The 115,343-nt window shown below is 33.2% G+C and carries 103 protein-coding genes and 2 riboswitches (2 of these 105 cut by a window edge); of the genes, 76 read left to right on the top strand and 27 right to left on the bottom strand.

Features of this window, described 5'->3' with window-relative positions:
* From DIS18_RS06960 to DIS18_RS06980, 5 genes are all read left to right on the top strand, one after another.
* On the top strand, positions 1-660 hold the end of the coding sequence (locus DIS18_RS06960) for a helix-turn-helix domain-containing protein (protein ID WP_109352271.1). It extends 852 nt beyond the left edge of the window; the window shows 660 of its 1,512 coding nt (coding positions 853-1,512); its start codon lies beyond the left edge, outside the window; its stop codon occupies positions 658-660.
* Positions 661-900: 240 nt separating this feature from the next.
* Positions 901-4,104: a SusC/RagA family TonB-linked outer membrane protein gene (locus DIS18_RS06965; protein WP_109352272.1), complete on the top strand. Its 3,204-nt coding sequence runs from the start codon at positions 901-903 to the stop codon at positions 4,102-4,104.
* A gap of 17 nt (positions 4,105-4,121) precedes the next feature.
* Positions 4,122-5,585, top strand: a complete 1,464-nt coding sequence (locus DIS18_RS06970; RefSeq protein WP_109352273.1) for a SusD/RagB family nutrient-binding outer membrane lipoprotein — start codon at positions 4,122-4,124, stop codon at positions 5,583-5,585.
* An 18-nt stretch (positions 5,586-5,603) separates the two neighbouring features.
* Complete coding sequence (locus tag DIS18_RS06975; RefSeq protein ID WP_181363995.1) at positions 5,604-6,248, top strand: immunoglobulin-like domain-containing protein; 645 nt, start codon at positions 5,604-5,606, stop codon at positions 6,246-6,248.
* Between the two features lie 20 nt (positions 6,249-6,268).
* A complete protein-coding gene (locus DIS18_RS06980) occupies positions 6,269-6,778 on the top strand; it encodes a lipid-binding protein (protein WP_109352275.1) in 510 nt (169 codons plus the stop codon).
* A 62-nt stretch (positions 6,779-6,840) separates the two neighbouring features.
* Here DIS18_RS06980 and lspA read toward each other — a convergent pair whose 3' ends face one another.
* The 5 genes from lspA to DIS18_RS07005 are packed head-to-tail and all read right to left on the bottom strand — an operon-like array spanning position 6,841 to position 11,410.
* On the bottom strand, positions 6,841-7,359 hold the full coding sequence (gene lspA / locus DIS18_RS06985; RefSeq protein ID WP_109352276.1) for a signal peptidase II: 519 nt from the start codon (positions 7,357-7,359) through the stop codon (positions 6,841-6,843).
* Complete coding sequence (fabD, locus tag DIS18_RS06990) at positions 7,360-8,253, bottom strand: ACP S-malonyltransferase (protein WP_109352277.1); 894 nt, start codon at positions 8,251-8,253, stop codon at positions 7,360-7,362.
* A gap of 44 nt (positions 8,254-8,297) precedes the next feature.
* A complete protein-coding gene (locus tag DIS18_RS06995) occupies positions 8,298-9,854 on the bottom strand; it encodes an NAD(P)/FAD-dependent oxidoreductase (RefSeq protein WP_109352278.1) in 1,557 nt (518 codons plus the stop codon).
* Between the two features lie 39 nt (positions 9,855-9,893).
* Entirely contained in the window at positions 9,894-10,490 is a 597-nt protein-coding gene (locus tag DIS18_RS07000; protein ID WP_109352279.1) for a hypothetical protein, read from the bottom strand.
* Between the two features lie 2 nt (positions 10,491-10,492).
* Positions 10,493-11,410, bottom strand: coding sequence for a dihydrofolate reductase (locus tag DIS18_RS07005; protein ID WP_109352280.1), 918 nt, complete (start codon positions 11,408-11,410; stop codon positions 10,493-10,495).
* 316 nt (positions 11,411-11,726) lie between these two features.
* Between DIS18_RS07005 and DIS18_RS07010 the strand changes: the two genes are divergently transcribed.
* Positions 11,727-12,023 (top strand): isoamylase early set domain-containing protein, encoded by a 297-nt coding sequence (locus tag DIS18_RS07010; protein WP_109352281.1) that lies wholly within the window; start codon positions 11,727-11,729, stop codon positions 12,021-12,023.
* A 61-nt stretch (positions 12,024-12,084) separates the two neighbouring features.
* Here the strand turns inward: DIS18_RS07010 and DIS18_RS07015 are convergent, their stop codons facing one another.
* The 6 genes from DIS18_RS07015 to DIS18_RS07040 all read right to left on the bottom strand — a co-directional run bounded on the left by DIS18_RS07015 (position 12,085) and on the right by DIS18_RS07040 (position 18,332).
* Entirely contained in the window at positions 12,085-12,909 is an 825-nt protein-coding gene (locus DIS18_RS07015) for a thymidylate synthase (RefSeq protein ID WP_109352282.1), read from the bottom strand.
* Positions 12,910-13,103: 194 nt separating this feature from the next.
* A complete protein-coding gene (locus DIS18_RS07020; RefSeq protein ID WP_425428174.1) occupies positions 13,104-14,450 on the bottom strand; it encodes a NupC/NupG family nucleoside CNT transporter in 1,347 nt (448 codons plus the stop codon).
* A 198-nt stretch (positions 14,451-14,648) separates the two neighbouring features.
* A complete protein-coding gene (locus DIS18_RS07025) occupies positions 14,649-15,272 on the bottom strand; it encodes a bifunctional nuclease family protein (protein WP_109352284.1) in 624 nt (207 codons plus the stop codon).
* Positions 15,273-15,378: 106 nt separating this feature from the next.
* Positions 15,379-16,338 carry an electron transfer flavoprotein subunit alpha/FixB family protein gene (locus tag DIS18_RS07030; RefSeq protein WP_109352285.1) on the bottom strand — a complete coding sequence of 320 codons (960 nt, stop codon included), beginning with the start codon at positions 16,336-16,338 and terminating at the stop codon, positions 15,379-15,381.
* A 12-nt stretch (positions 16,339-16,350) separates the two neighbouring features.
* Complete coding sequence (locus DIS18_RS07035; RefSeq protein WP_109352286.1) at positions 16,351-17,097, bottom strand: electron transfer flavoprotein subunit beta/FixA family protein; 747 nt, start codon at positions 17,095-17,097, stop codon at positions 16,351-16,353.
* Positions 17,098-17,222: 125 nt separating this feature from the next.
* Complete coding sequence (locus DIS18_RS07040; RefSeq protein WP_109352287.1) at positions 17,223-18,332, bottom strand: T9SS type A sorting domain-containing protein; 1,110 nt, start codon at positions 18,330-18,332, stop codon at positions 17,223-17,225.
* A gap of 125 nt (positions 18,333-18,457) precedes the next feature.
* Between DIS18_RS07040 and DIS18_RS07045 the strand changes: the two genes are divergently transcribed.
* Positions 18,458-19,435 (top strand): pyruvate dehydrogenase complex E1 component subunit beta, encoded by a 978-nt coding sequence (locus DIS18_RS07045; RefSeq protein ID WP_109352288.1) that lies wholly within the window; start codon positions 18,458-18,460, stop codon positions 19,433-19,435.
* A 64-nt stretch (positions 19,436-19,499) separates the two neighbouring features.
* The gene (locus DIS18_RS07050; protein ID WP_109352289.1) at positions 19,500-22,007 is read left to right on the top strand and encodes a DUF5686 and carboxypeptidase-like regulatory domain-containing protein; all 2,508 of its coding nucleotides are present in this window, start codon (positions 19,500-19,502) and stop codon (positions 22,005-22,007) included.
* 384 nt (positions 22,008-22,391) lie between these two features.
* Here the strand turns inward: DIS18_RS07050 and metK are convergent, their stop codons facing one another.
* On the bottom strand, positions 22,392-23,645 hold the full coding sequence (gene metK / locus DIS18_RS07055; RefSeq protein WP_109352616.1) for a methionine adenosyltransferase: 1,254 nt from the start codon (positions 23,643-23,645) through the stop codon (positions 22,392-22,394).
* A gap of 607 nt (positions 23,646-24,252) precedes the next feature.
* Here metK and ilvD point away from each other — a divergent pair.
* The 6 genes from ilvD (at position 24,253) to azu (ending at position 31,704) form a co-directional block, all read left to right on the top strand.
* Positions 24,253-25,932 carry a dihydroxy-acid dehydratase gene (ilvD, locus tag DIS18_RS07060; RefSeq protein WP_109352290.1) on the top strand — a complete coding sequence of 560 codons (1,680 nt, stop codon included), beginning with the start codon at positions 24,253-24,255 and terminating at the stop codon, positions 25,930-25,932.
* A gap of 51 nt (positions 25,933-25,983) precedes the next feature.
* The gene (ilvB, locus tag DIS18_RS07065) at positions 25,984-27,714 is read left to right on the top strand and encodes a biosynthetic-type acetolactate synthase large subunit (RefSeq protein WP_109352291.1); all 1,731 of its coding nucleotides are present in this window, start codon (positions 25,984-25,986) and stop codon (positions 27,712-27,714) included.
* 10 nt (positions 27,715-27,724) lie between these two features.
* A complete protein-coding gene (gene ilvN, locus DIS18_RS07070) occupies positions 27,725-28,258 on the top strand; it encodes an acetolactate synthase small subunit (protein WP_109352292.1) in 534 nt (177 codons plus the stop codon).
* Positions 28,259-28,279: 21 nt separating this feature from the next.
* Positions 28,280-29,755 carry a ketol-acid reductoisomerase gene (ilvC, locus tag DIS18_RS07075; protein WP_109352293.1) on the top strand — a complete coding sequence of 492 codons (1,476 nt, stop codon included), beginning with the start codon at positions 28,280-28,282 and terminating at the stop codon, positions 29,753-29,755.
* Positions 29,756-29,875: 120 nt separating this feature from the next.
* Complete coding sequence (gene ilvA / locus DIS18_RS07080; protein WP_109352294.1) at positions 29,876-31,141, top strand: threonine ammonia-lyase IlvA; 1,266 nt, start codon at positions 29,876-29,878, stop codon at positions 31,139-31,141.
* 56 nt (positions 31,142-31,197) lie between these two features.
* A complete protein-coding gene (gene azu / locus DIS18_RS07085) occupies positions 31,198-31,704 on the top strand; it encodes an azurin (RefSeq protein WP_109352295.1) in 507 nt (168 codons plus the stop codon).
* Positions 31,705-31,707: 3 nt separating this feature from the next.
* On the opposite strand, the gene DIS18_RS07090 is transcribed toward azu, so the two are convergent.
* From DIS18_RS07090 to DIS18_RS07100, 3 genes are read right to left on the bottom strand one after another with little or no spacing between them, the layout of a single operon-like run.
* A complete protein-coding gene (locus tag DIS18_RS07090) occupies positions 31,708-32,511 on the bottom strand; it encodes a 3-keto-disaccharide hydrolase (protein ID WP_109352296.1) in 804 nt (267 codons plus the stop codon).
* A 13-nt stretch (positions 32,512-32,524) separates the two neighbouring features.
* Positions 32,525-33,154 carry a gluconate 2-dehydrogenase subunit 3 family protein gene (locus tag DIS18_RS07095; protein WP_181363996.1) on the bottom strand — a complete coding sequence of 210 codons (630 nt, stop codon included), beginning with the start codon at positions 33,152-33,154 and terminating at the stop codon, positions 32,525-32,527.
* Between the two features lie 4 nt (positions 33,155-33,158).
* Positions 33,159-34,871, bottom strand: coding sequence for a GMC oxidoreductase (locus DIS18_RS07100; RefSeq protein WP_109352298.1), 1,713 nt, complete (start codon positions 34,869-34,871; stop codon positions 33,159-33,161).
* Between the two features lie 193 nt (positions 34,872-35,064).
* Between DIS18_RS07100 and DIS18_RS07105 the strand changes: the two genes are divergently transcribed.
* From DIS18_RS07105 to DIS18_RS07195, 19 genes are all read left to right on the top strand, one after another.
* Entirely contained in the window at positions 35,065-36,027 is a 963-nt protein-coding gene (locus tag DIS18_RS07105) for a sugar phosphate isomerase/epimerase family protein (protein ID WP_109352299.1), read from the top strand.
* A 28-nt stretch (positions 36,028-36,055) separates the two neighbouring features.
* Positions 36,056-37,225, top strand: a complete 1,170-nt coding sequence (locus tag DIS18_RS07110) for an MFS transporter (RefSeq protein ID WP_109352300.1) — start codon at positions 36,056-36,058, stop codon at positions 37,223-37,225.
* Between the two features lie 7 nt (positions 37,226-37,232).
* Entirely contained in the window at positions 37,233-38,381 is a 1,149-nt protein-coding gene (locus DIS18_RS07115; protein WP_181363997.1) for a Gfo/Idh/MocA family protein, read from the top strand.
* 130 nt (positions 38,382-38,511) lie between these two features.
* The gene (locus tag DIS18_RS07120) at positions 38,512-39,564 is read left to right on the top strand and encodes a sugar phosphate isomerase/epimerase family protein (RefSeq protein WP_109352302.1); all 1,053 of its coding nucleotides are present in this window, start codon (positions 38,512-38,514) and stop codon (positions 39,562-39,564) included.
* Between the two features lie 10 nt (positions 39,565-39,574).
* Positions 39,575-40,576, top strand: a complete 1,002-nt coding sequence (locus DIS18_RS07125; protein WP_245925603.1) for a ThuA domain-containing protein — start codon at positions 39,575-39,577, stop codon at positions 40,574-40,576.
* 467 nt (positions 40,577-41,043) lie between these two features.
* Complete coding sequence (locus DIS18_RS07130) at positions 41,044-41,667, top strand: GNAT family N-acetyltransferase (protein ID WP_109352618.1); 624 nt, start codon at positions 41,044-41,046, stop codon at positions 41,665-41,667.
* The gene (locus tag DIS18_RS07135) at positions 41,667-42,842 is read left to right on the top strand and encodes an argininosuccinate synthase (protein WP_109352303.1); all 1,176 of its coding nucleotides are present in this window, start codon (positions 41,667-41,669) and stop codon (positions 42,840-42,842) included. Before DIS18_RS07130 ends, DIS18_RS07135 begins: the two co-directional genes overlap by 1 nt.
* Before the next feature lie 3 nt (positions 42,843-42,845).
* The gene (gene argC / locus DIS18_RS07140) at positions 42,846-43,823 is read left to right on the top strand and encodes an N-acetyl-gamma-glutamyl-phosphate reductase (protein ID WP_109352304.1); all 978 of its coding nucleotides are present in this window, start codon (positions 42,846-42,848) and stop codon (positions 43,821-43,823) included.
* A 135-nt stretch (positions 43,824-43,958) separates the two neighbouring features.
* Complete coding sequence (proC, locus tag DIS18_RS07145; RefSeq protein ID WP_109352305.1) at positions 43,959-44,753, top strand: pyrroline-5-carboxylate reductase; 795 nt, start codon at positions 43,959-43,961, stop codon at positions 44,751-44,753.
* Between the two features lies 1 nt (position 44,754).
* The gene (locus DIS18_RS07150; protein WP_109352306.1) at positions 44,755-45,903 is read left to right on the top strand and encodes an aspartate aminotransferase family protein; all 1,149 of its coding nucleotides are present in this window, start codon (positions 44,755-44,757) and stop codon (positions 45,901-45,903) included.
* Position 45,904: 1 nt separating this feature from the next.
* A complete protein-coding gene (locus DIS18_RS07155) occupies positions 45,905-47,098 on the top strand; it encodes a glutamate-5-semialdehyde dehydrogenase (RefSeq protein ID WP_109352619.1) in 1,194 nt (397 codons plus the stop codon).
* A gap of 1 nt (position 47,099) precedes the next feature.
* Positions 47,100-47,864 carry a glutamate 5-kinase gene (proB, locus tag DIS18_RS07160; RefSeq protein WP_109352307.1) on the top strand — a complete coding sequence of 255 codons (765 nt, stop codon included), beginning with the start codon at positions 47,100-47,102 and terminating at the stop codon, positions 47,862-47,864.
* Positions 47,865-47,867: 3 nt separating this feature from the next.
* Positions 47,868-48,803: an N-acetylornithine carbamoyltransferase gene (locus DIS18_RS07165; RefSeq protein WP_109352308.1), complete on the top strand. Its 936-nt coding sequence runs from the start codon at positions 47,868-47,870 to the stop codon at positions 48,801-48,803.
* Complete coding sequence (gene argB, locus DIS18_RS07170; RefSeq protein WP_109352309.1) at positions 48,796-49,578, top strand: acetylglutamate kinase; 783 nt, start codon at positions 48,796-48,798, stop codon at positions 49,576-49,578. Before DIS18_RS07165 ends, argB begins: the two co-directional genes overlap by 8 nt.
* A gap of 1 nt (position 49,579) precedes the next feature.
* Positions 49,580-50,647, top strand: a complete 1,068-nt coding sequence (locus tag DIS18_RS07175; RefSeq protein WP_109352310.1) for a M20 family metallo-hydrolase — start codon at positions 49,580-49,582, stop codon at positions 50,645-50,647.
* Between the two features lie 36 nt (positions 50,648-50,683).
* On the top strand, positions 50,684-51,958 hold the full coding sequence (argH, locus tag DIS18_RS07180; protein WP_109352311.1) for an argininosuccinate lyase: 1,275 nt from the start codon (positions 50,684-50,686) through the stop codon (positions 51,956-51,958).
* Between the two features lie 43 nt (positions 51,959-52,001).
* Positions 52,002-53,102 carry an NAD(P) transhydrogenase subunit alpha gene (locus DIS18_RS07185; protein WP_109352312.1) on the top strand — a complete coding sequence of 367 codons (1,101 nt, stop codon included), beginning with the start codon at positions 52,002-52,004 and terminating at the stop codon, positions 53,100-53,102.
* Positions 53,103-53,111: 9 nt separating this feature from the next.
* On the top strand, positions 53,112-53,420 hold the full coding sequence (locus tag DIS18_RS07190; protein WP_109352313.1) for an NAD(P) transhydrogenase subunit alpha part 2: 309 nt from the start codon (positions 53,112-53,114) through the stop codon (positions 53,418-53,420).
* Positions 53,420-54,808: an NAD(P)(+) transhydrogenase (Re/Si-specific) subunit beta gene (locus tag DIS18_RS07195; protein WP_109352314.1), complete on the top strand. Its 1,389-nt coding sequence runs from the start codon at positions 53,420-53,422 to the stop codon at positions 54,806-54,808. Before DIS18_RS07190 ends, DIS18_RS07195 begins: the two co-directional genes overlap by 1 nt.
* 285 nt (positions 54,809-55,093) lie before the next feature.
* Here DIS18_RS07195 and leuB read toward each other — a convergent pair whose 3' ends face one another.
* Both leuB and DIS18_RS07205 read right to left on the bottom strand, forming a co-directional pair.
* Positions 55,094-56,212: a 3-isopropylmalate dehydrogenase gene (gene leuB, locus DIS18_RS07200; RefSeq protein WP_109352315.1), complete on the bottom strand. Its 1,119-nt coding sequence runs from the start codon at positions 56,210-56,212 to the stop codon at positions 55,094-55,096.
* Positions 56,213-56,222: 10 nt separating this feature from the next.
* Complete coding sequence (locus DIS18_RS07205; protein ID WP_109352316.1) at positions 56,223-57,398, bottom strand: 2-isopropylmalate synthase; 1,176 nt, start codon at positions 57,396-57,398, stop codon at positions 56,223-56,225.
* 148 nt (positions 57,399-57,546) lie between these two features.
* Here DIS18_RS07205 and DIS18_RS07210 point away from each other — a divergent pair, with 148 nt between their 5' ends.
* The 24 genes from DIS18_RS07210 (at position 57,547) to DIS18_RS07325 (ending at position 85,119) form a co-directional block, all read left to right on the top strand.
* Complete coding sequence (locus DIS18_RS07210) at positions 57,547-59,091, top strand: hypothetical protein (RefSeq protein ID WP_109352317.1); 1,545 nt, start codon at positions 57,547-57,549, stop codon at positions 59,089-59,091.
* Positions 59,092-59,326: 235 nt separating this feature from the next.
* A riboswitch (SAM riboswitch) is annotated at positions 59,327-59,452 on the top strand.
* A gap of 132 nt (positions 59,453-59,584) precedes the next feature.
* The gene (locus DIS18_RS07215) at positions 59,585-60,859 is read left to right on the top strand and encodes an O-acetylhomoserine aminocarboxypropyltransferase/cysteine synthase family protein (protein WP_109352318.1); all 1,275 of its coding nucleotides are present in this window, start codon (positions 59,585-59,587) and stop codon (positions 60,857-60,859) included.
* 60 nt (positions 60,860-60,919) lie between these two features.
* Positions 60,920-64,318 carry a bifunctional aspartate kinase/homoserine dehydrogenase I gene (gene thrA, locus DIS18_RS07220; RefSeq protein WP_109352319.1) on the top strand — a complete coding sequence of 1,133 codons (3,399 nt, stop codon included), beginning with the start codon at positions 60,920-60,922 and terminating at the stop codon, positions 64,316-64,318.
* Positions 64,319-64,334: 16 nt separating this feature from the next.
* The gene (locus DIS18_RS07225) at positions 64,335-64,898 is read left to right on the top strand and encodes a DUF2262 domain-containing protein (RefSeq protein ID WP_109352320.1); all 564 of its coding nucleotides are present in this window, start codon (positions 64,335-64,337) and stop codon (positions 64,896-64,898) included.
* A 200-nt stretch (positions 64,899-65,098) separates the two neighbouring features.
* A complete protein-coding gene (locus DIS18_RS07230; protein WP_425428170.1) occupies positions 65,099-66,265 on the top strand; it encodes a trans-sulfuration enzyme family protein in 1,167 nt (388 codons plus the stop codon).
* A gap of 175 nt (positions 66,266-66,440) precedes the next feature.
* Positions 66,441-67,445 (top strand): polysaccharide lyase family 7 protein, encoded by a 1,005-nt coding sequence (locus tag DIS18_RS07235; RefSeq protein WP_109352322.1) that lies wholly within the window; start codon positions 66,441-66,443, stop codon positions 67,443-67,445.
* Positions 67,446-67,484: 39 nt separating this feature from the next.
* Positions 67,485-67,904 (top strand): RrF2 family transcriptional regulator, encoded by a 420-nt coding sequence (locus DIS18_RS07240; protein WP_109352323.1) that lies wholly within the window; start codon positions 67,485-67,487, stop codon positions 67,902-67,904.
* A gap of 161 nt (positions 67,905-68,065) precedes the next feature.
* On the top strand, positions 68,066-68,323 hold the full coding sequence (locus DIS18_RS07245; RefSeq protein WP_109352324.1) for a DUF2061 domain-containing protein: 258 nt from the start codon (positions 68,066-68,068) through the stop codon (positions 68,321-68,323).
* 12 nt (positions 68,324-68,335) lie between these two features.
* Entirely contained in the window at positions 68,336-68,956 is a 621-nt protein-coding gene (locus DIS18_RS07250; RefSeq protein ID WP_109352325.1) for a phosphoadenosine phosphosulfate reductase domain-containing protein, read from the top strand.
* A gap of 10 nt (positions 68,957-68,966) precedes the next feature.
* Positions 68,967-69,872 (top strand): sulfate adenylyltransferase subunit CysD, encoded by a 906-nt coding sequence (gene cysD, locus DIS18_RS07255; RefSeq protein WP_109352326.1) that lies wholly within the window; start codon positions 68,967-68,969, stop codon positions 69,870-69,872.
* Positions 69,873-69,925: 53 nt separating this feature from the next.
* On the top strand, positions 69,926-71,173 hold the full coding sequence (locus DIS18_RS07260) for a sulfate adenylyltransferase subunit 1 (protein WP_109352327.1): 1,248 nt from the start codon (positions 69,926-69,928) through the stop codon (positions 71,171-71,173).
* Positions 71,174-71,186: 13 nt separating this feature from the next.
* Positions 71,187-73,292, top strand: a complete 2,106-nt coding sequence (locus DIS18_RS07265) for a HEPN domain-containing protein (RefSeq protein ID WP_109352328.1) — start codon at positions 71,187-71,189, stop codon at positions 73,290-73,292.
* A 9-nt stretch (positions 73,293-73,301) separates the two neighbouring features.
* A complete protein-coding gene (gene cobA / locus DIS18_RS07270; protein WP_109352329.1) occupies positions 73,302-74,063 on the top strand; it encodes a uroporphyrinogen-III C-methyltransferase in 762 nt (253 codons plus the stop codon).
* A gap of 3 nt (positions 74,064-74,066) precedes the next feature.
* Positions 74,067-74,645, top strand: a complete 579-nt coding sequence (locus DIS18_RS07275) for a precorrin-2 dehydrogenase/sirohydrochlorin ferrochelatase family protein (protein ID WP_109352330.1) — start codon at positions 74,067-74,069, stop codon at positions 74,643-74,645.
* 52 nt (positions 74,646-74,697) lie between these two features.
* Positions 74,698-75,753: an NAD(P)/FAD-dependent oxidoreductase gene (locus DIS18_RS07280; protein WP_109352331.1), complete on the top strand. Its 1,056-nt coding sequence runs from the start codon at positions 74,698-74,700 to the stop codon at positions 75,751-75,753.
* Between the two features lie 90 nt (positions 75,754-75,843).
* The gene (epsC, locus tag DIS18_RS07285) at positions 75,844-76,587 is read left to right on the top strand and encodes a serine O-acetyltransferase EpsC (RefSeq protein WP_109352332.1); all 744 of its coding nucleotides are present in this window, start codon (positions 75,844-75,846) and stop codon (positions 76,585-76,587) included.
* Entirely contained in the window at positions 76,571-77,461 is an 891-nt protein-coding gene (gene cysM / locus DIS18_RS07290; protein ID WP_109352333.1) for a cysteine synthase CysM, read from the top strand. Before epsC ends, cysM begins: the two co-directional genes overlap by 17 nt.
* Before the next feature lie 79 nt (positions 77,462-77,540).
* A riboswitch (SAM riboswitch) is annotated at positions 77,541-77,651 on the top strand.
* 48 nt (positions 77,652-77,699) lie between these two features.
* Complete coding sequence (locus DIS18_RS07295) at positions 77,700-78,716, top strand: homocysteine S-methyltransferase family protein (protein ID WP_109352334.1); 1,017 nt, start codon at positions 77,700-77,702, stop codon at positions 78,714-78,716.
* Between the two features lie 12 nt (positions 78,717-78,728).
* Positions 78,729-79,010: an antibiotic biosynthesis monooxygenase family protein gene (locus tag DIS18_RS07300; protein WP_109352335.1), complete on the top strand. Its 282-nt coding sequence runs from the start codon at positions 78,729-78,731 to the stop codon at positions 79,008-79,010.
* Positions 79,010-81,682 carry a methionine synthase gene (gene metH, locus DIS18_RS07305; protein WP_109352336.1) on the top strand — a complete coding sequence of 891 codons (2,673 nt, stop codon included), beginning with the start codon at positions 79,010-79,012 and terminating at the stop codon, positions 81,680-81,682. The genes DIS18_RS07300 and metH overlap by 1 nt, the downstream gene beginning before the upstream one ends.
* 159 nt (positions 81,683-81,841) lie before the next feature.
* The gene (gene metF / locus DIS18_RS07310) at positions 81,842-82,795 is read left to right on the top strand and encodes a methylenetetrahydrofolate reductase [NAD(P)H] (RefSeq protein WP_109352337.1); all 954 of its coding nucleotides are present in this window, start codon (positions 81,842-81,844) and stop codon (positions 82,793-82,795) included.
* Positions 82,796-82,829: 34 nt separating this feature from the next.
* On the top strand, positions 82,830-83,930 hold the full coding sequence (locus tag DIS18_RS07315; protein WP_109352338.1) for an acyloxyacyl hydrolase: 1,101 nt from the start codon (positions 82,830-82,832) through the stop codon (positions 83,928-83,930).
* Positions 83,931-83,940: 10 nt separating this feature from the next.
* Positions 83,941-84,366, top strand: a complete 426-nt coding sequence (locus DIS18_RS07320) for a VOC family protein (protein ID WP_109352339.1) — start codon at positions 83,941-83,943, stop codon at positions 84,364-84,366.
* Between the two features lie 6 nt (positions 84,367-84,372).
* Positions 84,373-85,119: a head GIN domain-containing protein gene (locus tag DIS18_RS07325; protein WP_109352340.1), complete on the top strand. Its 747-nt coding sequence runs from the start codon at positions 84,373-84,375 to the stop codon at positions 85,117-85,119.
* On the opposite strand, the gene DIS18_RS07330 is transcribed toward DIS18_RS07325, so the two are convergent.
* The 3 genes from DIS18_RS07330 to gldA all read right to left on the bottom strand — a co-directional run bounded on the left by DIS18_RS07330 (position 85,105) and on the right by gldA (position 89,557).
* Positions 85,105-86,292 (bottom strand): acetate/propionate family kinase, encoded by a 1,188-nt coding sequence (locus DIS18_RS07330; RefSeq protein ID WP_109352341.1) that lies wholly within the window; start codon positions 86,290-86,292, stop codon positions 85,105-85,107. The genes DIS18_RS07325 and DIS18_RS07330 overlap by 15 nt on opposite strands.
* 1 nt (position 86,293) lies before the next feature.
* Positions 86,294-88,384: a phosphate acetyltransferase gene (gene pta / locus DIS18_RS07335; protein ID WP_109352342.1), complete on the bottom strand. Its 2,091-nt coding sequence runs from the start codon at positions 88,382-88,384 to the stop codon at positions 86,294-86,296.
* 273 nt (positions 88,385-88,657) lie between these two features.
* Positions 88,658-89,557 (bottom strand): gliding motility-associated ABC transporter ATP-binding subunit GldA, encoded by a 900-nt coding sequence (gene gldA / locus DIS18_RS07340; protein ID WP_109352343.1) that lies wholly within the window; start codon positions 89,555-89,557, stop codon positions 88,658-88,660.
* A gap of 283 nt (positions 89,558-89,840) precedes the next feature.
* Here gldA and DIS18_RS07345 point away from each other — a divergent pair, with 283 nt between their 5' ends.
* From DIS18_RS07345 to DIS18_RS07360, 4 genes are read left to right on the top strand one after another with little or no spacing between them, the layout of a single operon-like run.
* Positions 89,841-90,668 (top strand): prephenate dehydratase, encoded by an 828-nt coding sequence (locus DIS18_RS07345; protein WP_109352344.1) that lies wholly within the window; start codon positions 89,841-89,843, stop codon positions 90,666-90,668.
* Entirely contained in the window at positions 90,665-91,810 is a 1,146-nt protein-coding gene (locus tag DIS18_RS07350) for a pyridoxal phosphate-dependent aminotransferase (protein WP_109352345.1), read from the top strand. The genes DIS18_RS07345 and DIS18_RS07350 overlap by 4 nt, the downstream gene beginning before the upstream one ends.
* Position 91,811: 1 nt before the next feature.
* Positions 91,812-92,663, top strand: coding sequence for a prephenate dehydrogenase (locus tag DIS18_RS07355; RefSeq protein ID WP_109352346.1), 852 nt, complete (start codon positions 91,812-91,814; stop codon positions 92,661-92,663).
* Between the two features lie 10 nt (positions 92,664-92,673).
* A complete protein-coding gene (locus DIS18_RS07360; RefSeq protein WP_109352347.1) occupies positions 92,674-93,756 on the top strand; it encodes a bifunctional 3-deoxy-7-phosphoheptulonate synthase/chorismate mutase type II in 1,083 nt (360 codons plus the stop codon).
* A 63-nt stretch (positions 93,757-93,819) separates the two neighbouring features.
* On the opposite strand, the gene DIS18_RS07365 is transcribed toward DIS18_RS07360, so the two are convergent.
* Positions 93,820-94,269, bottom strand: a complete 450-nt coding sequence (locus DIS18_RS07365) for a hypothetical protein (protein WP_109352348.1) — start codon at positions 94,267-94,269, stop codon at positions 93,820-93,822.
* 90 nt (positions 94,270-94,359) lie between these two features.
* On the opposite strand from DIS18_RS07365, the gene rsgA reads away from it, so the two are divergent.
* The 14 genes from rsgA (at position 94,360) to DIS18_RS07435 (ending at position 110,083) form a co-directional block, all read left to right on the top strand.
* Positions 94,360-95,310, top strand: a complete 951-nt coding sequence (gene rsgA / locus DIS18_RS07370) for a ribosome small subunit-dependent GTPase A (protein ID WP_109352349.1) — start codon at positions 94,360-94,362, stop codon at positions 95,308-95,310.
* A gap of 25 nt (positions 95,311-95,335) precedes the next feature.
* Entirely contained in the window at positions 95,336-95,788 is a 453-nt protein-coding gene (dtd, locus tag DIS18_RS07375; protein WP_109352350.1) for a D-aminoacyl-tRNA deacylase, read from the top strand.
* Complete coding sequence (locus DIS18_RS07380) at positions 95,788-96,303, top strand: metal-dependent hydrolase (protein WP_109352351.1); 516 nt, start codon at positions 95,788-95,790, stop codon at positions 96,301-96,303. Before dtd ends, DIS18_RS07380 begins: the two co-directional genes overlap by 1 nt.
* A gap of 90 nt (positions 96,304-96,393) precedes the next feature.
* Positions 96,394-98,301 (top strand): DUF3857 domain-containing transglutaminase family protein, encoded by a 1,908-nt coding sequence (locus tag DIS18_RS07385; protein WP_181363998.1) that lies wholly within the window; start codon positions 96,394-96,396, stop codon positions 98,299-98,301.
* A 13-nt stretch (positions 98,302-98,314) separates the two neighbouring features.
* The gene (locus DIS18_RS07390) at positions 98,315-100,327 is read left to right on the top strand and encodes a DUF3857 domain-containing protein (protein ID WP_109352353.1); all 2,013 of its coding nucleotides are present in this window, start codon (positions 98,315-98,317) and stop codon (positions 100,325-100,327) included.
* A 58-nt stretch (positions 100,328-100,385) separates the two neighbouring features.
* Positions 100,386-102,404 carry a transglutaminase family protein gene (locus DIS18_RS07395; protein WP_109352354.1) on the top strand — a complete coding sequence of 673 codons (2,019 nt, stop codon included), beginning with the start codon at positions 100,386-100,388 and terminating at the stop codon, positions 102,402-102,404.
* The gene (locus tag DIS18_RS07400; RefSeq protein ID WP_109352355.1) at positions 102,405-102,731 is read left to right on the top strand and encodes a nucleotide pyrophosphohydrolase; all 327 of its coding nucleotides are present in this window, start codon (positions 102,405-102,407) and stop codon (positions 102,729-102,731) included.
* 123 nt (positions 102,732-102,854) lie between these two features.
* Positions 102,855-104,078: a 3-phosphoshikimate 1-carboxyvinyltransferase gene (locus DIS18_RS07405; protein ID WP_109352356.1), complete on the top strand. Its 1,224-nt coding sequence runs from the start codon at positions 102,855-102,857 to the stop codon at positions 104,076-104,078.
* 112 nt (positions 104,079-104,190) lie between these two features.
* Positions 104,191-105,240: a tRNA preQ1(34) S-adenosylmethionine ribosyltransferase-isomerase QueA gene (gene queA, locus DIS18_RS07410; protein ID WP_109352357.1), complete on the top strand. Its 1,050-nt coding sequence runs from the start codon at positions 104,191-104,193 to the stop codon at positions 105,238-105,240.
* Positions 105,241-105,463: 223 nt separating this feature from the next.
* Positions 105,464-106,504, top strand: a complete 1,041-nt coding sequence (gene rlmN / locus DIS18_RS07415) for a dual-specificity RNA methyltransferase RlmN (RefSeq protein WP_109352358.1) — start codon at positions 105,464-105,466, stop codon at positions 106,502-106,504.
* A 47-nt stretch (positions 106,505-106,551) separates the two neighbouring features.
* Complete coding sequence (locus DIS18_RS07420) at positions 106,552-107,529, top strand: polyprenyl synthetase family protein (protein ID WP_109352359.1); 978 nt, start codon at positions 106,552-106,554, stop codon at positions 107,527-107,529.
* Positions 107,530-107,616: 87 nt separating this feature from the next.
* Entirely contained in the window at positions 107,617-108,180 is a 564-nt protein-coding gene (locus tag DIS18_RS07425; RefSeq protein WP_109352620.1) for an RNA polymerase sigma factor, read from the top strand.
* A complete protein-coding gene (locus tag DIS18_RS07430) occupies positions 108,167-108,934 on the top strand; it encodes a hypothetical protein (protein WP_109352360.1) in 768 nt (255 codons plus the stop codon). Before DIS18_RS07425 ends, DIS18_RS07430 begins: the two co-directional genes overlap by 14 nt.
* A 72-nt stretch (positions 108,935-109,006) precedes the next feature.
* Positions 109,007-110,083, top strand: a complete 1,077-nt coding sequence (locus DIS18_RS07435) for a hypothetical protein (RefSeq protein WP_109352361.1) — start codon at positions 109,007-109,009, stop codon at positions 110,081-110,083.
* Positions 110,084-110,149: 66 nt separating this feature from the next.
* Here the strand turns inward: DIS18_RS07435 and DIS18_RS07440 are convergent, their stop codons facing one another.
* The 6 genes from DIS18_RS07440 to xrtF form a co-directional block, all read right to left on the bottom strand.
* Entirely contained in the window at positions 110,150-110,527 is a 378-nt protein-coding gene (locus tag DIS18_RS07440) for a heavy-metal-associated domain-containing protein (RefSeq protein WP_109352362.1), read from the bottom strand.
* A gap of 51 nt (positions 110,528-110,578) precedes the next feature.
* Positions 110,579-112,816: a TonB-dependent receptor gene (locus DIS18_RS07445; RefSeq protein WP_109352363.1), complete on the bottom strand. Its 2,238-nt coding sequence runs from the start codon at positions 112,814-112,816 to the stop codon at positions 110,579-110,581.
* Position 112,817: 1 nt separating this feature from the next.
* Positions 112,818-113,540: a heavy-metal-associated domain-containing protein gene (locus DIS18_RS07450; RefSeq protein ID WP_109352364.1), complete on the bottom strand. Its 723-nt coding sequence runs from the start codon at positions 113,538-113,540 to the stop codon at positions 112,818-112,820.
* An 88-nt stretch (positions 113,541-113,628) separates the two neighbouring features.
* The gene (locus DIS18_RS07455; protein ID WP_109352365.1) at positions 113,629-114,030 is read right to left on the bottom strand and encodes an HYC_CC_PP family protein; all 402 of its coding nucleotides are present in this window, start codon (positions 114,028-114,030) and stop codon (positions 113,629-113,631) included.
* A gap of 57 nt (positions 114,031-114,087) precedes the next feature.
* Positions 114,088-114,516: an exosortase F system-associated membrane protein gene (locus tag DIS18_RS07460; protein ID WP_109352366.1), complete on the bottom strand. Its 429-nt coding sequence runs from the start codon at positions 114,514-114,516 to the stop codon at positions 114,088-114,090.
* Positions 114,509-115,060 (bottom strand): exosortase family protein XrtF, encoded by a 552-nt coding sequence (gene xrtF, locus DIS18_RS07465; RefSeq protein ID WP_109352367.1) that lies wholly within the window; start codon positions 115,058-115,060, stop codon positions 114,509-114,511. The genes DIS18_RS07460 and xrtF overlap by 8 nt, the downstream gene beginning before the upstream one ends.
* A gap of 68 nt (positions 115,061-115,128) precedes the next feature.
* Here xrtF and DIS18_RS07470 point away from each other — a divergent pair, with 68 nt between their 5' ends.
* Positions 115,129-115,343 carry the 5' end (the start) of a GAF domain-containing protein gene (locus DIS18_RS07470; RefSeq protein WP_109352368.1) on the top strand. Its footprint extends 244 nt past the window's final position, so 215 of the gene's 459 nt are visible here — the first part of the coding sequence; the start codon lies at positions 115,129-115,131; its stop codon lies off the right edge, out of view.

A 115,343-nucleotide genomic window follows, 5' to 3' on the forward strand; every position in this document is an offset into this window, starting at 1 on the left:
TTTTCCGATAAAACTATTAAAAGCATTAATCACAATTCAATATTTTCTTGGTCTAAATCACTGTTTAGGATTCATATAGCTTATGTTATTTCTTATTTATTATATGGTATATCTGCATATGTAGTTTTTAGTAGTTTTTCTAGTTTTATCTATCATTTTCAAATAGGTGCTATGTCTATTATGGTCATTTATATTGCTTATATGGCATATGTTCAACCAAATATTTTTAATAACGAAAGTCTATCTTTAAAAGAACGTTTGTTTTCTGAAAAATATAAAAAATCTGGATTGACAGAAGCTCTGTCAAAAGAACTTAAAGGAAATTTAATAAAACTTTTAGTTGAAGATAAAGTATATAAACAAAGCGATATTAATCTTGAAACACTATCAGAAAAATTAAACACAACACGACATAATACTTCACAAATAATTAATGAGCATTTTAATATGAATTTTTTTGAACTAATTAATAAATTTAGAATTAAAGAAGCTAAAAGGTTACTCGAAGACGATGCTCATGGAAATCTTAATATTATTGATGTAGCATATGAGGTTGGTTACAACAATAAAGTAACATTTAATAAAGCTTTTAAAAAAGAAACATCACAAACACCTTCAAGTTTTATTCACGCTAAAATTAAAAGCAATTCCTTGAGGTAAATATCAAGGAAACTATTGTCGGAAAGGTAAAGTATTATAAGTTTTGCCTAGTATCACTCACATTATAACTTTTTTTACTCTGCAATTGTTAAAGGTAGGTAGTATAAGGACTTTACTTACTTTAGAATCCTCTAAACTTTTTTTCAAAGAGTAAAGTATAATTTTTTGAATTAGTCACTTAAAAAAATCTTTGCTGCCTCCTTTTTTCAATCTGCAAAGACTAACTCAAATATTTATAAAATGAAAAAAAAGTTTAGTAGATTGTTGACGCTAATATTGGCGTTAACTGTGCAACTAACATTTGCACAAGGAAAGACTATTTCTGGTACAGTTACTGATAATAGTGGTTTACCACTGCCAGGAGCAACAGTCTTAGTAAAAGGCACTTCTTCTGGTGCCTCTACAGATTTCGATGGTAAATTTTCAATTCAAGCTAATCAAGGGGATGCTCTTGTTTTTAGCTATGTTGGTTATTCTACCCAAGAAGTTGTTGTTGGCTCATCAGCCACAATTGATGTGAAACTACTTGAAGATGCACAAGCATTACAAGAAGTTGTAGTAACTGCTTTTGGAAAGAAAAAGCAAAAACGATCGCTTGGTTATGCTGCCACAGCAATTCAAGGTGATCAATTAACAGAAGTTGCCACACTTAACCCCTTTGAAAGTTTATCTGGTAAAGTTGCAGGTTTAGATATTACTGCACCTAATCAACCAGGAGCTTCAACAAAGGTTATTTTAAGAGGGTATAGCTCTTTAAGTGGTAATGGTCCGTTATATGTAATTGACGGAACACCTATTTCATCAGGGTCCAATTCTGGTAACACAGGAACTGGTTTGGCAACAGACGTTAATAGGTCTTTTGATGGAGGAACAAATATTAATGATTTAGATGCAAATGCCATTGCTAGTATCAATGTTCTTAAAGGTGGTGCTGCAACTGCACTTTATGGTTCAAGAGCTAATAATGGTGCAATCATTATAACTACTAAAAAAGGTAGAAGCGGTAAAGTTAAAGTGGAAATGAATAGTTCTATCGATTTTTTAGAGGTTGCTAGAATACCACATTTGCAACAACGTTGGGGACAAGGTTGGAATGGTGTAGATTTCTCAGGACTTCCAGCTGGAGGTACAGGAGCTACCAATGAGAATGGATCTTGGGGCCCACTTTTTAATGGTGAATTACGAGTTTGGGGACAAATTGTTGACAATGCGCAACAAATTAAACCTTATTCAAACTTAGAAGACAATATAAAGGATGTTTACGATATTGGAAATTCGTATACAAACTCATTTAGAATAAGTGGAGGAAATGATAAAAATGATTTCTCGCTATTGTTTACACGAGTTGATACTGATGGTATTATTCCAACTGATGCTGATGCTCTTAATAGAAATACATTAACATTAAACAGTGGTATATCTGGAGAAAGATTTAGATTGAGAGTCAATGCTAATTATGCTCAAACTAGACAGAATGCTGTAAATACAGGGCAAGGAGATAATGCTGGTGAGGGAGAGTCGTTTATGCAAGAGTTGATTCAGATACCAAGAGGTGTCAGTGCTATAGATCTTCAAGATTATACTAATAACCCTTATAATAATAATGATAATTTTTATACCCCATATTCAAGAAACCCATATTGGGTTCTTAATGAAAACGCAACTAATTTAACAAGAGAACGTTTTTACGGGAACATTAATTTTTCATATGATATTACTGACAACTTAGTCGGGACATTTCAAACAGGGGCTGATATTTTAAACAGAGGTCGTCATAGCCATGGAGCAGTAGTTAATTATACACCAGGATCTCCAAATGCTCTTTTAGGTGCTACGGCTAATGTTGGTGGAGTTACAGAAACGACAAATCAGTTAAAGCGTTATGAATCTTTTTTAACTTTTGATTATAATACTCAATTAGGAGAAGATTTTGGTTTGGAGGCTTCTTTAGGAGGTTCTCATGCTAACTCGACAGCTAGTAGTTTATTTGTTTCTATTACTAATTTAGATATTCCTAATTTTTATGAAATTTCTAACTCAGCGGTATTACCAACAACAGCTCAAAATGATTCAAAATCGTTACTATACTCAGTATTTAGTTCAGCCACATTATCATTTAAAGAAAGGTTTTATTTGAATTTAACTGCAAGAAACGAATGGACTTCTACACTTGCAATAGGTAATAATTCCTTTTTCTATCCATCGGCAAATATAAGTGCTATTGTAATGGATAATGGTAAGCATTTCTTAAAAGCACGTGGTGGTTTTGCATCAACAGCTAAAGGTGCTGGATTGTATCTAACAGAGAGTTCTGCAACACCTGCCGTTTCTGGAGCCTATTTCGGACAAATTTCATTTCCTTTTAATGGGCTGAATTCTTTTGAAATAGGAAGAATATTAGGAAACGCTGATATTGAACCAGAATTTACTGATGAGTTTGAAATAGGATTAGAAGGACGATTCTTTAATAATAGAATTACTGCAGATTTAGCAGTATATAGCAAAAAGACTGATGGGGCTATTATTGGTTTATTATTACCTAATTCAACAGGTTATGGTTCTATTACTGGTAACTTCATGGATATTGAGAATAAAGGTGTTGAAGTAGCACTTGGATTTGTGCCTATACGAACAGATGATTTTAGTTGGAATATTGACTATACTTTTACTAAAAATGAAAACGAAGTTACAGGATTGCCAACTGGACTAGATGAGATCTTAATCAATGGTTCTTTTGGAGTTAACTTTTATGCTGAAAAGGGTCAACCTTTAGGTGTATTTAAAGCAAGAACGCCACAAACGAATGCTGATGGACAAGTTGTTGTAGATCCTAATACGGGTATCCCACTCCAAACAACTGATGAACAAACTCTGGGAAATTCTCAGCGTGATTTTGTAATGGGGCTTCAGAATACAATTAAATATAAGAATTTCAGATTATCATTTGCTTTTGATTGGAAAGAGGGTGGCTTAATGTACTCTTATACTTCTAGACTTCTTGGATTTACTGGTAACTCTATTGCTACAACCTATAATGATAGAAATACATTTATTGTTCCTAATTCTGTAAATGATAACGGAGATGGTACATATTCAGAAAACACAACACCAATTACTTTTGGTAATGTTACTGGATTCTACAGTGCCAGTAACAATCCAAGTACAGAAGCAGAAAATCATGTTATCGATAAATCTTTTATTCGTTTAAGAGATATGTCTTTATCCTATAATTTCCCACAAAGTATAATAGGTAAAACTGGACTTAACAGTTTATCATTAAGCTTATATGGAAGAAATTTATTCTTATGGACACCTGATGATAATCCATACGTAGATCCAGAAGTTACCTCTTTTGGTGGGAACGATTTAGCTACCGAATTTGGAGAATTTGCAGCAAACCCAGCTCAAAGAACTTACGGGATGGCTCTTAAAATGTCATTTTAATACTAAAAAAATATACGATGAAAAAAATAATATTAATATTAATTGGATTTGGAATATTATTCTCTTGTGATTCACAATTGGATATAAATAGAGATCCAGATAATTTAACACCTGCACAGTTAGCTTTTGAGGTAGAATTACCTGGGAGTATTACTGCTGTTGCTGGTGTACAAGGAGCAAATTGGGCATTAATAGGAGGAATATGGGCGCAAATGTGGTCACAAAGCCCTGGTTCTAGTCAATACAGAGTTGTTGATAGTTATGCCTTAGGAACCACTGATGGAATTTCTACTGGTGGATGGAATGCAGCATATGATGGTTTATTAGATATAAGAAACATTAAAAAGAAAGCATTAGCTGCTGAAAATTGGAACTATTATTTAATAGCAACAACTTTAGAAGTATATGTGTCGCAAATGCTGACTGATTGGTATGGAGATATTCCTTATTCTGAAGCTAATGATCCAGCTATATTTCAGCCAAATTTTGATGATGCTCAAAGTGTATATGATTTAATGATAACTGATCTTGATGATGCATTAGGAAGAAATTTAGCTTCATCACAAGGAAGTACGCCTGGAATTGACGATTTAGTTTTTGGAGGTGATATGTCTGGATGGACAAAGTTTGCAAATACTTTAAAACTAAAACTGTTTTTACGTCAAACGGAAGCTAGACCTTCAGTTGCACAAGCTGGAATTACAGCTATGATAAACACAGGTGTTCAGTTTCTTGATCTTGATGCGTCAGTAACAGGATTTACAGATGCGCCTAACATTAGTAACCCTTTGTATGAGTCTGATAAAAGGCAATTAAATACATCTTTAAACTTAAGAGCAAGTACAACCATGCATTCTTATTTAACGGATAATTTAGACCCTAGAAGGGATTTATTTTACACATCAGGTAACCCAGTAGATCAGGGAGATTTTAATAACCCTGCAGGGCCAAATACTTTTGCTGTATCAATATTAAGCCCTACTACTCCTGTTTATTTTATAAGTCATGAAGAGAGTTTGTTAATGCAAGCAGAGGCCATGGAACGTTATAATAGTGGTACAGGAGCTAAGGCATTATATGATGCTGCAGTTTCAGAAAACTTTAATAAATGGGGGTTAGATGGTTCTACTTTTGTAGCTGCTTCTGGTGCTTATGAATATCCTTCTGGAACTTTTGATGAAAATTTAACATCAATAATCACCCAAAAATGGGTTGCAAGTTATCCTGGAAATGGAGCTGAGGCTTTCTTTGAATGGCAACGAACTGGAATTCCTGCAACTTCTGCAGTAACACAATCTGAACCAGCAGGTTCGGGATCTCGAAATCCTGCATATGTTTCAGGTGAGTTTGCAGTGTCTTTAAATGGTGTGTTAGGTGCTGGTTTTCCACAACGTTTATTATATCCTAATGGAGAAACAGCAAGGAACTTAAATGCGCCAGATGTAGTACCTATTACAACTGCAATATGGTGGAATCAATAATAAAAAATGATAAGAATTATGAAAAATATATTTAAAAGTATACTATGTCTATTTGTTGTATTCCTAAGCTCATGTGATACAGATTCTACAGGAGATATTAGTGATACTACTGATTATGCAGTAATAGAAATGAATGGTAGCGACGAAGTGATTATAAACCAAGGAGATGCTTGGACAGACCCTAGCGCAAATGTAACCTTGGCAGGAGCACCATATCCTTTTGAAACCAGTACAGTTGTAGATCCTAATGTCCCAGGAGTATATTATATTACTTACTCTGCTGTGAATGATTTAGGTTTTTCTGCATCAGCTACTAGAACTGTTGTTGTAGTTTCAACAGCTCCAAGTATTTATAATTTTGAAGGAAACTGGACTAGATTACCAACTAGTGGAACTAGAAAAGGGGTTTGTACTCAAATTTCTGACAGATATTATACTTATGATAACGCTGGAGGAGTTGCTGGAGTTAATCAACTTACAGTCACATTTATAAATGTTGATGACTCAGTAATTTATATTCCATTTGTAGAGAATGCTTCACCTAGTGGTTTATCAGTGAGAAGCTTTCAACCAGGAACTATAACTGATGGTGACAACTTTAGTTGGAGTTTATCAGCAAGTGGTTTTTATGGAACCTTTACTAGAAATTTTACAAGAGAATAAAAATTTTAATTTAGATAATTATGAAAAATATAAATATATATAGAACTGTTTTAGTTTTATTTACGATAAGTCTGTTTTTCTCATGTGATGAAGGAGGAGAACCAGATCCAGGAGGGACTAATGTTCAAGATATTGCTGGAGATTGGTGGGCTGTAGCATTAAATCCTGGTGGAGCTACAACCGCATTTGGTGGAGATTATGTACAGTTTAGTACATATAATACAGCAGCAAATGACAATACATTTTGGGTAGATGACCACAATAACTGGATGCAGTTAAAAGCCAGAGTTACTTTGAACGCTGATAGATTAACGTTTCAAAGTGAACCAAATACACCAGAATTATATACTGATGAAACGGTAACAATTACTAACGGATTAATTACTAGAGATGTTTTTACAACAGAAAGTAATACCCTTGTTGATCAAATCACTTTTAATGCAGAATTTAGTTGGGATCCAGGAACAGTTTATGAATATGTTGGACATTTCAGAACAGGTTTCTTAGAAGATGAAAACCCACACTTTTAAGTTTAAATTAACCAACTAATTTATATAAATAAAAAGGTCGCTAATTAATTAGCGACCTTTTTTTATGATTCTTTAGTTTTCTTTTTATTTTTAAAACTCATAAATATTAGTATAATCATTCCAGTAGTAACTGATAAATCTGCTAGATTAAAAATTCCAGTTCTAAAAACACCACCTAAATCTATAAATAAGAAATCGGTAACTTTTCCAAAGACTATTCTATCAAAAACATTGGCAATTCCACCACCAATAATACTAGCAAAGGCAAAAAGGGACCAATTGTCTAAAGATTTATCTTTAAAAATATGACGAAGTACAAAACCTAAAACAAGAATAGGTAAAGCGAGTAATAAAAGGATTCTAAGAGTAGGATTCAAATCACTTCCCATACCTAGAAAAGCACCAGTATTTTCAACATTCATCATTACAAAAGCATCACCTATTAATGGAATGCGTTCACCTGGGTTAATGTCTGTTCTAAGTGTAATATTTTCTCGAACAATAACTTTGGAAATTTGATCAACCGCTATAGTTAAAACAATAACTAGAATGATGAATAGGGAGCGTTTATTAAGTTTCATTTAGCTATTAGTTTCAAGAGTTGCAGAAGCAGTTTCAGATGCTCTGTTAATCTTTTTCACTAAACCTTGTAAAACTTTACCAGGACCCACTTCTGTAAATAATGTAGCGCCATCTGTAATCATTTGTTGTACAGATTGCGTCCAACGTACAGGAGCTGTTAATTGAGAAATAAGATTTGTTTTTATCTCAGCGTCATCAATTACAGCATTGGCAGTTACATTTTGATAAATTGGGCAGTTTGGTTTGTTAAATGTTGTGTTTTCAATAGCAGCAGCTAATTCTTCACGAGCTGGTTCCATTAAAGGTGAGTGAAATGCACCACCAACAGGTAAAACTAAAGCTCTACGAGCACCTTCTTCCTTTAAAGATTCACAGGCTGTATTTATAGCATCAATTTCACCAGAAATCACTAGCTGTCCAGGGCAATTGTAATTTGCAGCAACTACAATACCTTCAGTTGTTGCACATATTTTTTCAACAATATCATCTTCAAGTCCTAAAACTGCAGCCATAGTACTAGGTTGTATTTCGCAAGCTTTTTGCATTGCTGTAGCACGTTGAGATACTAATTTTAAACCATCTTCAAATGTTAAAGCACCATTTGCTACTAATGCAGATAATTCTCCAAGAGAATGTCCCGCAACCATATCTGGTTGAAAACTCTCACCTAAAGTTTTTGCTAAAATTACAGAGTGTAAAAATATAGCGGGTTGCGTTACTTTAGTTTGTTTTAGGTCTTCAGCAGAACCTTCAAACATGGTATCTGTAATGTTGAAACCTAAAATATCATTAGCTGACTCAAATAGTTCTTGTGCTAATGGTGAGTTTTCGTAAAGGTCTAAACCCATTCCTGAGAATTGAGCACCTTGACCTGGAAATATATATGCTTTCATACTAGTTTAATTTTTGTGCTGCAAAAATAGAAATAAAATTATAACTATACTGTTTTACTTGCCGCTTCTGCACAACGTTCTCCATCCATTGCTGCTGATATGATACCACCGGCATAACCTCCACCTTCACCACAAGGAAACAAATTAGATATTTGAGGATGTTGCAATTGTTCGTTTCTTGGAATAGAAACTGGGGATGAGGTTCTAGATTCCACACCAACTATATTAGCTTGTTCAGTATAATAACCTTTCATTTTTTTACCAAAAGCTTCAAAGCCTTTTCTAAGTCTACCACCAATAAATTTGGGTAATAAGGAATGCAATGGTGCAGATTTTAAACCTGGTTGATAGGAAGTGTCATTTAATTCTGGTGATAACCTACCCTCAACAAAATCGGTTAGTCGTTGTGCGGGAGCTACTTGACTTCTGCCTCCAGATGTGAATGCTAAACGTTCTAAATTCTTTTGATATTCGAGTCCTTTTAAGGGACCGAATTTTTCGTATTTGGGCAAGTCGGTATCGACATTAATTTCTACAACAATACCCGAATTGGCATACAAATTATTTCGTTTTGAAGGAGACATACCATTTACAACTACCTCTCCATTGGCTGTTGCTGCAGGCACAATAAACCCGCCGGGGCACATGCAAAAGGAGTAAACACCTCGGTCTTTTACCTGTTGTACTAAACCATAAGAAGCCGCAGGAAGTAATTCGTGTCGCTCGCCAGAACAATGATATTGAATAGAATCGATAATATGTTGCGGATGCTCAACACGAACGCCCATGGCAAAGGATTTTGCTTCAATAACAATGTCTTTTTTATTAAGTAAATGAAAAATGTCTCGAGCCGAATGTCCTGTTGCTAAAATGACGTTTTCAACAGGCATTTCTTCGCCATTTTTAAATTGGATTGCTGTTATTTTATTATGCTTTATAATGAAATCTGTAACACGAGTTTCAAAATGAATTTCACCACCAAATTTAAGAATGGTTTCACGGATATTCTGAACCACTTTTGGTAACTTATTTGTGCCAATATGGGGGTGCGCATCTACTAAAATCTGATCGGTTGCGCCATGATATACCAAATTTTCGAAAATACGACGCACATCGCCACGTTTTAAACTTCTTGTATATAGCTTGCCATCACTGTAAGTTCCTGCGCCACCTTCGCCAAAACAATAATTAGAATCTTCGTTTACAAAATGATCTTGATTGATGGCTTTTAAATCTCTACGACGGTCTTGAACATTTTTACCACGCTCTAAAACAATGGGTTTAAAACCAAGTTCTATACAGCGTAAGGCAGCATACATGCCTGCAGGACCAAAACCAATAATATGGATGGGTTTAGCTTTAGAAACGTCTTTATATTCAAAGGTGTATGCTGAGTTTTCTGGAACAGGTTCTTTAATATAAACCGCTACTTTGTAATTTAAAATAATTTTAGGTTTCCTTGCATCAATAGACTTTCTGAGTACTTTTATTCCAATAATATCTTTTCTATGAATATCTAGTTTTATGGCAGACTTTAAAACTAAAATATTAGGCTGTTCTTCCTCTTTAAGTGTAATACGAAGTTGTATTTCTTTTTGCATTTAATGAAATTAAGATTAAAAGTGAATAAATATTTTTATTTAATCTACAGATGAATCTAAAACACCTAAAATGTCTGTAAGTCCAAAATAAATATAAACTTCTCTATTCGGTTTTATAAGAAGATGATTGATTTCATAATCTGAATCTTTGAAAAATAAATTTTCTAGTAAGTTGTAATTATCCAAATAAATATGGTTTGCTTTGTCTTCTTCTATTCCAGAAGTTTTAGTACCTACAAGATATGCCTGATATTTGTGCGAATTACGTTTAATCCATTGCCAGTATTTTTTGTACTCAGAATCTTTATTAATTTTATTGTTGTTTTTTCTATAAAGATGAATCATTGTTTTATTTTCAATATTGAAATCTTTGCCAATAATTTTCTTTAAAAAGGTATTAATTTGAGTATGACTAACTGAATCTATTTTAGTAATTTTTTTACGTAAATAACTACTTTTAATTATTGCGGTATCGTTTTCTATTGTTTTAATTATAACTTTTTTCTTAGCTAGAGATTTAAACTGTTTTTTAGAGATTTTTTTGTTTTCAAAATAAAAATAAATTGGTTTTTTATTTTGTTGACTATAACTAACTAGGGTTATGAAAATTATTAAAATTCTTATGGCTTGTTTCATAATTATTTTCGCTCATAAGTCAAAAACGAAAACTCATAATCATGATTATCGTCTTTTTTATGGAACACATTTGCAGTTTCTTTCCAAACCGAAGCATCTATCTCAGGAAAAAAAGTGTCTGCATCAAAATCATGATGCACACGTGTTAATTCAATTTTATCTGCAATGGTCATAGCTTGTTTATAAATTTGACCACCACCAATAATAAACGGCTGCGAATCACTTTTTGAAGCATCAATAGCATCCTCTAAATTATGTACAATTATAACACCCTCAGGAGCTTCATAATCTTTCTGTCTTGTAATAACAACATGTGTTCTGTTGGGTAAAGGCTTCGGGAAACTTTCAAAAGTTTTACGTCCCATAATAATATGGTGCCCGTTGGTAAGCGATTTAAAACGCTTCAAATCATCACTTAAATGCCAAATGAGTTTATTTCCTAACCCAATGGCATTGTTTTCTGCTGCAGCAACAATAATAGTAAGCTCAGATTGTAGTTTTTTAGGTTCTGCATTCGATTCTGAATACACTTCGCTTTGCGCCATAAGTTTTTCTTCTTTTTCAAAACCCGCTTTAAGTTTATCAATACGCTGTTGTTGTTTGGAAACCAATTTATCAAGCTGTTCTTTTTCCCAAGCTTTACCCATAAATTTATGAGTAACAAATACATTAAAAAGATGGTATAGAAAAAAGAATAACCAAATAAGTATGGCAAAAACAAACCAATTTATCCCAAAAAGTGTAAAGTCTTTACCTATGCCTAAAACGGTATTAGCCACAATTAAAAAAACAGCACCAATTAAAAAGATAACAAAATGCACATACAGACGCTTCTTTTGTTTAATGCGTTTTTGAGCATTTTCAATGAGCTCTAATTGGTTTTTATCTATCTGTGGTATGGGTTTCTTTTTTCCAAACATATTAGTAATATAAGGTGTGTAAAGTTAATCCTTTTTAGTGATATTTTATACGATTTAGAAATACTTAACTATATAGCCTTTACGATAACGTTTTAGCTTTAAAAAGTACTGATAATCAGATTAAAAACGAAATTTTTAGATTGTTAATTATATAAAATTTTAGCTAAATTTTTGTCTACTTTATTTTTTTGTAGAACACATATTATCAAATTAATAATTTTTTGAAAGTAAAGAGTTTTAAGTAGTTAGGGTTTCAAATAGTTTATAAATTTGCAGTGTTATAAACGAAAAAAAAACATATTTAAATAATAATATTATGGCTATTAAAAAACAATTTTTAAAAAGTAAACCAGTTTGTAAAGTAACTTTTTCTTTACCTGCTGAAGACGCAAAGAAAGTATCAGTTGTTGGATCTTTCAACGAATGGAATGCTAAAAAAGCACCATTAAAGAAATTAAAAAACGGAACTTTTAAAGGTACTGTTGATTTAGATGCAGGTAGTTCTTACGAGTTTAAATACATTGTTGACGGTGTTTACGTAAACGATGAAGCTGCTGATGCTTATGCTTGGAATGACTATGCAGGAGCTGAAAATAGTGTTATAAATGCATAGACGTTATAGTTTAAAAAAATAAAAGCACCTCAATTGAGGTGCTTTTATTTTTATGCATTTTTTAAACAGCCACTATTCCTTTAATATGCGGATGTGGGTTATAATCAACCAAAGTGAAATCGTCAAAATCAAAATCAAAAATATCTTTAATTTCAGGATTAAGAATCATTTTTGGTAACGGACGAATATCTCTAGATAATTGTAATTCTAACTGTTCATAATGGTTACTATAAATATGGGCATCACCAAATGTGTGAATAAATTCTCCAGCTTCGTATCCACAAACTTGTGCCATCATCATGGTGAATAGAGCATATGATGCAATATTAAAAGGCACCCCTAAAAAGATATCTGCACTACGTTGGTAAAGCTGACAAGATAATTTTCCATTAGCTACATAAAACTGAAAAAATGCATGACAAGGTGGAAGCGCCGCTTTACCATTTGCAACATTCTCACTAAAACTTTTTGAAGTATCAGGTAACACTGAAGGATTCCAAGCAGAAACCAACATTCTACGACTATTTGGATTGTTTTTCAAGGAATGTATAACTTCTTTAATTTGGTCAATTTCATCATCGTTCCAGTTACGCCATTGGTGGCCGTAAACAGGTCCTAAATCCCCATTTTCATCAGCCCATTCATTCCAAATACGCACGCCGTTTTCAGTAAGATATTTTGTGTTTGTATCACCTTTTAAAAACCAAAGCAACTCATAAACAATAGATTTTAAATGCAGTTTTTTAGTTGTAACCATCGGGAAACCTTCACTCAAATCAAAACGCATTTGGTGTCCAAATACACTTTTTGTTCCTGTACCTGTTCTGTCTCCTTTTTCGTTTCCGTTTTCTAAAACGTGTTTTACTAAGTCGTGATATTGTTTCATAAGCAATATTCCTGCGAATGCAGAAATCTAATAATTAAAAGGTTATTGGGTAGCAATGAGGTTCATTTCATCGCGGTAACGAAATTAAAGAAAAAGAGAGATAATTTGTGTTTATTAACCTTTATAGATATCAAAAAGTTATTAACGAGATTTTCTGTTTTGAGAATAAATAATTTATCTGTAGCAAATTGACACTAGCCTATAATCATTCCAGCAATAGTAGCCGAAATTAAAGATGCAATTGTACCGCCAATAAGAGCTTTCATCCCAAATTTAGATAAAGTTTTACGTTGCCCAGGAGCCAACGAACCAATACCTCCAATTTGGATACCAATAGATGCGAAATTTGCAAAACCGCAAAGCATGTAAGTGGCCATGATTATAGATTTCTCATAATTAAGATGTACAGCATTTGATACCTCTTTTAAATCTCTTAACTGGATGTAGCCTATAAATTCACTAGCCGCTAATTTGATTCCTAATAGTTGTCCCATTAAAGCCATGTCTTCTTTGGCAACACCAATAAGCCACATAAGTGGAGCAAAAATATAACCTAGTAAGAGTTCCAGAGATAAACTTTCGTAAGTTGTATTGGAAGCTATCCATCCGTTTAATGAAGTTATATCGCCTACCCAACCTAAAATACCATTAAACATGGCAATAAATGCAACAAATACTAGAAGCATAGCACCAACATTTACAGCCAATTTTAATCCTTCGGTGGTTCCGTTAGCAATAGCATCTAAAAAGTTGGAACCTATTTTTTCTTGTGATACAGAAACATCTGTGTTGACGTCTTCGGTTTGAGGATATAATATTTTAGAAATAACTATAGCACCTGGTGCTGCCATTACTGATGCTGCTAATAAATGTTTTGCGTAAAATAATCTTAAAGCAGGATCATCACCTCCAAGAAAGCCAATGTAAGCAGCAAGAACAGCTCCTGCAACAGTTGCCATCCCTCCAATCATAACAAGTAGCATTTCGGACTTATTCATTTTCTCCAAATAAGCCTTAATTAAAAGTGGCGCTTCGGTTTGCCCTAAAAATATATTTCCTGCAACACTTAAACTTTCTGCTCCTGATATTTTTAAAGCTTTAGAAAGTAACCACGCCATGGCTTTTACTACTTTTTGAATGATTCCTAAATAGAAAAGTACAGATGTTAATGCAGAAAAGAATATAATAGTTGGTAATACTTGAAAGGCAAAAATGAATCCAAAGGTATCCATATCTACTACTAAACCTTCAAACAAAAATTTGCTTCCAGCTCTTGTAAAGTCTAATACACTTACAAATAAGCCACCTATAAATTCAAAAATGGTTTTAATAAATTCAACTTTTAAAACCCCAATAGCAATAAGGAGTTGAAAGGCTAAACCAATACCCACAATTTTCCAATTTATAGCTTTTCTATTACTACTAAAAAGAAAGGCTACAAATACTAAGGTTATCATTCCTAAAACACCACGCCACAAGCTATTTATAGAGAAACCTTGACTGGGTATAATGGCACTACTTGTTTGTTTTTTTGAATGCATTTCAGAAACAGTAACAATTTCTTTTTCTGAAAAATCTACGGTTGTTGAATCTATTAAAATAGTTTCAGAATTCGAAATAGTTTCAATAGCTTCTGAAGGTGCTGTTTTTTCTAAATTTTGAGCTAAGGTTGTAGATGTAAAGCAAAAAAATACAGCTACAATAATCAAAAACAGCTTTTTCATAATAAAAATTAAGAGTTATTCTCGTTTTGAGATTTCATCACGAATATGAGCTGCTTTTTCATAATCTTCATTAGCAACCGCTTCTTCAAGTAAAGTTTGAAGTTCTTCTAAAGTTTTTCCTTGGTAGTTTTCTCGAGGTTCGTTTGGCTCCAATTCATTAGCAACCAATTCATCCATTAAAATACTGTCTTGAGCATCATCTTCTTCATCTTCCTTTTTAGGATTTACTTTTAAGTAAATACCTGCTTTATCAAGAATGTTTTTATAAGTAAAAATGGGTGCTTGAAAACGAAGTGCTAAAGCTATAGCGTCACTTGTTCTGGCATCGATTATTTCTTCAATCTTATCTCGTTCGCAAATTAAACTGGAGTAAAAAACACCATCAACTAACTTATGTATAATAACTTGCTTTACAACAACGTCAAAACGATCTGCAAAATTTTTGAATAAATCGTGTGTTAAAGGTCTTGGTGGACTAATTTCTTTCTCTAAAGCAATAGCGATAGATTGTGCTTCAAAAGCACCAATAACTATAGGAAGTTTACGATCACCATCAACTTCATTTAGAATTAAGGCATAGGCGCCATTTTGGGTTTGGCTATAGGATATGCCTTTTATATTTAATTTTACTAAACTCATAATTTATAAAAACGCAAAGAACTACTTAAATTAGAACTTTACCAACTGCACAAGGCATATTAAGTCAAAATGCTAATTTAAGCAGTTCTATAGTACTACACAAAAATTATTGTTGTGCTTTAAATGCTTTTAATTTTTCAATAAGTTCTGGAACTACTTGAAAAGCGTCACCAACTACACCATAATCCGCAGCCTTAAAGAAAGGCGCTTCAGAATCAGTATTGATAACTACTTTTACTTTAGAAGCATTAATACCAGCTAAATGCTGAATAGCTCCCGAAATTCCAATAGCAATATATAAGTTTGATGCTACAGGCTTACCTGTTTGCCCTACGTGCTCACTATGAGGTCTCCAACCTAAATCAGAAACTGGTTTTGAGCATGCTGTTGCAGCTCCTAAAACATCTGCAAGCTCTTCAATCATGTCCCAGTTTTCAGGACCTTTTAAACCACGGCCACCAGAAACTACAATTTCTGCATCGGCAATAGTTACTTTATCTGTAGCTTTATCAACTGATTCAACGGTTACACCTAAATCTGGAATTGAAGGTGAGAAATCTTCCGCTGAAGCACTACCAGTATTTTCAACCAAACCAAATGCATTATTAGAAACACCTACAATCTTTATAGCTGTGTTAATTTGAGTCATTTCAAAAGCTTTATTAGTAAAAGCTGTTCTTTTAACAGTGAACGGACTTTTACTAGATGGTGCTTCAACAACATTTGATGTATAACCTGCATTTAAACTTACTGCTAATAATGGCGCTAAATATTTGCTATCTGCCGTAGAACTAACTACAACAACTTGTGCGCTTTCTTTCTCAGCAGCTTCTTTAATGGCAGAAGCATAGGCATTTGCATTAAAGTTATCAAGTTGCGTATTTGAGATATTTAAAACTTTATCTACACCATAATTACCTAAAGCAGAGACGTCATTTACATTTATAGCAACAGCTGTAACAGTTGTTCCTAATTGATTAGCAACCGCTTTTGCATAAGAAGCTACCTCAAAAGCTGCTTTTTTGAAAGCACCTTGTTCTGATTCTGTATATACTAAAACTGACATATTCTATATTTTTTAAATCACTTTAGCTTCGTTATGAAGCAAGTTTACTAATTCATCTATATTATCTGGAGAAACTAATGTAACCGCGCCTTTTGGAGTGGGTTTTTCAAATGAAACAGAAGCTGTTTCAGCACTAGTTCCAACAGGTTCAACAACATTTAAAGGCTTTTTACGAGCCATCATAATACCTCTCATGTTTGGAATTCGTAAATCACTTTCTTCAACCAAACCTTTTTGCCCTCCAATAACTAATGGTAGTGATGTTGAAACAGTCTCTTTACCACCATCAATTTCTCTTACTGCTTTCGCTGAAGTACCATCTACTTCTAACCCAATACAATTATTTACAAAATTTGCATTGGTTAATCCAGCAATCATTCCAGGAACCATACCGCCATTATAGTCAATAGATTCTCTTCCTGCAATTACTAAATCGTAACCACCACTATTAATAACACTAGTTAACTGTTTAGCTACAGAAAATCCATCTGTTGCAGGGGTATTTACTCTTATAGCATCATCGGCTCCAATAGCTAGGGCTTTACGAAGTGTAGGTTCTGTCTCAGCGCCACCAACATTTACAACAGTAACTTGAGCACCTTGTTTTTCTTTAAACCACATAGCACGTGTTAAACCAAATTCATCATTTGGGTTAATAACAAATTGCACGCCAGTAGTATCAAATTTAGTGTTGTCATCACTAAAATTAATCTTTGAAGTTGTATCTGGTACGTGACTTATACACACTAATATTTTCATAATTTTTATGTATTAAAATGTCTTATTTTTTTCAGTGTACGAAGTTAATTATTTTATTCTGAATATTTACTATGCATGCATAGTAAATATTCAGAATAATTCGAATTCATTGGATAAAAGAGATGTTAATTTTGGTATTTGAATGTTTTATAGTCATTATTAGAGTTATATAACTTAATAATGTATAAACCACTTTGGAAAGAATTTAAACTAATAGTGTTTTTTTGATATAATGTCTTTTTAATGATTTTTTCACCTAGAATAGAAAAGACTTCTATATAATATTTGGAATTTTTGAGGTTAGTAAATCTAGGGTATTGATTGTTTTTTGAAGTGATAAGTTTTATTTGTTCGAAGCTATTTTCCTTTATTGATAGAAGGGATTGCGATAATTCAATAACTTCTTGACCGAAAACCGCAGTATCTTTTCTTAAAGTAACACGACTTGCCTCCTCGCTCTTGTCAATTTCTACGTATGTAGGAAAAGAAAAATCGGGACTAGGACAGAGACCTAATGTATAGTATAAAATATATTCAATGTTATGACATGGTTGTGAATATTCAGAAGGACTTGTTGTTATTGACATAGTTTCCCAAAGGTTTAAACCCTCAAATTCATTAGATGCATCAGTATAATCTGTTACACCAAATAAGCCAATTGAAAATTCATTACCACAGGGAGAAACACCATCATTCTCGGCATAGAGAATACCTTTACTTATATCATAATTAAATGTAACCTTTAATTTAAAATCTTCTGGAACATTTTGCATTGGTTCACTATAACTACCCTCTCCAATAGAATTATATTTTGTAACATAAAAACTATTTCCATCAAGTGTAGAAATTATTTCTTCAGTAATGATTGCAGTATTCGAATTGTCTAATGGATAATGAGGAAAATAAAATATATCACTTGATACATTTTGTTGAGATTCAATAATTAGGTTTTGTGAATCAAAATTTAGAACATACATGTTTTGAAGACTTTCACTATTGCTTGAAGCGAATACATGTCTAATTTCGTAAATTTCATACTTAGCGAAAATGTTAGTTATGTAATCTTCAGAAAATAATAATGTAAATGTACCGTCGTCATTTTCTGTTACACTTGGCACATATTCTTCACTTTCAAACTTTAAATAAGTAGAAACTCCTTCACACAAAATAGTAGTTTGAGCAAATCCAAAAAAAGAAACGGTTAAAAATAGAAGAATAAAGTAGTTGTGTTTCATTTTTAATTTTTAAATCAAAATGAATGTACGAAAAAATAACAAAATTTATCTGTTCTGATATTAAATTTTATCAAATTTGTGGTGAATAATTACTATTTTTGCAATTCGAATTAAAATAAATTTTAATGAAGACAATTCAATTTAGAGAAGCTATTTGCGAAGCGATGAGCGAAGAAATGCGTAGAGACGAAAGCGTATATTTGATGGGTGAGGAAGTAGCAGAATACAATGGTGCTTATAAAGCATCAAAAGGGATGTTAGATGAGTTTGGTGCTAAACGTGTTATTGATACACCAATTGCTGAACTTGGTTTTGCAGGTATAGCTATTGGTTCTACAATGACTGGTAATAGGCCAATTGTAGAATACATGACCTTTAATTTCTCTCTTGTTGGGATTGATCAAATAATAAATAATGCTGCGAAAATCAGACAAATGTCAGGTGGGCAATTTAAATGTCCTATTGTTTTTCGTGGTCCTACAGCTTCTGCTGGTCAATTAGGTGCTACACACTCACAAGCTTTTGAGAATTGGTTTGCTAACACACCAGGTTTAAAAGTAGTTGTGCCATCAAATCCTTATGATGCAAAAGGTTTATTAAAAGCTGCTATTCGTGATGATGATCCAGTTATTTTTATGGAATCTGAGCAGATGTATGGTGATAAAGGTGAAGTACCAGAAGGGGAATATATTATTCCAATTGGTGTTGCTGAAACAAAACGTGAAGGAACAGATGTAACGATTGTGTCTTTTGGTAAAATTATCAAAGAAGCATACAAAGCTGCTGATGAATTAGAAAAAGAAGGTATTTCTTGTGAGATTATAGATTTACGTACGGTTCGCCCAATGGATAGAAAAGCCATTGTGGAATCTGTAAAGAAAACAAACAGACTGGTGGTTTTAGAAGAAGCATGGCCTTTTGGAAATGTAGCTACTGAAATTACTTATTTAGTGCAGTCTGAAGCTTTTGATTATTTAGATGCTCCAGTTGTAAAAATTAACACAGCTGATACACCAGCACCGTATTCTCCAGTTTTATTGAAAGAATGGTTACCTGATTATGAAGATGTAATTAAAGCTGTAAAGAAAGTACTTTACAAATAAAAGATAACTTTTTACGTTATAGAAACTTCATTAGCACGATTGTTGATGAAGTTTTTTTTGTATTATGAATATAAAATTAATTATTGCCCTTTTCTTCCTCGGAATATCTTCCGTTTTTGCGCAAACCAAAGTAAGTGGTTATGTGTTTGATGAGTTAAATGAACCTATTTCTTTCGCAAATGTAATTTTCAAAGGTTCTACACAAGGTACTATTACAAATGAAAATGGAAAATTCTATTTAGAATCAGATGAAACCTGGGAAGCTCTAACAGTTTCGTTTATAGGTTATGAAACTTTAATTATTTCTTTAGATAAAAAAGTTAATTACAATTTAAAATTCACACTTAAGGAGGAAACCGCACAATTGGATGCGGTGGTTATTGTATCTGGTAAACAATCTAAAAAGAATAATCCTGCAATTGATTTATTACGTAAAATTTGGGCAAATAAGCGTAGTAATGGTTTAAAGCAATTCAACCAATATCAATATGATAAATACGAAAAAGTAGAGTTCGATTTAAATACTATAGATAGTGCTCTAATTAAAAGTAAGTTATTTAGGGGGATGGAGTTTGTTTTTGAAGAAGTTGATACCTCAAAAGTAACAGGAAAAACATACTTGCCCATTTTTATAAACGAGGCGGTTTCTAAAGTTTATGGTGATAATATTATCAATAAAACCAAAGAAGATTTACAAGGAAATAAAAATTCTGGTTTCAGTGATAATCAAGTCATTATTGATTTTGTAGATGATTTATATTCAGATTTTAGTGTTTACGATAATTACCTTAAGTTTTTTGATAAGAGCTTTGTGAGTCCATTATCAAAAACTGGAATCAGTACCTATAATTATGTGCTGTCTGATAGTGCTTTTGTAGATAATAAGTGGTGTTATAATATTATTTATTACCCAAGACGAAAAAATGAATTGACATTTAAAGGTGATTTTTGGGTAGCAGATACTACCTATGCTATTAAAGAAATAAACCTTCAAGCCTCAAAAAGTGCCAATATAAACTGGGTAAAAGAGATTTATATTGAGCAAGAATTTGAAGTATTAAACGATTCTCTTTTCTTGGTAACAAGAGATTATATGTTATCAGATTTCGCATTTAATAAAAAAGAAAAATCTCGTGGTGTTTATGGTAAACGAACCACTTTATATAATAATTATAAGTTTGATATTCAGAAGGGTAAAAAATTCTACGAAACTGAAGTTTATAATTATGATAAAGATGTTTATAATCGAGATGAGACATTTTGGTCTGAAAACAGACTTGAAAAACTAAACAAAGACGAACAAGGTGTCTATAAAATGTTAGATACTTTAAAAACCGTTAAAAAGTTTAAGCGCCTTTATAATTTAGGAAGCATTTTGGCATCAGGTTATATTGAGTTTAATTCGTTGCCTTTAGATTATGGTCCTGTTTTTTCAACCTTCGGATTTAATGAAGTGGAAGGACTACGTTTAAGAACAGGTGGAAGAACCTATTTTGGACCAAATGATTTATGGCGTTTGGAAGGTTTTCTAGCATACGGATTTAAAGATGATAAGTTTAAATATGGTATCTCAGGAAAGTGGTTGCTCGATAAAAAGAGCCGACTTATTATTTCAGGAGGAAATAGGCGCGATGTAGAACAAATAGGTGCAAGTTTAACCACAAGTACAGATGTTTTAGGCCGTAGTTTAGCGTCGTCTTCAGTTGTGGGAACAGGTGCTAATGATAAATTAACCAGCATTAATTTAACCAGTTTAGCTGTTGAAGCAGAACCTTGGCGCAATGTTATTTTTAGATTAGGCGGAAACTACAGAACTTTAGAATCGGCTTCTCCAACATTTAGTTTAGATTATAATACACCAACAGGAATTGCCTCTGAGATTAAACAATACGAAACCAGTTTATCGTTATCTTATTTCCCAGGAAGAAAAATGACAGGTTTTGGAGTAGAGCGTAAAATTGCTAATGATTATTACTCACGCGTATTTGCTCAAATAACCAGAGGTGATAAAAGTATTTTTAATAGCGATTTTGATTATACTAAAGTGCAATTTTCATTCACGAAGCCATGGCAAATGGGTGGTTTTGGTAGGTTGAATACCACCATTGAAGCTGGTAAAACGTTTGGTGAAGTGCCTTTAGGGTTGTTAAGTGTTATTCCAGGGAATCAAACTTACTTTTCAATATATAATACCTTTTCTCAACTTGATTTTTATGAGTTTGTGTCTGATACGTATGCATCGTTTCATTTTGAACATAATTTTAACGGGCGCTTGTTCTCTAGAGTGCCTTTTTTAAGGAAATTAAATCTTCGTGAAATTGTAAGTGTAAGAGGTGTTATGGGGAATATTTCGGATGAAAACATAGCCTTAAATAATGTTCCTAGTAACCCAAACAATATTCAGTTGGTTGCACCATCAAATGAGCCTTATTACGAATACAGTTTAGGTATTGGTAATATTTTTAAAGTGTTCAGAATAGACTTTAATTTTAGAGGAAATTATAAAGATAAAGTAGTGTATCCTGATGCTAGAAAATTTGGTATTACGGGTAGTTTTGGGTTTTATTTTTAATGAGTTCGTTTAACGTCCACTGTGTATGGCGTAGTGAGGCGCGCCTCACGGGAAGCCATTGTTGCGCCTCATTCGCTATACACTATGTTGTGTGTAGTTTCGTGAGGAGTTCTCGTAGACTCGACTAAATATACACAAAATTGGCGAGGTGCGACAAACAGTGGACGTTGGTATGTAATTAGTAGAAAGGCAGCGTTTGCAAAACGCGATTCTACGTGCCGCAGGCAATTACATACCAATGTTTTTACGGATATGCGTCGTTTTAATGACTTATATCCGACGTTAAACGAAGGTAGCCGAAAATTTTTACAAAGTCAAACTATTAAAAATAAAAAAGACCACTCGTAAAAGCGGTCTTTTATTAATATGGTTAGGTTTTTAATTTTACAACCCAAAAGCTGTTTTTACTTTATCAACATAATCTAATTTCTCCCAAGTAAATAATTCTACATCAAGAGTTTTAGAGTTTCCATTTGGTTGAGAAAATGTTTTAGTAACGGTTCTATTAGTGCGTCCCATGTGTCCGTAAGCAGCTGTTTCACTATACATTGGCGAACGTAATTTTAATCGATCTTCAATAGCAAATGGTCGCATATCAAAAATTTCAGATACTTTTTCAGCAATTTCACCATCAGTTAAATTAAATGGGCAAGTACCATAAGTATCTACAAAAATCCCCATAGGTTCTACAACACCAATAGCATAACTTACTTGTACTAAAATTTCATCTGCAACACCTGCGGCAACTAAGTTTTTTGCAATATGACGCGTAGCATAAGCAGCACTTCTATCTACTTTACTTGGGTCTTTCCCAGAAAAAGCACCTCCACCATGCGCGCCTTTACCGCCATAAGTATCTACAATAATTTTTCGTCCTGTTAAACCTGTGTCTCCATGAGGGCCTCCAATTACAAATTTTCCTGTTGGGTTAATGTGGTATTTAATATCTGAATTAAATAGTTTTTGAATTGCCTCTGGGAGTTTAGCAACTACTCTAGGGATTAAAATATCAACAATGTCTTTTCTGATTTTTGCAAGCATCGCTTCATCTTCATCAAAATCGTCATGCTGTGTTGATACTACAATAGCATCAATACGTTGAGGTACATTATCATCGCTATATTCAATAGTTACTTGACTTTTAGAATCTGGCCTTAAATAGGTGATATCTTTATTTTCTCTTCTTAAAGCTGCCAATTCTATTAATATACGATGTGATAAATCTAAAGCCAAAGGCATAAAGTTTTCAGTTTCGTTTGTGGCATAACCAAACATCATACCTTGATCACCAGCTCCTTGCTCTTCTTTACTACCTCTATCTACACCTTGATTAATGTCTTCAGATTGCTCATGAATTGCTGATAAAACGCCACAAGAATTTCCATCAAACATATATTCACCTTTGGTATAACCAATTTTATTTATAGTATCTCTTGCTATTTTTTGAACGTCTAAATATGTAGTAGATTTCACTTCTCCAGCGAGTACAACTTGACCAGTTGTAACTAAAGTTTCGCAAGCTACTTTAGATTCAGTATCAAATGCTAAAAAATTATCAATTAACGCATCACTAATCTGATCAGCTACCTTGTCTGGATGTCCTTCAGAAACACTCTCTGAAGTGAATAAATAAGCCATTTTTTTTAATTTTATAAGCAAGATTTGACGATAACGTCGAAGGGAGTTTTCACTGCCTTTAGCATTTTTGTTTTATACTTTTTGTAAAAGTATAAAGAGGTTGCAATCAGTCAAATCTTTCCTCTATTATTTGTTTCGGCAAAAATAAAAAAATAAAAGAATATGTGAGTCGATTTTTCTTTTTTTCGATAATAAGTTGGTTATATAGTTTTAATTGTAAATATTTGTATGACTCGAGATGAAAAAACAAATTTTAAATACTATTTCTATTAATGTCATTGTGATTATTTCACATGAATAAGGAAGGGTATATTAAAAAGAAAATAGATTTTAAGAGCTTTCCTAGATTTGGAAGGCTTTTTTTATGGACTTTTTTTTCATTTTGGACATCATAAAAATAATGATTTAAAATACTGGTATTCAGTTTTTTAAATAAATTTTACTAACTCTGAATTTAACCTTAAAAAACGGTAAAAAGAATAATTAAAGAAGTAATAATATAATTTCGTAATCTTTTTAGAAGGTTTATCAATTTTCTAAAGAAAATATTAAAAAACTATAGAATAGTTATAAAAACCGGAGATAAGCGAAATATTTTGCAACAAATATGAAAGAACTTAATAAACATAGTAGAAGGTTAACACAAGATGAATCTCAGCCAGCATCTCAAGCCATGTTATATGCAGCAGGATTGACTGATGAAGATATGAGTAAAGCTCAAGTAGGTATTGCAAGTACAGGGTACGATGGAAATCCGTGTAATATGCATTTAAATAGTTTGAAAGATGAGGTTAAAATTGAATGTAATATTGCTGGACTAGTTGGTTTAGGTTTTAATACTATAGGTGTTAGTGATGGTATTTCAATGGGAACTTCGGGTATGAATTATTCTTTAGTATCTAGAGATATAATAGCTGATTCCATTGAAACGGTTATGAATGCACAAAGCTATGATGCATTAGTAGCTATTGTTGGTTGTGATAAGAATATGCCTGGAGCTATAATGTCTATGTTGCGTTTAAATAGACCCTCAATAATGATGTATGGTGGATCTACTGCTTCTGGATCTTACAAAGGGAAAAAATTAAATATTGTATCTGCTTTTGAAGCTTTGGGGCAGAAAGTTGCTGGTGAAATAGATGAAGCCGAATATAAAGAAATTATAAAAAGAGCAATTCCAGGAGCAGGAGCTTGTGGAGGTATGTATACAGCAAATACTATGGCTTCGGCAATAGAATGTATGGGTTTTGCATTGCCTTACAACTCATCAATCCCTGCTACAAATCCTAATAAATTATCTGAAAGTGAAAGAACAGCTAGAGCTATTAAAAATCTTTTAGAATTAGATTTAAAACCTCTAGACATTATTGAAAAAAAATCTATCGAAAATGCTATTACACTAGTAAATGCTTTAGGAGGTTCTACAAATGCAGTATTACACTTTTTAGCAATTGCGCATGCAGCTGATATAGAATTTACTTTAGAAGATTTTCAAAGAGTAAGTGATAGAACACCTTTAATAGGCGATTTAAAACCTAGTGGTAAATACCTAATGGAAGACGTTCATAGTATTGGAGGGATTCCTGCAATAATGAAATATCTTCTAGAAAACGGCTATTTACATGGCGATTGTATGACGGTTACTGGTAAAACATTAGCAGAAAATTTAGCTGAGGTTGAAGCTATTGAGTTTGAAGAACAAGATATTGTTTATCAAAAAGAAAACGCATTAAAGAAATCTGGAAACTTACAGATTCTATATGGAAATCTTGCTGAAGAAGGAGCTGTTGCTAAAATTTCTGGAAATGAAGGTTTGTTGTTTGAAGGTAAAGCAGTGGTTTATGATGGAGAGCAAGCAGCAAACACAGGGATTTCAAACGGAGAAGTTGAAAGAGGTGATGTAGTCGTCATTCGTTATGTAGGCCCTAAAGGGGGTCCAGGAATGCCAGAAATGTTAAAACCAACATCGCTAATTATGGGTGCCGGTTTGGGCAAATCTGTAGCGTTGATTACAGATGGAAGATTCTCTGGCGGGACTCATGGCTTTGTAGTAGGACACATTACTCCAGAAGCACAAAATGGAGGAGCTATTGGTTTGGTTAAAACAGGAGATAAAATTAGAATTAGCGCAGAAGATAACTCTATTAATTTGTTGATTTCTGATGAAGAATTGGCAGAAAGAAAAGCACAATGGTTACAACCAGCGTTAAAACATAAAAAAGGAATACTATATAAATATGCAAAAACAGTTGCTTCAGCTTCAAAAGGCTGTGTAACCGATGCATAATAAATTGTCATTCCTGCGAAGGCAGGAATCTCATCGTTAAATGTTGAGAATATGAAAACACAAACCGCAAATAAAACAGAAGTGGCAGAAAAAACACAACGGATATCAGGTAGCGAAGCTATAGTAAGAAGTTTGATGGCAGAAGGCGTTGATATTCTTTATGGATATCCGGGAGGAGCTATCATGCCTGTTTATGATGAATTATACAAGTTTCAAGATAAAATTCATCACGTTTTAACGCGTCATGAACAAGGTGCTGCACATGCAGCTCAAGGTTACGCACGCATATCTGGAAAAGTAGGTGTTGCTATGGCAACTTCAGGACCAGGAGCAACCAATTTAATTACTGGAATTGCTGATGCACAAATAGATTCAACACCACTTGTTTGTATTACAGGACAAGTGTTCTCACATTTATTAGGAAGTGATGCATTTCAAGAGACTGATATTGTTGGGATTTCTACACCGGTAACAAAATGGAATTGTCAAGTGACCAAAGCAGAAGATATTCCTGCGGCTCTTGCAAAGGCATTTTATATTGCAAAAAGCGGACGTCCAGGACCTGTATTGGTTGATATAACTAAAGATGCTCAGGTTTCAGAATTAGATTTTAAATACGAAAAATGTACAGGTGTTAGGAGTTATTATCCTATACCAAAAACGAGTCAGGAGTCTATTAGTGCTGCTGCGGAATTGATTAATAACGCTAAAAAACCAATGATTGTTTGGGGGCAAGGTGTTATTTTAGGTCAAGCCGAAGAAGAACTAAAAACAGTTATTGAAAAAGCCGGTATTCCATCTGCTTGGACTATTTTAGGTGCTTCTGCATTACCAACAACTCATCCATTAAATATAGGAATGGTTGGAATGCACGGTAATTATGCGCCTAACAAATTAACAAATGAATGTGATGTGTTAATTGCTATCGGAATGCGTTTTGACGATCGTGTAACTGGTAAATTAGATACCTATGCAAAACAAGCAAAAATCATTCATTTTGATATTGACCCTGCGGAAATTGATAAAAACGTAAAAACAGATGTGGCTGTTTTAGGAGATTCAAAAGAAAGTTTAACAATGCTTGCTGACGCTTTAAATGAGAACTCTCATGAGTCTTGGTTGCAAGAATTCAAAGATTTATATGCTATTGAATTTGAAAAAGTAATTAAAGGCGACCTTCACCCTACAAAAGAAGGATTAACCATGGGCGAAGTATTAAAGCAAATAAATATAGAAAGTAAAGGAAACGCAGCTATTGTTTCAGATGTAGGTCAACATCAAATGATTGCTTGTAGATATGCTGATTTTAATGTTTCAAAAAGTAATATTACTTCAGGAGGTTTAGGTACTATGGGATTTGCACTTCCAGCAGCTATAGGTGCAAAAATGGCAGCACCAGAACGAGAGGTTGTAGCTATCATCGGAGATGGTGGTTACCAAATGAATATTCAAGAGTTAGGAACTATTTTTCAGCAGAAAACAGCTGTGAAAATTGTGGTATTAAACAATGAGTTTTTAGGAATGGTACGCCAATGGCAACAATTGTTTTTCGATAAGCGTTACGCGTCTACAGAAATGACAAATCCAAATTTTGTAGCCATTGCTGAAGGGTATTATATTAAAGCTAGAAAAGTAACCAAACGTGATGAATTGGAAGAGGCTGTTAAGGAAATGATGGCTTCAAAAGAATCCTATTTCCTAGAGGTTTGTGTAGAGAAAGAAGATAATGTATTTCCAATGATTCCTGCAGGAGCATCGGTTTCAGATGTTAGATTAAGTTAAGAATAAAGAAATGAGCGAAGACATAAAAACATTCACAATATCTGTTTATACCGAAAATAATATCGGGTTATTGAATCGTATATCAGCCATTTTTCAGCGCAGACATATTAATATTGAAAGTTTAACAACATCTCAATCTGAAATTGATGGTGTAAATCGTTTTGTAATTGTAGTTAATATTACAGAGACAAATGCTATCAAGATTGTTAAGCAAATTGAAAAACAAGTAGAAACAATTAGAGCATATTATCATACTGATGAAGAAACCATTTTTATGGAGTCTGGCATGTTCAAAATAAAATCAGACTTGTTGTTTGATGAACCTCAAATTCAGAATATTATAAAGGAAAGTTACGCTAGAATAGTAACTGTAAACAAAGAGTTTTTTGTATTAGAGAAATCTGGTAGAAGAAATGAAATAGAATCTTTACGTAGAGATTTAAACGTATTCGGAATTATGCAATTTGTTCGTTCAGGTAGAATTGCAGTGACAAAAGATGAAATGAAAGTAACTGAAATGCTAACAGCATTTAATAACCAATAATAATTACAATTAAATATAACAATGGGAAATTATTTTAACACACTATCTTTAAGAGATAAATTAGATCAATTATCGAAGTGTAGATTTATGGACGCTTCAGAATTTGTAGATGGCGTAAATGCATTAAAAGGTAAAAAAATAGTTATCGTAGGATGCGGAGCTCAAGGGTTAAACCAAGGGTTAAACATGAGAGATTCTGGTTTAGATATTTCTTATGCATTACGTGATGCTGCTATTGCAGAAAAGCGTCAATCTTTCATTAATGCATCAGAAAATGGATTTACTGTTGGAAATTATCAAGAGTTAATTCCAACTGCAGATCTAGTGTTAAATTTAACACCAGATAAGCAACATACAAATGCTGTTAATACAGTAATGCCTTTAATGAAAAAAGGAGCAACATTATCATATTCTCATGGGTTTAATATTGTTGAAGAAGGTATGCAAATCCGTGAAGATCTTACAGTTATTATGGTAGCGCCTAAATGTCCAGGTACTGAAGTTCGCGAAGAATATAAACGTGGTTTTGGTGTGCCAACCCTTATTGCAGTGCACGAAGAAAATGATCCTGAAGGTAAAGGTTGGGCTCAAGCAAAAGCTTACGCTGTAGCAACAGGAGGTGATAGAGCTGGTGTTTTAGCATCATCTTTTATTGCTGAGGTAAAATCTGATTTAATGGGGGAGCAAACCATTCTTTGTGGCTTATTACAAACAGGATCTATCCTTTGTTTTGATAAAATGGTTGAAGAAGGGATTGATGCTGGGTACGCTTCAAAGTTAATTCAATACGGATGGGAAACGGTAACAGAAGGTCTTAAATATGGTGGTGTAACTAATATGATGGACCGTTTGTCTAACAAAGCAAAAATTAAAGCTTTTGAATTATCAGAAGAATTAAAAGATATCATGCGTCCTTTATTTCAAAAGCATATGGATGATATTATTGAAGGACGTTTCTCTTCAGGTATGATGGCAGATTGGGCTAATGATGATAAAGATTTATTAGGATGGAGAGCAGCAACAGCAGAAACTAATTTTGAAAAAACACCTGCTGGAGATGTTGAGATTTCTGAGCAAGAGTATTATGATAATGGTGTTTTAATGGTAGCTATGGTAAGAGCTGGTGTTGAATTAGCTTTTGAAGCTATGACAGATTCTGGAATTATCGATGCTTCGGCTTACTATGAATCTTTACACGAAACACCTCTTATTGCTAACACTATTGCAAGACGTAAATTATACGAAATGAATAGTGTGATTTCTGATACCGCTGAGTACGGATGTTATTTATTCGATCATGCTTGTAAGCCTTTATTAACAGACTTTATGAAAAACATCAAAACGGATGTTATTGGAAAGCCATATGCAAAAGATAATGGAGAAGGAGTTGATAATGCAAAACTTATTGAAGTAAATGCAGCTTTAAGAAATCATCCAGTTGAAAAAGTAGGTTCTTTTTTAAGAGCTTCTATGACGGCTATGAAGCCAATAGTATAGTATCGAACTCAACTAAACTATATATTGTTAAAACCTGTCGGATGTTTTTCATCTTGACAGGTTTTTTATTAGGGTAAATTGTAACTTGCATTATAGTTTTAGAACTATAAATTATGAAAGATGAATCAAGAAAAAGACACTTATTTTCCTACTATAGATAGTGTTAAAGCAGCAGTTAAAACTATACAAAAAGTTTCTGCAGTAACACCTTTAGGTCGAAGTTTGAGATATTCAAAACAATTTGACGCTAATATTTTTTTAAAGCGGGAAGATTTACAACAAGTACGTTCGTACAAAATTCGTGGAGCTTATAATAAAATTAGTTCGTTAACTTCTGCTGATTCTAGTAATGGTGTGGTTTGTGCCAGTGCAGGAAATCATGCACAAGGTGTGGCTTTGTCTTGTAAGTTGTTAAAAATAAAAGGTACTATTTATATGCCAGCTCCAACACCAAACCAAAAGGTAGAACAAGTTAAAATGTTTGGAGAAGATTTTATTGAAATTAAATTGGAAGGCGATACTTTTGATGATTCTTATCACGCAGCAATGGCAGAATGTAATGAGTTAGGTAAAACGTTTATTCACCCATTTAATGACGAAAAAGTTATTGAAGGACAAGCTACAATTGGTTTAGAAATTATAGATCAATCTAATGTGTATATTGATTATGTTTTTATTGCAGTTGGAGGTGGTGGTTTAGCAGCAGGTTTGTCAACGGTATTTAAGGAGTTATCTCCAAATACAAAAATCATTGGAGTTGAACCAGAAGGAGCACCTTCAATGAGTCAATCAATCAAAAAAAATAAGAATACAGAGTTAAAATTTATTGAGAAATTTATTGATGGTGCTGCGGTAAAACGTGTTGGCGATTTAAACTTTGCAATATGTAAAGAAAATTTAGATGATATGGTTACAGTGCCTGAAGGCAAAGTATGCGAAACTATTTTAGAGCTTTACAATAAAGATGCAATTGTAGTTGAACCTGCAGGAGCTTTGAGTATTTCAGCTTTAGATTTTTATACAGAAAAAATAAAAGGTAAAAACGTAGTTTGTGTGGTAAGTGGAAGCAATAATGATATTACCAGAACACCTGAAATTAAAGAGCGTGCTTTACTGTATGCAAACTTAAAGCATTATTTCATAATTAACTTTCCACAGCGTGCTGGAGCGTTAAAAGAGTTTGTAGTAGATATTTTAGGAGAAAATGATGATATTACATACTTTCAATATGCTAAAAAAACTAACCGTGAAAATGGTTCAGCAGTCGTTGGTGTACAATTAAAAGATGCTTTAGATTTAGAACCTTTAATTACAAAAATGAAACAAAATAACTTTTATGGTGATTATTTAAATGATAAGCCAGATTTGTTTCAGTTTTTGGTTTAATAGATTTTTATTTCTACACAAATCAATTAGTTTTGTAAATAAAGTTTAAAACAAATATGAAAATAATTAGAATAGTAGTTTTAGCCATTTTTTCAATAACTATATTCGCGTGTGGCGGAAAAGAGGAAAAGAAAAAAGAAGGATTCAGTTACGAGAAAAAATCTGAAGTTTCTCAAAGGGTAGAGAGTAGCCCTAATGATATTACAATTACTGGAAATGATGCTATGCAATTCAACAAAAAAGAAATTAAAGTTGAAGCTGGAAAGAAAGTAAAAGTAACATTACGTCATATAGGTAAGATGGATAAGAATGTAATGGGACATAATTTTGTGTTATTGAGGAAAGGCGTTAATGCTATGGCTTTTGGTAATATGGCTGCATCAGCTAGAGATAATGATTATATTCCTAACGGTACTAAAGACGTTATTGCTCACACGAAAATGCTTGGTGGAGGAGAAACTGATGTTATTGAATTTGACGCTCCTGAAGCTGGAACTTACGAGTTTTTATGTAGTTTTCCAGGACATTCAGCTATAATGAAAGGTAAGTTTATTGTAGAGTAGATTTTAATCTAAATTAAATATTTCAATATTTTTAAATTCTACAGGGTGGCTTTCACTTTGTAAAGAAATATAGCCACCTTTAAGTGGCTGATTTACTTTTGAATTCCATACCTCTTGATTATGATCCACTTTTCCACCTATATGTGGCTTTGTATAACGCAAAACTTCTTTACCATTAATAAAGTGTTTGATTAGAGAATCGTTTCTGACTTCAATTTCTACATGAACCCATTGATCACTATGATAGGTTTTTGACGTCGATTTTATGATATGTTCAGTAACTAAAGAGTCTTTATAAACAACATGAGTACCTGGAGTACATAAATTTCCTGTTGAACGCTCATCGATACTGTTACCGCCTAAAAGTTGTACTTCAATTGAAACAGGAAAGTTTTGTTTCAATCCCATGTTTTTTGGGTCTTCACAATGGATCATAATGCCACTATTTCGTATTGCCCATGGTCTTCCTCCTGCTACCTGTTCTCCTGTAAAACGATAATCCATTCTAAATTTGTAATTACTGTAAGGGCTTTTATAAAATAAGTGACCAAAAGTATTGTTAAAGGAATCGTAGGCTTTATAGCTTACCTTAAGAATACCTTCCTCTACTGTAAATGTATTATTATGGTTATCACCATATTTATAACCTTTTATTTTTGGTGTCCAGCCCTCTAAATCTTTTCCGTTAAACAGTTTAACCCACTGTTCCTTTTCTGTATTTGGTATTTTAGTTTTTTTGTTTTTACAGGAATATGCAATGCATAGCAATAAGATAAAAACCGACAGTACATTATTATAAAATTTCATTATCCTATCATTTTTATAAAGACCAAGCATTACTGTTAGGGACATCTTCAAGAGGAATACACCCTTTTTGCTCCCCAGGAATTGGATCGTAATTTAGTATCGTTTCCCCTACTTTTTCAGAAGTATAATATCCAAATAACGTATATCGTCTTACGGATAGTAAAAAATTATACAACAAATAATTACCCATATCAGTCTTAGATATACTTTCTAATGGCTGTCTCTGCAATTTTAAAAGTGCCTGTTCAGTAGTCTCAGAAATCTTAAAATAAGATCCTAAAAGGGTTTCATATTGGGCTTTATTTCCTTCTACAACTTCTATATCAAACTTTGTCTTAAAAGCTTCACCAAATATTAAAGCACCCTTTTTGAAAATATCTTGATTTTGTTTTTTCTCGATATCTGCATACATCAAATCTAAAAATTGCGGCACATTAACATCTAGAGCTCCAGGAGTATTTGTCTTAGGCAAAATAATGTCCGTTAAATGTGTTACCATATGTTTCTCATCTACCGACAAAAATAAAGGTGTCCATCCACTAGCCTCAGCAGTGCAAGACGACAACATATTAAATATTGTTGGAGATGCAACAGTATAACCTAAACCAATACTTAAGTTTTTTAAAGCGGTTCTTCTATCCATAACCTTAGGCTTTTGTATTTTTTTTAAACTCTTGGGCCGCATGATTTGCAGCTCTGGCTGTAAGTGCCATATAAGTCAACGATGGATTTTGACACGCAGATGAAGTCATGCAAGCACCATCGGTTACATACACATTAGGCACTGCATGTATCTGGTTATGTTTATTTAAAACCGATGTTTTGGGATCATGTCCCATTCTTGCAGCACCCATTTCATGAATGGCTATTCCGGGAGTGCTTTCAGGATTATTACCTATCACATTTTTAAATCCAGCAGCTTTTAACATAGCCACTGCCTGTTCTGTAATGTCTTCTTTCATTTTAATTTCGTTATCCCTAAAAGTAACATCAAAATTTACCGTTGGCAAGCCCCAGTCGTCTAGCTTTTCATAATTTAAAGTCATTTTATTATCATGATAGGGCAAACATTCTCCAAAACCACCCATACCAATCCGCCAATGTCCGGGTTTCATCAAGTCTTCTTTTAAATCTTCGCCATAACTAAGTTCTCCTAAACCGCTTTTCCAACTTGTTCTACTAGCGCTTCCTTGATAACCATAACCACGTAAAAAGTCTTTATGTTGAGTTTTTTCGTCCAAATTTCTGAAACGTGGAATATAAAATCCATTAGGGCGACGCCCTTTATAATAAAACTCTTCAAAACCTTCTACTTTAGCAGAAGCACCAGATTTTGATAAATGATCCATAATATTATGCCCCAACTCTCCACTGTCATTGCCTAACCCATTAGGGAATCTTTCAGACTTTGATTGCATTAAGATACTAGCTGATCCTATTGTAGAGGCACAACTAAAAATTATAGAAGCTCTAAAGAAAATTTTTTCTCGGGTTTCAGCATCAATAATTCTAACTCCAGAAGCCACGCCTTTTTCGTCATCATAAATTATTTCATAAGCAATAGAGTTGGGTCTCAAATGCATATTTCCTGTGCGTTCTGCAGCAGGAAGTGTTGAAGAGTTACTGCTAAAATACCCACCAAATGGACATCCTCTAACACATCTATTTCTAAATTGACAATTAGAACGCCCCTCATGTACAGCATCACCTGTTTTGTTGGCTGATCGTCCTATGGTTAGTAAACGGTCATCAAAATTTTCTTCTAATTTTTTTTGAAAATCAAGCTCCACACAGTTTAGCTCCATGGGTTTGGATAATTTTCCATCAGGTAAATGAGATAGCCCTAAATTTTGTCCCGATACACCAATAAATGTTTCTACTTTATCATACCAAGGCGAAATATCCTTGTATCGTATAGGCCAATCTACACCATGACCATCTTTTTTATTGGCTTCAAAATCTAAATCACTTAAGCGGTACGATTGTCTTGCCCACATTAGCGATCTGCCACCCACATGATAACCTCGAATCCAATTAAAGGGTTTTACTTGATTATAAGGATGCTTAAAATCATTAACAAACCAATGTTGACTTGTAGGGCCCAATATATACGACTTGTTTTGTATGGGTTGTTTTGCTACATCTACAGGGTTTTTGGTACCTCTGTATTTAAGATCCCATGGGTCATCATACATAGTAGGATAATCTTCAATATGTTTTACCATGCGTCCCCGATCTAAAACTAAAGTTTTTAGTCCGTTTTCACAAAGTTCTTTAGCTGCCCAACCTCCACTTATACCAGTACCAATAACAATGGCATCGTAAACGGTAGGGTATTCGGTTATCTTATCTTCAATCATTTAAAAATTAAATCTTTGTTAGGGTAAATTGATAATTAAATATTGCAAAATTTAATGAATTATTAATTAAATTCTTAATTATTCGAAAATTAATTAATTTGCATGAATTAAAAGTTTATTTTTCTACTAAATAAAACAAATTATGATATTTTCTTTTTAGAAAATTTTCAATAAACGACTAACGAATCAATTTATGAGAAGACGCGATTTTGTAAAAAAAACATCTAAAGCAAGTTTAGGGATAGCTACATTAGGCATGTATGCTTGTAAAAATGCAACAAAACAGCAAGTACAACAGGATATTAATGTAGAGAAAAAAGAAGCGGACTTGTTTTTTAAAATTTCTTTGGCGCAATGGTCGTTACATAATGCCTTGTTTGATAAGAAGATGAATAATCTTGATTTTGCAGCTGCTTCCAGAGGTTTTGGGTGTGAAGGTTTGGAGTATGTAAATGCTTTTTTTAAAGATAAAGCTACAGATAAAGCGTATTTAAAAGAGATGAACAATAGAGCAGATGCCGAAGGTCAACAAAATGTGTTAATCATGATTGATGGTGAAGGCGAATTAGCGCACCCTGATAAAAAAGCACGATTACAAGCGATTAAAAATCATCATAAATGGGTAGATGCTGCTCACTTTTTAGGCTGTCATGCCATTCGTGTTAATTTAGCGGGAGGGGTTAATAAGGTAGATGCAGCAAAAGTTGCAGTAGATTCCTTAGAGCAACTCTCAGCGTATGCAAAAGATTCTAATATTAATATTTTAGTTGAAAACCACGGTGGCTTTTCTTCAAATGGTGAATGGATGTCTGGAGTGTTTTCAAATGTAAAAAGTGAAAATTGTGGCACCTTGCCAGATTTTGGAAATTTCTGTATCACAAAAGATAAAGACCGTAATTGTTTAGAGGCTTACGATAGGTATAAAGGTATGGAAGCATTGCTCCCTTTTGCTAAAGCGGTAAGCGCAAAGTCTTATGATTTTGATGCTAACGGTAACGAAACCACTATAGATTTTATGAAAGTGATGAACATGGTAAAGGACGTAAATTATACAGGATTTGTAGGTGTTGAATATGAAGGTAAGCGTTTACCCGAAGATGAAGGTATAAAAGCAACCAGAGATTTATTGCTTAAAGTGGGGAAACAACTGTCTTAAAAATAAAACCAACCAAACTAAATAAATTATGGAGCATATTAATAAGAATAGACTGTTTTTAGCAAGTTGTTTAGCCTTAATTACTACAGCGATGACGTTTGCCATTCGTGCACGATTGGAAACCGTTTTTGGTCCCGAAGGCGTTGGTTTAACTTTAGAGCAAATTGGTTATGCTTTTGCACCAGCATTTTTTGGATTTACAATAGCTATGATTATTGGTGGGCCGTTAGTAGATTTATTAGGTATTAAAAAAATAACGTGGATGGCGTTTATAACGCATGCTGTTGGTATTGTGTTAACGTTGATGGCAGACTCGATGACGTCACTATTTATTGCAACACTTTTTATAGGAATTGGTAATGGATTTGTGGAAGCTGCCCTAAACCCCATGGTAGCATCAATGTACCCTGAGGAAAAAACTAAAATGCTAAATCGGTTTCATGTATGGTTTCCTGGTGGTATCGTAATAGGTGCATTGGTAGGTTGGCTTGTTATGGATGTTTTAGGATTAAGTTGGCAAGTTATGGTAGGCACTTTGTTTATACCTTTAGTGGTTTACGGATTCTTGTTTTTAGGACAAAATATTCCTGTAACAGAGCGTGTGCAGTTGGGTATTAGTAATAAAAAAATGTTTTCCAGTGTTTTAAAACCTTTGTTTTTATTCATGGTAGCCTGTATGTTTTTAACTGCTGCTTCAGAATTGGGGACTACACAACGTATAGAATCTTTGTTAAAAGCATCGGTGGCTAAACCATTGCTAGTACTAGCATTTATTAATGGTATTATGGCTTTGGGACGTTTATTTGCTGGTCAGGTTGTTCATAAATTAAGTCCTTCGGGAATGTTGTTATATTCTGCAATATTTACGTTTGTAGGCTTGTGGTTACTAACCATATCTAGTGGTGGTATGACGTTTGTTGCGGCTGCAGTTTTTGCGGTAGGCGTTACCTTTTTCTGGCCAACAATGCTCGGTTTTGTAGCAGAGTATTTACCAGAAACTGGTGCTTTGGGACTTTCAATAATGGGAGGTGCAGGTATGTTTTCAGTATCAATCGTATTACCTGTAATGGGTAATTTAATGGATAATGCAAGTGCTGCGGAAGCGTTACGAACCATGTCTATTTTACCTGCGATACTTATTGTAGCGTTTTTAGGATTACATATGTATATGAAAAAAAGAAATAAAGTAGAAGCTTAAATAGAATATGAGTAGGAAATTAAGAATGGGAATGGTTGGCGGTGGTGCTGACTCATTTATAGGAGATGTACATAGAAAGGCTGCGGCCATTGATGGGATGATTGAATTGGTATGTGGTGCATTTAGTAGTACTGTGGAAAAATCTATTGCATCTGGTTTAGCACTTGGCTTAGACGAAAGCCGATGTTATGGTACGTTTGAAGACATGATGCAAAAGGAAAAAGCATTGCCAGAGGATGTGAGAATGGATTTTGTGGCTATTGTAACGCCTAATCATATGCACTTTCCACCAGCAAAAATGGCTTTAGAGCATGGGTTTCATGTTGTTTCAGATAAACCTGTAACTTTAACTTTAGAAGAAGCTGAAGCACTGGAAAAGATTGTTGCAAAAAGCGGAAAGCTATTTGCGCTTACACATAATTACACTGGCAATTCTATGGTAAAACAAGCCAAAGCTATGGTGGCAAAAGGAGAACTTGGAACTATTAGAAAAATACAAGCACAATATTTACAAGGTTGGTTATCGACGTCTTTGGAGAAAACCGAACAAAAGCAGGCGGCTTGGAGAGTAGACCCAAAACGTTCTGGTATTGGTGGTGCTTTAGGAGATATTGGGACGCATGCTGAAAACCTAATTGAATACATTACCGGATTAAAAATAGAGGAAATTGCTGCAGATCTAGGACGATTTGGAGAAGGTCGTGTTTTGGATGATGATGGTAATATGTTGATGCGTATGGAAAATGGTGCGAAAGGCACAATTTCTATCTCGCAAATTGCTTTAGGTGAAGAAAACAACTTAGGTATTAAAGTGTATGGTACAAAAGGTAGTTTAGAGTGGTATCAAGAAAATCCGAATGAATTGATTACACGTTGGTTGGAAGCACCCAAAAAAATATACACACCAAACGGCAATGGTTTGCATGATGAAGCGCTAGCGGTTTCCAGAATTCCTGCCGGACATCCTGAAGGGTATTTAGAGGCTTTTGCTACTATTTACAAAAATTTTGCGACACATGTGAATGCTGTTAATGAAGGGAAATATATTGACAAACCAGATTATCCAACGGTTGCCGATGGTGTTCGTGGTATGAAATTTATTTATGCTGCTGTGGAAAGTGATATTAATAACGCAGCTTGGACGAAAATAAACTAGATTTTAAAACTAAAATTGGCGGGTACACCCGCGTTAGGGATTGAACGGCATGTTTAAAATCCCCGATTTAGGAGGGATTGAGTAGTGAAAGCCCAACCCTTGTGGTAACGCAAAAAACCAAAATATAAATATGAAAACTATAAAAGGACCAGCAGTATTTTTAGCCCAATTTGCCGGAAGTGAAGCGCCATTTAACTCGTTAGATGGTATTTGTAAATGGGCTGCAGATTTGGGGTATAAAGGCATACAAATACCAACTTGGGAATCGGGTTTAATTGACATAGAGAAGGCTGTTGATAGTCAAACCTATTGTGATGAGTTGAAAGGAAAAGTGGCGTCGTACGGCTTGGAAATCACAGAATTATCGACCCATTTACAAGGACAATTGGTAGCGGTAAATCCTGCGTATGATAACATGTTTGATGGGTTTGCACCAGAGTCGGTACGAGGTAACCCAAAAGCGAGAACCGAATGGGCGATAGATTTTGTAAAAAAATCTGGAACAGCAAGCGCGCGTTTGGGTTTAAAGGCACATGCTACGTTTTCGGGAGCGCTCATGTGGCATACTGTGTACCCATGGCCACAGCGTCCTAACGGATTGGTAGAGATGGGCTTTAAGGAATTGGCGGCGCGTTGGTTACCTATTTTAAATCATTTTGAAGAGCAGGGTGTGGATGTGTGCTATGAAATTCATCCGGGAGAAGATTTGCATGATGGGATATCGTATGAGCGTTTTTTAGAGGCTACGGGAAATCATAAACGCGCTAATATTCTATATGACCCTAGTCATTTTGTGCTACAACAGTTAGATTATTTGGCGTTTATAGATATTTACCATGAGCGTATTCGTGCGTTTCATGTAAAGGATGCAGAGTTTAATCCAACTGGAAAGCAAGGTGTTTATGGTGGTTATGCCGATTGGAAAGATCGTGCAGGACGTTTTAGAAGTTTGGGTGACGGACAGGTAGATTTTAGCGGTATTTTTTCAAAACTGACTAAATACGGGTTGGATTTATGGGCGGTTATGGAATGGGAATGCTGCATAAAATCTTCAGAGCAAGGCGCAAGAGAAGGCGCACCATTTATTCAAAAACATATTATTGAAGCGGCAACGCGTAGTTTTGATGATTTTGCTGGTGGTGCTATTGATGCCGATTATTTGAAAGGTATTTTGGGAATTTAGGAACAATTAAATGAAAATAGCAAACTGTAAATCAACTATGTTAAAATCAACATTTTATTTATTATTAGGATTTGTCTTTTTTGCAAGTATATCCTGCCAGTCTAAAGACGAAAAAATTAAAGTTTTAATTGTTGATGGACAAAATAATCACGTAGTGTGGCCTAAATCAACAATAATGATGAAGCAATATTTGGAAGAAAATGGTGCGTTTCAAGTTGATATTTCTAGGACTCAATTCTTGAATAAAAGTGAAACGTTTAGTGAATGGTTAGCATTAGCGGATGTTCCTAAAGGTGTTGAAGGTAAACCGAAAACGGATCCAGATTTTAATCCAGATTTTTCAAAATATGATGTTGTTATTTCTAATTTTGGCTGGCAGGCAGCATCTTGGTCTGAGAAAACAAAGACGGAATTTGAGGCTTATGTTAATAATGGTGGCGGTTTTGTTAGTGTCCATGCTGCTGATAATAGTTTTCCAGAATGGAAAGCATATAATAAAATGATTGCTATTGGTGGTTGGGGAAATAGAAATGAAAAAGATGGGCCTTATTTATACGTGGATAAAGATAATATGCCTAAAAGAGATTATACTGAAGGAGCTGCAGGTAGGCATGGTCCCAAAGAACCATTTCTTGTGACTACTTACAATAAAGAACATCCAATTACAAAAGGTATGCCTGATTCATGGATGCATACCAGTGATGAATGTTATGCGTTTTTAAGAGGGCCTGCTGAGAATGTAACTATTTTGGCTACAGCAGTATCAAGTAAAAAAGCACCAGAGTTAGAACAAAAAGAACCCGTAGCAATGGCTATAGATTATGGTAAAGGCAGAGTTTTTCATACAACTCTTGGTCACGATACAACATCATTTGAATGTGTTGGTTTTATAACGCTTTTAAGACGAGGCGTTGAATGGGCAGCTACAGGGCAAGTTATTAATAATGAGATGCCTGAAGATTTTCCTACTGCTCAAAAAATAGCTTCTAGGTCTTTTAAATTACAGAAATAATTAGAAATACTACTATTATAAATAATATTCAAAGTAAGATTTGCTAAAAATCCGTTATAAAATTAAGTTTTTTGAAACAAAAGGACCAAATAATAGAAATTTCTATAATTGTTGTCAAAAACTCTATAATTTTTAACTATTTAAAAAAATAATGCTTTAGTTTTACATTGTGAAAAATTCAAAAAATAAAATACGTTGTTCTACTCCCGGTTTGCCAGTGCGCAATCGCCGCCTTTTCTAATGCTCAAATATTAGTAAAAACCTAACGTAATTTTAATTTTTCAAAAAGTGTCTAAAAATTTTCTCATAGTATTTCAAAACAAAGTTAATTCAACAATTAACAACAGTTCTATTATGCGCCGCAAATTTCCACGTCGCCCGTAAGGGTATGCTTCAATTTATTGAACTAGGTGAGTCCAGTTCAGCTTTTAAAAAACAAAATAATTGACAATAATATAAGTAAGGAAATGAAGGTTGTAATAGCCGATATATCACATATAAAATACGCTAATGATATTTGCGAAACCATTGAAGCTTCTGCTCAAGTAAGAGGAACAGGTATTGCAAAACGTACACCTGAGTATATTTCAACAAAAATTGAAAATGGTAATGCAGTAATTGCACTTGACGGTGAAACATTTGCAGGATTTTGTTATATAGAAAAATGGGGCCATGGGAAATTTGTTGCCAATTCAGGATTAATTGTTCATCCAGATTATAGAGGTCAAGGTCTAGCAAAAAAAATTAAGCATAAAGTTTTTGAGCATTCCAGAAATAAGTTTCCAAATGCAAAGGTTTTCAGTATCACTACAGGTTTACCAGTGATGAAAATGAATAGTGATTTGGGATATAAACCTGTTACGTTTTCAGAACTCACAGACGATCAAACCTTTTGGGATGGCTGTCAAACCTGTAAAAATTACGATGTTTTAACACGTACAAATAGAAAAATGTGTTTGTGCACAGGAATGCTTTATGATCCTAAAAAAGTTAAAAAAGAAGATAAAGCTGAGGTTAAAGAAAAAGCATTTAAAAGATTAAAAAGAATTAAAGAGGCATTGTTTCTTAAAAAAGAAAAAAATAAAAAGTAATGAAAAAATTAGTGATAGCATATAGTGGTGGATTAGATACTTCATATTGTGCGGTAAGTTTATCGAAAGAATATGATGTACATGCAGTAAGTGTCAATACAGGTGGTTTTACAACTGAAGAAATAAAACATATAGAAAGTAATGCATATAAAATGGGTGTTTCTACGTACAAAAATATTGATGCGGTAGCTACGTTTTATCAAAAAGTAGTGAAGTATTTGATATTTGGGAATGTTTTAAAAAACAGTACATACCCACTTTCTGTTAGTGCAGAACGTATTATTCAAGCTATTGAAATTATTGAATACGCCAAAAGTATTGATGCTGAATATATAGCTCATGGAAGTACGGGAGCAGGGAATGATCAAGTGCGTTTTGATATGATTTTCCAAACTTTGGCACCTGGAATTAAAATTATAACACCTATTAGAGATCAAAAATTAACGCGACAAGAAGAAATTGATTATTTAAAATCTGAGGGTATTGATATGCCTTGGGAAAAATCTAAATACTCTGTTAATAAAGGGCTTTGGGGAACTAGTGTTGGTGGTGTTGAAACTTTGGAGTCTGAAAAACCATTACCTAGTGAAGCATATCCGTCTCAATTAGAAAAAGAAGGTGAAGAAAAAGTATCATTAACATTTAAGAATGGTGAATTTGTAGCATTAAATAGTGAAGAGAATACACCAGAAGTAAATATTGAGAAATTAAACGATATCGCTTCGGCTTATGCTATTGGTAGAGATATCCACGTTGGAGATACCATTGTTGGTACAAAAGGTCGTGTTGGTTTTGAAGCTGCGGCGGCTTTAATTACTGTAAAAGCACATCATTTATTAGAGAAGCATACACTTACTAAATGGCAGTTACAGCATAAAGAATATCTGTCTAGTTTTTATGGCATGCATTTACACGAAGGTCAGTATTTAGATCCTGTAATGAGAGATATAGAAGCTTTTTTGCAAAGTTCTCAAAACATGGTTTCAGGCAATGTAGTGGTAACTTTAAAGCCATATCACTTTTCTTTAGATGGTATTGTTTCTGATCATGATTTAATGTCGAGTAAGTTTAGTACATATGGAGAAGAAAATAAAGCTTGGACTGCTGATGATGCAAAAGGTTTTATTAAAATAATAGGAAACCAAAATAAAATATACAGACAAGTAAATTCTTAAGCTATGATTAAGGTTGGAATAATAGGAGGTGCAGGATATACTGCGGGAGAGTTAATTAGATTATTAATTAATCATCCTGAAACGGAAATTGATTTTGTGTATAGTACAAGTAACGCTGGAAACAAAATTAGCAAAGTGCACCAAGATTTGGTTGGTAGCTTAGATTTGAAATTTACAGATACTGTGAATCCTAATATTGATGTTTTGTTTTTGTGTTTGGGACACGGGAATTCGGTTAAATTCTTATCTGCAAATACATTTTCGGATAATACTAAAATTATTGATTTAGGAAATGATTTTAGATTAGAAGCCGATAAGATTTTTAATGGAAAGACATTTGTTTACGGGTTACCAGAATTGAATAAAGAAGCTATTGTAGATGCTAAATATATTGCTAACCCAGGTTGTTTTGCAACAGCTATTCAATTAGGGTTATTGCCATTGGCAGATGCTGGTTTGATTAAAAAAGATGTGCATATTAACGCAGTTACTGGTGCCACAGGTGCTGGAACATCATTATCTGCAACAACGCATTATACCTGGAGAGATAATAACTTTTCGTATTACAAACCCTTTACGCATCAGCATTTAGGAGAGATTAATCAATCTGTGAATCAGTTGCAAAATGATTTTTCATCGGAAATTATTTTTATGCCAAATAGAGGTAATTTTTCTAGAGGGATTTTTGCAACCATTTATACTGATTTTGAAGGAACAGTTGAAGATGCAAAAGCGATTTATAAATCATTTTATGCAGGTGCTAAATTTACATTTGTATCAGATGAATTTTTACATATGAAACAGGTAGTAAACACAAATAAGTGTTTGGTGCATTTGCATAAACATAACGGCAAATTATTAATTACGAGTTGTATTGATAATTTATTGAAAGGTGCTTCTGGACAAGCAGTACAGAATATGAATTTAATGTTTGGCTTAGAAGAAACAACAGGATTAGGATTAAAGGCAACTTACTTTTAAAATTGAGTAAGCACATAACAGTGGCGCGTTAGGGATAGTAGTGGAAAGCCCACAGCGACCTTTTTGGGAGCGAGGACTTGTAACGGATAGCCCGACCCTTGTGGTAACGCCAAAAAGAATAAAAAAAATAATATTATGAAAGTAGCAATTATTGGAGCAGGAAGTTTGGGGCAATCTATTGCAAAAGGATTGTTGTCTAAGAAAGTGGTGACTTCTTTGTATTTGACGAAGAGGAATACGTCGTCCTTAGAGAGTTTTAAGCGATATAAGGAAGTGACGCTAACATCGGATAATGCATTTGCGGTGGATAATGCGGACGTGGTTATTTTTGCTGTACAGCCCAAACATTTGAGTAAAATATTGGAAGATGTGAAGTATTTATTAAGAAAAGATCAGTTGATTATTTCTGTAATTACTGGGTTTTCTATAGCTAAAATTGAAAATATTATTGGTGCTAAACACTATATTATTAGGGCAATGCCAAATACTGCAGCGTCGGTTAGACAATCGATGACTTGCCTTTCTCCAAATGAAAAAGGGAAAGAAAAAGTAGAGTTGGCGAAAACTATATTTAATAGTTTGGGAGTTTCTATGGAGATTCCGGAGGAACAATTACAAGCCGCAACCGTTATTTGTGCAAGTGGAATTGCCTTTTGGATGCGATTAATTAGAGCGACTACGCAAGGTGCAATTCAGCTAGGGTTTGAAGCACATGAAGCACATGAATTAGCGATGCAAACTTGTTTTGGTGCTGCAACTTTATTAAAGAAATCTGGACGACATCCTGAGGAGGAAATAGATCGTGTTACTACACCAAGTGGCTGTACTATTGAAGGTCTTAATGAGATGGAACATCAGGGTTTAAGCTCCTCGCTTATAAAGGGAATTAATGCTTCGTTTGAAAAAATCAACCAAATAAAAACCAAATAAAATGCCGTTATTTAATGTATATCCGTTGTATGATGTAACACCTGTTTCAGGAAAAGGTGTTTATGTTTACGATGAAAAAGGAACCGAATATTTAGACCTTTACGGAGGGCATGCTGTGATTTCTATTGGTCATGCACACCCTAAATATGTTGAGGCTGTTACTAGTCAAGTTTCTAAACTTGGGTTTTATTCGAATGCTATTCAGAATCCGTTACAGAAGGAATTGGCTGATAAAATTGAAGTCCTTTCTGGTTGTAAAGATTACGAATTGTTTTTATGCAATTCTGGTGCTGAGGCTAATGAGAATGCTTTAAAATTAGCGTCTTTTAAAACAGGAAAATCTAGAGTTTTAGCATTTAGTAATGGGTTTCATGGGCGTACATCGGCTGCTGTAGCGGCTACTGATAACAAAAATATTATTGCGCCAATTAATGCGCAACAAGCGGTAACTATTTTGCCTTTAAATGATATTGAAGGTGTAAAAAAAGAACTTGAAAAAGGTGATGTTTGTGCTGTTATTGTTGAGTTTATTCAGGGTGTAGGTGGTTTAGATGAAGGTTCTGCTGAATTTTTTGAAGCTGTTGATGCTTTGTGTAAAGTGAACAATACAATGTTTATTGCTGATGAAGTGCAATCTGGATACGGGCGTTCAGGAAAATTCTTTGCATTTCAACATTATAATGTAACACCAAATATTATATCTATAGCGAAAGGTATGGGAAATGGATTCCCAATTGGTGGGATTTTGATTCATCCTGATATTGAAGCAAAGTTTGGAATGTTAGGAACTACATTTGGTGGAAATCATTTGGCTTGTGCTGCTGGTTTGTCGGTTTTAAATGTGATTGAAGAGCAGAAATTAATAGATAATGTTAATACCATGTCTGAGTACTTTATAAAAATTGCCGAAACGATTCCACAAATAAAAAAGATTAAAGGTAGAGGTTTAATGCTTGGTTTAGAATTTGATTTTGAAGTAGGCGATTTAAGAAAAAAATTAATTTACAACCATCATATTTTTACAGGTGGAGCTGCGAATAAAAAATTATTGAGAATATTACCACCATTAACGGTTAAAAAGGAGCATATTACTATGTTTTTTGAAGCGTTAATTGAAACTCTAACTGAAGTTGAAACAACTGTTGCATAACATGAATACATTATTATCCATAAACACTAGAAATACTGTATTGCTTAAAATGGCAATACTTTTAGAGCGTGAACGAAAAGCTATAATTGCTATTAATAAAACGGATTTAGATGCTTACAAAGGTGATGACATCTCTATGTTTGACCGTTTAAAAGTTGATGATGCTAAAGTAGACGAGATGATTAAAGCTGTAACGCATTTAGCTTCTCAAGAAGACCCTGTTGGTGTTGAACGTTTTAGTTTTAAACATGAGAACGGAATGCAGGTATACAATAAAACAGCTTCGTTTGGTACAGTGTTGATTATATATGAATCGCGTCCAGATGTAACGGTTGAAGCTGCTGGAATTGCTTTTAAATCAGGTAATAAAATATTGCTTAAAGGAGGTAAAGAATCATTACGGTCAAATTTAAAAATTGTTGAGTTATGGCATGAAGCTTTGAAAGAAGAAAATGCCTCTACTGATTGGGTTGAGTATTTACAATTTAACAGAACTGAAACTCAAGCTTTTTTAGAAAATCCAACTCAGAAAGTTGATTTGATTGTGCCTCGTGGTGGGGAGCGCTTAATTGCTTTTGTAAAAGAGCATGCTACCTGTCCTGTAATTATTAGTGGACGTGGTAACAACTTTGTATATGTTCATGAGGAAGCAGATTTAGATATTGCTATTGATGTGATTATGAATGGGAAGTCGAAAATTTCAGCTTGTAATGCAGTTGATAAGGTTTTGATAGACGAAAACCTTCCAAATAAAAACGAGTTTGTTAAAACATTAATTTCAAAATTAAAAGATTTTAAAATTGAAGTTTTAGGAGATGATATAGTTTCAAAAGATAATGGACTTGAAACTATCAAGTCTGATGATATCTGGTATGAAGAGTTTTTAGATTATAAGATTCTTATAGGGGAAATTGCATCAAATCAAGATACTATCGCCATGATTAATAAGTATTCTGGAGGACATTCTTCATCAATAATAACAACCAATGATGCTGAAGCAAAATTGTTTATGGAGAATGTAGATACAGCTGCAGTATATCATAATGCGTCTACACGTTTTACGGATGGCGGGCAATTAGGTTTAGGTGGCGAATTAGCGATTAGTACGGATAAATTACACCAACGCGGACCAATTGGATTACAACATTTGGTAACCAATAAATGGTATGTTCATGGTAATGGACAAATAAGATAAGATGCAGAAAAAGAAACGCATATTACTAAAAATAGGGTCTAATACCTTAACCAAAGAAACCGATAACATTTCTAGAGGTAAGATTGAAGATATTGCAAATCAAATTGCTAAACTTCAAGATACTTGTGAGTTTGTTATTGTGAGTTCTGGGGCAATAGCAGTTGCTAAACAGTTTGTGAAACTAGAGAGTAAGCAGAAAGAAGTTTTTGTGAAACAAGCTCTGGCGTCTATAGGGCAACCACATTTAATACGTATTTATCAAGAGATTTTTAGAGAATATGGGTTGTTGACCTCGCAATGTTTATTGTCATATTCTGATTTTGAAAAGGAAGAGAGTCGCGTTAATATTACAAACACTATAAAGGTTTTAGTTAACAACAACTACATTCCTATTATAAATGAAAATGATACAGTGGCGACAGATGAAATTAAATTTGGAGATAATGATAAATTAGGAGCGTTAACTGCATCTCTTCTAGATGTTGATTTATTTATGATTGCCACTAATACAAATGGTATTTATACGAAAGAGTCAATCGAAAATGGTACACATAAAACAATCAGTGAACTTCAAGATTTTGATGATTTAAGAAGGCAGGTTGTGAGTTCTAAATCAACACACGGAAGCGGAGGAATGGCATCAAAAATTGAAGCAGCTTCAGTAACTAAAAAGGCGAATATAGAAACATGGATTGTAAATGGATTAGAAGATGATTTCATTTTGAATGCTATGGAAGAGAAAGTTCCTTTTACAAAAATAAAATAGAAGATGAATTATACATCAATACACGATATAGACAACATTAGCGCTTGGATTGAAGAAGCAAAAACTTTAAAAGCAAATCCGCTTAAACACATTCAATTAGGTAAAAATAAAGTACTAGGATTATTATTCTTTAATTCAAGTTTACGTACGCGTTTAAGCACTCAAAAAGCAGCTTTAAATTTAGGAATGAATCCTATAGTAATGAATGTGTCTGGTGATGCTTGGGGTATTGAGTTTGGAGATGGAACGGTTATGAATGGAACAACTGCAGAACACATTAAGGAAGCAGCTGCAGTGGTTTCACAATATTGTGATATTATAGCTGTTAGGGCATTTCCATCATTGATTGATAAAGAAAAAGATGAAAGCGAACACGTTTTAAAATCATTTGCAAAATATGCCTCTGTGCCTATTGTGAATATGGAAAGTGCTACAGGACATCCATTACAAGGATTAACTGATGCTATTACCATTTCAGAGCATGCAAAAGTTGCTAAACCTAAAGTAGTTTTAAGTTGGGCACCGCATATTAAGGCTTTACCTCATGCTGTGGGAAATAGTTTTGTTCAAGCAATGCAAAAAATGGATGTGGAGTTTGTAATTGCCAATCCTAAGGGTTATAATTTGAACCCTGAAATTACTGGAGATACGCCAATTTATCATAATCAAGAAGAAGCATTTAAAGATGCCGATTTTGTGTATACAAAAAACTGGAGTTCGTATGAAGATTATGGGAAAGTTGTAAATACAGACCCTAATTGGATGATTACTAAAGAAAAATTAGGTAATGCAAAGTTTATGCATTGTTTACCAGTGCGACGAAATGTAGTTGTTGAAGACGCTGTGTTAGATACCGATAGCTCATTAGTTATCGAACAGGCCAATAACAGAACCTATGCAGCACAATTGGTGCTTAAAAAAATATTGGAAAATGCCTAAAGAAAAATTATCCATAGTAAAAATAGGAGGTAATATCATTGAAGATGAAGCGTCATTAAATGCATTTTTAAAATTATTTTCTAATTTAGAAGGAAAGAAAATTTTGGTCCATGGTGGTGGAAAACGTGCAACTCATATCGCTTCAAAGCTTGGTATTGAATCTAAAATGATAAATGGACGTCGTATCACCGATGCTGATACTTTAGAAGTTATTACTATGGTATATGGTGGTTTGGTGAATAAAAACGTGGTAGCTAAGCTTCAGGCTTTAAACACCAATGCCATTGGTTTAACTGGAGCAGATGTAAACAGTATCAAATCTGATAAACGCCCTGTAAAAGATATTGATTTTGGATTTGTAGGTGATGTAAAAGAAGTGGCTTATAAATCTATAGATAAATTAATTCAAGCCGATTTTACACCTGTTTTTTGTGCTATTACACACGATGGAAACGGCCAATTGTTAAATACCAATGCAGATACGATAACCTCGCAAGTTGCTGTAGGAATGAGTAATTTATACGAAACATCTATTTATTACTGTTTTGAGTTGAAAGGTGTTTTAAGAGACATAAATGATAAAAATTCTGTGGTTAAACATATCGATTCAAAAATTTATCAAGATTTATTGAATCAAGGTATTATTGCAGATGGTATGCTTCCAAAACTTGAAAATTGTTTTGACGCATTACGACATGGCGTTAACACAATAAATATGGGAAATACAGCCATGTTAACTCAAGAGAATGATGATTTTACAACAATAACCTTATAAGATGGCGATACAAGATTTAACAAATGATGCGATATCACTTTTAAAAAAGCTGATAGAAACGCAGTCGTTTTCTTCTGAAGAAGATGTTACTGCATCGCATATTGAAGATTGGTTTACACGATATAAAATTGACTATAAGCGAACGAAAAACAACGTTTGGGCAGTTAATAAATATTTTGAAGAAGGCAACCCAACACTATTGTTAAACTCGCATCACGATACGGTTAAGCCAAATTCAGCATATACAAACGATCCTTTTAAGGCATTTGTTGAAGATGGAAAATTATTCGGGTTAGGCAGTAACGACGCTGGCGGCTGTTTGGTGTCTTTAATCGCAACATTTACGCACTATTATAATCACGAAAATTTAAAATATAATTTAGTTATTGTCGCTTCTGCGGAAGAGGAAAGCAGTGGTCCAAACGGGCTGAATAGCATGTTATCTATCATCCCAAAAGTTGATGTGGCTATAGTGGGAGAACCAACTTTAATGAATCTTGCCGTAGCTGAAAAAGGTTTAGTCGTTTTTGAAGCCGTTATTGAAGGAACACCAAGTCATGCAGCGCATCCAAATGATAATAATGCCATTTACAATACGATTGATGCTTTGCAATGGTTTAAAGATTTTAAGTTTGAAAAAGGCTCAAAAGCTTTAGGCGATGTGAAATTAACAGTAACACAAATTAGCGCAGGATCTCAGCATAATGTGGTGCCTGGTCATGTAGACTTGGTTATTGATGTTCGTGTGAATGATGCTTACAGTAATGCTGAGATTGCTGAAATTTTACAAGAAAAAGCGCCAGTAACTAAAATTACTCCACGTAGTTTACGATTAAATTCTTCTTCTATTCCTGTGGAGCATGATTTGGTAAAAGCAGGCATTGCTATAGGAAGAACAACTTACGGGTCGCCAACATTATCAGATCAAGCTGTGTTAAGTTGCCCAAGTTTAAAACTTGGTCCGGGGGATAGTACACGTTCACATTCAGCAGACGAATTTATTTATGTAAATGAAATTGAAGAAGGCATAAAAATATATGTTGAATTGTTGAATCGGGTAATCGTATAAACAAATCAACGCATAAACAAATAAACATTTTTTACAATGAAACTCTGGGATAAAGGTATATCAATCGATAAAAAAATAGAACAATTTACTGTTGGGAACGACCGTGAAATTGATATTCATATTGCGAAATACGATGTGATTGCGTCAAAAGCACATGCTAAAATGCTTCAAAAAATCGGTATTATTTCGGTTGAAGAATTGGTTGATTTATTAAGAGGACTAAAAACTTTAGAATCTCAAATACAAGAGGGCACATTTGTAATAAATGAGCAGTTTGAAGATGTACATTCAAAAATTGAATTTGAACTCACAAAATCATTAGGCGAGGTTGGAAAAAAAATACATACAGCACGTTCAAGAAACGATCAGGTTTTAGTGGCTTGTCATTTGTATTACAAAGATAATTTAAGTTTAATTAAAACTAAAACAAAAACGCTTTTTGATACGCTTTTAAAGTTGTCTGAAAAATATAAAGATAAAGTTTTACCGGGTTACACGCACTTGCAAGTAGCAATGCCATCATCATTTGGGTTGTGGCTTTCTGCTTATGCAGAGTTAATGATAGACGATGTTTATATGCTAAATGCAGCCATAAAAACAGTTGATCAAAACCCCTTAGGTTCTGCTGCTGGTTATGGAAGTTCATTCCCGATTGATAGGGAGTTAACGACTAAAGAAATGGACTTTGCATCCCTAAAATATAATGTGGTTGCTGCACAAATGGGTCGTGGTAAAAACGAGCGAACTATTGCTGCCGCTTTAGGTGGTTTATGTAATACCTTATCGCGTTTTGCTATGGATGTGTGTTTATATATGAGTCAGAATTTTGGCTTTATATCGTTTCCAGATGAATTAACTACAGGAAGTAGCATTATGCCGCATAAAAAAAACCCAGATGTATTTGAATTAATACGAGGGAAGTGTAACAAAATTCAAGCCTTACAGTCTGAAATGATTTTGATTACCAATAATCTACCAAGTGGTTACCACAGAGATTTTCAATTATTGAAAGAAAACATGATTGCCGCTTTTGAAGAGTTAAAAGATATTTTAGATATTTTTAATTTCTCGATTCAGCAGATTATTGTAAAAGATGTTGATATACATGATGATAAATACAAGTATTTATTTACTGTAGATAATATTAATACTTTAGTTGTGGAAGGACAAAGTTTTAGAGAGGCCTACCAAAAAATAGGTGGACAAGTGCAGGATGGGACTTATATTCCTGATACTTCAAAAAAGCATACCCATGTTGGAAGTATCCATAATTTGTGTTTGGATAAGATTAAAGAGAAATTTCCAAAATAGTCAAACGTATAAAACTAAAAAAACTAACTAACTATATTGATTTATGAAAATAGGTATTTTAAAAGAGACGCATAAAGGGGAAAAGCGTGTTTCTTTATCTCCATTTATTACTAAGCAATTAGTAGAAAAGGGATTTGAAGTTCTTGTAGAAAAAGGAGCAGGAACCAATTCTTCATATAAAGATTCTGATTATGAGGGTTATGGAGCAGAAATTGTTTCTAGAGAAGCTGTTTTTGAAGCAGCTCAAGTACTCATTAAAATTAACCCATTTGATGAACAAGATTTAAAGCTGGTTCATAAAAGACACATCTTAATGAGTCAATTATTTCATAAGTCAAGCCCAGAATTGATTAAGGCTATTGCAGAAAAAGGTGCTTCGGCATTTTCAATGGATGCAATGCCACGTATTTCCAGAGCTCAAGATATGGATGTATTAAGCTCTCAAAATAATTTAGCAGGTTATAAAGCGGTGATTTTAGGAGCTTATGAAATGACCAAAATATTTCCTTTAATGATGACTGCTGCTGGTACTATCACACCGTCCAGGGTTTTGATCTATGGTGTTGGTGTTGCAGGTTTACAGGCTATTGCTACAGCTAAAAGACTAGGTGCTGTTGTTGAAGCTACTGATATTAGATTGGAAACTAAAGAACAAGCAGAATCGTTAGGCGCTAAATTTATTTCTGTAGAAAACAATACTGAAGAATCTGAAGGAGGTTATGCTAAAGAAGCTTCAAGTGACTATGCTGAAAGACAAAAAGAAGCAGTTAATAAATCATTATTCCAAGCTGATTTAGTTATCACAACTGCTAATGTTCCAGGGAAGAAAGCACCATTATTAATAACTGAAGACCAAGTTCGCCACATGAAAAATGGGGCTGTAATTATAGATTTAGCTGCAAATCAAGGTGGAAATTGTGAAGTAAGTAAACTAAACGAAACCATTAATGTAAATGGTGTAAAAGTCATAGGAACTAGTGTTGCACCTGAAAGTGTGTCAACTAACGCTAGTGAGTTATATGCTAAGAATATATATAATTTTATTATGCATTTAACAGAAGATCTAAATTTTAAATGGGATTTAGAAGAAGAGATTACAAACGAAACACTGATTGTTCAAGACGGAATTCAACGTAAAAACTAAATTAAAATTATGAATGAATTAATAGAATTTATTAGCAATAATCTACAAATTATATACATAGTTATTTTATCAATATTTGTAGGTGTAGAAATAATAAAAAGTATTCCTGCAGTTTTACACACACCTTTAATGTCTGGAGCAAACGCCTTAAGTGGTGTTGTGATAGTTGGAGCAATATTGGTGATGTTGCATTCAAATCCAACAGACTATGTAGCATTAGTACTTGGGTTTATTGCAGTGGTGTTAGGTGTATTAAATGTTGTTGGCGGATTTGCTGTTACCAACAGAATGTTAGACATGTTTAAAAAGAAAAAGTAATGAGTATTATTTTAAGTATTATATATTTAATTGCAACAGTAACGTTTATTGTAGGATTAAAAAAGTTAGGGCACCCAGATACTGCAAAGTCAGGAAATTTGATTGCTGCAGGAGGAATGGGTTTAGCTATTGTTGGGACTATTTTTGTTCATGATTTAGAAGTGCCAACACTTATTTATGTTTTAATTGGGGTCGCTATTTTAGTGGGTTCAATCATTGGGGGTTTAATAGCGGTTAAGGTAGAAATGACTAAAATGCCAGAATTGGTATCATTATTTAATGGATTTGGTGGTGCTAGTGCTGCATTAATTGGAATTGTTGAGTTTGGAAATGCAGATATTAAGGCAGCTAGTGCATCAATTGTTTCTACTATTTTATCGGCAATTATAATTGGAGCTATTACTTTTTCAGGAAGCTTAATAGCATGGGGAAAATTAAATGGTTCAGTAAAAAGTGTTATAAAAATTCCACAATATAACATTGTCAATAATCTGTTTATAATAGCAATAGTGGCTTTAGGAGCATATGTAGTTGTAGGAAATATTGATAGTCAAATACTATTATATTTATTATTAGTTGGTGGATTAGTTTATGGGATTTTATTTGTACTACCTATTGGAGGAGCTGATATGCCTGTGGTGATATCACTATTAAATTCCTTAACGGGTATTGCCGCGGCTATTACTGGAGTATTGTATAATAATATGGTAATGTTAGTAGGTGGTATTTTAGTGGGTTCTGCAGGAATAATTTTAACAGTAGCTATGTGTAAGGCCATGAATAGAACCTTAGCTTCAGTAATTTTTGGTTCGTTTACAGCAAGTGGAAGCGTTGAAGGAGTAAATAAAACTTTAGGGTCTATTAAAAGTACTACAGCTAGTGATTCGGCTATTATGATGAATTATGCATCAAATGTTATAATTGTTCCTGGGTATGGATTGGCTGTGGCGCAAGCACAACATGTTATACATGAATTAGAAGAGCTCTTAACAGATAAAGGCGTTAATGTAAAGTATGCTATTCATCCAGTTGCAGGACGTATGCCAGGACATATGAATGTATTATTAGCTGAATCGAATGTTGAGTATAATATGTTGGTTGAAATGGATGATATAAATCCACAATTTAATAATGCTGATGTGGTATTGGTAGTAGGTGCTAATGATGTTGTAAATCCAGCAGCTCATAACGATCCTTCTAGCCCTATTTACGGAATGCCTATATTGGATGTTGAAAACGCAAAACATATTATTGTTAATAAACGTAGTATGAAAGCTGGTTATGCTGGAATTGAAAACGAGTTGTTTTATAATTCTAAAACAGCCATGTTGTTTGGAGATGCCAAAGCTACTTTGACAGATTTGGTTGCTGAGTTGAAGAATATGTAATTTTCTATGGTTTGATTTATGTTATTGAATGTAGCTAACCATTAAATATTTTGAAGATTTTGATGCACGTTAAGTTCTGCGTTAGGGATAGTAGTGAAAAGCCCATAGCCTGACGAAGGAAGTGCGAGGACTTGTAACGTATAGCCCGACCCTTGGGGTAACGCCCGAATAAATAATCAATAGAAAAAAATAAGACATTAAAAAAGCGCATTTGTCACAATGCGCTTTTAAGGACTTTCCGATAAAAATAGTAGTTTAATTTGTTTTGGTGACTAACTCAAATAATTAAATAATAGTGGATTGCCCTATATGTATATTGGTGAAGTTTAGATTAGTTTCGTCTGGATTTTGTATAAAATCTTCTATAAAATCGCCCACTTTTGTAGTGGTTATATTATCGTATTTATTGTTTAAATCTGGTGTGGTAATGTGTAGTTTAAGCGATTTGTCTACACCTTCTCTTACCAAGGCGGCTTCTTCGTATAATCCGAAATGATCCAATAACATTGCTGCGGATAAAATGGATGCTATTGGATTTGCAACCCCTCTGTTAGCAGCTTTGGCATATGCACCATGAATGGGCTCAAACATAGCATGTTTGTCGCCAATGGAAGCCGATGCTAATAGCCCGATGGACCCAACAATAACGCTAGCTTCTTCGGATAGAATATCGCCAAACATATTTTCGGTTAAAATAACATCGAATTGTCGCGGATGAATGATAAGTTCCATAGCGGCATTGTCTATGTACATGAAATTGACTTTTACATTTGGATATTGAGGTGCAATTTCTTTAACTACACGTCTCCAAAGACGAGAGCTTTCTAGTACGTTAGCTTTATCTACTAAGGTTAGCTTTCGTTTTCTTGAAAGGGCAGCTTTAAAGGCTAAATGTGCAATACGCTCTATTTCGAATCGTTCGTATTTACATACATCTGAAGCAATGTTACCATCGTCACTTAAATAACGATCCCCAAAATAAATACCACCTGTTAACTCGCGATAAATTAAAATATTGGTGTCTTTTATTTGCTTTACTTTAAGTGAAGATTTGTTTAATAAATCTTCGTAAGCTATAATTGGACGAATATTGGTGTACAAACCTAACTCTTTTCGGATGCCTAAAAGCCCTTGTTCTGGACGGATTTTAGCATCTGGATCTTCATCATATTTTGTGTCTCCTATAGCCCCAAATAAAACAGCATCTGCTTTTTTGCAAATGCTAATAGTTTCTTCTGGTAATGGGTTTCCTGTTTTATCTATGGCACTAGCTCCAACTAATGCTTTTTGAAATGTAAATATGTGGTTAAATTCCATAGCTACAGCCTTTAAAACCTTGACGGCTTGTGCTGTAACTTCTGGTCCTATACCATCGCCTTGTAAAACGGCAATATTTAATTTCATTCTATTGTTTTTAAGCAGAAGTAATCTCGCTATATACTTTGCTGTTTTCTATAATTTGATGAATATCACTATCATCAACTTCTTTTTTCTTATCTGCAAAATCTAAAAAATTAGTATAGATTTCGTCTAATTGAAGTTTTGTTAATTCGTATCCAATATTTTTGGCTCTATAAGCTAATGCAGCTCTTCCGCTTCTTGCTGTTAAAACAATTGCAGATTCTGTTACACCAACATCTTTGGGGTCCATGATTTCGTATGTTTCACGATTTTTAATAACACCGTCTTGATGAATTCCAGAACTGTGAGCAAAGGCATTAGCACCAACAATAGCTTTGTTTGGTTGCGTGTAAATTCCCATACTGTCTGATACTAATTGGCTCATGCCGTAAAGCATTTCAGTTTGGATTCCTGTATCAAGATTTAGATAAGGGTGCTGCTTTAAAATCATAACCACTTCTTCTAGCGCCGTATTTCCAGCACGCTCTCCAATACCGTTAATAGTACACTCAATTTGACGTGCTCCGTTTATTACACCTTCAATAGAGTTTGCTGTAGCTAACCCTAAATCGTTATGGCAGTGACAAGATAAAATAGCCTTATCAATACCTTTTACGTTTTCTTTTAAATACTTGATTTTTGCACCATATTCACTAGGTAAACAGTAACCTGTGGTATCAGGAATGTTTAAAACAGTAGCTCCGGCTTTAATTACAGCTTCACATACGCGAGCTAAATATTCGTTATCTGTTCTACCTGCATCCTCGGCATAAAACTCAACATCTTCAACAAAAGATTTAGCATAACTTACTGCTTTAACAGCTCGTTCTATAACGTCTTCTTGTGTAGATTTGAATTTGAATTTTATGTGAGAATCTGAAGTTCCAATACCAGTATGTATTCTTGGTGTTTTAGCATATTTCAATGCCTCACCAGCTACTTTTATATCATTTTCTACAGAACGGGTTAACCCACAAACCGTAGCGTTTTTTACAATTTTAGAAATTTCTTCTACTGATTTAAAATCTCCAGGGCTAGACACCGGAAAACCAGCTTCAATAATGTCAACTCCTAATAAATCAAGCTGTTCAGCAATAATTAATTTCTGTTCAGTATTCAATTTACAGCCAGGGACTTGCTCGCCGTCTCTTAGCGTTGTATCAAAAATTTGGACTTTATTATCAGACATTTATTAAAATATATTTTCGTATTGTTACACGAATGTATATTTTGGTTTTCTAAATACATAACTTCTTATTTATTTTTTACGATGTTTAACTTGGTTTATATTGTATTAAATAATTGAATATCAGTTTTTTAATACTGTTTTTGTGACTATGACGAAAGAGCAAAAAGATAATTTATTTGTGTTAGTAAAATCGTTGTCTAAATCCGAAAAAAGGCAATTTAAGCTTTATGTTGGACGATTGGGCGTAAATGAAGATTCTAAATTCTTAATGCTGTTTAATATTCTCGATAAACTTTCATCGTATGATGAAGCTGTTATTCTTAAAAAAGGTATTGTAAAAAAACAACAGCTCTCAAACCTTAAAGCACATTTATACAAACAAATTTTAATTAGCCTACGATTAAATCCGTCTCATCAAAATGTGAGAATTCAGATCAGAGAGCAGCTCGATTTTGCTACCATATTATATCATAAAGGACTCTACAAACAAAGCTTAAAGATTTTAGATAAAGCAAAAAACTTAGCTATTGCGCATGAAGAAAAAAATGTGGCTTATGAAATTGTTGAGTTGGAAAAAGTAATTGAGTCTCAATATATTACTAGAAGTATTAGCAATCGTGCAGATGAATTAACAATTCAAGCAAAAGACTTGAGTTTACAGAATGTTTTAGCAAGTAAACTCTCTAATTTGTCATTACAGCTTTACGGGCTGTTTTTAAAAACAGGTTATGTAAAGAATGATGAAGAGTATCAAATTATTGATAAATATTACCATGATAGATTACCAAAATATGATATTAATAAATTAGGTTTTCGAGAAAAACTTTGGTTATATAAAGCAAAACTCTGGTATAGTTTTTTAACGGTAGATTTTTTATCATGCTACAAATATGCATCTAAATGGGTTGATTTGTTCTATGATAATAAAGACATGATTGTACTAAATCCAGTCTTTTTTCTTAGAGGGAATCACTATTTGTTAGAGGCTTTGTTTTACCTAAGGCAGTACAATAAATTTAAAGAAACACTGGCGAGATTTGAAGAAATTACCCAAGAAAAATGGTTTCCTTTAGATGATAATAATGAGTCTTTGGCATTCTTGTATATTTATAATAATAAGTTTAATCTTCATTTTATTGAAGGCAGTTTTGTAGAAGGTTTATCTTTAATTGATGAGGTATTAGATAAACTAAGAAGCTATAATAACCGTATAGACGAGCATCACATTATGGTTTTTTATTACAAAATGGCTAGTATGTATTTTGGTGCAGGAGATAGCAGAAAATGCATTTATTATTTAGAAAAAATTATAAGCAATAAGTCGCTACAAATGCGAGAGGATTTACTGTGTTTTTCTAGAATTTTAAACCTAGTAGCGCACTACGAAGCTGGCTTAGATTACAATCTAGATGTGCTAATAAAAAGCACCTATAAATTCCTCATTAAAATGGAAGATTTGTACGAGGTGCAAATACAATTTATCAAGTTTCTTCGTGGATTGGGAGACATCTATCCACACCAAGTTAAGGGTGAGTTTATCAAGCTACACAAGAAATTAAAAGAATTTGAAAACGATCCTTACCAAAGTCGTGCCTTCCTGTATCTAGACATTATTTCGTGGTTAGAATCTAAGATTGAAAATCGTCCTATTGGCGATGTTATACGAGATAAATTTAAAGCAACTTTATCCTAATTTTTTTTGGCGTTACCCACAAGGGGTCAGGCTTTTACTGCTCTCCCGATTACTATCTGAATCAAACATACCGTTCAATCCCTAACGCATTATCCGCCAACTGCAAATTTTTATTAGTAGTTTTCAGTATTTGATAAAATCTCTAAGCACTTAAAATAAATTTTTCTTCTTAAAAGTTTGGATATTAACTTTTCTACACGATATTTGCAGTCACAAAGTTCAAATACTTATTGAAATGTTATCAAGAAAGGTGGAGGGATTAGACCCTGTGAAACCTTAGCAACCCTTTAAACTTATTAAAGAAGGTGCTAAATTCTACTTGAATTACCAATTCATTTATTGGTGTTTAGATAGATAACCCCAAAAAATTACTTTATGTAATTTTAATAATTCTTTATAACATTTTTCTATTGAGTACGCTACATGAGTAGCATATTTTGACTTTTGGTTTAGTCACAATTGTGATAAATTATTAACTAAAAAAATTAGAAAAATGAGCGATCAAAAATTAGCAACAAACGCATTACACGCAGGTCATGATGTCACAGCAAACGGAGGAGCAAGAGCAGTTCCTATTTACCAAACAACGTCTTACGTTTTTAATAATTCAGACCATGCGGCAAACCTATTTTCTTTGCAAGAATTAGGGTTTATTTACACACGTTTAAATAACCCAACAAACCAAATTTTACAAGAGCGTTTAGCGGCTGTAGAAGGTGGTATTGGAGCCGTAGTTTTTGCTTCAGGAACAGCAGCCATTGCAACAGGATTATTAACGCTTTTAAAAGCAGGAGACCATGTTGTAGCATCTAGTAGTTTGTATGGTGGTACTTATAATTTATTAAGTGTTACACTTCCAAGATTAGGTATTACAACTACATTTGTAGATGCTTCAAATCCTGATAATTTCAAAGATGCTGTGCAAGATAATACCAGAGCGTTTTTTGTAGAATCTTTAGGAAACCCTAAACTAGATGTTTTAGATTTAGAAGCTATTGCAGAACATTCAAAAGCAGCAGAAGTACCTTTTATTGTAGATAATACGGTAGCAACACCAGCATTATTAAACCCAATAAAACACGGAGCAAATATTGTAATCCACTCGTTAACCAAATATATTGGCGGACAAGGAACATCTTTAGGTGGAGCTATTATTGACGCTGGTACTTTCAATTGGGCAAACGGGAAATTTCCAGAATTTACAGAACCATCTGCGGGGTATCACGGTTTAAAATATCATGAAGTTTTAGGTGCCGCCTCTTACACATTCAAATTGATTTTAGAAGGTTTAAGAGATTTTGGTGGGGCTATGAGTCCAACAAATGCATTCAACATCATTCAAGGTTTAGAAACATTACCAGTTAGAATCAAGCAACATAGTGAAAACGCTTTAGAATTAGCAAAATGGTTAGAGGCGCAAGATGAAGTGGCTTGGGTAAATTATCCTGGGTTAGAGAGTAGTAAATACAATGCTTTGGCTAAGAAATATTTACCTAAAGGGCAAAGTGGTATTGTTACTTTTGGACATAAAGGTGGATTCGATGCAGCAAAAACGATTGCAGATGAAACTCAAATATTTTCTTTGTTAGCTAATATTGGAGATACTAAATCATTGATTATTCATCCGTCGAGTACCACACACCAACAATTGGATGAAGCAGAACAAGCTTCGGCAGGTGTATCTACAGACTTAATACGTTTGTCAGTAGGTATTGAAGATATTGAAGATTTAAAAGCAGATTTAAAACAGGCGTTTGCAAAAATATAATTGAGTAAAAGACCTCTCTGACTTTTATAATCAGAGAGGTCTAAATTAAAATTTAGATAATTGAAACACCCATTACAACACATCATTATTAATAACTACACAACTGAGAGCGGTGTGCTTAACTCTAAAATAAAGTTAAGTTACCAGGTTTTTGGTAAGCCAATAGGAAGCGCACCAATTGTGTTGGTTAATCATGCACTGACAGGAAATAGTGAGGTGGCAGGAGAGTATGGTTGGTGGAAAGATTTAATTGGTGATGATAAAGTTATTGATACTAAAATTTACACGATTTTAGCATTCAATATTCCTGGAAATGGTTTTGATGGTTTTGTGATTGATAATTATAAAGATTTTGTGGCGCGAGATGTTGCCAAAATATTTCTAAGTGGTTTAAAAGAACTAAAAACAGGAAAATTATTTGCAACAATTGGCGGCTCTTTAGGTGGTGGAATTGCTTGGGAAATGGCAGTTTTATCACCTGATTTTACAGAACACTTAATAGTGGTAGCCACCGATTGGAAATCTACTGATTGGTTGATTGCCAACTGCCAAATACAAGAACAATTTTTATTAAACTCTAAACACCCTGTGCACGATGCACGCATGCACGCTATGTTGTGTTACCGCACACCAGAGTCTTTTAAAGAACGTTTTCAGCGTTCTAAAAATGACGATTTGGAGATTTTTAATGTAGAGAGTTGGCTGTTGCATCATGGTAAAAAGTTGCAGGAACGTTTTCAATTGTCGGCCTATAAATTAATGAATCAGTTATTAAAATCCATTGATGTGACTAAAGGACGTTCAAGTAACTTTAATGTGCTTGAAAATATTGAAGCCAAAATTCATATTGTAGGTGTAGATTCTGATTTGTTTTTTACCGCAGAAGAAAATAGAGAAACTCATAAACAATTAGCATTAACCCATCCTAACGTTACGTACAATGAAATTCATTCTGTTCACGGTCACGATGCATTTTTAATGGAGTATGACCAATTAGAAAAAATTGTAGAAGGCATTTTTGTGCCACATTCTAAAAGAAAACCAATGAAGGTATTAAAATTTGGAGGTAAATCTTTAGCCAACGGAAAAGGCTTAGAAACAGTACTTTCAATTATAAAAAATAAAGTGGAAGCTGGCGATAGAATTTCTGTTGTGGTATCTGCAAGAGGTTCAGCAACTGATGATTTAGAGGTTATTTTGAATAAAGCTCTAAAAGGAGAAACGTATCAAAAGGATTTAGAAGCTTTTAAAGCATACCAAATTGAGCCTTTGAAAACCATTGATTTTTCTGAAGAGTTTTCAGTTTTAGATAAGTTATTTGAAGGAGTTAGCCTGTTACGAGATTACAGTAAAAAGACAAAGGATAATATATTGGCGCAAGGTGAATTGTTATCTATCAAACTTATTTCAAATTTATTGAATCAATATGGAGTAAAAGCTCAAGCAACTGACGCACGCGAACTTATAAAAACTGATGAATCTTTTGGCAATGCACAACCGCTATCAAAAATTTCAAAAGAAAATACACAGGCCTATTTTAATGCAAATAAAGCCGTGGTTAATGTAGTGGCTGGTTTTATAGCTTCAAATTTAAAGAATGAAACCACTACTTTAGGAAGAAACGGAAGTAATTATACCGCAGCTTTGATAGCTAATTTTTTAGATGCAGAAGAATTACAAAATTATACACATGTTAGTGGAATTTATACTGCAGACCCAAGTCTAGTTGCCGATGCTAAAAAGATTAGAGAGTTATCTTTTAGTGAAGCTAATGAGTTGGCAAATTTTGGAACTTCTGTTTTACATGCTAAAACCATTATTCCTTTAGTTGAGAAAAATATCAACTTACGGATTTTAAATACTTTTAATGCAGATGATGAAGGGACGCTTATAACGGCTAGACCAAGTACGAAAGAAGTAACGTCATTATCCATTTTAGATAATGTAGCGCTATTAAATTTAGAAGGCCGTGGTTTACTCGGAAAAATTGGTGTTGATGCACGTATTTTTGGTGCATTGAGTAAATATGGTATTAGTGTGGGGATTGTATCGCAAGGTTCCTCAGAAAGGGGTATTGGACTTATTATTGATGCAGACCAAGCAACCCAAGCGGTAATTGCTTTAGAACGTGAATTTGAAAGCGATTTCTATTCGCAAGACGTCAATAAAATTGATGTTATTGATGATGTTGCCGTTATTTCGATTATTGGAATTGAGTTAAGTTCGTTTCATAAACCATTTAATGCACTAATTAAAAATCAAATTACACCCTTATTATTTAATAATACAGTTACAGGAAAGAATGTAAGTTTGGTGGTGAAGAAATCGCAATTGCACAAAGCGGTAAACGTAGTTCATGGCGAGATTTTTGGGATTTCAAAAAAGATAAATATTGCCATTTTTGGACATGGTGGCGTTGGTGGCGCATTGATTAATCAAATTTTAAAATCGAAAGATGATATTGAAAAACGCAAAGGCATTAATTTGAATGTATTTGCTATTGCGAATTCTAGAAAATTGATATTGGATAAAAATGGTGCGAATGCCAATTGGGAGAATGCTATAGCTTCGAGCTCTTACAAGAGTTCTATTGCCGATGTTATTACTTATGCAAAAAACCATCATTTAGAGAATTTGATAGCAGTAGATAATACTGCAAGTTCGGAGTTTTATACCAATTATATTCCGTTAGTTGAAGCGGGATTCGATTTGGTGTCGTCCAACAAAATAGCGAATACCATTTCGCACGAGTTTTATACTGAATTACGAGTACAATTAGAAAAAAACAACAAACAGTATTTATACGAAACAACGGTTGGTGCGGGTTTACCGTTAATTGATACGATTAAATTATTGCACGAATCTGGAGAAAATATCACACGAATTAGAGGTGTGTTTTCGGGGACGTTGAGTTATTTGTTTAATAATTTTTCTATGGAAGACAAGCCATTTAGTGCCATTATTCAAGAAACGGTGGATAAAGGTTTTACAGAACCCGACCCTCGAGAAGATTTCTCAGGAAATGATGTGGCTAGAAAGCTGTTAATTTTAGCAAGAGAATTAGATTTGCAAAATGAATTTGAAGATGTTGAAGTATTGAATTTGATTCCTGAGGCTTACAGAGATATTTCGGTTGAAGACTTTTTGAGTCAGTTAGCCGTTTTAGATGACCAATATCAAACGTTGAAAGACGATCAAAAGGAAGGATATGTATTGCGTTATGTTGGTGATTTATCAGGAGATTTATCGCAAGACAAAGGGAATTTGGAAGTGAAATTAGTTTCAATTCCAGAGGACAGCACGTTGGGGCATGTAAAAGGTAGTGATGCTATTTTTGAGATTTTTACAGAAAGTTATGGCGAGCAGCCTATAGTGATTCAAGGAGCGGGAGCAGGAGCAGAAGTTACGGCGCGTGGTGTGTTTGGTGATATTTTGAGGTTGAGTAAGCATATTAATTAGTTGTTAGTAATTTGAAATGGGAATATTTTCATGGTTCAATAAAAAAGCAAGTTTTAATTTAAAAAAGTCTGACTTTAAAATCGAAAATGAATCATTTTACGATTCAGAGGCATCAGAACTTGTAAATGTGGAGTTTGCCAAAGACGTGACTGAATGGAAAAAGGAAAATGGCATAACCGAAGACAGAGAGTTAAACTACGATAGAAGTGTAGCTAATCTTCTTCTTTTTGGAAATCAAGTAGAAATAGTTTACCACCATGCAGAAATAGAACTGAATGAAAATGATTTTCTTAATGAAATAAATAAAAAATTAAATTGGGTTTCGAAAAATCAAAAGGAAATTAATAATGATATAGCAAGAAAACTTGTTCCATTAAAAAATGGAAGTTGGTTAGGAGAAAATGAGTCCAAAATTTCTAAAAATAATTTTCTAAATCGAATAAGATTAGATTCAATATTATTTTTTGGAGATTTAAGTTTTGAATTAATATACGATGATGGTAATTTGTTTTGGAAACACCAAATTGTTGTGGATTTGAATAAAGATAACAAACTAATTAATATAGATATTCAAGGATAAAAATGTGTACACGCAAAACATATAAATAAAGTTTGTAACGAGCGTAAGCGTTTAGATTTAAAACCAAACCCCAGCAAACAAGTGCATTAGGGATTGCAGAGGAAAGCCCACAGCCCGACAAAGGAGGTGCGAGGACTTGGAACGGAAAGCCCGACCCGATAGGGAAATGCCCAAATAATAAAATAAAAAAAAGAATTAAAGTGAGCCATAAAAAATTTGAAACCGACGCGATAAGAACGCAGAGTGAACGCTCTCAGTTTTCGGAACATTCTGTGCCCTTGTACTTAACGTCGGGGTTTGTATTTGACGATGCGGAGGATATGAGAGCTTCTTTCGCGGAGGAGAAGCAGCGCGATTTGTACAGTCGTTACAGCAACCCAAACGTAAACGAGTTTGTGGATAAAGTAAGCGTAATGGAGGGCGCGGAAGCAGGATTTGCCTTTGCGAGTGGTATGGCTGCGGTGTTTTCTACATTTGCAACATTGCTAGATGCGGGCGACCATGTGGTGTCTTGCAGCTCTGTATTTGGGGCAACGCATGGATTGTTTACCAAATACTTCCCGAAGTGGAATATTGAATGTTCGTATTTTAGTATTAATGATGTTGAAGCGATTGAGGATTTAATTCAACCAAATACCAAGTTTATTTATGCAGAAACGCCAACAAATCCTGGGGTTGATGTTTTAGATATGGAAGCGTTAAGTGCTATTTGTAAAAAGCACAATTTGCTATTGGTGATTGATAATTGTTTTGCGACACCGTATTTACAAAACCCGATTAAGTTTGGTGCGGATTTGGTGATACATTCGGCTACGAAATTAATGGATGGACAAGGGCGTGTTTTAGGCGGTGTTACGGTTGGTAAAGCGGACTTGATTCGCGAGATTTATTTGTTTTCTAGATTAACAGGGCCAGCTATGAGTCCGTTTAACGCATGGGTACTATCTAAATCTTTAGAAACATTAGCTATTCGTGTGGATAAGCATTGTGAGAATGCTTTAAAATTGGCTGAATTTTTGGAGGCACACCCTAAAGTGAAATGGGTGAAATATCCGTTTTTAAAATCGCACCCAAAATATGAGATTGCCAAAAAACAGATGAAGCTTGGTGGTAATATTGTTGCTTTTGAAGTGGAAGGTGGTTTAGATGGTGGTAGGGCATTTTTAAATGCTATTAAAATGTGTTCGCTTTTGGCTAACTTAGGAGATACGAGAACTATTGTAACACATCCTGCAAGTACTACGCATGCTAAGGTTGAAACTGATGTTAAAGATGCTGCGGGCATTACTGATGGTATGGTTCGCGTTTCGGTTGGGTTAGAGCATGTACATGATATTATTGCGGATTTGAAGCATGCTTTAGGGTAAACTTTATTAAATCATTTTTAATCATTGAACTATTTTAGTCTATTAACTTTCCATTTAGATTAAAATGGATTTAATTTTCATGAGTGAAATACATGTTTTGAGCGTTTTACAAGGATTTTTTAAAATTGGTTAACCAATTTCGAAATTAAGTTACTACTTTTGTAAAAAACATGTTATGAAGAAAATAGCAAATAAATTGTTACCAATTCTTTTAATCAGTATTTTTTTATTGGGTTGTAGTAAAAGCGATTCTGTAAATGAAGACGAAGAAATGGAAGAGGTGATTCAAGAAGAAGAGGAAGAGGAAGAAGAGGAGCAACAACAATCTAATGATGGCTTAGATCCAAATAAAGCACCTTCGGAAAATTTCGATTTATCTACATGGAATTTGAGCATACCTGAAGATAAAGGTAATGGTACTGCAACGACTATTACTGTTAGTCAGATTAATAATAAATATGAAAACAATAAATATTTCTACACAGGAACTGATGGCGGTATGGTTTTTAAATGCCCTGTGGAAGGTTTTAAAACGTCCCTAAATACTAGTTATGTACGTGTAGAACTCCGTGAAATGTTGAGAGGTACTAATACAAGTATAAGTACGCAAGGTGTAAATAAAAACAACTGGGTTTTTGGTACTGCTCCAGCTGCTGACAAAAGCGCTGCTGCTGCTTATGATGGAGAAATGACTGCCACACTTGCAGTAAATCATGTTACCACAACAGGTAGCAGTGGTCATATTGGACGTTTAGTTATTGGCCAAATTCATGCTAATAGTGATGAACCAATTAGAATCTATTACAGAAAATTAAAGAATAACACGTTAGGTTCTATCTATTTTGCTCATGAACCAACTGATGGAAATGGAGATGAACAATGGCATGAGATGATAGGCTCTAGAAGTAATAGTGCTTCTAATCCTTCAGATGGAATAGCCTTAAATGAAAAATTCACTTATAGTATAAAAGTTGTTGGGGATTTGTTAACCGTTACTATTTCTAGAGAAGGAAAAAATGATGTAGTTAAAACTGTTAATATGGTAAATAGCGGCTTTAATGTTGGAGGCCAATATATGTATTTTAAAGCCGGTTTATATCATCTTAATAACTCTGGTAATAATGATGATTATGCTCAAGTTACTTTTTATGCTCTAGAAAAATCTCATACAAATAACTAAAATAACTTGTTCGTTTTTTAAAATTCCTATATTAGCATCATGCTATCTAAAAAAACAAAATACGGTTTAAAAGCGCTTACTTATATTGCAAGAAGTGAAAGTGATATGCCTGTTCAAGTTGGTCTTATAGCTAAGAGTGAACAAATTCCGCAAAAATTTTTAGAGGGTATTCTTTTGACTTTAAGGAAATCAGGGATTTTAGGTTCTAAAAAAGGGAAACACGGTGGCTATTATCTAAGAAGTTTGCCTTCAGAAATTAAAATGACTGATGTGATGCGTGTTTTGGAAGGACCAATTGCTATGGTGCCTTGTGTAAGTTTGAATTACTATGAGAAATGTGACGATTGTCCAGATGAAAACTTGTGTAGCGTCCATAAATTGATGATTCAAGTTAGAGATAATACTCTTAGTGTATTTAGAAACACCACTTTAGCTGATTTATCCAATACTTCCAAATAGAGAATTCTTAAAATTGATCCAGTTTTAAAAGAATTTTATACAGTTAAACCTTAAAATATTCCATTATTCTAAAAAGTTGTTAAAACACTTTTTTGTGTTATAAAATGTGTTACATTTGTATTTCCTACTAAATTGATAGGATTAATATAAAATAACAACAAATGATAGCGCAAATGTTATTAAAGAGTAAAGAAAAGTCCACTTACAAGGAGGATAGTGTTGGCGAAAAGCCAATACGAAGTGTAGCAAAGGCATTAAGTTGGAGGGTTGTAGGTACTTTAGATACTCTGGTAGTTTCATACATATTAACTGGTAAAATTACGGTTGCAGCATCTATAGCTTCAGTAGATTTTTTAACAAAACTAGTATTGTACTTTTTCCATGAGCGTATTTGGAATGCTATTAAATGGGGGAAATAAAGGAGTAGAATTATGTTTACAGACAATCAAATAGAAGAATTAAATAAAAGCTTTGAAAAAGCTTCACCATCTGAAATTATTCAGAAGGCTTTTGAACTTAATAACAAAGCGGTAGTTACAACAAATTTCAGACCTTATGAAGCGGCAATCCTTCATGCGGTTAGTGCTGTTGATTCAACAATACCAGTAGTTTGGTGTGATACAGGTTACAACACACCACAAACCTATAAACACGCAGAACAAATAATTAAAGATTTAAGCTTGAATGTGTCTTTATATGTGCCAAAACAAACATCTGCACACAGAGATGTGGTTATGGGGATTCCTAGTATAGATGCACCAGAGCATGCTTTATTTACTGAGCAAGTGAAGTTAGAACCTTTTAAAAGAGCGATGGAGGAGCACAAACCAAACGTATGGTTTACAAACTTACGTCAAGGGCAAACAGCATTTAGAAATAGTATCGGTATTTTTAGTTTAAGTAAAGATGGTGTTTTAAAAGTAAGTCCATTTTACTATTGGTCTGATGAAAAATTAGATACCTATTTAGAAGAAAATAACCTATCAAACGAATTTAAATACTTTGATCCAACAAAAGCATTAGAAAACAGAGAGTGTGGTTTACACGCTTAAATAAGATATTATGAATAAAGACACATCACATATCAACTCGCTTGAAAACGAAGCGATTTACATCATGAGGGAAGTAGCAGCACAGTTTGAAAAACCTGTATTGTTATTCTCTGGAGGGAAAGATTCAATTACCTTAGTAAGATTAGCTGTAAAAGCTTTTTATCCAGCTAAAGTTCCTTTTCCATTAATGCACATTGATACTGGGCATAACTTCCCTGAAACGATTGAGTTTAGAGATCGTTTATGTAAAGAATTAGGTTTGGAATTAATCGTTAGAAACGTACAAGATTCTATTGATGAAGGTAAAGTTAAAGAAGAGTCTGGACGTTATGCAAGTAGAAATATGTTGCAAACAACAACGCTTTTAGATGCTTTAGAAGAATTCAAGTTTGATGCTGCAATTGGTGGTGCAAGACGTGATGAAGAAAAAGCAAGAGCTAAAGAGCGTATTTTTTCTGTTCGTGATGATTTTGGGCAATGGGATGAAAAAAATCAAAGACCAGAATTGTTTGATATGTTGAATGGTGATATTGATCATGGTCAAAATGTGCGCGTATTTCCAATTTCAAACTGGACCGAATTAGATGTTTGGTCTTATATAGAAAAAGAAAATATTGAAATTCCTTCAATTTACTTTGCACACAAACGTAACGTATTCTTAAGAGATGGTATGATTTGGTCTGCTGAAGATGATGTAGTTTATAGAGATGAAAACGAAGAAGTTGTAGAAAAAATGGTTCGTTTTAGAACTGTTGGAGATATGAGTTGTACAGCGGCAGTATTATCAGATGCAGTTTCAATTTCTAAAGTAGTAGAAGAAATTAGAGATTCTACAATTTCTGAAAGAGGTGCTAGAATCGATGATAAACGATCTGAAGCAGCGATGGAGAAACGTAAACAACAAGGGTATTTCTAAAAAGAATAAATCAACTAAAAAAACAATCCTTCTTTAGAGGGTAATCATATAAAATGGAAGTATTAAAAATAGCAACAGCAGGAAGTGTAGATGATGGGAAAAGTACGTTGATAGGACGTATTCTTTACGATACAAAATCCTTAACTACAGATAAGTTAGAAGCCATTGAAAAAACAAGTAAACAACGTGGATACGATTACTTAGATTTTTCATTAGCTACGGATGGTTTAGTTGCAGAAAGAGAACAAGGAATCACAATTGATGTAGCACATATTTATTTTTCAACAAAAAAGAAAAGTTACATTATTGCAGATACACCTGGTCATGTTGAATATACACGTAACATGGTAACAGGAGCTTCAACTTCCCAAGCATCTATTATCTTAATTGATGCTAGAAAAGGTGTTATTGAGCAAACAAATCGTCATTTCTTCATCAATAATTTATTGAGAATTAAAGATGTTGTTGTTGCAATTAACAAAATGGATTTAGTTGACTACTCTGAAGAAGTTTACAATAAAATCAAAGCTGATTTTTCTGAATTGATGAGCAAAAGAGATTATCAAGATCAGAAAATTACTTTTATTCCTGTAAGTGCTTTAAAAGGTGATAATGTTGTAAATAAATCTGATGCAATGCCTTGGTATGAAGGCGAAGCCTTATTAGAGCATTTAGAGCAGTTGGATAAAGCTGATATTTTTAATGTTGGTACACCACGTTTCCCTGTGCAATATGTTATTCGTCCAAAAACGGAAGATTTCCATGATTATAGAGGGTATGCAGGAAAAGTATACGGAGGCGATTTAAGTGTTGGCGATGATATTATTGTGTTGCCATCAAAAACACGTTCTAAAATTAAGGATATTTATTTCTATGATGAAAAGTATGAAACGGCTTCAAGACGTTCATCGGTAACCATCACTTTAGAAAATGATATTAATGTAAGTCGTGGCGACATGATTGTTAAAGAAAACGATTTACCAACGATTGATAAACAATTTACTGCCAATGTATGTTGGATGGATTCAGACCAATTAAATCCTGGAGGAAAGTATATTGTTCAGCACGGAATTAATAAAGTACTGGCAAAAGTGGATAGAATCAATCATAAAATTAATCCAGATTATTCAGGTTTTGAAAAAGATGTTACAGGGTTAGAAATTAATGATATTGCTTCAGTAACATTCAAATTAAATAAACCGATTTTTTACGATCAGTTTAGAAATCATAGAACAAATGGTTCATTTATTTTAATTGATCCACAATCAAATAATACGGTTGGAGCCGGATTTATCCAATAAATAGAAAAAGAAGATGAAAAGTTTCGAAACAGAAATAGAGAATCCGATAGTCCAAAAAGACATTATAGAATTAGCTCAAAAAATAGAGCTTTTCCATAACGGAAAAATCGACGAAGAAAAATTTAGAAGTCTGCGTTTAGCACGTGGAGTTTACGGTCAGCGTCAAGAAGGCGTACAAATGATTCGTATCAAAGTACCTTACGGAAAACTAAAAAGCAATCAATTACGAAGAATTGCAGCAGTTTCTGATGAGTATTCTCGCGGTCGTTTACATATCACAACACGTCAAGATATTCAGATTCACTATGTGGATTTAAATAGAACGCCAGAGCTTTGGGCAGAGTTAGAAAAGGATGATGTTACTGTCCGTGAAGCTTGTGGAAATGTAGTAAGAAATGTAACCGCTTCTGAAACAGCAGGTATTGATATAGATGAACCTTTTGATGTTTCTCCTTATGCTGATGCATTGTACAAGTTCTTTTTGCGTAACGCTATCTGTCAAGAAATGGGACGTAAATTTAAAGTCTCTTTTTCTTCAACAGATGAAGATACAGGATTGTCGTACTTACATGATATAGGATACATTGCCAAAGTAAAAGACGGTGTTCGTGGTTTCAAAGTAATGGTGGGCGGAGGCTTAGGGTCTCAACCACGTCATGCAGATGTATTGTTCGATTTTGTTGAGACCGATAAAATCATTCCAATTATGGAAGGTGTTTTAAGAGTTTTTGACCGTTACGGAGAGCGTAAAAGTCGTGCTAAAGCAAGAATGAAATTCTTATTAAAAGATATCGGTTTAGATGCTTTTAGAGAATTAATTGAGCAAGAACAAAACGCTATTGAATTTAAAAGTGTTGCTATTGATGCAGAATCTTATGTGGCTTCAACTCCAGTAGAACTTACTGAAATTCCAGAAGTAACAATTAAAGATCAACAAGCTTTTGAAACTTGGAAATCGACTAACTTAATTCCTCAAAAGCAGGAAGGTTATGTAGGTATCGGTATCAAAGTATTGTTAGGTGATTTTTATACAGATAAAGCACGGTTATTAGCTGATTTAGTAGATAAATATAGTGCCGGTGAGGTGCGTTTAACATTACGTCAAAACATCGTTATTCCTTTTGTAAAAAGAGAATTAGTACCGTTTTTCTATAATGAATTAGAAAAATTAGGTTTTGTTGAAGCGGGTTATAATAAAGCGGTTGATATTACAGCTTGTCCAGGTACAGATACATGTAATCTAGGTATTGCGAGTAGTACTGGAATTGCAGTGGAATTAGAGCGTGTTATTAAAGCGGAATATCCGCAATACTTAAAGAACCAAGATTTAGTTATCAAAATTAGTGGTTGTATGAATGCTTGTGGACAACACAATATGGCAAATATTGGTTTCCAAGGCATGACGGTTCGTACACCAGATAAATTAATTGCACCTGCATTGCAAGTATTACTAGGAGGAGGAAATCAAGGCGATGGAAATGCAACGTTTGCAGATAAAGTAGTAAAAGTGCCAAGTAAAAGAGGACCTGAAGCATTACGAAGAATCTTAAATGATTATGAAGCGAATGCCAACGGAAAACAATTTGTTGAGTACTACCAAGAAAAAGGCGAAAAGTACTTCTATGATTTCTTGAACGATTTACAAGATGCAAGTAATTTAACTCAAGCCGATTTTATTGATTGGGGCGAAGAAGAAAAATACGTAAAAGAAATAGGGATTGGAGAATGTGCTGGTGTTGTTATTGATTTAATCGCTACCTTATTTTTTGAAAGTGAAGAGAAAATTGAAAATGCAAAAGAATCTTTTGGTAACGGAGTGTATTCAGGAGCTATTTATTTAGCTTACCAATCTTTAGTTAATTCTGCGAAAGCTTTGTTATTAGCTGAAAACAAGAAGACCAATACACATGCAGGCATTATTTCTCAATTTGATGAGTTATTTATTGCTAGCGGAAGAATAGATTTAGGGACGTCTTTCTCTGAAATGATATATCAAATTAATAAATTTGCACCAACAGCCGAATTTGCAACAAAGTATATTGAAAATGCTAATGAATTTTTAGGTAAAGTTAGAGCATTTAGAGAAGCTCAAACACGTCTAGAAAAAAAGGCAGTTTAAAAAACATAAATGAGTATTAAAACCCCAAAATTAACGGTTGTAGGTGCAGGTCCTGGCGATGAAGATTTAATTACCCTTAAAGCAATTAAGGCTATTGAGTCTGCGGATGTTATCTTATATGATGCACTTATCAACGAATCTTTATTAAAATATGCTTCGGATGAAACTGAATGTATTTTTGTGGGGAAACGTAAAGGTTGTTATGCTTTTCAACAGGAGCAAATCAACGAGTTAATTGTTACTAAAGCCAAAGAAAAAGGGCATGTTGTACGATTAAAAGGGGGCGACCCATTTATTTTTGGTCGTGGTGCAGAGGAGATTGATTATGTAAGAGGATTTGGTTTAGAAACCTACGTGGTGCCAGGTATTTCATCAGCATTGGCTGTTCCGGCATATCAAGGCATTCCGTTAACAAAACGTGGGTCTTCTGAAAGTTTTTGGGTAGTTACGGCTACAACTAAAGACCATGCCTTATCTGCCGATGTTGAATTAGCGGCAAAATCGACTGCAACCATTGTTATTTTGATGGGGATGCATAAATTGAGTGAAATTGTTAAAGTGTTTTATGCTGAAAATAAGCGAAACACACCAGTTGCAATCATTCAGAATGGTACACGAGATAATGAGAATGTAGGTTTTGGAACTATTCGTAACATTCAACAAGTTGTAAAAGAAAAGCAACTCACAGCTCCAGCTATTATAGTTATTGGAGATGTTGTAAAAGAGCGAGCAAAATTAGACTCAATTTCAAGAGAAGTGGTTGAACTATAAATTATGGAAAGAAATAATTTATATCCAATTTTTTTGAAAGCTAAAAGCTTAAGTGTGCTTATTGTTGGAGGTGGAAACGTTGCTGAAGAAAAATTAACGTTCTTATTAAAATCGAGCCCTGATGCTCATGTTACTATGGTATCGCCTATGTTTCGTGAAGGTACTAGAGCGCTTGCAAAAAAAGGTTGTGTAACATTAGTTGATGATGTTTACAATAAAAAGTATTTAATTGGCAAGCATATGGTTGTAGCTACGACAGATGTACCTGAAGTGAATGTTCAGGTTTGGAAAGATTGTAGAGCAGAAGCCAAATTAGTAAACGTTGCCGATAATCCACCATATTGTGATTTTTATATGGGCGGTATTGTAACAAAAGGTAATGTGAAAGTAGCGATTAGTACTAACGGAAAATCGCCAACAACAGCTAAGCGTTTACGTCAGTTTTTTGAGGATGTCATTCCTGAAAATGTGGACGATTTAGTAAAGAATTTAAACGAGTATAGAAAAACAATAAAAGGGGATTTCGAAGAAAAAGTAGAAACACTAAACGAATTCACAAAAGGATTAATAAGTAAAAAGTAAAGAACAAGACCAGTCAGGTTTAAAAAACCTGACTGGTCTAAATTAGATAAAAATGATTAAGACTGATATAATTATCATAGGTGCAGGACCAACAGGGTTATTTACTGTTTTTGAAGCAGGATTATTGAAATTGAAATGTCATTTAATTGACGCATTGCCACAACCAGGTGGACAATGTTCAGAGTTATATCCTAAAAAACCTATTTATGATATTCCTGGGTTTCCAGAAATTTTAGCAGGAGACTTAACCAGAAATTTGTTAGAACAAGGAAAGCAGTTTGAACCAGGATTTACTTTGGGAGAACGTGCTGATACTGTTGAGAAACAAGAAGATGGTACATTTATAGTAACTACAAATAAAGGAACAAAGCATCAAGCGCCTGTTGTAGCAATAGCTAGTGGTCTTGGTAGTTTTGAACCAAGAAAACCACAACTGGAAGCGCTTGCTAAATATGAGGATAGAGGTGTTGAGTACATGATTAAAGAGCCAGAGATGTATCGTGATAAGAATGTTGTGATTGCTGGTGGTGGAGATTCAGCATTAGATTGGAGTATATTTTTAGCAGATGTTGCAAAAAGTGTAACGCTTATTCATAGACGTAATGAATTTAGAGGTCATTTGGATTCTGTTGAAAAAGTTCAAGAATTAAAAAATGATGGTAAAATCAATTTGATTACACCTGCAGAAGTAACTGATATTTTAGGAGATGGTAAGGTTGAAGCATTAGAAATCACAAAAAAGGACGAGTCTCCTATTACTTTGGAAACTGACCATTTTATACCTCTGTTTGGGCTATCACCAAAATTAGGGCCTATTGCGAATTGGGGCTTAGAGATTGAAAAAAACGCCATAAAAGTTAATAATGCCTTAGATTATCAAACTAATATTCCTGGTATTTTTGCTATCGGAGACGGTAACTATTACCCAGGAAAATTAAAACTAATTCTTTGTGGTTTTCATGAGGCAACAATAATGTGTCAAGCGGCATATAAAATCATTAATCCAGGTAAGAAATTTGTATTGAAGTACACAACTGTTAGTGGTGTAAACGGTTTTGATGGCACTAGAAAAGAAGCGCCAAAAGCTGTAGTTCAAGCTATTAATTAATGAAAAAGACTTTTTAAGTCAAGAATTAAAAATATAAATTCATAATCCTACGAGATTTTTCAAAACCTTGTAGGATTTCATATTTAACAGATGAAAAGTTATAACGTTTGCCTAAAAGATACAGCAAAAACATTCACTAAAAGATTGTTTTACTCGTTGTTTGATTGTGCGCAAGAGGAGGTGCATGCTGATTATTTGGAGAAGACTTTTTTAAAGATACTGACTACGTTAGAGATTGAAAATGGCAAGGAAATTTGGGCGACATTTAAGGCTGAGCTTCCTGAAATTAGAAAAAAACTGGATTTAGATGCGATTGCTTTTGAGAGTAATGACCCTGCTTCGCACTCTTTGGCGGAGATTTATATGGCGTATCCTGGTTTTTATGCGATTTCGATTTACAGATTGAGTAATGCGCTTTACAAACTTGGGATTTATATTTTACCGAGGATGATGAGTGAGTATATTCATGGGATTACGGGTGTTGATATTCATCCAGGAGCAACAATTGGCGAGTCGTTTTACATTGACCACGGAACGGGAATTGTGATTGGTGAAACGTCTATTATTGGTAAAAATGTTAAGATTTATCAAGGGGTAACTTTGGGAGGAATTTCGGTTTCTAAAAATTTGGCTTCTACAAAAAGGCATCCAACAATTGAAGATAATGTTTGTATTTATGCTAATGCGACCATTTTAGGTGGCGATATTGTAATTGGTGCAGATAGTATTATCGGAGCTAACGTATGGATTACAGAATCGGTTCCAGAAAATTCGTTGGTAACCTATCAAACAGAAATTAAAATAAGACCAAGAAAAAATGGGATTCGAAAATAGTATTATTGGTCAGATTGGAAATACACCTCTAGTTGAAGCGACGCATCTTTTGAAAAAAGAAGGTGTGCGTTTGTTTTTAAAACTGGAAGGAAATAACCCTGGTGGAAGCGTGAAAGATCGTCCTGCTTTTAATATGATTAATGAAGCTTTAAAAAGAGGCGATATAAAAAAAGGTGATACTTTAGTTGAGGCTACCAGTGGAAATACAGGAATTGCCTTGGCTTTTATTTCTAAACTTTTAGGGCTTAATATGGTTCTAATTATGCCAGAACACTCTACAGAAGAACGTGTAAAAACGATGCGTGCTTATGGTGCTAAGGTTATTTTAACCCCATCGGATATTGGTATTGAAGGATCAAGAGATTTGGCTTTTAAATTAAGAGATGAAAAAGGGTATACTGTGCTAAACCAGTTTGAAAATAATGACAACTGGAAAGCGCATTATAAAACCACAGGTCCAGAAATTTGGAAGGCTACAGAAGGTAAAATAACTCATTTTGTCTCTGCAATGGGAACAACAGGAACTATTACGGGTGTTTCTAACTATCTAAAAGAGAAGAGTAATAATATTACAATTGTTGGTGCACAACCCGCAGACGGTTCTAGAATTCCTGGGATTAGAAAATGGTCACCAGATTATGTACCAACAATTTTTAGTAAAGCAAAAGTTGATAAAGTAATTGAAGTTACAGAAGAAGAAGCTAAAGAAACAACCCAGCGTTTAGCTAAAAAAGAAGGTGTTTTTGCAGGAATGAGTAGTGGTGGTTCTGTGTTTTGTGCATTAACAATTGCTGAACAAATAGATGAAGGAATTATTGTAGCAATTATTTGCGATAGAGGAGATCGATATTTGTCATCATCACTTTTTGAATAGTAGGTACAATTTTTATAAAATTAGTGTGAATAAAGGAATATAGTTAGTACTTTTGTGCCTGAGTTCATTAACGTAATTATTGTTATCAAGAAAGGTAGAGGGATTAGACCCGTTGAAGCCTTGGCAACCCTTTAACTTTTAAAGAAGGTGCTAAATTCTACTAATATAATTTGTATTAGAAAGATAACGAAAAGTATTTCACAACTTTTCTTGATGACATATAGATAATAAATATCGAATGTCGAATATACAACAAGTATTAAAAGAACGAATTTTAGTTTTAGATGGCGCTATGGGCACCATGCTACAAGCTTATAAATTCACGGAAGAAGATTTTAGAGGTGAGCGTTTTAAAGATTACCCTACACCATTGCAGGGTAATAACGATTTGTTGTCTATTACACAGCCAGAAGCAATTAAAACCATTCACGGAAAATATTTTGAAGTAGGTGCAGATATTGTTGAAACCAATACGTTTTCAGGAACGACCATTGCTATGGCAGATTACCAAATGGAAGATTTGGTATATGAATTGAATTATCAATCGGCTAAAATAGCAAAAGAAGTTGCTGATGAATTTACTGCTAAAGAACCCCATAAACCACGTTTTGTAGCAGGTTCAATAGGGCCAACAAATAGAACAGCAAGTATGTCTCCTGATGTGAATGATCCTGGATATAGAGCTGTAACTTTTGATGAATTACGTATTGCATACAAACAACAAGTTGAAGCTTTAGTTGATGGCGGTGTAGATTTGTTATTAGTAGAAACGGTATTTGATACTTTGAATGCCAAAGCAGCTTTATTTGCTATTGAGCAAGTAAAGGAAGAACGCAATATTGATATGCCAATTATGTTAAGCGGAACAATTACGGATGCATCAGGGAGAACTTTATCAGGACAAACAGCTGAAGCGTTTTTAATTTCGGTATCACATATTCCATTATTATCTGTTGGGTTTAATTGTGCTTTAGGGGCAAATTTATTGCAACCACATTTAGAGGCAGTTGCTAATAAAACAGATTTTGCTATTTCAGCACATCCAAATGCTGGTTTACCAAATGCCTTTGGAGAATACGATGAAACCCCAGAAGAAATGGGAGAACAAATTGAAGAATATTTAAAGAAAAATTTAATAAATATTATTGGTGGTTGTTGTGGTACTAGTCCGGAGCATATTCGTGTGATAGCGAATATTACTGCTAAGTATAAACCACGTGAATTTGTCACTCTGAGCGCAGTCGAAGAGTCTTAGTCTAAACAAATTATGATTCTAGAAGTAGCCATATTAAACATAAAAGAAGGGCTTTCTGCTGAGTTTGAAATTAATTTCAAAAAAGCAGAATCAATCATTTCTTCAATGAAAGGTTATATTTCTCATGAATTAAAAAAGTGTATCGAAGAAGACGATAAATATATATTATTAGTAAACTGGGAAACGATTGAAGACCATGAAATTGGTTTTAGGCAATCAGATGAATATCAAGAATGGAAAGCATTATTACACCATTTTTATGAACCGTTTCCAACAGTAGAGCATTATAAATAATGAAGATTAAGCAAACAAAATACATGAAATTATCTGGTTTAGAACCTTTGATTCTAAACGAAAACAGCAATTTTATAAATGTAGGTGAGCGTACAAACGTTGCTGGTTCTAGAAAGTTTCTACGGTTAATCAAGGAAGAGAAATTTGATGAAGCGCTAGATATTGCAAGACACCAAGTAGATGGTGGAGCGCAAATTGTAGACATAAACATGGACGATGGACTTCTTGATGGAAAAGAATCCATGGTACGTTTTTTAAACTTGATAGCTGCTGAACCAGATATTTGCCGTGTGCCTATGATGATTGATTCTTCCAAATGGGAAATCATTGAGGCTGGGTTACAAGTGGTACAAGGGAAGTGTGTGGTAAATTCTATTTCGCTTAAAGAAGGCGAAGAAAAATTTATTTGGGAAGCGAAGCAAATAAAAAAGTATGGAGCTGCTGTTATTGTTATGGCGTTTGATGAAGTTGGACAAGCCGATAATTATGAAAGGCGTATTGAAATAGCAAAACGCTCTTATGATGTTTTAGTAAAAAAAGTTGGTTTCCCTTCAGAAGATATCATTTTCGATTTAAATATATTTCCTGTAGCAACAGGAATGGATGAGCATAAAAGAAATGCTATTGATTTTATAGAAGCGACGAAATGGGTTCGAGAAAATCTTGAGAATGTTTCTGTAAGTGGTGGTGTGAGTAATGTGTCGTTTTCTTTTAGAGGAAACAATACGGTACGTGAAGCGATGCATTCGGTGTTTTTGTATTATGCCATCCAGAATGGTATGAATATGGGGATTGTAAATCCTGCGATGTTGGAGGTTTATGATGATATTCCAAAGGATTTATTAGAACACGTTGAAGATGTAATTCTTGATAGACGAGACGATGCTACAGAGCGATTATTAGATTTTGCTGAAACAGTAAAAGGTACTAAAGCTGAAAAAACAGTCGATTTATCATGGCGCGAAAATCCGTTACAAGATAGAATTACGCATGCATTGGTAAAAGGTTTGGATGCCTTTATTATTGAAGATATAGAGGAAGCAAGACTTGCTGCGAACAAACCCATTGAAGTTATTGAGGGCAATTTAATGACTGGTATGAATGTGGTTGGCGATTTGTTTGGAGCAGGAAAAATGTTTCTGCCTCAGGTAGTAAAATCGGCACGTGTGATGAAAAAAGCGGTGGCGTATTTGAATCCGTTTATTGAAGCTGAAAAATCAGATAAGTCAGAGCCTGTTGGTAAAATATTAATGGCAACCGTAAAAGGAGATGTTCATGATATTGGTAAAAATATTGTGAGTGTTGTACTAGCCTGTAATAACTACGAGATTGTAGATTTAGGTGTTATGGTGCCACCTGAAAAAATTATTGAAACGGCTATTTCAGAGCGTGTAGATGCTATTGGATTATCAGGGTTAATTACGCCATCGTTAGATGAGATGGTGTATTTGGCAAAAGAGATGCAAAACAAAAATTTTGAAGTGCCATTGCTAATTGGTGGAGCAACAACATCAAAAGCGCATACGGCTGTTAAGATTGATACACAATACAATAATGCTGTAGTACACGTTAATGATGCCTCAAGAGCGGTAACGGTTGTTGGCGATTTACTGAATAAGAAAACAGCGCATGCTTATGTGGCGAAAATGAAGAAGGATTATGATGAATTCCGTACTAAGTTTTTAAAACGTGGTAAGGAGAAATCATATATTTCAATTGAAGAGGCACGAAAAAGAAAATATAAAATTGATTGGGAAACATCTGAAATTGTAAAGCCTAAGGAATTGGGCGTTCAAATTTTAAAGCAATTAAGCTTGAAAGAATTATTGCCTTTTATAGATTGGAGTCCGTTTTTTAGAAGTTGGGATTTACATGGAAAATATCCAGATATTTTAAAAGATAATGTTGTTGGTGAGCAAGCCACACAATTGTTTGAAGATGCTCAAGACATGGTTCAGCAAATTATAGCGAAGCAATCTTTAAAACCAAAAGCAGTTTTTGGATTATTTGAAGCGAATTCAATTAATGAGGATGATATTTCGGTTCAGAAAAAGAGTGAAGAGATTGCTGTTTTTAGAACATTGCGTCAGCAATTAAAAAAGCGTGATGGAATTCCAAATCATGCTTTAGCAGATTTTGTTGCGCCAAAAGAGTCTGGTAAAACAGATTATATGGGAGCTTTTTGTGTGGGTATTTTTGGAGCACAAGAATTGGCTGATAGTTATAAAGCAAAAGATGATGATTACAATGCGATAATGGCACAAGCCATAGCCGATAGATTTGCAGAAGCATTTGCTGAATATTTGCATAAACAAATAAGAACAAAGCATTGGGGTTACGCTGCCAATGAAGATTTAACAAACCAAGATTTAATAAAAGAGAGTTATAAAGGAATTCGTCCAGCACCTGGGTATCCTGCGTGTCCTGATCATTTGGAAAAGGAAACGATTTGGGACTTATTGGATGTTGAAAAATTGATAGGGGTTACCTTAACTGAAAGTTTAGCAATGTGGCCTGCAGCAGCAGTTTCTGGATATTATTTTGGTAATCCAGAATCGAAATATTTTGGATTAGGTAAAATTACAGATGATCAATTAACTGATTATGCAGAGAGAAAAGGCATTGACAAAAGTAAAGCTAGAAAATGGTTACACCCTAATTTGGCGGAATAACCCGCGTTAGGGATTGCAGTGGAAAGCCCACAGCCCGATCCCGATAGCTATCGGGAGAGGTGCGAGGACTTGTAACGGAAAGCCCGACCCTTGTGGTAACGCCAAAAAAATAAATTATAGATGAGGTTTCGCTATAGCGATAATGACAAAAAAGAATAGATGAAAGTAACAGAGCACATAGAAAAAGCGAACGGTAAAACGTTGTTTTCGTTTGAGATTATTCCGCCTAAAAAAGGAAAAAATATTCAGGAATTATATAATAATATAGATCCTTTGATGGAATTTGAGCCTCCTTTTATTGATGTAACAACTTCCAGAGAGGAGTTTATTTATATTGAAAAAGAGGGGCTATTTGATAGAAAGATTACTAGAATGCGACCAGGGACTCTAGGTATTTGCGCTGCAATAAAGCATAAATACAATGTAGATACTGTACCTCACGTACTGTGTGGTGGCTTTACTAAAGAAGAAACTGAGTATTTGTTGGTGGATTGCCATTACTTAGGCATTAATAATGTTATGGCTTTACGTGGTGATGCTATGAAAGGTGAACAATATTTTAAAGCTACAAAAGGAGGACATTCTTATGCTACGCAACTCGTAAATCAAATTCAGAATTTAAATTCTGGAAAGTATTTACATGGTATTTTAGATGTTGATGATAAAGCAGATTTTTGTATTGGCGTAGCTGGTTACCCAGAAAAACATTTAGAGGCGCCATCAATGAAAACCGATTTAAAACGCTTAAAAGAAAAGGTTGATGCCGGTGCGGATTATGTTGTAACACAGATGTTTTTTGATAATAAAAGGTATTTTGACTTTGTTGAGGCTGCAAAAAAAGAAGGGATTAATGTGCCTATAATTCCTGGCATTAAACCAATTGCTGTAAATAGACATTTACAATTATTACCGCAGGTTTTTAAAATTGATTTACCTGAATCTTTAATTACAGAAGTTTATAAATGTAAAGATAATAAGCAGGTAAGACAGGTGGGGGTTGAATGGTGCATTCAGCAGTCTAAAGAATTACTAGATGCTGGTGTTCCCGTATTGCATTATTATTCTATGGGTAAAAGTGATAATATAAAAGCTATTGCTTCGGCATTGTTTTAATAATTACGTTACTTTTACAGCGTAAAACCTATTTATGCGCCAAATAATTTTATGCGTTTTTTGTTTAGCTTTTAGCTTGTCTTTTGCTCAAGATAAGACGCATACATCGTATATTGACGTGAATTATTTTCGAGGTAATATTGCACTTCACAACAATGAAATTCTACATTTGATAAAAGGGCATCCTGATGGTGTTATCTTAAGTTGGAATAAAAAAACGTATGGTTTTGAAGATTGGGAACAGCGTTTTAATTATCCTGACTATGGTGTGTCTTTTGCTTACCAAGGGATGAAAAACCCTGTTTTAGGAAATAACTTTTCGTTTTATGCGCATTACAATTTCTATTTTTTTAATCGGAACTTAATGTTTAGAATTGGTCAAGGGATGGCATATAATACCAATCCTTATGATAGAGAAACCAATTTTAAAAACGTAGCATTCGGAACTAAATTTGGAAGCAGTACCTATGTGATGCTCAATTACAAAAAGGAGCGTATAATTGATAGGTTTGGTTTGCAGGCTGGGTTTTCGTTGATTCATTATTCTAATGCTAATGTGAAATCGCCAAACAACGGAACGAATTCTATAACCTTTAATATTGGTATTAATTATAATTTGGAAGACACAAATTTGGAGTATCAACACACTTTAGATAAAAGGTCTGACCAAGAGTATTCTGAACCTATAAAGTATAACCTAGCGTTTAGAACAGGCATAAATGAAAGTGATATTGTAGGCAGCGGACAATACGCTATGTATGTGGTTTCTGCGTATGCTGATAAACGTATTAATAAAACAAGTGCACTACAATTGGGTGCTGATGTGTTTTTTTCAAACTTTTTAAAGGAGCTTATTTATTACAGAAGTGTTGCGTTTCCTGATGATGGACTTACAGGGAATGAAGATCATAAACGTATTGGAGTTTTTGCTGGTCATGAGCTATTTATTAATCAAACATCTTTAATAACACAACTTGGTTATTACGTATATTATCCTTTTGATTTTGAAGGTAGAACTTATGTCAGGATTGGTTTAAAACGCTATTTTGCTAAAAAGTGGTTTGGCGCTTTAACACTAAAATCTCACGGTGCAAAAGCTGAAGGTGTAGAATTTGGAATAGGTGTTAGATTGTAAAACTAAAAGTATGGAACAAAGATTAACTATTGTTGGACTTGGAGTAAATGATTTAAAAACAGCTTCAGATTTTTATGAACATAAATTTGGTTGGAAGAAAACAAAATCAAGTAATGATGGGATTGCTTTTTTTCAAATGAATGGAATTCTTTTGTCGCTTTACCCGAGAGAGAAGCTAGCTGAAGATGCTACTGTGAATCATGAAGGTTCGGGTTTTAAAGGCTTTACTTTGGCTTATAATACGCGAACAAAAGAAGAGGTTGATACTTTGATTGAAGCACTTGAAAATAAAGGCGTTAAAATTGTGAAGCGACCAGAAGAAGTGTTCTGGGGTGGTTATAGTAGTTATGTTGCTGATATGGACGATAACCTTTGGGAAATAGCTTTTAACCCTTTTTTACCTTTGGATGACAACGGTAATGCAGTTGATGAATAACGATATATGAAGATTTTTAAGTACATATTTCTATTTGTTTTCATTTTTGCTTGTGATAGCGAAGATGCAGGAGACTGTTTTCAAAAAGCAGGGTCTATTATTCAAGAAGAAGTAACTGTTTCTAGTTTTAATAAAATTCTTGTAAATCGAGATGTTGAGTTAATAATTAAGCAGGGAGCAATACAAAGCGTGACTGTTGAAACTGGAAAGAATTTATTAAATGATGTTACTGTTGAGGTTGTAAATAACCAATTGATACTAACCGATAATAATACCTGTAATTACGTTAGAGATTATGGTATTACAAAAGTATACGTAACATCGCCAAATATTTCAGAAATAAGAAGTTCTACGCAGTATGATATTAGTTCTGATGGTATTTTAACCTATCCGAGTTTAACGGTTTTATCTGAAGATTTTGGTGCTCCAGGAAGTTTTAATGTGGGTGATTTTAGATTGCAGATTGATAATGTTAATTTCAACTTAACTTTCAATAATTTATCAGTATGTTACATTTCAGGGGAAACGGATAATTTGAGTGTTACTTTTGCAGCAGGTACTTCTCGATTTGAAGGGCGTAATTTAATAGCTCAAAATGTGACTGTTTCAAATAGAGGTTCAAACGATATGATTGTAAATCCTCAACAAGAAATTAAAGGGAAAATTTCTGGAATAGGGGATGTTATTTCAGTAAATGTGCCTCCCGTTATTGATGTAGAAGAAGTATATCGCGGACGATTAATTTTCGAATAAACCAACAGACTGTTTGGCTATTTCTAATTCTTCATTAGTAGGGATTACTAATACTTTTACTTTAGAGTTTTCAGGGCTAATAACAGTTAGTTTGTCTGGTCTAATATCATTCTTATCTAAATCGATTTCAATGCCTAAATAATCCAAGTCTTTACAAACAAGCTCTCGCATTAATGGTGAGTTTTCACCAATTCCAGCAGTAAATACTATAGCATCCAATCCATTTAAAATAGCAGTATAGCTTCCTATGTATTTTTTAATACGATAAGCATTCATTTGTAATGCTAATTGGCAAGATTTGTTTCCTTTTTCAGCTCCAGCTTGAATATCTCTTAAATCACTAAACCCTGTTAAACCTAACATGCCACTTTTCTTTTGAAGTAGTGTGTTTATTTCACTTAAAGTATAACCAAATTTTTCGGCTAAATGAAAGATTATAGATTGGTCTATATCGCCAGAACGTGTTCCCATAATCAACCCATTTACAGGTGAAAACCCCAGAGAGTGGTCTATACTTTTTCCATCTTTTATGGCAGTCATGCTACAACCATTTCCAAGATGAATAGTAATAATTTTAGAGTGTTCTTTTCCTAAATATTCGATTGCTTTTTCTGAAATGTATTTATGACTTGTCCCATGAAACCCATATAAACGAATGTTGTGCTCATCCAAAAATTCATTAGGGATAGCGTATTTATAAGCATATTCAGGAATTGATTGATGGAATGCTGTATCAAAAACGGCCACTTGTTTTGCATTTGGAAAAATAGCTTCAGCAACTTCAATACCTTCTAAATTAGCAGGGTTGTGCAATGGTGCTAAAGAAGATAAGGCTTTGATTTTTTGCTTCACAGCATCTGTTATTTCCGCGGTATCTGTAAAGTGTTTACCACCATGCACCACACGATGCCCCACAATATCAATGGCATCCGTAGATTTTATAATACCAGTTTCGCTATTCAATAATTGTTTGGATAGCATTTCTAAACCCACTTTATGGTTTGGGATTGCTTCAACAACTTTAATAGTGTCTTTGTCTGTTTTGAATGTAAATATCGCATCCTCTAAACCAATGCGCTCAATTAACCCAGAGCATAAAATAGTAGCTTCTGGCATGGAGAATAATTGAAATTTCAGTGAAGAACTTCCTGAGTTTAAAACAAGTACTTGCATATTAAATATCTTGAGCTTGAATGGCGGTTATAATTACGGTACTGTAAATATCATCAGCAGTACAGCCTCTGCTTAAATCGTTAACAGGTTTGTTAAGCCCTTGTAGCATTGGGCCAATTGCTAATGCACCAGTTTCACGTTGCACCGCTTTGTAAGTGTTGTTTCCCGTATTTAAATCAGGGAAAATTAAAACACTAGCTTGTCCTGCAACTTCAGAATCTGGTAGTTTGCTTTGTCCGATACGCATATCAACCGCAGCATCATATTGGATAGGGCCTTCAATTTTTATATGAGGTGCTTGCTTTTTTACTATTTCTGTGGCTTCTCTAACACGTTCTACATCTTCACCTTTTCCAGAAGCTCCTGAAGAATAAGATAACATGGCAACTTTAGCTTCAACACCAAAATCTTCGGCAGACTTAGCTGATGATATCGCAATTTCTGCTAACTGTTCAGCATTAGGGTTTGGATTTATAGCACAATCTCCAAATATTGAAACACGATCTTCTAAACACATAAAGAATACTGAAGACACAATATTTACTCCAGGTTTGGTTTTTATAAATTGTAAAGCAGGCCTTAAAGTATGAGCGGTGGTATGTGCAGCACCAGAAACCATTCCATCTGCATGCCCTTTGTAAATCATCATCGTAGCAAAATAAGATACATCAGACATCGCATCTCTGGCCATATCTAAGTTCACATTTTTATGCTTTCTAAGTTCATAAAATGTCTCTACATAATCTTTAAAATGAGGTGATTTTTGTGGAGAAACAATATTTAATTTTTTAAGATTTAGAGGGATGTCAAGTTTTTCTACACGTTCTATAATTTTGTCTTCATCTCCAATTAAAGTCAAATCAACAACATTGGCATCAATTAATCTTGCTGAAGCTCTTAGAATTCGTTCATCATAGCCTTCAGGAAGTACAATGTGTTTTTTGTTTTTTAAAGCACGTTGTAACAAATTATATTGAAACATTCTTGGAGTAAAAATTCCAGATTCAAAAGTGATTAAATCATTAGAAAGTTTATCTGTATCCACATGTTTTTCAAACGTAGCAATTGAGGTTTCAATTTTTTCTGTGTTTTCAGCATAAATCCTTGATTTAATTTTCCCAATGGTATTGGTTACATAAAAAGTACCTTCTTTAACACTAATAATTGGGACTACACTGGAGAGCCCTTCTATTAGTTTTAAAATAGAATCTTCAGGAATCAGACCACCTGTTAAGATAATACCCGAAATTTTTGGATAGTTTTTAGAAATATTGGCTTGAAGTGCTCCTAAAATAATATCTGCTCTATCACCAGGTGTTATAACTAATGCATTTTCTTTAAGGTGTGTTAAATAATTACGCAATTGCATAGCGCCTACGCTAAAATTTTCAGATTGATTGTTAATCATGTCCTCTCCAAAAAGAATATTACCTTTTAGTTTTTTTAAGATTTCTTTAATGGTAGGGCTTGCTAGACTTTTAATTTTAGGAATTACAGTAATATCAGTACCGCTATTAATCCGCGCTTTTAAAAGTGTTTTTAATTCAGAAACATCTTCAGGATTAATTTTGTTGGTCATTATAGAAAGCACATCAACCTCTTCCTTAAACGTATCGTGAGCTAGTTGTACATTATCAACAACTTCAGATAGCGTTTTCCCATCGCCCTGAGAAACAATTATGGCGGGTAAGCCTAAGTTTTTAGAAATTAAAAGATTAATATCTAATTCTAAGCTAGAATTCTCATGAGAAAAGTCGGTGCCTTCAACTAAAATAATATCAAATTTCTCCTCTAAATGCTTATACTTTTTAATTATTTGGTCTAACACATCGCCAGACTTCCCTTTGTTGTAAAGGTCTAACACTTCACTTCTTGTGTAAGCAAATGTTTTTTTATAATTAATGTCAATTTCAAAATACGACACCACTGTGTTAATATGGTTATCCATTTCTCCAGCTTTGGTGTCTTCAATAATTGGTCTAAAATATCCAACCTTAGCAGTTTTACCCAATAACATGCGCATTAACCCAAGCACAACAACAGATTTACCGCTATTTGGCTCTATCGTAGCTACATAAATTCCTTTACCCATTTTAGTGTTTTTGTAGTATTACAAAGATAGTTAATGCTCGTTTCTTATTATAAGTTAACTATGCTTATTATAGTTTAAAACAGCAAAAATAATAAGGTAAGTAAAGGATAAAGATGATATTTGTTAGGAACAGAAAATAATTAAAATTTGGGCGTTACCACAAGGGTCGGGCTTTCTGTTTCAAGTCCTCGGTCGTGCCTCCCTGTGGGCTTTTCACTCCAATCCCTAACGCGGGGATATTTGCTAAAAATTTTTAGAGTTACAAAATTAAAACTAACCAACAGAAGTCAATTCCCTAAATAAACTCTCCAAACTCGCATTTTTCTGATTTAATTGCAAGATTTTAAGTTGATTATCATGTGCAAAATCAAATACATAAGAGCGCATATCATCAACAGTTTTAAAAGTAATCTCATAAACAAAATCATATGTATTTACTACTTTAGATACTTTAGGGAGTTTCAATAAAAAAGCATCCTCCACACGATAATCAAATTCCACAATTACAACTTGTTCTTTTTCGTCGCGAAGTTCTTTTAATTTTTTATCGGCAACAATTTCTCCTTTATTAATAATAATTACTCGGTCGCACATGGCTTCTACCTCTTGCATAATATGTGTTGAAAGAAATACTGTTTTAGTTTTTCCGATGGATTTTATAAGGTTTCTAATATCTACTAATTGGTTTGGGTCTAAACCTGTAGTTGGCTCATCTAAAATTAAAACCTCAGGATCATGCAATAAAGCATTTGCTAAACCTACACGTTGGCGATAGCCTTTTGAGAGCTGACCAATTTTTTTATGTGCTTCAGGTGCTAATCCAGTTAATTCAATAACCTCGTCAATACGTTGTTTACTAACACCATATATATTGGCATTAAAAGCTAAATACTCTTTAACATATTGTTCTAAATATAAAGGATTATGTTCTGGAAGATAACCAACACTTTTTTGAACATCATTTTTATCACCTTCAACATTAAAGCCATTTACTTTGGCTTCACCAGAATTGGCATTTAAATATGTTGTTAAAATTTTCATCATGGTTGATTTTCCAGCGCCATTCGGACCTAAAAAACCAACAATTTCAGGTTTGTCAACTTTAAAGGATACATTATTTAGGGCTTTTTGGGTTCCGTAAATTTTTGACACCTCTTTAACTTCAATAGACATATTTAAATAATTTGTTCAAAAATAAATGATTATCTAATGTAATATAAGATTTACTATAAAATCTTTAAAACTTTTCAGAAAAGTAAAAAAAAGGTTTTATAGTATTTTGATTTCTTAAAATAATAATTACTTTAGCCTCATAATTATGACAATGACAACAGGTTATACATATTTTAGCAACTGGTTCTATTTCTTTTTTAGCAAAAGAAACGAGACGTTGTATGTATAATTTATAAACTATAAATTGAATATGAGTCTCGATGAAAATCGGGACTTTTTTTATATGATTAAAACGATAGCCATACAAGGAGCTGAAGGTTCTAACCATCATAAAGTTGCCAGAGACTTTTATGGTAATGATATTGCATTAAAAGAATGTTTGTCTTTTGATGTATTGGTAGATAGTTTATTGAAAAACGAATCTAGTCAGGCAGTTATGGCTATAGAAAACACTATTGCTGGTTCTATAATTCCTAATTACGCGTTGATTGATAAAAACAACTTGCATATTTGTGGAGAGCGTTATTTAAACATTCATCATCATTTAATGGCATTACCGGGTCAAAAAATGGAAGATATAAAAGAAGTGTGTTCTCATCCTATGGCGTTGTTACAATGTAAAGAGTTTTTTAAAAAACACTCGCATATAAAATTGGTTGAGGATGTTGATACAGCTGAAGTTGCTAAAAGAATAGCAAAAGATAAATTGGTTGGAGTAGCAGCAATTGCCCCAAAGATTGCATCAGAAATTTTTGGACTTGAGGTTATTGAAGATGAAATTCAAACTATAAAAGATAACTCTACACGGTTTGTTATTATTCAGACAGAACAGCCAAATAATGGCATAGACCAAATTAATAAAGCGTCATTAAAATTTCAGTTAGATCATAAAAGAGGAAGTCTTGCCGCAATTTTAAACGTATTGAGTGATTGTAAAATGAATTTAACAAAAATTCAATCGTTACCAGTTATTGAAACACCTTGGAAATATGCCTTTTTTGTTGATGTAACTTTTGAAACTTATGAAGATTATAAAAAAGCAAAGTCCATAATAGAAATTATGGCAACAGAATTTAAAGTATTAGGGGAATATAAAAATGCAAAGCTATGATTGAGGTTGCAAAGAGATTGCAAACGGTTGAAGAATATTACTTTTCTAAAAAATTAAGAGAAGTAAATTTGCTTATTGCAAGTGGTAAGCCTATAATAAATCTTGGTATTGGTAGTCCAGATTTGCAACCACCAAAAAAGGTTTTATCTGCTATTTCTGCTAGTTTTGAAAACCCTATTGCTCATAAATATCAAAGTTACCAAGGGCTTCCAGAGCTTAGAGATGCTATTTCTAGGTTTTACAAAGAACATTTTTCGGTAAATCTAAGTTCAGGTACAGAAATACTTCCATTAATGGGAAGTAAAGAAGGGATTATGCACATTTCTATGACTTATTTAAATGAAGGGGATGAAGTTTTAATTCCAAATCCAGGATATCCAACATATCAATCTGTAACAAAATTAGTTGGTGCTAAAGGTGTTTTATATGAATTGGATGCTGCAAATAATTGGATGCCAAATTTTGATGCTTTAGAAAAAACGGATTTAAGTAAAGTGAAACTCATGTGGGTTAATTATCCGCATATGCCAACAGGAGCAAAACCAAGTAAAACGGTTTTTGAAGAATTAGTAGCTTTTGGTAAACGCAACAATATTTTAATTGTAAATGATAATCCTTACAGTTTTATATTAAACGATAACCCAACAAGTATTTTAAGTGTTGAAGGCGCCAAGGATGTGTGTTTAGAACTAAACTCTTTAAGCAAAACGTTTAACATGGCTGGATGGCGTGTAGGAATGGTAATGGGAGCCAGCGAGCATATTAATAATATTTTAAAAGTAAAAAGTAATATGGATTCTGGTATGTTTTACGGCATACAAAAAGGAGCCATTGAAGCTTTAAAATGTTCAAATATGTGGTTTGCTACGTTAAATAGTGTTTATGAAGAACGTAGAAATTTAGTTTGGCAATTAGCAGATGCGCTTAATTGTACTTACGATAAAGAAGCTTCTGGACTTTTTGTTTGGGCAAAATTACCAGCATATTTAAAGTCAGAAGAGTTTATAGATTTGGTGTTAAAAGAGAATCATATTTTCATTACACCAGGGACTATTTTTGGAACTAAAGGAGAAGGATATATAAGATTTTCTTTATGTGCTTCAACAGAAGTATTAGAAGAAGCCATAGCGCGAGTTAAATAAGATGAAAAATATATACGCCATAGGAGTCGGTTTAATAGGAGGTAGTCTTGCTATAGATATCAAGAAGCATAATCCAGATGTGATTATTCATGGTATTAGCCGAAAGGATGCTACGCTTAATACGGCTTTAGAGTTAGGCTTAATTGATAAAAAGGCAACTCTAGATGATATTAAAAATGCCGATTTGGTTATAGTTTCTATTCCAGTGGATGCCACTGTAAAATTATTGCCTACTATTTTAGATAAAATATCAGATTCAGGTTTAGTTGTTGATGCAGGTTCAACAAAAGAAGATATTTGTAAGGTTGTAGAGAACCATCCAAAACGAAGAAATTTTTTAGCAATGCATCCTATTGCAGGTACCGAGCATTCTGGACCAACTGCAGCTATTGAGGGACTATTTGTTGGCAAAACAAATATTGTTTGTGAGGTTGAAAAAACCACTTTTAAATTACAAGAAAAGGCATTAAAACTATTTACTGAGATAGGAATGCGTATACGATATATGAATCCTATTGAGCATGATAGGCATATAGCTTACGTTTCGCATTTATCGCATATTAGTTCTTTTATGCTTGGAAAAACAGTCATTGAAAAAGAAAAAAACGAACGTGATATTTTTGATATGGCTGGTAGTGGATTTGCATCTACAGTAAGGCTTGCCAAAAGTTCGCCAGAAATGTGGACACCAATTTTTAAACAAAATAAAACTAATGTTATTGAAACATTAGAAGAGTATATAAACAATCTCACGCATTTTAAAGACTTAATGAAAAAAGATGATTTTGATGCTATTTTTAATGAGATGGAAAGTACAAATCACATAAAAGATATATTAAACGGAATTAGTTAAGAGTAAAATTATGGAAAACAAGAAAGAAATGAGAACCTGGTTAGATGATTTAAATCTAGATCATCCATTAGTAATTGCAGGTCCGTGTAGTGCTGAAACAGAAGAGCAAGTGTTAAAAATTGCTCATGAATTAAAAGATACAGATGTTAGCTATTTTAGAGCTGGTATTTGGAAACCAAGAACACGCCCTGGAAATTTTGAAGGCGTGGGAGCTTTAGGTTTAAAGTGGTTGCAAAAGGTTAAAGCTGAGACAGGGATGAAGACTTGTACAGAGGTTGCAAATGCAGCTCATGTAAAACTGGCTTTAGAGTATGATATTGATTTACTATGGATTGGTGCCCGTTCTACAGTATCTCCTTTTATAATGCAAGAAATTGCAGATGCTTTACAAGGAACTGATAAACCAGTATTAATTAAAAATCCAGTAAATCCAGATTTATCTTTATGGTTAGGTGGAATTGAAAGAATTTACAGTTCTGGAGTTAAAAATATAGGAGCGATTCATAGAGGGTTTTCTACGTATCAAAAAACTAAATATAGAAATATTCCTGAATGGCAAATGGCTATTGAGTTTCAAAACAAATTTCCTGATATTCCATTAATAAATGATCCTTCTCATATTACTGGAAATCGTGAAATGATTTTTGATGTATCTCAAACAGCATTAGATTTAAATTTTGATGGATTAATGATTGAAACACATTACGATCCTGATAATGCATGGAGTGATGCTGCGCAACAAGTTACACCATCTACTTTAGTGCAAATCATGAGAGATTTAAAAATTAGAAAAGAAACTAATGCTGAAGCTGAGTACAATAGTGCTTTAGATAATTTAAGAGCTCAAATTGATGTGGTTGATAATCAAATTATTGAGTTACTAGGGCAACGTATGAAGACTTCGGACAGCATTGGTGCGCTTAAAAAGCAAAAGAATGTTGCTGTTTTACAATCTAAACGATGGAATGAAATTCTTGGAAAAATGGTTCTTGAAGGAGAACAACATGGTTTAAGTGAAGAGTTTATCTTAAGAATGTTTAAAGCGGTTCATCAAGAATCTATTAATCATCAAGAAAAAGTGATTAATGGATAAAAAAATCTAATTTCCGTGATATAAAAAAGCCTCCTAATTTTTGGAGGCTTTTTTTCTTAATATTTATTTATTCCTTTTGAAAATATATCGGGTAATAAAAATCCCTTGGTTATCACCTTTACCTCCTGAGCTTTCAACACCACTAGTAACAAAAGCAAGTTCCCAACCTTCTTCAATCATAGTATTTATTTTAGATTCTATTATTGCATCATTAGCTGCAATATTCTGGAAACGAATACCTCCAATATTATAAAAGTTTAGCAATTTGGTTTCATCAAATCCTTTTACACGAATTTCACCACGTTTTGATTTATTACGTGTATTGTCTTCCTCTGTTTGAGTTGAAGTAAATTCTTTGTAATCTTTGGTGTCGTTAGCACTAATAATTCTAGAACGCCCTAAACCATTAGGAACAATAGATTCTACACTTGTTACTACTTTGTACTGTACTTGTGCATTTGATTCTATAAAAGCAAATAAAGAAACAGTTAATACGATTAATAATTTTTTCATGTTGTTGATTTTTGATTAAGATTAATAAATGACAAGATTAACCAATATCTATGCCAAAAAAAATTTTTTTAGCTTTACTTTTGAAAAATTATGACAGGACACGTTTATAAATCTACAGGTAGTTGGTACACGGTTAAAACCAATTTAGGTCATACTTACGAATGCCGTATAAAAGGTAAATTTAGAATTAAAGGTATAAAAAGCACTAACCCAATTGCTGTTGGTGACGTTGTAGATTTTGAGCTTGAAACAAATAACAATACAGATACTGGTGTTATTTATAAAATTCATGATAGAACTAATTTTATTGTTAGAAAATCTGTAAACTTATCTAAGCAAACACATATTATTGCGGCTAATTTAGATCAGGTTTTTTTAATGATAACTATTAATAATCCACCAACGCTTACCAGTTTTATTGATCGGTTTTTAGTTACCGCAGAAGCATATTCTATTAAAACCGTATTACTCTTTAATAAAATAGATACCTATGATGAAGAAACATTAAACGAAGTCAAGTATTTAGCTCATGAATACAGGAATATTGGTTATGAATGTATTGGTGTCTCAGCAAAAACAGGCAAAAATGTAGATAAGGTTAAGGCTTTAATGCATAATAAAACAAGTATGTTTTCTGGTCATTCAGGTGTTGGTAAATCTACTCTGGTAAATACAATTGAGCCTTCATTGAATATTAAAACCAAAGAAATTTCTACACAACATAGTCAAGGGCAACATACTACTACTTTTGCAGAAATGTTTGATTTAAGTTTTGATGCAAAAATTATAGATACCCCAGGAATAAAAGGTTTTGGTGTAGTGGATATGGATAGAGAAGAAGTTGGAGACTATTTTCCTGAGATTTTTAAGCTAAAGCAAGATTGTAAATTTAATAATTGCTTACATTTAAAAGAGCCAAAGTGTGCTGTAAAAGATGCTTTAGATAATGATGAAATTGCTTATTCTAGATACCGAAGTTATGTCCAAATTTTAGAAGGTGAAGATGAACATTACAGAACTGATATTTGGGATAAAGAATGAAACAAGCATTAATAAACTTTAAAGTGTGAAAGTAGTTATTCAAAGAGTTTTAAAAGCAAGTGTAACTATTGAAGGTGAAAAAGTAGCTTCAATTGATAACGGACTTTTAATTTTACTTGGTATTGTTAATGAGGATACCCAAGATGATATCAAATGGCTATCTAATAAAACTATTAATCTAAGGGTTTTTAATGATGAAAATGGTGTTATGAATAGGTCTTTAAAAGACATTAAGGGTGATGCTATTGTAGTAAGTCAATTTACATTGCATGCTTCAACTAAAAAAGGAAACAGACCAAGCTATATAAAAGCAGCAAAACCTGATATTGCCATTCCATTGTACGAGAATTTCATAAATCAAATTCAAATAGATTTAGGTAAAAAAGTGCAAACAGGGCAATTTGGTGCAGATATGAAAGTGGAGTTACTAAATGACGGACCTGTTACCATAATTATCGATTCAAAAAATAAAGAGTAATGGCTTCAGTATTTGGGCATGCCGTTGTTGGTTTAACTTTAACTAAAGTCATTGATACTAAAAACCTAAAATGGTTGCTATTAGCAGCTATTTTTTCAACTGTTTTACCAGACTTTGATGTTATTGCTTTCAAATTTGGAATATCTTATGAGCATCCTTTAGGGCACCGCGGGTTTACACATTCTATTGGTTTTGCAGTACTTTGGGCATTAGCTTTAATGTTTACTATTGGTAGGAAAAATAAATCAATTTGGTTTTTAGTCATTTTTCTATCAACCATATCACATGGTATTCTTGATGCCATGACTTCTGGTGGAGAAGGTGTAGGTTTTTTTATCCCATTTAATAACGATAGATTCTTTTTTTCTTTTAGAGAGATAGTAGTTTCACCTTTAGGGTTTAAAAACTTTTTTTCCACTTGGGGAATAAAAGTGCTTTTTAGCGAATTTAAGTATGTAGTTATCCCTTGTTTTCTTATATTTCTTGTAAGATTTTTAATTAAAAAATTATATTAGCCTTTTAACTTAAAAAAATGATTTTTATCATAGAAGAGAAGGTAGAGTTAATCTATTTTTAATTTTTCTATATAGATTTATATGTCAAGAATGAATTTGAAACGTTTACTTAACGTCATATTGTTATTAACTATAACAAATGTGTTTTCCCAAGAAAATTTCCTAGCCAGTTTTACCATTCCAGCAAATTTAAATGAAAATGCAAATGCTGTCGTGCGTTCTAATGATATTAATATTTCTCTTGAGTCATTAAGTGAAATGTATGTTACAGAAAAAAGAATAGTTACTGTTCTAAATAAATCTGGTAATGATGCTGTAAATGCATATGTTTATTATGATAATAATGTAAAAATAAAAGAATTAGAAGCAGTAGTTTATAATGCAGCTGGTGCGCAAATTAAAAAAATTAAGAAAAACGATTTTAAAGATGTTAGTGCTGTAGATGGCGGAACATTATATTCTGATTCTAGAGTTAAGTACTTAGAGTATACTCCAGTAGGGTACCCTTATACTATAAAGTTTACATGTAAAACAATAAATAATAATACAGCATTTATTCAATCCTTTAGGCCTTTAAATAGTTATTTTGTTAGTGTAGAAAAGAGCTCTTATCAGATTAATTTTCCGATGGAAATGACTTTAAGAACCAAAGAGAAAAATTTTGAAAATTTTGATTTAATTAAAGAGGAAGAGGATGGTTTCTTTAAGTTTAAAGTTGAAAACATTTCAGCAATAAAACCAGAAAAATATGCGCCTGCATTTTTTGAAATGATGCCAAAAGTTATGATAGCATCAAACGAGTTTACTCTAGAAGGCGTTAAAACCAAAGTAACTAATTGGGAAGATTTTGGGAAATGGATGTATCACGATTTAATAAAGTCTACACATGATTTACCTGCTGGTACAGTTAGTATGATTCAAGATTTGGTAAAAAACGAGCCAAATGATATTGAAAAGGCAAAAAAAATATATCAATATGTACAAGATAAAGTAAGATATATTAGTGTTCAAGTAGGTATTGGTGGTTGGAAACCCTTCAATGTTTCAGAGGTAGATAGATTGGGTTATGGAGATTGTAAAGGATTAACAAATTATACCATGGCCCTTTTAAATGCGGTAGGAGTTAAATCTAACTATACAGTGGTTTTTGCAGGTAAATCGAAAAGAAGTTTAGAGAAGGATTTTGCTGCAATGCAAGGAAATCATGTAATATTAAATATTCCTACCGAAGATGATAATATTTGGTTAGAGTGTACTAGTCAAAAATTACCTTTTGGGTTTATTGGTGACTTTACTGATGATAGAGATGTGTTGGTAATTACTCCAGAAGGTGGTAAAATTCAGCACACAAAAAAATATAGTGTAGATGAAAGTACTCAAATCATAAAAGGGAAATATAGTATTACAAGCAATGGGGTTTTAAATGCGCAAGTCAATGTAAATTCAAAAGGAATTCAATACGACGATAAGTATTGGCTAGAGACCGAAACACAAAGAGATTTAGATAAGCATTACAAAAACCGTTGGCGTTATATAAATGGCTTGATAATGAATAGTATGCATGTTGAAAACGATAAAAACAAGATTGAATTTATAGAGGATATTACTTTTGAAGCATCAAATTATACTAAAATAGCTGGAGACAGAATGCTACTTACTGTTAACACATTTAATAGAAATACACATGTGCCAGATCGTTACAGAAATAGAAAATGGCCATTAAAAGTAAGTCGAGGGTTTAAAGATATTGATGAAGTTGAAATAGAAATTCCTGCTAATTATAAGGTAGAATCTTTTCCAAAAAACAATTCTATTGAAAACAAATTTGGACATTATAAAACAGAAATTATTGTTAAGGATGATAATCATTTTGTGTATAAGAGGGAATTTAAAGTTAATGATGGCGAGTTTCCAAAAGAAGATTATAAAGATTTTAGAGCGTTTTATAAAACTGTTTCTAGGCAAGACAATGCTAAAATTGCCTTAATTAAAAAGTAACAAAAATAAATTTATGAAAATTATTACCATTTTATTTTGCATTCTTATTTCAGCAAACACTTTTTCCCAAAATTACAAATTTGGTAAGGTGTCAAAAGAAGAATTAAGCGAAAATGTTTGTCCAATTGATTCGTCAGCAAACGCAGTTTATCTCTACAAGTACAGAAATACTTATTATGAATATGATAAAGTAAACGGTTTTAAATTAATAACAGAAATACATGAGCGTGTAAAAATTTATAACCAAGAAGGTTTTAATCATGCTACTAAACAAATTAGACTTTATAAAATGAGTGCTGGAAATCACGAAAAAATTTCAACAATTAAAGCACAAACTTATAATTTGGAAGAAGAAAAAATAGTTATTGATAAGTTAAATAAAAGTAGCATTTTTGAAACTGAAGCCAATAAGTATAATGACAAGATTAAGTTTACGATGCCCAATATAAAACCTGGGTCTGTTATTGAATATAAGTATAAAATAACATCACCATTTTGGTCTAAAGTTGATGAATTTGTTTTTCAGCATAGTATACCTATTAAGAAATTAGAAGCTAGCTTTGAAGCACCAGAATATTATTCTTTTAAAGTAAATACTAAAGGGTTTTTAACTATAACTCCTAAAATAGAATATGAACGAGGTTTTATTACATTTATCAATAAAACGAGAAATACTGGAAATGGACGTACTAGTGCATCAGCTACAACTATTAGTAAATCTGAATTAGAATATAGTAAGCACATTAGTAAATATATTTCAGAAAATATTCCAGCTCTAAAAGATGAGCCTTATGTTAATAATATAAATAACTATAGGGCATCAGTGAAATATGAGCTTTCATATACCAAATTTCCAAACTCTATTGCAGAAACGTATTCTACAACTTGGGGAGATGTTGTCGAAAGAATTTACGAAAGCCCCAGTTTTGGAGAGGAACTTAAAAAAACAAGTTATTTCAAGAAGGATATCGATGCTTTAGTAGGTTCAGTTTCAGATCCTGCAACCAAATTAGGATTAATATATAATTTTGTAAAGTCACAAGTTAAATGGAATGGTTACTATGGTTTTTATGCAGATGATGTTAGAGAAGCTTATAAAGAGCATGTTGGCAGTAGTGGTGATATTAATTTAATGCTAACCGCTATGTTAAGATATGCTGGTTTAAATGCAAATCCAGTTTTAGTTAGTACAAGAACTCATGGGGTACCTTTATTTCCAACTAGAGAGGGTTATAATTATGTGGTTACTTGTGTGAAACTACAAGATGATTCGGTAGCATTGTTGGATGCCACAGAACAATATGCAGCACCTAATATCTTACCTTTTAGAGCTTTGAATTGGCAAGGAAGAATTGTTGCTGAAAATGGAGGTTCTCAGTTAGTAGATTTATATCCAAAAACTAAATCTAATAATTCGATAACCATGATGGTGAAAATTGATAAGGAAGGCACTTTAGAGGGGAGCTATAGAAGCATTAAAACAAATCATATTGCATTGTCTTTTAGAGCGAAATATAATGATGCTGATAAAGATGAGTTTCTAGAAAAAATAGAAAATAAAGGACTTGAGATTTCTGATTATGATGTTAAGAATAGTGAGGACTTATCTAAACCTATAATTGAATCTTATAAATTTGTTAAAGAAAGTCAAGCTGATATTATTGGTGATAAAATGTACTTTTCACCTTTGTTTCATTTAAAAGTAAGTGAAAACCCATTTAAGTTAGAAAAAAGAGAATTCCCTATAGATTTTGGATATCCATCAGTTATATCACATAGGGTAATTATAAATATACCAGAAGGTTATAAAATTGAAAATTTACCAGAGCCTGCAGCCATCGGGCTTCCAGATAATCTAGGGTCGTTTAAGTTTAAAGTTGTTGGATGCGGGAATACAATTCAAGTATCTGTTGTGTCTCAAATTAACCAGTCTATTATCTCGCCATTATATTATGAGGCCTTGAAAGAATATTTTAATAAGTTCATCCAGAAAGAAGATGAACAAATAGTTTTAACCAAAGGATAGCGAATACTAAAAGTATTGAACAAAACAACGATAAAGGCATTAATAAAAATTAAGTTAAATGAGAATAGTTACTATAATACTTAGCTTAAGTATTTCTATAACAGCATTAGCACAAAATTATGATTTTGGAAAAGTGTCTAAAGAAGAACTTCAAGAACAATTTAATCCAGAAGACTCTACTGCTAATGCTACTTATTTGTATAAATATAGAAGAACGTATTATGAATACAGTCAACAAGTTGGTTTTCAACTCATAACAGAAATACATGAACGTGTTAAAATATACAATAATGAAGGTTTTGATTTCGCAACAAAATCGATAAAACTTTACAAGAGTTCAAGGGAAGAAGAGAGTGTAAGCAGTTTAAAAGCCTATACTTACAATTTGGATAATGGTAAAATTGTTAAGATAAAATTAGATAAATCTGGAATTTTTGATAATGAAGTTTCTAAATTTCTTGATGAAAAAACTTTTACTATGCAAGATATTAAACCTGGGTCAGTTATCGAATATAAGTATAAAGTGTTTTCTCCCTTCATAACTAATATTGACGAGTTTGTTTTTCAGCACAGTATTCCAGTTAAAAAATTAGAAGCAGATTTTGAATCACCTGAGTATTTTAATTTCAAGTATAATGAAAAGGGCTATCTTCCTGTTGTTCCTAAAAAGGTCTTTAGAAATGGAACCATTACTTTTGTTAATAAAACTAGAAGTGGTGGTGGAGGCATTAATAGTTCTCCTGTTCAAACAAGTTACTCTAATTCTAAAATAGATTACACTAAAAATGCTGATGTATATAGTCTTACAAATATACCTGCATTAAAAGAGGAACCCTATGTTAATAACATAGATAATTATAGATCTGCAGTTAAATATGAATTATCGTACACAAGATTTCCTAATTCTGCTATAGAACATTATACTAGCTCTTGGGAAGATGTTATAAAGAGAATTTATGAAAACTCAAATTTTGGAGGTGAATTAGATAAAACAAGTTATTTTAAAAATGAAATTAATGATTTAATAGGAGCTGTTACAGATCCTAAAAAGAAAACAGCTTTAATTTTTAATTATGTAAAATCTAGAATAAACTGGAATGGATATTATGGATATTATGTTGATGAAGGTGTAAAAAAAGCATTTAAAGAACAAACGGGTAATATTGCCGATATTAACCTAATGTTAACTTCTATGTTACGCTATGCAGGAGTTAAGGCTTACCCTGTACTTGTTAGTACTAGAAAAAATGGGATACCATTGTTCCCAACCAGAGAAGGTTTTAATTATGTTATAACTTATGTGAAAATTGGAGAAATTTCTTTTCTTCTAGATGCTACAAGTAAATATAGTTTCCCAAATTTATTACCATTCAGAGCTTTAAACTGGCAAGGTCGAGTTATTACAGAACATGGTAACTCTAAATTAATTGATTTGTATCCAAAAACTATTTCAAAAGATATAATTGAAATGATGGCGAACCTTGATGAGAATGGAACTATATCAGGTAAGTTCAGAAATACAAAAACAAATCATAATGCTTTGTTTTTTAGAAAAGATTTTAATAGCAAAAGTGAAGATGATTTTTTAAGTGATTTAGAAAATAAATATAATGGTTTGGAAATATCAGAGTTTGAAGTAAAAAACAACGAGGATTTATCAAAACCTATTATAGAGTCTTTTGCTTTTGAAAAAGAAAATCAAGCTGATATAATTGGTGATAAAATTTATTTTTCTCCCCTGTTTTTCATGAAATTAAATGAAAACCCATTCAAACTTGAAAACCGAGAGTATCCAGTTGATTTTGGTTATCCATATGAAACTAAATATCGATTTACAATTAACTTGCCAAAAGGTTTTAAAGTAGAAAGTTTACCTAAACCAGAAATGTTCAAAATGCAAGATAATCTTGGTTCTTTTTCTTATAATATTTTTAATGATGAAAAAAATATTCAAGTTATTATTTCATCCAAAATAAATAGTTCTGTTGTTAATCCTCAATATTATAAAGCTTTAAAATCTTATTTTAGCATGATAGTAAAAAAAGAAACAGATCAAGTAGTACTAACACGAATATAAATGAACATTCAAAACGCACAAAAAGAAGTAGATAATTGGATTAAAGAACACGGTGTTCGATATTTTAATGAGCTTACAAATATGGCACAACTTACTGAGGAAGTAGGTGAAGTTGCTCGAATTATAGCCAGACGTTATGGCGAGCAAAGTGAAAAAGAAAGCGATAAAGATAAAGACCTTGGTGAAGAACTAGCTGATGTTATGTTTGTTGTATTATGTTTAGCAAACCAAACAGGAGTAGACTTACAAAAAGCGTTTGATAAAAGAATGTATAAAAAAGGTAAACGAGACCACGATAGACACCATAATAACGATAAATTGAAATGACAATTTTAAAATGGGATATGTTTAAAATTTAGACGAAACCCATAAAAAAACAATCAATTACTTAGTATTAATCTCTATTATCGAGTAAATTTGCGACTTCTTTAAATAGACAGTTTCAAGAATATGCACTTTACACTTCAAAAATCTAAAATTGCTAAGCAATCTTCTGTTGAAATAACTGGTTCAAAAAGTGAATCTAATAGATTATTACTACTACAAGCATTATATCCAGAATTCAAACTAGAAAACGTTTCAAATTCAGACGATAGTAATTTAATGACTAATGCGTTAAGTTCTCAATCCGAAGTTATAGATATTCATCACGCAGGAACAGCAATGCGTTTTTTAACGGCATACTTCTCAATTCAAGAAGGTAGAGATACAATTCTAACAGGTTCTAAAAGGATGAAAGAACGCCCAATCAAAATTTTGGTTGAAGCCTTACAAGAATTAGGAGCAGATATTAGTTATGAAGAAAATGAAGGTTTCCCACCAATAAAAATAAAAGGAAAAAAGCTTAATAAAAATAAAGTCTCTTTAAAAGCAAATGTAAGTAGTCAGTACATTTCTGCACTATTACTTATTGCTTCAAAACTTGAAAACGGATTAGAATTAACTTTAGAAGGCGAAATCACATCCATTCCATATATCAAAATGACACTAAGTCTATTGGACGAAATAGGAATAGAATCATCATTTGAAGGAAATACTATAACTGTAAAGCCTAACACTAAAAAGTTAAATGCTAAAACATTAACTGTAGAGTCAGATTGGTCGTCAGCATCTTATTATTTTAGTATCGCAGCTTTAAGCGATGTAGGTACAGAAATAACATTATCATCTTACAAAGAAAATTCATTACAAGGTGATTCTGCTTTGGTAGAAATTTACAAACACTTTGGTGTATCAACTGTTTTTAATGAAAATGCATTAACCTTAAAAAAGGAAACTTCAAATTTAGAGCTACTAACTTTAGATTTAAAAAACGCACCAGACATTGCACAAACCATAGCAGTAACATGTTTTGCTTTAGGAATGTCATGTGATTTAGTAGGTTTGCATACCCTTAAAATTAAAGAAACCGATAGGCTTGTAGCTTTAAAAACCGAAATTGAAAAGCTAGGAGGTAAGGTTGAAATTACAGATAAATCTTTGCATTTGTCAACTTCAATAGATGTAAAATCAATGGTCTCTATCACAACATACAACGATCATAGAATGGCTATGGCTTTTGCACCTTTAGCCTTAAAAACCTCTATAATTATAGAAGATGCTATGGTAGTTTCAAAATCGTATCCAACCTTTTGGGAAGATTTAAAATCTATTGGATTTCAAATAAGTAAATAATAATTACTCATTTACTTGACAACCCCTATCTTCAGATTGTATATTTGCAACCGTTTGTAATTTTCAAATGTTGCAACTCAGAAATTAATAAACTAATAAAAACGCATTTTAAATGAAATTATCACACTTCGGTTTCGAATTACCAGAAGAAAGACTAGCAGAATACCCTGCAGAAAACAGAGATGAATCGCGTCTAATGGTGCTTAATAGAAAAGAGCAAACCATTGAACATAAAATGTTTAAAGATGTTATTGATTATTTTGATGAAGATGATGTTTTAGTTTTAAACAACACAAAAGTATTTCCAGCAAGACTTTTTGGGAACAAAGAAAAAACTGGAGCAAGAATAGAGGTGTTTTTGTTAAGAGAATTAAACGAAGAGCAACGTTTGTGGGATGTATTAGTAGATCCAGCTCGTAAAATTCGTATCGGGAACAAATTATATTTTGGTGAAGACGAATCTTTAGTAGCAGAGGTTATAGATAACACAACCTCTAGAGGGCGTACATTACGATTTTTATATGATGGGTCTTACAGAGAATTCCGTATCAAATTAAACGAGTTGGGAGAAACACCACTACCTAAATATATTAAGAGAGATGTAGAGCCAGATGATGAAAGTCGTTACCAAACTATTTACGCAAAAAACGAAGGTGCAGTAGCAGCTCCAACAGCAGGACTTCACTTTTCTAGACACTTATTAAAACGTTTAGAGATTAAAGGTGTTAATTTTGCAGAAGTTACGCTTCACGTAGGTTTAGGGACGTTCAATCCTGTAGAAGTTGAAGATTTATCTAAACATAAAATGGATAGCGAAGAGCTAATCATAAACGAAGATGCCGTAAAAATTGTAAACAAAGGGCTTAAAGAAAAACGTCGTATTTGCGCCGTAGGTACCACTGCGGTTCGTGCTGTAGAAAGTGCTGTGTCTACTAGTGGTCAGTTAAACGAGTTCGATGGATGGACTAACAAATTCATTTTTCCACCTTACGAGTTCAGCATTCCAAACGCTATGATAACCAATTTTCACACGCCAAAATCAACGTTGTTAATGATGGTTTCCGCATTTGCAGGTCACGATTTTATTAAACGCGCTTATGATGAGGCTATCAAAGAAGGCTACAATTTCTATAGCTACGGAGATGCCATGTTAATCATATAAGTACATCAGCATAAATTAATTTAAAAGCCTCTTTTTAAGGGGCTTTTTTATTTTAATTATTTGGGCATTCCCCAAGGGTCGGGCTTTCGGCAGTCGCTTCCCGATAAAAAATCGGGAGAGCTTCAACAAATGCCTCAATCCCTAATGCAAAGTACAGAACTGAATATAATTAATAATTCAAAAACCGAAATTCGTAAATCGATTCACTATTTTTGCAAAACTTATGGCAACAGGTAAAAAAGACATACGCGCATTAACCAAAGAACAACTCAGAGAATTCTTTGTAAAAGAAGGCGATAAAGCTTTTCGTGGCAATCAAGTTTACGAATGGTTATGGCAAAAAGGTGCACATAATTTTGAGGACATGACCAACATCTCAAAAGAAACCCGTCAAAAGCTTGAAGATAATTTTGTAATCAACCACATTCAGGTCGATCAAATGCAACGTAGCTCAGACGGAACCATAAAAAATGCTGTACGTCTTCATGATGATTTAATTGTAGAATCTGTTTTAATCCCTACAAAAACCAGAACAACAGCATGTGTATCAAGTCAGGTAGGTTGTAGTTTAGATTGTAAGTTTTGTGCAACAGCACGATTAAAACGCATGAGAAACCTTAATCCAGACGAAATTTACGATCAAGTAGTTGCCATAGACAACGAAAGCAGATTGTATCATAACAGACCATTAAGCAATATTGTATTTATGGGTATGGGAGAACCCCTCATGAATTACAATAACGTTATAAAAGCTATAGATAAAATTACCTCACCAGAAGGTTTAGGGATGTCGCCAAAGCGTATTGTGGTATCTACCTCTGGCGTTCCAAAGATGATTAAAAAAATGGCGGATGATGCCGTTAAATTTAAATTAGCAGTATCATTGCATTCAGCTATTGATGAGGTTCGAACATCTATTATGCCGTTTAATGCTACATTTCCGCTTAACGATTTAAGAGAGGCGCTTCAATATTGGTATTCAAAAACAAAAAATAGAATTACTTATGAATACGTTGTTTGGGATGCAATAAACGACAAAAGAAAAGATGTAGAAGCTTTAGTCGAATTCTGTAAATTTGCACCAAGTAAAGTCAACCTAATAGAATATAATCCTATTGACGACGGCGAGTTTCAACAAGCAAACTCCAAAGCTATAGATATGTATGTTAGTGTATTAGAGAAAAACAATATTACAGTAACCGTAAGACGAAGCCGAGGTAAAGATATTGATGCTGCCTGCGGACAATTAGCAAACAAATCCTAAAAAATTATATTCTAAAACTTATCTTTGAATTTCTTTAAATCAATCAATTGAAAGTAGTAGAACAAATAAAGCACCCAATAGCTTATGAAATGGATCTTTTCGAGCAAAAGTTCCAGCTTTCTATGTCTAGTAAAGTGGCTTTATTAAACAGAATTACGCATTACATTGTAAACCGAAAAGGGAAACAAATGCGTCCTATGTTTGTATTTCTAGTTGCTAAAATGGTATCAAACGGAGAAGTTAGCGAACGTACTTATAGAGGTGCATCTGTTATCGAGTTAATTCATACAGCAACTTTAGTACATGATGATGTGGTTGATGATAGTAACCGCAGAAGAGGTTTTTTCTCAGTAAATGCGCTTTGGAAAAATAAAATAGCAGTTTTAATTGGCGATTTTCTACTCTCAAAGGGTTTACTATTATCTATTGATAATAATGATTTTGATTTATTGAAAATTATTTCAATTGCCGTTCGAGAAATGAGCGAAGGCGAATTACTTCAAATCGAAAAAGCTCGAAAATTAGATATCACAGAAGATGTGTATTACGAAATCATTCGTCAAAAAACGGCAACTTTAATAGCGGCTTGTTGTAGCCTTGGTGCAGCATCTGTAAAGCCAGAATCTCAGCATGTTGAAACCATGCGTAAATTTGGAGAACTTATTGGTATGGCATTTCAAATAAAAGATGATTTATTTGATTATGGAAATACCCAAATTGGAAAACCAACAGGGATAGATATTAAAGAGCAAAAAATGACTTTGCCTTTAATCTATGTTTTAAATAATGCTACTAAAAAAGATAAAAAGTGGCTTATTAATTCTGTTAAAAATCATAATAAAGATACTAAGCGTGTTAAAGAAGTAATCGCTTTTGTAAAAAACAATGGAGGTTTAGATTACGCAGTAACTAAAATGAAATCATTTCAAGAAGAAGCGCTCCAATTACTTCAAACGTATCCAAATTCAGAGTATAAAAATTCACTTGAACTTATGGTGAATTATGTGATTGATAGAAAGAAATAAAACAATTTCAAAAAAAAAGTACAAGCCCAGGCAACCATTTTAATTTTTTTTGCGTCTTTATAAATAGAAAGCAAAATGAACACATTTTTGAAAGTTATACAACTGCATAAAAACGAATCTGTTTTGATAAAAAAAGCGATTAAAAAAAATCGTGAAGCACAACATGTTTTGTTTGAGATGCATGCACCAAAAATGTTAAGTGTTTGTAGGTATTATATAAAAGATGTTCAACAAGCTGAGGAAGCTATGTTAAATGGATTTTTTAAAGTATTCACAAATTTAAAAAGCTTTAACAATAAAGGTAGTTTTGAAGGCTGGATAAGGCGTATTATGGTAAGAGAATCCATTTCGTTTTTAAGGCAACAAAAAAAAATTGAATTTCCAACTGAAGTTATTGAGTTCGATAAGAGCACTTCAAATAATATAAAAACAAATATTGAGGTTGCAGAAATTCAACAGTTAATAGACGATTTACCTGAGGGTTATAGAATGGTATTTGTTATGTATGCCATTGAAGGTTACAAACATCATGAAATTGCAGAAATTTTGAGTATTTCTCAAGGGACTTCAAAATCGCAATTATTTAAAGCACGAAAAATGCTTCAAGAAAAAATTAAAGAATTAAATATGCTTAGTTATGGCACCAATTAAATTTGAAGAAAACATAAAAGAGAAGCTTGAAAAACGAACTTTGAAACCATCAGTAAATGCATGGGATAAATTATCAGAACGTTTAGATAATCAAGAAGAACCAAAAAACAATAAACCATATTGGTGGCTTGGTTTAGCGGCTAGTATTGTTGGAATTTTATTTGTTGTTTCACAGTTTTTAAATGAAAATAATAAAATCGAAGAACCAGAAATTGTTACGAATCCTGAAAAAGTTATTGAAAGTGAAACTATAAATATTGCTAAAGAGAATAATAAAGAGCATAATAATATTTTAAAAGCATCTGAGGATGTTTTTATTCAAAACAAAGAAGAAAAACAAGAAGTGTTTGAAGAAAAAAAGTTGATTATAACTGAAGAAGATAAACAGCCACCTCTTGTAGCATATGAAGCGATAATAGAACCAGAAGTTAAACCTGAAAACAAGCCAGAATTGCCTGGTGAAAAGCTGACTTTTGAAGAACAAAAAATACAAGATGTAATTGCCCAAGTGGAGCAATTAAAATCTAAAAATAGTATAGTTACTGAAGCAGATATTGAAACTTTATTGGCTGATGCACAAAAAGAAATTCAATTGAATAGGTTATTCAATGAGACTACTGGAGTAGTTGATGCTAATGCTTTACTTCAAGACGTTGAAGCAGAGTTGGATCAATCCTTTAGAACTAAGGTTTTTGAAGCCTTAAAATCAAGTTACAATTCGGTAAAAACTGCAGTTGCCCAACGTAACAATTAAATTCAATCAAATAAATAATCATTAATTAAAAAGGTGCTGAAATATATTCAGTACTAAAAAAAACGAACAGTTATGCAAACAATTACTAAATATGTAGTAGTGCTAATACTAGCTTTAGCTACGCAGTGTTTTTATGCCCAAGACAGTATTACTAATGTAAATAATAAGCACAAAATTGAAGAATTAAAAACATTAAAAGAAGATATTAAAAACCAAGAGAAAGCACACTTGAAGGTTGAAGTTGAATCTATAAATCGTCGTCTTGAAAATGGAGAAATATCTAATGATGAAGCCGAAATATTAAAAAAAGAAGTTGCAAAAAAGCGCGCATTAAATATTGAGAATCGAATAGCGATAATTAATAACAAGATCTCACTTTTAGAGCGTAATGAGGAAGGCTACCGAACAAATGAGGATGAAGACTTATCAAAAATAGGTTTTAGTATTGGTGAAGAAGGTAGTTTTGCGGGAATTAAAATTACAAACAAAAACAAACCTAAAAAGTACGATTTGCGCACAACTAGCGATTTTGTAATAGCTTTTGGATTAAACAATGCTATTATAGAAGGAGAGAATCTAGATGATTCGCCATATAAATTTGGGGGCTCTCGTTTTTTTGAAATAGGTTGGGCGTGGAAAACACGAGTGTTTAAAAATTCAAATTTCTTAAGATTAAAATATGGGTATTCCTTTCAAATTAATGGTTTAAAACCTCAGGATAATAATTATTTTGTGCAACAAGGAAATCAAACTATGTTAGAAGAGTTTCCTGAAAATCTTAAAAAGTCAAAGTTGTCTATTACCAATTTAGTATTCCCTGTTCATTTTGAGTTTGGACCATCTAAAAGAGTCGATAAAGACACCTATTACAGATATTCAACCAATAATCAATTTAAAATAGGAATTGGAGGTTATGCAGGTTTTAATATAGGAAGTCGCCAGAAATTAAAATATGAAGTAGATGGAGAGCGCATAAAAGACAAGCAAAAAAAATCGTTTAATACTACGAGCTTAGTCTATGGTTTAAGCACATATGTTGCCTTTGATGAAATAGCATTATATGTAAAATATGATTTATCACCTATATTTAAAAATCAAGCCATAGACCAGAATAATATTTCAATTGGGGTTAGGTTTGATATGGATTAGGAAGCTATTTTAAAAATTATAATCAAGAAAAAACCGAAACTATTTAAGGTTTCGGTTTTTAAGTTTTTAATGTCCATGCCCATCGTCTTCTTTCGGTTTATGGTCGTCTTTTACATCTTCATCACGATATTTACAACACGCATGTACTGTGGCGTAGGCTTCATCTGTAGCTTTTGCGTTTTTAGTATCATGTCCGGCGGTTAAAACTTGTTTTTCAATGGTTGCTAAATCCGTTTTACGGTCATCATATATCAATTTTAATTCGTGAGTTTCAACACTCCAAGTGGCAAATTTTACACCTTTAGTATTCAAACATGCTTTTTCTATTCGTGCTTTACACATTCCGCAAACACCATCTACTTCCATAGAGGCTTTGGCATTTTTGTTTTGAGAGAAAGTTAATGTTCCTGTTAGCATTAAAGCTATGATTAATAATTTTTTCATGGTTTTATTTTTATTTAAGATGCTTCGTCTACGCTCAGCATGACATATTATTTATTTTATTCTATATCGCAATCCTGCATAATACATACTTCCAAAAATTGGACCGTATACAAATGTAGAATCAAAATTCGCACCAAAAGGGTCATCTGCTCCTAAAATTGGATTTGACTGCCTTAAATTGGTAATATTTTCGCCTCCTAAATATACTTCAAATTTAGGAGAAAACACTTTGGTTATTTGTGCATTTAAAGTTGCTACTGTTGGTGTTCGATCAGGTAATTGATATTGAGTAGGATTGTTTGTTGTTGATGCATAACGTTGATTGCTTAACCAATTAAAAGTAGCATCAAACTTCCAGTGCGAACCATTCTCTTTCAATTTAGTTTCATAACCAACATTTGCAAATATGCGATGTTTTGGTGTTAAGGGTCTTTCTAACCTCTCAGAATTATAATCGGTTTTTACATCGTAAAACTTATACGCAGTTCTTAAATCAAAACCTTCAAAAACATTATAATTCAATTCAACTTGAAAGCTATTAGCAAAACTTTTCCCGTCAAGGTTATAGAAATTTATTTCCTGAGGGTTTTCCCAATCTACAACCACTTGATTTGTAAAATCTGTTTTATAAAAATCAAAAGTCATATCTGCTTTTCTACCAAAGAGATTAAATCCTTGCAAATAAGAAAAACCATAATTCCATGCTATTTCAGGATCTAATCCATAAATATTACCTCCAGAATTCAAAATATTAATTTGTCTAGATGTTGAAAATAGTTGCTGATTTTCAGTGAAAATATTTGCACTTCGTTTACCGCGTCCAAAAGACGCTCTGAATGCCGATTTACCCCAAGGTGAATATCTTGCATGTACTCTTGGAGTTACAAAAGTTCCTAATAAATTATGATGATCTACTCGAACACCAGCGGTAAGATTAAACAATTCTAAATTATCAAAACTATACTCAAAAAAAGCACCAACTGAGTTTTCTGTTCTTTCATAATCGGTTGTATTCACTAATTCATCATAATGATCATAAGTATAGCTTAAACCTGTTTTTATTTTATGACGAGAATCGCTTATAATCGAATTGTAAATAGCATTCGCATATAAACTATTGTGTTTTATATCATACACATTCAAACCAAAGTAAGATTCTTGTTTATGACTACTAAAAGCTGTTTGCACCCCAATACTTTGCCATGGTATTTCTGGATTTACATATCCGAATTTTGTTGAAATCTCATATCGTCTAGTATCAATTTCACTTCCCCAATTATTGGTAGTGAGTTTATCGGTGTTTGGTCTAAAATTTAACTCGCCAGTTTGCTTTTCATCATTTAAAAATTTCAAATTAATAAAGCTTACAAACCCTTTTTTGGTATCTATGTACTGCCAACGGTTCATCACATTAATCTGATTAAATAAGGGCATATCTAAAAACCCGTCATTATTTACATCGTGCTTTTTGTTGTGAGTATTTCCGTGAATATATAAACCCGTGTGCCATTTATCATCAACTTTAGTATTGATATGTGCATTTAGCTCCAAACGCTCACTAGTTGCTCCATATAGATTAACAAACAATTTATCGTCAGTTAATGGTTTTACTAACTCTGTATTAATTTGACCAGCTATACTTTCAAAACCATTAACCACACTTCCTGCGCCTTTTGTAATTTGGATACTTTCTACCCAAGTTCCAGGAATAAAACTGAGACCATAAGCTTGAGATGCACCACGGATAGAAGGAATATTTTCAGTAGCAATTAAAATATATGGGCTTGTTAATCCTAGCATTTTAATTTGTCGAGTTCCTGAAATGGCATCAGCGAAATTTACATCAATAGATGGGTTAGTTTCAAAACTTTCAGACAAGTTACAACACGCTGCTTTTAATAATTCATCACTGCTTACATTAATTACGTTTGCTGATTTATAATATGATTTTGCAGTAGTTTGCTTTCTTGACTTTACCGTAACAGCATCTAAGTTATCTGTAGGTTGCAACCAATGTTTTATTTTGCTAGGAGCATTTATTGTTAGTGTATCAGTTTTAAAACCAACGTAACTAATTACTAATTTTTTATATTCTGGTTTGTATGGAAGTTTAAAATTTCCATCAATATCAGTTACTGTGCCTACTTCCGTATTTAACCAATAGACGTTTGCACCTGCTAAACCAATATTTTGGTTTTGTTCATTAGCTTCTAAAACTATCCCTGAAATAGTATTTTGAGAAAAACCTATAATCGGAAACAGCAATAGTGTATATATTATCTGTTTCATTTTAATTATAGATTTTAATAAGCATAATAATGGCCATAACTATCATAATACTATTTTCAATAAATGTAGCTTTAGTCATTGGGAGTTTTAATGCTGTTCCTAAACAAGCACATTGGATTGATTTTTTATCAAGCAAGGTTTTAGTAACTCCAATGGTAGTAATCCCTAAAATGATTAAGGTTATAATTAATGCTGTTGGGATTTCAATTCGCATTAAAAATAGGATTCCTAAAGCAACTTCTATAAACGGATACACCCAACCATAAACGGGCATTACCTTAGCTAATGGGTCGTACATTTTAAATGATTTTGGAAACCCTTTTAAATCTAATAGTTTAAAAAAACTAAAAACAATGTAGAATAAGCCCATAAAATCGAGCATTAATCCATTAGTGTTCCAAGGATTATTGTTTAGTAGAATAGAAGCCACTATAATGTAAGCGAATATTAGAAACAGTGGGAATAATTGTTGTAATTCACTTTTTTCTTGAGCGTTAATGTCGGTTGGTGTATTGAATATGTGTTTTTCTGAAATACTGTATTTATCAGAAAGTGCATTTTGTAATGTTTCTGTTGAAATATGACTAGACATTTCAATAATGGCTTCAGATGTTTCTAGATTTACTGAAGCATTTTTAACTTCTGGAAGCGCATTTAATTTATCTTCCACAGATGTTCTGCATCCGTTGCAGGTCATGCCTGTAACTGTATATGTATGTTTCATGATGTTTTTAATTTATTGTTTTTTGAATCAATTCCTTAAAACGGAAATAGCTTCTGAAATACGTTCAGAATGACAAAAAATGAATAAATCAAATGATAAAAACTTGGTCTAAAACCTGAATATCTGTAACCAAGTTAGGAGGAGAATAATCTTTATGAGGAATAGTTTGTTTTGGTAAACTTTCAAAACCATTGATGTAAGAATAAATAAATGCAGATAAGAACTGTTGTTGTTCAAATTCTAAATCTTCAAAAGAAGATACTTTTAATTCATCCTGTCCTACAATAACATCAATTTCATCTTTACAACACGATTTTTTTTGAGCTAGTTCCATAGCTTCCATTCCACATTTTTCTGCTTCAGCAAAAACAGCTACATCAACTAAAACATCACCACAATAATGTTTTTCAATAGTAAATGATACCGTTGAAAATAATACAACTAGTGCTAAACTAATTGAAAATGTTTTATGTAATAGTTGTTTTAACACGCTGTAAAAATACGAAAATTTAAAATCACCTTTTCAACTTTACAAAATGATTAACACTTAATTTTTAAGTTTATGGTAGTAAAAAGCGGGTAATAGCAGAATTAAAAATATAGGCTGGATGAGGAAACGACGAATATTAAAAAACAAATAATAATCTTCTTGCTTTGGGTTTATTACAAAATACAAGTAGAAAAGCATAAGTATAATAAACGCAATTCCATAAATGAATATTGAGAATTTAATAATGCTTTTATCTTTAAAAACAAGAAATAAAATCACTAATGAAATAATTGTATTCATAACATAGCGCAAGGTTGTGAAGCCAACTAATTTTGCTACTTCTCGTCTTGGACTATCAATGTATAAATAATCGTTTTCAAAAAAGGTTAAGTACGGGTCGTAAAACAGGACGTCTTCGTAAAACCTAATTAAAATCAGAAGTAACACTAAAACTGAAAGCAATATGTATTTCGTGATTTTATGCATTATTCTTTTTTAATTTAGAAAAACGATTCACCCAAAAAATCCATAATAAAAACACCATACCGTATATAATTCCTGGGAAAATAACGGTATGTAACACTTCACCATATTTAGGATAAACGAGTAATCCTATTGCTAAAACAACAATTCTTAAAAGGTTTATAATATAAATTAAAACACTTCCTGAAAGGATATAGAAAAATGTGGTTTTTAGTTTTCCAGAAAAAGCGATTATGAATGATATAAATAGAATAATAACACTTATAGAGTTACAGCCTTCAATGATTCTACCAATAAACTCCCCATTTAAAATTAACTTCATGGATGGTTCATTAGGGTGTGGTAAAACCTTGGTGTTATATCCGAATGTATTGAGCAAATCTTCAGTTTGTAATGATACCAAATGTGTTATATAATCTGGATAAAATTTTGAGCCATCAGAATATTGCAAGTACAATTTATAAATTACAGACAATATAATATACACCACCAAAAATGTAAGGATGAATTTTATTACCGACTTGTATTTTATAAAAAGTGATTTCAAAAAAATATATAGAATTGAATATCGAAATTACGCCTTTTTAAATACTTTTGCCAAAACTTTTCGACGTTATGAATTTTGAACAGTTAAAACCACAAGTAAAACTTATTCTTGCCAAAACAAATAAAACTGTTGATGAGCGACTTTTAAGTATTTGTGAGTTGCTTGAATCTCAAATTAAATATTATAATTGGGTAGGTTTTTATTTTAGAAATGAAAATAAAGACGAATTGCTTCTAGGGCCTTATATTGGTAAGCAAACTGACCACACAGTGATTCCATTTGG

It is taken from the genome of Algibacter marinivivus (assembly GCF_003143755.1).
Classification (GTDB): domain Bacteria; phylum Bacteroidota; class Bacteroidia; order Flavobacteriales; family Flavobacteriaceae; genus Algibacter_B; species Algibacter_B marinivivus.

What these genes read in the sequence shown, in the direction of transcription:
- DIS18_RS06965 (WP_109352272.1), top strand. Translation starts at nt 901, where the DNA reads ATGAAAAAAAAGTTTAGTAGATTGTTGACGCTAATATTGGCGTTAACT.
- DIS18_RS06970 (WP_109352273.1), top strand. Translation starts at nt 4,122, where the DNA reads ATGAAAAAAATAATATTAATATTAATTGGATTTGGAATATTATTCTCT.
- DIS18_RS06975 (WP_181363995.1), top strand. Translation starts at nt 5,604, where the DNA reads ATGAAAAATATATTTAAAAGTATACTATGTCTATTTGTTGTATTCCTA.
- DIS18_RS06980 (WP_109352275.1), top strand. Translation starts at nt 6,269, where the DNA reads ATGAAAAATATAAATATATATAGAACTGTTTTAGTTTTATTTACGATA.
- lspA (WP_109352276.1), bottom strand. Translation starts at nt 7,359, where the DNA reads ATGAAACTTAATAAACGCTCCCTATTCATCATTCTAGTTATTGTTTTA.
- fabD (WP_109352277.1), bottom strand. Translation starts at nt 8,253, where the DNA reads ATGAAAGCATATATATTTCCAGGTCAAGGTGCTCAATTCTCAGGAATG.
- DIS18_RS06995 (WP_109352278.1), bottom strand. Translation starts at nt 9,854, where the DNA reads ATGCAAAAAGAAATACAACTTCGTATTACACTTAAAGAGGAAGAACAG.
- DIS18_RS07000 (WP_109352279.1), bottom strand. Translation starts at nt 10,490, where the DNA reads ATGAAACAAGCCATAAGAATTTTAATAATTTTCATAACCCTAGTTAGT.
- DIS18_RS07005 (WP_109352280.1), bottom strand. Translation starts at nt 11,410, where the DNA reads ATGTTTGGAAAAAAGAAACCCATACCACAGATAGATAAAAACCAATTA.
- DIS18_RS07010 (WP_109352281.1), top strand. Translation starts at nt 11,727, where the DNA reads ATGGCTATTAAAAAACAATTTTTAAAAAGTAAACCAGTTTGTAAAGTA.
- DIS18_RS07015 (WP_109352282.1), bottom strand. Translation starts at nt 12,909, where the DNA reads ATGAAACAATATCACGACTTAGTAAAACACGTTTTAGAAAACGGAAAC.
- DIS18_RS07020 (WP_425428174.1), bottom strand. Translation starts at nt 14,450, where the DNA reads ATGCATTCAAAAAAACAAACAAGTAGTGCCATTATACCCAGTCAAGGT.
- DIS18_RS07025 (WP_109352284.1), bottom strand. Translation starts at nt 15,272, where the DNA reads ATGAGTTTAGTAAAATTAAATATAAAAGGCATATCCTATAGCCAAACC.
- DIS18_RS07030 (WP_109352285.1), bottom strand. Translation starts at nt 16,338, where the DNA reads ATGTCAGTTTTAGTATATACAGAATCAGAACAAGGTGCTTTCAAAAAA.
- DIS18_RS07035 (WP_109352286.1), bottom strand. Translation starts at nt 17,097, where the DNA reads ATGAAAATATTAGTGTGTATAAGTCACGTACCAGATACAACTTCAAAG.
- DIS18_RS07040 (WP_109352287.1), bottom strand. Translation starts at nt 18,332, where the DNA reads ATGAAACACAACTACTTTATTCTTCTATTTTTAACCGTTTCTTTTTTT.
- DIS18_RS07045 (WP_109352288.1), top strand. Translation starts at nt 18,458, where the DNA reads ATGAAGACAATTCAATTTAGAGAAGCTATTTGCGAAGCGATGAGCGAA.
- DIS18_RS07050 (WP_109352289.1), top strand. Translation starts at nt 19,500, where the DNA reads ATGAATATAAAATTAATTATTGCCCTTTTCTTCCTCGGAATATCTTCC.
- metK (WP_109352616.1), bottom strand. Translation starts at nt 23,645, where the DNA reads ATGGCTTATTTATTCACTTCAGAGAGTGTTTCTGAAGGACATCCAGAC.
- ilvD (WP_109352290.1), top strand. Translation starts at nt 24,253, where the DNA reads ATGAAAGAACTTAATAAACATAGTAGAAGGTTAACACAAGATGAATCT.
- ilvB (WP_109352291.1), top strand. Translation starts at nt 25,984, where the DNA reads ATGAAAACACAAACCGCAAATAAAACAGAAGTGGCAGAAAAAACACAA.
- ilvN (WP_109352292.1), top strand. Translation starts at nt 27,725, where the DNA reads ATGAGCGAAGACATAAAAACATTCACAATATCTGTTTATACCGAAAAT.
- ilvC (WP_109352293.1), top strand. Translation starts at nt 28,280, where the DNA reads ATGGGAAATTATTTTAACACACTATCTTTAAGAGATAAATTAGATCAA.
- ilvA (WP_109352294.1), top strand. Translation starts at nt 29,876, where the DNA reads ATGAATCAAGAAAAAGACACTTATTTTCCTACTATAGATAGTGTTAAA.
- azu (WP_109352295.1), top strand. Translation starts at nt 31,198, where the DNA reads ATGAAAATAATTAGAATAGTAGTTTTAGCCATTTTTTCAATAACTATA.
- DIS18_RS07090 (WP_109352296.1), bottom strand. Translation starts at nt 32,511, where the DNA reads ATGAAATTTTATAATAATGTACTGTCGGTTTTTATCTTATTGCTATGC.
- DIS18_RS07095 (WP_181363996.1), bottom strand. Translation starts at nt 33,154, where the DNA reads ATGGATAGAAGAACCGCTTTAAAAAACTTAAGTATTGGTTTAGGTTAT.
- DIS18_RS07100 (WP_109352298.1), bottom strand. Translation starts at nt 34,871, where the DNA reads ATGATTGAAGATAAGATAACCGAATACCCTACCGTTTACGATGCCATT.
- DIS18_RS07105 (WP_109352299.1), top strand. Translation starts at nt 35,065, where the DNA reads ATGAGAAGACGCGATTTTGTAAAAAAAACATCTAAAGCAAGTTTAGGG.
- DIS18_RS07110 (WP_109352300.1), top strand. Translation starts at nt 36,056, where the DNA reads ATGGAGCATATTAATAAGAATAGACTGTTTTTAGCAAGTTGTTTAGCC.
- DIS18_RS07115 (WP_181363997.1), top strand. Translation starts at nt 37,233, where the DNA reads ATGAGTAGGAAATTAAGAATGGGAATGGTTGGCGGTGGTGCTGACTCA.
- DIS18_RS07120 (WP_109352302.1), top strand. Translation starts at nt 38,512, where the DNA reads ATGAAAACTATAAAAGGACCAGCAGTATTTTTAGCCCAATTTGCCGGA.
- DIS18_RS07125 (WP_245925603.1), top strand. Translation starts at nt 39,575, where the DNA reads ATGAAAATAGCAAACTGTAAATCAACTATGTTAAAATCAACATTTTAT.
- DIS18_RS07130 (WP_109352618.1), top strand. Translation starts at nt 41,044, where the DNA reads ATGAAGGTTGTAATAGCCGATATATCACATATAAAATACGCTAATGAT.
- DIS18_RS07135 (WP_109352303.1), top strand. Translation starts at nt 41,667, where the DNA reads ATGAAAAAATTAGTGATAGCATATAGTGGTGGATTAGATACTTCATAT.
- argC (WP_109352304.1), top strand. Translation starts at nt 42,846, where the DNA reads ATGATTAAGGTTGGAATAATAGGAGGTGCAGGATATACTGCGGGAGAG.
- proC (WP_109352305.1), top strand. Translation starts at nt 43,959, where the DNA reads ATGAAAGTAGCAATTATTGGAGCAGGAAGTTTGGGGCAATCTATTGCA.
- DIS18_RS07150 (WP_109352306.1), top strand. Translation starts at nt 44,755, where the DNA reads ATGCCGTTATTTAATGTATATCCGTTGTATGATGTAACACCTGTTTCA.
- DIS18_RS07155 (WP_109352619.1), top strand. Translation starts at nt 45,905, where the DNA reads ATGAATACATTATTATCCATAAACACTAGAAATACTGTATTGCTTAAA.
- proB (WP_109352307.1), top strand. Translation starts at nt 47,100, where the DNA reads ATGCAGAAAAAGAAACGCATATTACTAAAAATAGGGTCTAATACCTTA.
- DIS18_RS07165 (WP_109352308.1), top strand. Translation starts at nt 47,868, where the DNA reads ATGAATTATACATCAATACACGATATAGACAACATTAGCGCTTGGATT.
- argB (WP_109352309.1), top strand. Translation starts at nt 48,796, where the DNA reads ATGCCTAAAGAAAAATTATCCATAGTAAAAATAGGAGGTAATATCATT.
- DIS18_RS07175 (WP_109352310.1), top strand. Translation starts at nt 49,580, where the DNA reads ATGGCGATACAAGATTTAACAAATGATGCGATATCACTTTTAAAAAAG.
- argH (WP_109352311.1), top strand. Translation starts at nt 50,684, where the DNA reads ATGAAACTCTGGGATAAAGGTATATCAATCGATAAAAAAATAGAACAA.
- DIS18_RS07185 (WP_109352312.1), top strand. Translation starts at nt 52,002, where the DNA reads ATGAAAATAGGTATTTTAAAAGAGACGCATAAAGGGGAAAAGCGTGTT.
- DIS18_RS07190 (WP_109352313.1), top strand. Translation starts at nt 53,112, where the DNA reads ATGAATGAATTAATAGAATTTATTAGCAATAATCTACAAATTATATAC.
- DIS18_RS07195 (WP_109352314.1), top strand. Translation starts at nt 53,420, where the DNA reads ATGAGTATTATTTTAAGTATTATATATTTAATTGCAACAGTAACGTTT.
- leuB (WP_109352315.1), bottom strand. Translation starts at nt 56,212, where the DNA reads ATGAAATTAAATATTGCCGTTTTACAAGGCGATGGTATAGGACCAGAA.
- DIS18_RS07205 (WP_109352316.1), bottom strand. Translation starts at nt 57,398, where the DNA reads ATGTCTGATAATAAAGTCCAAATTTTTGATACAACGCTAAGAGACGGC.
- DIS18_RS07210 (WP_109352317.1), top strand. Translation starts at nt 57,547, where the DNA reads ATGACGAAAGAGCAAAAAGATAATTTATTTGTGTTAGTAAAATCGTTG.
- DIS18_RS07215 (WP_109352318.1), top strand. Translation starts at nt 59,585, where the DNA reads ATGAGCGATCAAAAATTAGCAACAAACGCATTACACGCAGGTCATGAT.
- DIS18_RS07225 (WP_109352320.1), top strand. Translation starts at nt 64,335, where the DNA reads ATGGGAATATTTTCATGGTTCAATAAAAAAGCAAGTTTTAATTTAAAA.
- DIS18_RS07235 (WP_109352322.1), top strand. Translation starts at nt 66,441, where the DNA reads ATGAAGAAAATAGCAAATAAATTGTTACCAATTCTTTTAATCAGTATT.
- DIS18_RS07240 (WP_109352323.1), top strand. Translation starts at nt 67,485, where the DNA reads ATGCTATCTAAAAAAACAAAATACGGTTTAAAAGCGCTTACTTATATT.
- DIS18_RS07245 (WP_109352324.1), top strand. Translation starts at nt 68,066, where the DNA reads ATGATAGCGCAAATGTTATTAAAGAGTAAAGAAAAGTCCACTTACAAG.
- DIS18_RS07250 (WP_109352325.1), top strand. Translation starts at nt 68,336, where the DNA reads ATGTTTACAGACAATCAAATAGAAGAATTAAATAAAAGCTTTGAAAAA.
- cysD (WP_109352326.1), top strand. Translation starts at nt 68,967, where the DNA reads ATGAATAAAGACACATCACATATCAACTCGCTTGAAAACGAAGCGATT.
- DIS18_RS07260 (WP_109352327.1), top strand. Translation starts at nt 69,926, where the DNA reads ATGGAAGTATTAAAAATAGCAACAGCAGGAAGTGTAGATGATGGGAAA.
- DIS18_RS07265 (WP_109352328.1), top strand. Translation starts at nt 71,187, where the DNA reads ATGAAAAGTTTCGAAACAGAAATAGAGAATCCGATAGTCCAAAAAGAC.
- cobA (WP_109352329.1), top strand. Translation starts at nt 73,302, where the DNA reads ATGAGTATTAAAACCCCAAAATTAACGGTTGTAGGTGCAGGTCCTGGC.
- DIS18_RS07275 (WP_109352330.1), top strand. Translation starts at nt 74,067, where the DNA reads ATGGAAAGAAATAATTTATATCCAATTTTTTTGAAAGCTAAAAGCTTA.
- DIS18_RS07280 (WP_109352331.1), top strand. Translation starts at nt 74,698, where the DNA reads ATGATTAAGACTGATATAATTATCATAGGTGCAGGACCAACAGGGTTA.
- epsC (WP_109352332.1), top strand. Translation starts at nt 75,844, where the DNA reads ATGAAAAGTTATAACGTTTGCCTAAAAGATACAGCAAAAACATTCACT.
- cysM (WP_109352333.1), top strand. Translation starts at nt 76,571, where the DNA reads ATGGGATTCGAAAATAGTATTATTGGTCAGATTGGAAATACACCTCTA.
- DIS18_RS07295 (WP_109352334.1), top strand. Translation starts at nt 77,700, where the DNA reads ATGTCGAATATACAACAAGTATTAAAAGAACGAATTTTAGTTTTAGAT.
- DIS18_RS07300 (WP_109352335.1), top strand. Translation starts at nt 78,729, where the DNA reads ATGATTCTAGAAGTAGCCATATTAAACATAAAAGAAGGGCTTTCTGCT.
- metH (WP_109352336.1), top strand. Translation starts at nt 79,010, where the DNA reads ATGAAGATTAAGCAAACAAAATACATGAAATTATCTGGTTTAGAACCT.
- metF (WP_109352337.1), top strand. Translation starts at nt 81,842, where the DNA reads ATGAAAGTAACAGAGCACATAGAAAAAGCGAACGGTAAAACGTTGTTT.
- DIS18_RS07315 (WP_109352338.1), top strand. Translation starts at nt 82,830, where the DNA reads ATGCGCCAAATAATTTTATGCGTTTTTTGTTTAGCTTTTAGCTTGTCT.
- DIS18_RS07320 (WP_109352339.1), top strand. Translation starts at nt 83,941, where the DNA reads ATGGAACAAAGATTAACTATTGTTGGACTTGGAGTAAATGATTTAAAA.
- DIS18_RS07325 (WP_109352340.1), top strand. Translation starts at nt 84,373, where the DNA reads ATGAAGATTTTTAAGTACATATTTCTATTTGTTTTCATTTTTGCTTGT.
- DIS18_RS07330 (WP_109352341.1), bottom strand. Translation starts at nt 86,292, where the DNA reads ATGCAAGTACTTGTTTTAAACTCAGGAAGTTCTTCACTGAAATTTCAA.
- pta (WP_109352342.1), bottom strand. Translation starts at nt 88,384, where the DNA reads ATGGGTAAAGGAATTTATGTAGCTACGATAGAGCCAAATAGCGGTAAA.
- gldA (WP_109352343.1), bottom strand. Translation starts at nt 89,557, where the DNA reads ATGTCTATTGAAGTTAAAGAGGTGTCAAAAATTTACGGAACCCAAAAA.
- DIS18_RS07345 (WP_109352344.1), top strand. Translation starts at nt 89,841, where the DNA reads ATGATTAAAACGATAGCCATACAAGGAGCTGAAGGTTCTAACCATCAT.
- DIS18_RS07350 (WP_109352345.1), top strand. Translation starts at nt 90,665, where the DNA reads ATGATTGAGGTTGCAAAGAGATTGCAAACGGTTGAAGAATATTACTTT.
- DIS18_RS07355 (WP_109352346.1), top strand. Translation starts at nt 91,812, where the DNA reads ATGAAAAATATATACGCCATAGGAGTCGGTTTAATAGGAGGTAGTCTT.
- DIS18_RS07360 (WP_109352347.1), top strand. Translation starts at nt 92,674, where the DNA reads ATGGAAAACAAGAAAGAAATGAGAACCTGGTTAGATGATTTAAATCTA.
- DIS18_RS07365 (WP_109352348.1), bottom strand. Translation starts at nt 94,269, where the DNA reads ATGAAAAAATTATTAATCGTATTAACTGTTTCTTTATTTGCTTTTATA.
- rsgA (WP_109352349.1), top strand. Translation starts at nt 94,360, where the DNA reads ATGACAGGACACGTTTATAAATCTACAGGTAGTTGGTACACGGTTAAA.
- DIS18_RS07380 (WP_109352351.1), top strand. Translation starts at nt 95,788, where the DNA reads ATGGCTTCAGTATTTGGGCATGCCGTTGTTGGTTTAACTTTAACTAAA.
- DIS18_RS07385 (WP_181363998.1), top strand. Translation starts at nt 96,394, where the DNA reads ATGAATTTGAAACGTTTACTTAACGTCATATTGTTATTAACTATAACA.
- DIS18_RS07390 (WP_109352353.1), top strand. Translation starts at nt 98,315, where the DNA reads ATGAAAATTATTACCATTTTATTTTGCATTCTTATTTCAGCAAACACT.
- DIS18_RS07395 (WP_109352354.1), top strand. Translation starts at nt 100,386, where the DNA reads ATGAGAATAGTTACTATAATACTTAGCTTAAGTATTTCTATAACAGCA.
- DIS18_RS07400 (WP_109352355.1), top strand. Translation starts at nt 102,405, where the DNA reads ATGAACATTCAAAACGCACAAAAAGAAGTAGATAATTGGATTAAAGAA.
- DIS18_RS07405 (WP_109352356.1), top strand. Translation starts at nt 102,855, where the DNA reads ATGCACTTTACACTTCAAAAATCTAAAATTGCTAAGCAATCTTCTGTT.
- queA (WP_109352357.1), top strand. Translation starts at nt 104,191, where the DNA reads ATGAAATTATCACACTTCGGTTTCGAATTACCAGAAGAAAGACTAGCA.
- rlmN (WP_109352358.1), top strand. Translation starts at nt 105,464, where the DNA reads ATGGCAACAGGTAAAAAAGACATACGCGCATTAACCAAAGAACAACTC.
- DIS18_RS07430 (WP_109352360.1), top strand. Translation starts at nt 108,167, where the DNA reads ATGGCACCAATTAAATTTGAAGAAAACATAAAAGAGAAGCTTGAAAAA.
- DIS18_RS07435 (WP_109352361.1), top strand. Translation starts at nt 109,007, where the DNA reads ATGCAAACAATTACTAAATATGTAGTAGTGCTAATACTAGCTTTAGCT.
- DIS18_RS07440 (WP_109352362.1), bottom strand. Translation starts at nt 110,527, where the DNA reads ATGAAAAAATTATTAATCATAGCTTTAATGCTAACAGGAACATTAACT.
- DIS18_RS07445 (WP_109352363.1), bottom strand. Translation starts at nt 112,816, where the DNA reads ATGAAACAGATAATATATACACTATTGCTGTTTCCGATTATAGGTTTT.
- DIS18_RS07450 (WP_109352364.1), bottom strand. Translation starts at nt 113,540, where the DNA reads ATGAAACATACATATACAGTTACAGGCATGACCTGCAACGGATGCAGA.
- DIS18_RS07460 (WP_109352366.1), bottom strand. Translation starts at nt 114,516, where the DNA reads ATGCATAAAATCACGAAATACATATTGCTTTCAGTTTTAGTGTTACTT.